Here is a 115343-nt window from a genome sequence, read left to right as displayed (position 1 = left end):
GCATACATCAGCGCGACGACATTGCCGGCGAGCGCCTCGCCGAACAGCAATGCCGCGCTCATCGACAGGGCGGCGACGATGTCGAGCCCGACATCGCCCCGGCGCAGGGAACCGGCGATCTGCACCAGCAGGGCGGCGAGGACGGGCAGCGTCGCGAGCGTCCAGGCCCAGCCGGCATCCGCGCCGCGCCACCAGAGGGCACCGCCGACGACCAGACCAGCCAGCGCGATCGCGACCAGCGACAGGTCGAGCCGCTCCCGCCAGAGACTGGAGAGACGCATGCGCTGCGGGCCCGGTTCTAGCCCGGCCTCGACGCCAGCCTTGTCGACCTTCGTCTCCGGCACCGGCGCGCCTCCATCGACTGCTCGGCCAGCATTGTCGCAGGCGCCAAGGTCGTCCGGCCAGCCACCCTGCGCAACCCCGATGCCCGCCCTGCGGCGCTTGACCCCGGCGGCGGCAAGGTGAACTGGTGCCTGATCGGGCCGGCCGGTTTCCGGCCAGGGAGCGGGACAATGGCCGGCGGATCGCCAAAGTCGATCCCGCCGCCAGGGAGCAAAAATCAAGATGCAGGCTGTGCCATTGAGCGTCGTGCTCGACTTCGACGGGGTCATCGTCGATTCCGTCGAGATCAAGTCGCAGGCCTTCCAGGACGCCTATCCCGAGGCGACGCCGGAGCAGCGCAGCGAGATCGACCGCTATCACCACGCCCATGGCGGCGTCAGCCGGCGCGAAAAGTTCCGCCATTTCGAAGTCGCGCTGTTCGGGCGTGGGGCCGACCCTGCGGCGATCGAGGCCCTGGCGGAGCGCTACCGCGCCATCGTCTACGAGAAGGTCGTCGCCTGCCGGCTGATTCCGGGCGCGCTCGACTTCCTGAACGAGGCGGCTGCACGCCTGCCGCTGCATCTGGTCTCCGGGACGCCGCAGGAGGAACTCGAGGCGATCGTCGAGCGTCGCGGCCTGCGCCACTTCTTCCAGCGCGTCATCGGCGCGCCGACCTTGAAGCCGGCCGCCTTCGCTACGCTCGCCGCCGAGCATGGCCATGATCCCAGCCGCATGGTCGCGATCGGCGATTCGACCACCGAATTCCACGCCGCCCGCAGCCTGGGCATGCCCTTCGTCGGCATCGTCGCCGAAGGGATCGCCAACCCGTTCCCGCCCGCGACCCCGGTTCTGCCCGACATGACCGGACTCTCGCGCGTGCTCGGCCTCACCAACGCCCTGGCCGACGCCGCGCGCTGACCGCGTGTGCTGCGCGATGGAGCAGGTTTGGTGCTTCAGTCGGCGGGCTTGCCGGTGAAGACATAGCCGACGCCGCGCACCGACTTGATCAGGGCCGGCGCCTTCGGGTCAGGCTCGACCTTCTTGCGGAGCCTTGCGATCTGCGCGTCGATCGACCGGTCGAAGACCTCGTGCGTGCGCCCGCGCGTACGCTCCATCAGCATGTCGCGGGAGAACACCCGCCCGGGATGGCCCGCCAGCACCGCCAGAATGTCGAACTCGCCGGTGGTCAACATGATCTCGGCCCCGGCGGGGTCGAGCAGTTGTCGCCGCGCCAGATCGAGCTGCCAGCCGTCGAAGCGAATGAGCTCGCCTGTCGCTTTCGGGGCGGGCGGCTCAGCGCGCGGCCGGCGGCGCAGCACCGTTCGCAGCCGGGCCAGCACCTCGCGCAGATGGAACGGCTTGGGGATGTAATCGTCGGCGCCGATCTCGAGCCCGACGATGCGGTCGACGACATCGTCGCGGCCGGTCAGCATGATGATCGGCAGGTCGGAACCGGCGCGAATCTCGCGCGCCAGCATCAGCCCGTCCTCGCCGCCCGGCAGGACGAGATCGAGCAGGACGATGTCGACCCCGCCGCGCTGCAGCGTCTCGCGCATGCCGCGGCCGTCGCCGACCGCGCTGACGCGATAGCCCTCGCCCTCGAAATAGCGGATCAGCATCTGCCGGATGCGGGGGTCGTCGTCGACGACGAGGATGTGCTCGGCACGGCTCTGCGATTCAGCCATGGCTGGATAGGAACTCAAGCGGGCGGGCCAAGGCTGTTACAATCCGTTGCAATTCAGCACGCACGGTAACATGCGCATCGTTCCGGCGTCACGCGGGCGCGTTCAATTGCCACCATCGGATCGGAGACGAAGACGGTGGCCATGATCATTGCAAGCGCGGTTTCCAGCCTGCCGGGGCATGCCCCGATCCTCGCCGGCACCCCGGCTGAGCCCAGCCTGCGCGGCCTGTTCGCAGGCCAGCCGCTCGAGAGCCTCGAGCCCGGCGCGACGCTGTTCTGGGAAGGTGACCGGTCGCGGCATGTCTTCGAGGTGCTGAAGGGCGTGCTGCGGCTCTACCGCATCCTGCCGGACGGGCGCCGGATCATCGTCGGTTTCGCCCAGGAGGGCGACATCATCGGCCTCGCTCCGGACGAGCAATGCCCGGCGACGGCCGAGGCGGTGAGCGAGGTCAGCCTGCGCCGGATCGAGCGCTGCCGCTTCCGCGCCCTGACCGAGGCATCGCCCGCCCTGACCCGCGAATTCATCGCCGCGCTTTGCGAGGAGGTCGCTGTCGCCCAGGAGCATGCGATGCTGCTCGCCCGCCGCGGCGCCGAGGAGCGGGTCTGCGGCTTCCTGCTGCGGCAGATGCAGCGCTTCGCCGAAGGCGGCAAGTCCGCGGCCTCGATCCCGCTGCCGATGAGCCGCACCGACATCGCCGACCATCTCGGCCTGACCATCGAGACGGTGTCGCGCACCTTCACAAACCTCACGCAGCGCGGCGTGATCGCACCCGAAGGACGGCATGCCCTGGCGATTCGCCGGCCGGCGACGCTCGCCCGGCTTGCCGGCGCCGAAGACGACACCGATACTTCGCCCCGCGGCACGGGCGCGGCACGGCTGGCCGCCTGGCCCCACTGATCCCTCGCGAGGCCGGATGACCAGCGCAACCCAACCGAAAGCCACGAGCTGGGGCAGCATCGACGAGCTCGTCCGGATTCTCGACGGCGCCAACATCGTCGTCCACGATCTCGAAGGCCGGATCGCGCGCTGGACCACCGGCTGCGAACAGCTCTACGGCTGGAGTGCCGCGGAAGCCGTGGGGCGCAATGTCCAGGAACTGCTCGGCACCGTCTGCGAAGGCTCGCCGGAGGCGATGGCTGCCCGGCTGCGCGATCAGGGCACTTGGCATGGCGAGTTGCGGCAGAGGCATCGCAGCGGCCGCCCGGTCTTCGTCGCCAGCCGCTGCGTCGCTCTGCTGCCGGATGGCGCCGCCGATCCGGTGATCGTCGCCAAGAACATCGACATCAGCGACCTGAAATACGCCCAGGACGATCTCGCCGCCCGCGAATCGCATCTGCGCTCGATCCTCGAAACCGTGCCCGAGGCGATGGTCGTGATCGACGATGCCGGAGAGATGATCTCCTTCAGCAAGGCGGCGGAGAAGCTGTTCGGCTACAGCGCCGACGAGGTCTGCGGCCGCAATGTCCGCCTGCTCATGCCCAATCCCGATCGCGACCGGCATGACGGCTATATCGCGCGTTATGTCGCGACCGGCGAGCGCCGCATCATCGGCTTCGGCCGCGTCGTCACCGGCCAGCGCAAGGACGGCACCACCTTCCCGATGGAACTCGCCATCGGCGAGGCCGCGACCAATGGCAAGCGCATCTTCACCGGCTTCATCCGGGACCTGACGAGCCGCCACAAGATGGAGGAGGAATTGCGCCAGGCCCAGAAGATGGAAGCGGTCGGCCAGCTCACCGGCGGCATCGCCCATGACTTCAACAACCTGCTGACGGTGATCAGCGGCAATCTCGAGATGATCGAGCGCCGCCTCGACGATAAGGATTTGCGCGTGCTGCTGCGCGAGGCGCAGGATGCCGCCGAGGACGGCGCCAAGCTGACCGGCCAGCTGCTCGCCTTCGGCCGGCGCCAGACGCTCACGCCCAAGCTCACCGATATCGGCCAGCTCGTCTCGAATTTTGCCGACCTGCTGCGACGCACCCTCGGCGAAGCCATTGAATTGCGCACCGTCGTCACCGGCGCCGGACACACCGCGCTCGTCGATGGCGCGCAGTTACAGAACGCCTTGCTCAATCTCGCGCTCAACGCGCGCGATGCGATGCCGCGCGGCGGCCGTCTGACGGTCGAGATCTCGCGCCGGCGACTGGATGCCGACTACGCCCAGGAGCATCCGCAGCTACGTATCGGCGATTATGTCCTGCTCAGCGTCGCCGATACCGGGATCGGCATGAGCGCTGAGGTGCAGCAGCGTGCCTTCGAGCCGTTCTTCACCACCAAGGGTGTCGGCGCCGGCACCGGGCTCGGCCTCAGCATGGCCTTCGGCTTCGCCCGCCAGTCAGGCGGCGATCTCCAGCTCCAGAGCGAGCTCGGCAAGGGCACGACACTGCAGCTCTTCCTGCCAGCCGCCGTGCCGGCTCCGGTGCAGCCGGAGCAACTGCCGGAAGAAGCCCGGCCCGCAGCCAGCCAGCCGCAGAGCCGCGAACTGATCCTGGTGGTCGAGGACGACGCCAGGGTGAGGCGGGTGGCGGTCGCCAGACTCGAGACCGAGGGCTATCGCGTCATCGAAGCTGCGACAGGAGCCCAGGCGCTCGCCTTGCTCGGGCAGCATCCCGAGATCGATCTGCTCTTCACCGATATCGTGATGCCCGGCGGCATGCTCGGCGACGAGCTGGCCAAGGAGGCACGTGCGCTTCGCCCGGAGATCAAGGTGCTGTTCACCTCCGGCTATGCCGAACCCGGGCTGCCGGGGCGCGACCTCGCCGAGGGCGGCTGGCTGAAGAAGCCTTATACGGCGCGCGAGCTGGCCACGCGGCTTCGCGAGCTGCTCGACTGAGGCGAGTAACTGGTCCGCCGCTCGTCCAGAGTCGGCGCCTGCGAATCTCCCGCGAGCCCGCAAGAAGTTAGGCTTCTCCGGCAGCGGTTCGGCCCCCGCCGGGCGACGCCTCGTTTCAGCCGTGGCCGTAATCGTCGGCGTCGGCTGCGGGCTCCTCCTTCTCGCCGCTCTCGCCTTCGAGCAGGGCAAGCCAGTCGCTGGCCGGGGGACGCTCGCTCTGAACCAGCTGCCGCAGCAGCACCCTGGCGGCGTGCCTGCCGAAGCGATCATCCGGGATCGCGGCCGCATCGGCCGGAGCGCCTGAGGCCATGGCCGCCGCGAGCCGCGACTTCAGGGCGAGCAGCCGGACATCGCCGTATTCGTCGAGCATCGCCTGGAAGGCGTCATGGGCCTGCTGGTCCCAGGGCTGGCGACGGCCGAGCGCGTCCTTGAGCGGATGGGCCGGCACGAGATGGGCGCAGGGCACGAAACCGTCGGGCACCGGCTCGGTCGCCGCATGGGTGCGCCCCGAGCGCAGCAGCTTCGGCAGGACATGGGTGTGCGGGCCTTCGGGGCTTTTGCCATCGGCCGGCGGGATCGGCTGGTAGACTTCGCAGCGGCCGAAGCGCGCCATGAAGACGCGATGCGGCCCGGCCGTGACGATCGCGCCCATGGCGGGATTGCCGGGCTCGAACAGCGAGCGCCCGGCGGCGGAGCGCAACACGCCGATCAGGCTGGGATCGGCGGTTCGGATGCAGATGTCGGCCTGCAGCGTGCCGAGCCCCATGTCGAACAGGATGCCGTCGCGGTCCTGCGGCCGGAGCGCCTCGCTGTCGGGGCCGAGCTCGGTCAGGGCCGTACGGCGGTTCATGGCGCAGGCATCGGCCGGCAGGCAGAGCGCGATGCGGTGGCTCCAGCTCTGGCCGATCGCGGTCTCGGAGGCAAAGAGCCGGACGGCGGAGAGATCGCCGAAACCGACGCCGCCACGCGCCGTGGTCGCGGCGAGCCGGCCGTGCTCGTCGGTCAGCACGAAAGCCTCGTCCGGGTCGCGCTGGAACTCGGCGATCGCGCCGAAGGTACCGAGATTCCATTGCGAGCTCTGCGTCCGCAACTGCTCACGGATGAAGCCGGTGATGTCGCTCTTCGTCATGAGAATGTCTCGTCTTTGCGGGGGATCGCTCGCCAGGGCAGGGCATAGGGCTGGCCGTCATGTTCGCCGCGCGCGACCTCGATGCCGAAGGCCCGGGCGAGATTGGCGTCGCCGAGGACGGAATCGGGGGAGCCGTCCGCGAGCACGCGGCCCTGATCGAGCAGGACGAGACGGTCGCAGAAGCGCCCGGCGAGGCTGAGATCGTGCAGAACGACGACCACGCCGGCGCCGGCATGCGCGGTGCGCCGCAGCAGCGCCATCGCCTCGAGCTGGTGCAGCGGGTCGAGCCCGGCGAGCGGCTCGTCCGCCAGCAGCATCGGGGCTTCGACCGCGAGCGCCCGCGCCAGCAGGACGCGCATGCGCTCGCCGCCCGAGAGGCTGTCGAGCGTGCGCTCGGCGAAGGCGGTGACATCGGCGGCGTCCATGGCGCGCGCGATCGCGGCCCGGTCGGACGGTCCGAGATCGGCGAAGGGGCGGCGATGCGGCAGCCGGCCGAGCGCGACCACGGCGCCTGCGCGCAGCTGCCAGTGCACCGTGCCGCCCTGGGCGAGGAAGGCGATGCGCTGCGCCAGCGTCTGGCGTCCGAGCGCCTTGGCGGTGAGCCCGTCATAGCGCACCGAGCCGGCCTCGGCCGCAAGCAGGTCGGCGAGCACGCGCAGCAAGGTCGTCTTGCCAGCGCCGTTCGGGCCGATCAGGCCGACCATCTCGCCGGCTCGCAAGGTCAGGTCGATGCCGCGCAGCACCGGCTTGCCGCCAAGGCTGACCGCGATGTTCCTGGCTTCGATCTGCATCACGCCGCCCTCCGCATCCGCTGGATCAGGCTGAACAGGAAGGGCGCGCCGATCAGCGCGGTGACCACGCCGAGCTTGAGCTCGGGCCGGATCGGCATCAGCCGCAGGGCGGTGTCGGCGGCGAGCGTCAGGATCGCGCCGCCGAGGCCCGAGACCAACAGCAGCCGGCCGGGCCGGTGCCCGACGAGCGGCCGCAGCAGATGCGGCACGACGAGCCCGACGAAGCCGATCGCCCCGGTGACGGCGACGGAGGCGCCGACCGCGAGCGCGGCGCCGCCGATCAGCCGGGCGCGCAACCAACCGAGATCGAAGCCGAGGCTGCGGGCGGTATCCTCGCCGAGGGTAAGCCCGTCGAGGGCGGTGGCGCTGGAGAGCAGCAGCGCCCAGCCGAGCAGCATCAGGGGCAGCACCAGCCAGACATGGGCTATGCTGCGGTCGGCAAGCGAGCCCATCAGCCAGAAGACGATCTCCAGCGCCGCATAGGGATTCGGCGCGAGGTTGAGCGCGAGCGAGGTCATGGCGCCGGCAAAGCTGTTGATCGCGACGCCGGCGAGGATCAGCGCCATGGTGCCGGCGCCGCGCCCGTTCAGGGCGTAGAGCAGGAGCGTCGCCAGCATGGCGCCGGCAATGCCCCCGAGCGGCAAGGCGAGCAGGAAGGCGCCGGCGAAGCCGGAATAGAACACCACGACCGCGCCGAAGGCGGCTGCGCTGGAAATGCCGAGCAGGCCGGGCTCGGCCAGCGGGTTGCGCAGCACGCCCTGCATCGCGGCGCCCGCCAGGCCGAGGCTGAAGCCGACGAGCGCCCCGAGCAAAGCGCGCGGCAGGCGCAGCTCGACGAGGACCAGCGCCGGCAAGCTGGGGCGGCCGGCCAGCCAATCGGAGAAGGCCGCGCCGAGGTCGAGTTCTGCATAGCCGATGGCGACCGAGAGCGCGGTCATGGCGACGAGCAGGGCGGTCAGCAGCGCGACCAGCAAGCGGTAGCGGCTGCGACTTTCCGCGGCGATGGCCGTGGTGGCGGGGTTCACGGGCCGCTCCTGCGGTTGCGCGGCGCGGCGGCCGCGTCGATCAGCAATTCGATGGCGTCGATGACCGCCGGCCCGGCGCAGGTCCAGAGCCTGGAGGGCAAGGCGACAAGCCGCAGCCGGTCGCCGAGCCTGCCGATCAGGGGATGGTTCAGGACCTCATGGGCGAGCGAGGGCGGGCCACCCTCGGTGGTGTTGAGGATCAGGATGTCGGCCTCGCCGAGTGCGACGGTCTCCAGCGCGATCTGGCCGTAATTGTCGATGCCGAGCTCGGCGGCGAGATTGACGAAGCCCGCCTTGGTCAGGATCTCGTCGACCAGCGAGCCGCGCCCCACGGTGAAGCCGTTCGGCCGCAGGACCAGCGCCTTGGGCCGCTCCTCGCCGATGCGCCGGGCCAACCCGGCAAGCCTTGCGTCGATCTCGCCGATCAGGGCTTCGCCGCGCGCTGGCTCGCCGAGCAGCGCGGCCATTTCGGCGATCTGGGCCTTGACCCCGGCGAGGTCGCGCGGCACGCCGAACTCCTTCACCGGCGCGCCGACGCGCTTCAGCAACGCGACGGTGTTGCGCGTGGTGAAGCTGCCGGCGATGACGAGATCGGGCCGGAAGGCCAGCAACTCCTCGACGAGGCCGTGATTGGCCGGGATCCGGCGGGCCGCCTGCGCCATGTTGGCGTTGCGCGGGTCCTGCGAGAGCCAGGTCACCGAGGCGATCGCGCCGGGGGCGGCGAGGCGCAGGACGAGCTCGTCTGTGCACATGTTGAGCGAGACGATGCGGGACGGCTTGGCCGTAGGCTCGGCGGCGAAGCCTAGGCCCGGCGCGGCCAGCACGGCGTAGGCCAGCAGGAGGGCGGCGCCGCGAAGCACACGCTGCAGGGCCGCCCCCTGTCTCACAGGCTCACCCGCAGGCCGCCGAAGGCGCTGAGGCCGGGGACGAGGAAGCCGACCGGGTTCTCGTAGCGCTTGTCGAACAGGTTATCGACGCGGCCGAAGACGGTGAGCTTCTCGCTCGCCTTATACTCGGCGGCGATGTTGACGATGGCGGCGCCCGGAGCGCGCATCCGCGAGATCGAGAAGTCGCGGTTTCCGTCGACGCGGTCCCCGACATAGATCAGCGTCGCCGAGAGGTTGAGGTTCTCGATCGGCACCCAGTTGGCGGTCAGGCTCGCCTTGTGCCGCGGCCGGCGCAGCAGCTCCTGGTTGGCGGTCTCGTCCTTGGCGAGGGTGAAGGTGTAGTCGGCCCGGATCTTGAATTGCGGGCTCAGCTCGAGTGCGACGAAGCTCTCGACGCCCTTGGTCTGGGCTCGCCCGATATTGGTGTAGGAGGTCCGGGCGGCGTTGGTCAGGATCAGGTTGTCGATGTCGTTGTGGAACCAGGTCGCGCCGATCTGGAGCTTGTTGTCGAGCAGGGGCTGCTCGAATCCGATGTCGTAGCCGCGGCTTTCCTCCGGCTTGAGGTTGGGATTGCCGTAGAAATTATAGGCCGGCCGGGAATCGCTGAAGCGCTGGCTCAGCGTCGGCGCCTTGAAGCCGGTGCCATAGCTCGCCTTCAGCTTGGTCTCCGTGCCCGGGACGATGAAGGTCGGCGCCAGCCGGTAGGTGGTGTGGCCGCCGAAGGCCTCGTCCTCGTCGCGGCGGATGTTCGCGACGGTGAAGAAGCGCTCGCTCCAGCTCGACTGCAATTCGAGAAAGGCGCCGGTATTGCCGTTCGAGGCGGTGAGCGAGCGCGATTCCAGCCGCTCGTTCTCGTATTGCAGCCCCATCACCAGCATCTGGCCCTCCATCAGCTTGAGGTCGCCGCGCCAGTCGTACTTCGTCCGCTCGCCGAGATTGTCGGTCGGCAGGCCGAGAATGCCGGCGGCGTTCGGAGAGCGGTTGGAGCGATCCTGGTTGGTGTAGGCGATGCCGAAGCGATTGACGAAGCGGCCGTCGAACGGGTCGAAGACCAGTTCGCCGCGGGTGAAGGCCTGCTTGTAGCTCTGGCTCGAGCGGTAGGCGTTCGGCACGCTCGGAAAGCCGGAATCGCCGGTCGAGAGTAGGTAGCCATCGGAATAGCGGCCGACCCAGTTGAGGCTCAGCGTGTCGGTGAGCTTGAAGCCGAGGCGGGCGGAGTAGTTCCAGTTGTCATAGGAATTCGGGTTGATGCGGCGCCCGGGCGGAACGAGGTTCGGCGGCGTCACCGGCGTCGAGTCGGACTTCAGATGGGCGATGTTGAAGGCGTAGTTGAAGCGGTCGTCGCCGCCGCTCAGGCCGAAAGCCTGGTTGAAGGTGCCGTAGGAGCCTGCCTCGGCCGAGGCGGTGAGCTTGGGCGGGCCCTCGCCGCGCTTGGTGGTGATCGAGATCACGCCGCCGAGCGCATCGGCGCCATAGAGACCGCTCTGCGGGCCGCGCAGCACCTCGATGCGCTCGATGTCGTTGGTCAGCATCGAGCCGAAATCGAAGGAGCGGTTCGGCGTCGAGGGGTCGTTGGCATCGATGCCGTCGATCAGCACCTTGACGTGGTTCGAGTTGGTGCCGCGCATGAACACCGAGGTCTGGCCGCCGGGGCCGCCGATCTGGACGATGTTGAGGCCCGGCACGGCGGCGAGCACCTGCGGCAGGGTCCGGCGCTGCTCGCGCTGGATCTGACCGGCGGTGATGACGGTGACGGAGCTCGCGACCTCGCGCGCCGGAGTCGGCGTGCCCGTGGCACTGACCACGACCTCGTCGAGCCGAATGGTTTCAGGATCTGCTTGAGCCCTGACGGCAAGGGGATTCAGCGATGTGCCGGCGAGCAGCAGGCAGGCGAGCGGCAAGGGGCCGCGCAGGGCGGTCTGGGGGAAGGGGAGCACGGAAGAAACCTCGGGCGGTCAACGTTGTGGCACGTCACCGCGAACGCGATCTCCCGCCCGCACCCGAAAAAAGGGCAGCGTGCAAGTGAACCAGCGATCGAAACACCCCGTCCGAACGTGTTCGCGTGTGACCACGACTGACGGCAGGTCTCCTGGCTCGCGGGTCAGCGCCTTCTCACCGCCTTCCCAGGGCCGAGGTCCCAGTGGCGTATGGCGAAAAGGCTCGCCGCTTACAGTTGCGGGGGCAGCCGCAGCATGGGGTGGCGCGCCACCCGCACTGCGTTCCCTTTTGATCCCGTGAGGGAACCGTCGCGTTTACGAGTAGGGCGGGAATGAGGCGCCGTCAACGCCGGCCGCGAGGCGCGGGGATGCCCGAGGCGCCTTGCAGCTCATCAATATATATTATATGTAAATGTATATTGAAATCCAAACGACAGGGCCCGCCATGAAAATCGTCGAGATCTCGGAGAAGCTTTCGGTCGCTGGCCAGCCTGCTCTCGCCGATTTCAAGCCCCTCGCGGCGCAGGGCTTCAAGGCGATCGTCAACGACCGTCCCGATGGCGAGGAGCCGGGCCAGCCGGGCTCGGCCGCGGAGAGGCAGGCTGCGGCCGAGGCCGGGATGGCCTACAGCTTCGTGCCGGTGACCGGGGCGACCATTACCCGCTCCGATGTCGCGGCTTTCCAGGCGGCGCTCGCCGCGGCGCCGGGGCCGGTGCTGGCGCATTGCAAGGGCGGCACGCGGGCGCTGACCCTGCATGTGCTGGGCGAGGTTCTGGATGGGCGGATGAACGCCGAAGAGGTTCCGGGTTTCGGCGCGCGCTTCGGCTTCGACCTTGCCGGTGCAAAAGCCTGGCTCGACCGCGAGAGCGGCCGCAGCCCGCAGGTCAAGGGCTTCTACGAGCCGCGCAGCGGTAGCGTCCAGTACGTCGTCACCGACCCTGCGACCGCGTGCTGCGCCATTATCGACCCCGTGCTCGACTTCGACGAGAAGTCCGGCGCGACCGCGACCGCCAGCGCCGATGCCATCCTCGCCTATGTCGAGAAGCAGGGCCTCACGGTCGAGTGGATTCTCGACACGCACCCACATGCCGACCATTTCTCCGCCGCCGCCTATCTGAAGGCGAAGACCGGCGCGCCGACGGCGATCGGCGCCGAGGTCGTCGCGGTGCAGCGTCTCTGGAAGGATTTCTACAACTGGCCGGATTTCCCGGCCGACGCCTCGCAATGGGACAGGGTTTTTGCCGGGGGCGAGCGCTTCAAGCTGGGATCGCTCGACGTCAGCGTGCTGTTCTCGCCGGGCCACACCCTGGCCTCGGTCAGCTATCTGATCGGCGATGCCGCGTTCATCCATGACACGCTGTTCATGCCGGATTCCGGCACGGCGCGGGCGGATTTTCCCGGCGGCAGCGCGAGGGCGCTCTGGGCCTCGATCGAGGCCATCCTCGCCTTGCCCGACGAGATGCGGCTGTTCACCGGCCATGATTACCGCCCGGGCGGCCGGGCGGCGCGCTGGGAGAGCACGGTCGGCGAGCAGAAGCGGGCGAACCCGCATGTCGCCGGCCAGGACGAAGCGTCCTTCGTCGCGCTGCGCCAGGCGCGCGACAGGACGCTGCCGATGCCGAAGCTGATTCTCCACGCCCTTCAGGTGAACATCAATGGCGGCCGGCTGCCGGAACCGGAGGGCAATGGCCGGCGCTATCTCAAGATCCCGCTCGATGCGCTGCCGGGCGCGGTCTGGGGCTGAGACGCGATGACGATGCAAGCCGAACAGCCGAACACCAGGGCCGAGCTCGCGGCCAGGGCCGAGGAGGTCGCCGAGCTTTTGCGCACCCTCGCCAACCGCAACCGGCTGATGCTGGTCTGCACCCTGGTCGAAGGCGAATACGCGGTCGGCCAGCTCGAGGAGATGCTCGGCATCCGCCAGCCGACGCTGTCGCAGCAGCTGACCGTGCTGCGCGAGGCGGGACTGGTCGAGACGCGCCGCGACGCCAAGCAGGTCTTCTACCGGCTGACCGCCGCAAAGGCAGCGCGGCTGGTCGAGGCCCTGCACGAGATTTTCTGCAATGAGGAGATGCCGGCATGACGGCCTATTGGTCATCGCTCGCAGGCGGCATGCTGATCGGCCTCTCGGCCGTCATGCTCCTGCTCCTGAACGGCCGCGTCGCCGGGATCAGCGGCATTCTCGGGCGGCTTGCGCTCGGCACGCAGGCAGCGACCAATGCCGCCTTCGTCGCCGGGCTCCTGCTCGGGCCGCCGCTCTACCGGCTCGCCGCCGGGCAATGGCCGCCAGTGACGATCACCGCCTCGCTGCCGGTGATCGCGCTGGCCGGGCTCCTGGTCGGCTTCGGGACGAGGATGGGCTCGGGCTGCACGAGCGGCCACGGCATTATCGGCCTCGCCCGATTCTCGCCGCGCTCGGCCGTCGCGGTCGTGGTCTTCCTGTTCGCGGGTATAGCCACCGTCACCCTGATGAGGCTCGTCGCGGCATGAACCGATTCGCACAGGTCGTCACAGCCCTCGCGGCGGGCACCGTCTTCGGGCTTGGCCTCGCCATGTCGGGCATGCTCGACCCTGCCCGGGTGCGCGGCTTCCTCGACATCTTCGGGGCCTGGGATCCGAGCCTCGCTTTCGTGCTCGGCGGCGCGGTCACGGTCGCCCTCGCCGGCATGGCCGTGCTGAAGCGCCTGCGGCGCCCCGCCTTCGACGAGGGCTTCCATCTGCCGGCGACATCGCCCATCGATCGACGGCTTCTGCTGGGTTCGGCGATCTTCGGGATCGGCTGGGGCATGGCCGGCTTCTGCCCCGGGCCGGCACTGGCCTCGCTCTCGCTCGGGCTCGCCCCGGTCGTGCTCTTCGTCATAGCCATGCTCGCCGGCATGACGCTGCATGACCGCGTCTGGCTGCGCGGGCCGGGCTGAGAAGAAGGGCCAGCGCCGATCCCGCAATTTGGCTTCGGCCGGCTACGCACCCGCTGGCACCGCTTTGGCCGGTCGATGGGCGGACTAGCCAGAGAGCTCCCGGCGCCGCCGAAAATCAATCGGCAAAGAAAGTCGCGAGAATGGGGTTGCCAAGCGCGGCCCGACTCGCTAATTCGACATCCGTCAGCCGAACGCGGCTTCTGCCGCTCCGTTCCGTTGCCACGCGCCCGTAGCTCAGCTGGATAGAGCATCAGACTACGAATCTGAGGGTCAGAGGTTCGAATCCTTTCGGGCGCGCCATTTCATCTAAAAATTCAACTACTTGTAGAGCTTTCAACTGAAAGCCTTACCTAGGCATCGCGCTGGGTAGCTGCGCTAGGACATTCCTGCGGCTGCGGATTCATCCGGCGCGATTACCGCGTCCCCGCACCGCCCGCCATGGCTGGGTGAGCAGCCAACGCAGCGATCGATCCCACCACCGGCGCGAGCACCCGGAGGCTGATCGACGTCAACGGTGCAACCAGGGCGTCAAACCGGGATTATCACGCCTCGGTCTGGATTCGGGCGCCGATGGCGGGGCACGTAATCGGCAGCCGGTACGGCGGGTTACTTCTTCTGCGACATTGATGGCGCCGATGCCGGGGCGCTTTACTGGGCTGAGACCGCAGGTGCGGCAACAGCAGCGCGATGCATCGTCATGCCGTTGCCGACGGTCTCGGAGATACGCATGTCCACGAGCCGCCGGAGGGGCGGTGATGGCGCTCCGGCTGCGTCGGCGGGAATCCGCTGCGATGGCGGGAGCCAAATGAGGCACTACGGCTTCGCTGTTGTGCCTGTCTTCGTCGAGAGTGCTTGGAGTGCCCTTGATGACGCATCCAGCTTCTCCCGCGCCGGGGCTCTCGGTCGTGGCGGCCGCCCTGTCCTCCTGCCGCGACGCCCTTGCGACGGTCGGGGTGTTTTCCGGCTGCATCAATCTCCTGATGCTGTCGGGCTCCTTCTATATGCTCCAGCTCTATGACCGGGTCCTGACCTCGCGCAGCGTGCCGACCCTGATCGGCCTCTCCCTGCTGCTGCTCGCCGCCTATGCCCTGCAGGGCGTCCTCGACGCGATCCGGGTCAGGATGCTCTCGCGGATCGGCGCCCGCTTCGACGAGCAGGTCTCGCCATCCGCCTTTGCGGCGGCACAGCGCATGCCTCTGCTCGGCTGCCGGCCGGAGCAGGCGCTGCAGCCGATCCGCGATCTCGACCAGGTCCGTGCCTTCCTCGCCTCGCTGGGGCCGACGGCCCTGTTCGACATGCCGTGGATGCCGCTCTTCTTTGCCGGTTGCTTTCTGCTGCATCCCTGGCTCGGCTGGCTCGCCGTTGCCGGGGGCGCCGTCATCCTCGGGCTGACGGCGCTGGCGGAGCGCAGGAGCAGGCTGACCGCCGCAGCGCAGCAGGCCAGCGGCCTGGGCCGGCAGATGATCGCCGAGGCGAGCCGACGCAATGCCGAGGCCCTCGCCGCGATGGGCATGGGGGCCGCCTTCGAGCGCCGATGGCGGGAGGTCAGCCGGCGCCATATCGGCGATTGGCTCGCGGGAGCGGACGCGATCGGCGGGCTCGGCGCCTTCGCGAAAATCTTCCGCATGATCCTGCAATCGGCCGTGCTCGGCCTCGGCGCCTATCTCGCGATCCGCGGCGAGATCTCGGGCGGAGCGATGATCGCCGCCTCGATCCTGACCGCGCGCGCTTTGGCCCCGATCGAGATCGCGGTCGCGCACTGGAAGGGCTTCGTTGGGGCGCGCGAGGGTCTGAGGCGCCTCAGGCAGATGCTGGATGCTCCCGCTCTCGCCATGCGTGAGCGTACGGCCCTGCCGCAGCCGCGGCGCGAGCTCGCGGCGGAGGGCTTGCTGGTCGCGGCGCCCGGCCAGCAGGCACCGATCCTGCAAAGTACTTCGCTGAAGCTCGCGGCCGGCCAGGGCCTCGGCATCATCGGCCCGAGCGCATCCGGGAAATCGACCCTGGTGCGCGCTTTGGTCGGGGTCTGGCGACCGCTCAAGGGCACGGTTCGGCTGGATGGGGCCGAGCTCGACCAGTGGAACCAAAGCGAGCTCGGGCAGCATATCGGCTATCTGCCGCAGGACATCGAGCTCTTCGACGGCACCGTCGCCGAGAACATCGCCCGCTTCCAGGCCGACGCCTCGGACGAGGCGATCGTCGCGGCGGCGCGCGCCGCCGGTGCGCATGAGCTGATCCTGAAGTTCGAGAATGGCTACGACACCCGCATCGGCGAGGGCGGCTCGATCCTCTCGGGCGGCCAGCGCCAGCGGATCGCCCTGGCGCGGGCGCTGTTCGGCGATCCCTTCCTGGTCGTGCTCGACGAGCCCAATTCGAACCTCGACCATGACGGCGACGAAGCGCTGACCATGGCCGTCAGAGGCATTCGTGCTCGCGGCGGGATCGTGATCGTCGTGACCCATCGTCCGACCGCGATCGCCGGGGTCGACCAGATCGCGCTGATCGCGGAGGGCCGTATCCAGGCCTTCGGCCCGCGGGAGGAAATCCTCCAGCGGGTTCTGAAGCAGGGCGGCCTGGCCAGCGTGCAACGGCAGACGGTGGCGTCATGACGAACCCCACCGGACAGGACAGATCCGACTTCCGGCAGGCGCTCCGGCGTCTATCCGTGATCGGCGGCGCCAGCATCGCCCTCTTCGCCGGGACGGTCGGCGTCTGGGCCGTCGCGACCACGCTCTCCGGCGCGGTCGTCACGACCGGCCAGTTCGTGGTCGACGGCAATGTCAGGAAGGTGCAGCACCCGACCGGAGGTGTCGTCGGCGAGCTCCTGGTCCGCGAGGGTGCGCGTGTCGAGCAGGGCGCCGTCCTGATCCGGCTCGACGACACCGTCACCCGCGCCAACCTCCAGGTCATCACCAAGCAGCTCGACGAGTTCGCGGCGCGTCGTGGCCGGCTCCAGGCCGAACGTGACCGCCGCGAGGCGATCGTCGTCGCGGCGGAACTGGCCGGCCGGCTGCCTGAGCCGGAGATCGCCGAGCTCGTCGCGGCCGAGCAGGCCCTGTTCGAGGCGCGGCGCTCGTCGCGCGAAGGACAGAAGGCACAGCTCATCAAGCGCGTCAGCCAGCTCCAGGATCTGATCGCCGGTCACCGGGCCCAGCAGGAGGCGAGGGATCGCCAGGCGATCCTGATCGAGGAGGAGCTTCTCGGCGTCAGGGGGCTCTACGAGAAGAACCTCGTCTCCTTGAGCCGCAAGGCGGTGCTGGAGCGGGAGGCTGCAAACCTCGAGGGCCAGAAAGGGCAATTGCTGGCCGCGGTCGCCCAGGCCGAAAGCCGGATCGGCGAGACGCAGCTCCAGATCATCCAGATCGAGGATGCGCTGCGCGAGGAGGTGATGAAGGAGCTGCGCGAGATCCAGGCGCGCAGTGCGGAGCTGGTCGAGCGCCGCGTCGCGGCCGAGGATCAGTTGAAGCGCATCGAGATCAGATCGCCAAGCGCCGGTTTCGTGCATCAGCTGGCAGTCCATACCGTGGGTGGCGTCATCACCCCGGCCGAGCCGGTGATGATGATCGTCCCCGTCGAGGAGGGGCTCGAGGTCGAAGCCCGCATCCTGCCGTCGGATATCGACCAATTGGCCCTCGGGCGCGCCGCGCTGGTCAAGGTCCACGCCTTCAACCAGCGCACCACGCCGGAGCTCAGCGGGAAGGTCTCGCGCATCTCGGCCGATACCAGCCGCGACCCGCAGACCGGCGCCGCCTTCTACACGATCCGGGTCGGTGTCGCCCCAGAGGAACTCGCCCGTCTTGCGCCGCATCGTGTCGGTGCCGGCATGCAGGCCGACGTCTTCGTCAGGACCGAGGACCGCACCCCGCTCGAATACATCCTGAAGCCGCTCCGCGACCAGATCGCGAAAGCGTTCAAGGAGAGGTGAGCCGCGGCTGCGCGCAGTGAACCTCCGCGCTCGGCGAAATCTGCCCGCCGAACGCCGCCCTGCCGTGGCGCATCAGACGAACAGGAAGTCGCTCGCCTGCAGTGCGGTGGCGGAGACGCCGGTGAGCGTCACGCTATGGCCGGGCTCGATGGTCACGATCGCGTCGGCGCCTGAAGCGGCGATGTGAGTCTGACGCCAGGACGCGAAGTCGGTGACGTTCAAGGCGAAGGCCTGGAAGTCGAGGATATCCTCGCCGCGGACGAAGTCCCGGATCGTGTCCTGGCCGAAGCCGGGCGCGAAGACGAAGCTGTCCCGGCCGGCGCCGCCCGTCAGGGTGTCGTTTCCGCCTTCGCCCCTGATCCAGTCGGCACCCGCGCCGCCCGAGAGCTCGTTGGCCCGGGCATCGCCGATCAGAAGATCGTTGTTGGCCGATCCGACAACCGTGGTCACCGCGGCACCGATCGCCGTGCCGGCGGCGGCAGCGGGCGGGTCGGCCAGGAAGGCTGCCGTCCAGTAGTCGGCCATTTCGCGATAGCCGGTATCGGTCGGGTGGATACCGTCGAACAGGTCGGACAGGGTGACGCTCGGCATCTCGACGAGGCTGACATTCTGGCCGCGCGCGACCGCATCCGCGACGGCGCTGCGGATCGCAGCGTTCACATTGGCGACCTGCGTGTCGTAGCCTGCGAGCGGGATCAGCGTCGCGACATAGACATGGGTGGTCGGGCTCGCCTGGGCGACTTGGTCCAGCATGCCGGCGATTTCGGCCCGGACCGGAATCTGTGGGTTGCTCTTGTAGAAGATGTCGTTGGTGCCGGCCATCAGCAGGATGGCGCTCGGCGTATAGGTGGAAAGAAGGCCGGGAAGCAGGGCCTGGATGTCGTCGCCGGTTTCGCCGGGATAGCCGGCATGCTGGGGATCGGGCACCTGGCCGTTGCTGTTGGGCCCGACCATGTCGACGAGGCGGCCGGACTCGACCAGGTTCTGGTAGAAGAAGCCGCGATAGCCATGCTCGTCCTGCCCGGGAGGCGCATCGCCATTGGTGATGGAATCGCCGAGCGCCATCACCTTCGTGGCGAGCATCCATTGCCCGGCGCCGAGATCGACCCTGACGCCGCGCGCGGCACCCGAAAGATCGAGCGTGGACCCGCCACCGCTCGCGACATCGAGGACGAAGCTGCGCGCCACCGGCGTCGAGGCATCCTCGTTGCCGTCCTCCACGGAGACGGAGAAGGACGGCGCCGTCGCAGTGCCGTCGTGCCGGAAGGAGACCAGGCCGCCGGTGAGTTGCTGCGGCGTGAAGCTCGTGGCCGCAGCTCCATTGACCAGAAGCGTGCCGCCCACGACGCCTGTGACGGTGAAGGCGACGCCTGTCGCGCTGTCGTCGGAGTCGGAATAGTAGAGATCCGCCTGGGTCAGCACATAGGTGCCGCCGCTCGCAACCGTCGCGCGAAGGTCGCCCGTCAGGCTCGGCGGTGCATTCACCTGACCGGTCGTGATGTTGAATGTGAAGGTCTGCGCGACCGGTGTCGAGCCATCCTCGTTGCCGTCCTCGACCACGATCCTGAAGCTGCCGACGGGCTCGGTGCCGTCATGCCAGAAGGTGATCTGGCCGGCGGCAAGCTCGGCGGCGGTGAAACTCGACACCGCCGTGCCGTTCCGCCGGACATAGCCATTGTCGAGATTGCTGACCGTGAAGGTGACGCCGGTCGGGCCATCATCCGGATCGGTGTAGAAGAAGTCGCTGGTGGTGAACTGGTAGGTGCTGCCATTGGCGATCGTCGCCTGCATATCGCCGGTCAGGGTCGGGGCGACATTGCCCCCGCTTGCTGCGATATCGAGGACGAAACTCCTTGCCACCGGCGCCGAGCCGTCCTCATTTCCATCTTCGACCGAGACCGAGAAGGACGGCGTCGGCGAGGTGCCGTTATGCCGGAACGAAACCTGTCCGGCGGTGAGCTGCTGCGGCGTGAAGCCGGTAGCGGCCGTCCCGTTGACCAGCAGCGTGCCGCCGGTGGCACCTGAAACCGTGAAGGCGACGCCCGTCGCGGCGTCGTCCGCGTCGGAGTAGTAGAGATCGGCCTGGGTCAGCACATAGGTGCCGCCGCTCGCAACCGTCGCGCGAAGGTCGCCCGTCAGGCTCGGCGGTGCATTCACCTGACCGGTCGTGATGTTGAAGGTGAAGGTCTGCGCGACCGGCGTCGAGCCGTCCTCATTGCCGTCCTCGACCGCGATCCCGAAGCTGCCGACCGGCTCGGTGCCGTCATGCCAGAAGGTGATCTGGCCGGCGGCAAGCTCGGCGGCGGTGAAGCTCGACACCGCCGTGCCGTTCCGCCGGACATAGCCATTGTCGAGATTGCTGACCGTGAAGGTGATGCCGGTCGGACCGTCATCCGGGTCGGTATAGAAGAAGTCGCTGGTGGTGAACTGGTAGGTGCTGCCATTGGCGATGGTCGCCTGGAGGTCGCCGGTCAGCGTCGGCGCGATATTGCCTCCGCTTGTCGTGATGTCGAGGACGAAGCTCCTTGCCACCGGCGCCGAGCCGTCCTCGTTGCCATCTTCCACCGAGACCGCGAAGGACGGCGCTGTCGAGGTGCCGTCATGCCGGAAAGCGACCTGACCGGCGGTGAGCTGCTGTGGCGTAAAACCCGTCGCTGCGGCCCCGTTGACCAGCAGCGTGCCGCCCGTGACGCCTGAGACCGTGAAGGCGACGCCGGTCGCGCTGTCATCGGTGTCGGAATAGTAGAGATCGACCTGGGTCAGCACATAGGTTCCGCCGCTGGCGACGCTCGCGCGAAGGTCGCCGGTCAGGCTGGGCGGCGCGTTCACCGGCACCGTCGTCACGCTGAACAGGAAGGCCCGGGCAATTGGCGCCGAGCCATCCTCGTTGCCATCCTCCACCGAGACCGAGAAGGACGGCGCTGTCGAGGTGCCGTCATGCCGGAACGAGACCTGTCCGGCGGTCAGCTGCTGCGGGGTGAAACCGGTCGCTGCGCTGCCATTGACCAGGAGCGTTCCGCCCGTGACGCCTGAGACCGCGAAGGCGACGCCGGTCGCGCTGTCGTCCGCGTCGGAATAGTAGAGATCGGCCTGGGTCAGCACATAGGTGCTGCCGCTGGCGACGCTCGCGGCGAGGTCGCCGGTCAGGCTGGGCGGCGTGTTCACCGGCACTGCCGTCACGCCGAACAGGAAGGTCCGGGCGACCGGCGCCGAGCCATCCTCGTTGCCATCCTCCACCGAAACCGAGAAGGACGGCGATGCCGAGGTGCCGTCATGGCGGAACGAAACCTGGCCGGCGGTGAGCTGCTGCGGCGTGAAGCCGGTAGCGGCAACCCCGTTGACCAAAAGCGTGCCGCCTACGACGCCTGAAACCGCAAAGGCGACGCCCGTCGCGCTGTCATCCGCGTCGGAGAAGTAGAGATCGGCCTGGGTCAGCACATAGGTGCCGCCGCTGGTGACGGTCGCGCCAAGATCGCCCGTCAGACTGGGTGGGGCGTTGACCTGGCCGGTCGTGATGTTGAAGGTGAAGGTCTGCGCGACCGGGGGCGATCCGTCCTCGTTGCCGTCCTCGACGGCGATCCTGAAGCTGCCGACCGGCTCCGTGCCGTCATGCCAGAAAGTGATCTGGCCGGCGGCGAGTTCCTCCGCGGTGAAGCTCGACACCGCCGTGCCGTTGCGGCGGACATAGCCATTGTCGAGATTGCTGACCGTGAAGGTGATCCCGGCGGCATTGTCGTCGGGGTCGGTGTAGAAGAAGTCGCTGGTGGTGAACTGGTAGGTGCTGCCATTGGCGATCGTCGCCTGCAGGTCGCCGGTGAGCGTCGGCGCGACATTGCCCTGGCCGGTCGTGAGCTCGACCGCGGCGATGGCGCTCGCCACCGCGACGCCTCCGTTCGCAGTGCCGTCCCCGTCGTTGAGCGTGAAGGTTACCTGGCGTGGCGCGGTCGGGCTGCCCGTACCCGTCGAGAAGCCGATATGCTGGACAAGAATCTGGACGGCAGCGGGCGTCGCGCTCGTGTTGAGGCTGATCACGAGATCGCTGCCGCCCGTTCCGCCGGATACCGATCCGATGCTGGTGCCGTTGACCCGCACGGTCGTACCGCTGAGCGTCACGGTCGCATCGGTGATGATCCGGAGCTGGTCGCTCGCCGAGCCGTTCGCCGTGAGCGCGACGCGCAAGGAGCCGCCGCCGAAATTCGCCGAGTCGATGTCGGCAACGCTCGCCAGAGCGGCGAACTTCGCCGGCGCGTCGCCGGTCCGATAGGCCAGCGTCGCGCCGGTTCCGGCGGCTGCACCGTTCAGGTCCAGCACAGGCGCATCGTTGACGCGCGCGATCGAGATGCTCGCATCCTGGGTGAGGCTGGTGGCACTGCCATCGCTTGCCTGGATGCGGACGGTCCTGGCGGCGGTGGCGGGCTGGTCGCTGCCGTTCTCGTAGAGGATACCGCGCAGGATGGCCTGATAGGTCGCCGCGGACGCGCTGCCATCGATGCTGAGCACGCCGGTGGAGGCGGTGTACGAGACCAGGAGCCCGGCCGCGGCCGCGGCGCTCGCGGCAGCCGCATCGAGGCTCAGCCGCTCGACCGCGTTGCCGTCCGGACGGGCGAGCAGCGTCGCCCTGAGCGAGACGAGGTTGCTCGTATCGGGGTCGGTCAGCGTTGCATTCAGCGCGACGGCGACGGAACGGTTCTCGAGGAAGCTCGCCGAGGCGCCAGTGCCCGAGGCGGCGCCGTTCAGGTCGAGGAGTGGCCGATCATTGACCGGAACGACGGTGATCGCATCGGTCCGGACCGTGCCGGCGAGATCGAAGCTGATCGTCTGGCTTTCGGTGGGCGTATCGCTGGTGCTGACATAGGTCAGGTTGCGCAGCACGGTCTGAACCCGGCTTGCCGTCGCATTGCTGTTGAACGCGATCACGAAGTCGGTGCCGTTCGTCCCGCCGCTGATGGAGCCGACCGTGACCCCGCCGACGCGCAGGCTCGTGCCCGAGAGGCTGACCCCGCTCGCAAACCCGATCTGAGACTCGGCGAGCAGGCCCGAAAGCCGCAGCGACTGCCCGTTGAAGTTGCCGGTCGCACTGAGGGTGACGCTTGGGGCGAGCAGGATGGCGGCTGCCCCCTCCTGATACGTCCTGCTCTCGTTGAGCCCGGTGCCGGCGCCGTTCAGATCGAAGCTGGTGAGAGTGGCCATGTCGCCTCCCCAAGTACGCAGGGCTAGCCCCGCCGAGCGGATCGATCTCCCTTGCTGCATGGCACGGATCGGCGGGTCGGCGGAGTGGCATTGGGGGTAGTTGCCGGCGCAGCAGAGGTAGGGCGGGCAGCGCGCCTCAGCCCTTCGCGATTTCGGCGAGATGGCCGCACCCCGGCTTCAAGCGAACTGGCGGGGGAACAAGGGGCATTGATCCGAAACGGTGCGATCGGCGCGCGCCGTCAGCAACGCCGATGCGGTGTCGTTGCGCCCAGCAGTCGAGGTCAGTCGCCCTGCGTCGTGACGCGTTCGGCCCAGGCCGAGACGGCTTCAGCCATCGCCTTGAGATGGTCGGCTGCCGAATAGCCGGAGACGCTCTTTCGCGGGATCAGGTCGTGATTGCCGTCCGCGAGCCAGAGAATGTCGATCCGGGGAGAGAGCTTGTAGGTCGAAACCTCCTCCCGGCTGCCGAAATCATCCCGCGTTCCCTGAACGATCAAGGTCGGCGTTTGTAGCTCGGCGAGGTGCCCGGTTCTGGGCTGGTCCGGCTTGCCGGGCGGATGGAAGGGATAGCCAAGGCATAGAAGGCCGCTGATCCGGCGAGCAGTGAGGAGCTCGTCGGCAACCATGCTCGCGACGCGGCCTCCCATCGACTTGCCGCCTATGATGAGAGGCCCCTTCGCTCCGAGAGCATCGACTGCCGCGGCGTATTGCGGGTTCAGCTTTTCGGCACGTGGGGGCGGCACGCGGCCCGTGCCCGTCCGCCTGCCCGCCATATAGTCGAACTCAAACCGCGCAACGCGAAAACCCGCACCGGCCAAACTCCTGGCCGCTGCCGTCATGGCCGGCGAGTCCATTGGCGCCCCGGCGCCATGCGCCAACAGGATGGTGATCCTCGCCTGGTCCGGACCGTCGAAAAGGAACATCGAGCTTCCCCTGCTTTCAGCGTGGGCTATGAACATGCTGGCGCCAAGCCGGCGATCTGCATCTTCCTGTGCCGCGCCAGATGGCATGAATCATCGAGAAAGCGGAGCGATCCTGTTCCTGATCGTTCTGACGAGGCTCAATGCCGCCATCTCCGATGATTTCGGATTGGTGGCGAGGGGCCTGTTCTCGATCGCGATATCCAGGCGACCGAAGGCGCCGGAGACGCTCAACCGGTGGCAGTTGGCGGCAACGACGGGGTCAGCGACGAGTTCGACCCGGGTTCGATCCAACCCGATGCCGGCGAGCGCCGAGATCACCGCGACATTGGCGTTCTGGGGAAAGCGGACCGCGGCCTCGCGGGCCGAGCCGGTGAAGAAGACGGCCGGTGCGCTCAGCCCATCGAGCGCGATCATGTCTTCCGCCAGCGTGCCGCGCCAGGCTGCGGGCGGCTTGACGATGCTGTGCACGACCTCGTCGAGCGGCAGCACCGAGGCTGCCGCGATCGCGTCGATTCCGGCGAGCGCGCCCGGCGGCAGGATGAGCTGGCTGCCACAGGCCTCTGCGGTCTGGAGGAGGCGCTCGAGCAGCGAAGCATCGGTCAGTGCACTGGCTGATGCGATTGCGAAGGCCGGCGCAGAACGCAGTGCGGCCTCACCCCAGATCGCGACCGCCTCCCGGCCGGCGGCCTCAACCACGAGGTCCAGCTCCAACCCAGCGAGCTGTCCGGGGTCGGTGATGAGGGCGGCGCCAGAGGCGGCGTCCTGGACAGCCGCGACCGAGCGGACGCCAATGCCGACGATGGCGATGTCTCCGGCGTTCGGCGCACTCGACAGCAAGGCCGCGACGCGCCGGCTGATCGCACCCCAGCCGATCAGGGCGACGCGGAGAGGCTTGCGCGTACGGCTCGTCACCAGCTCTTCACCGTCCGCAGGGCCAAGTCGAGTAGTGCACCGCCGTTCAGCCCGTCGAGCATGCTGAAATGATGCCCCGGGCAGATCAGCGGCTCGGGCGCATTCCAGGCCGCAGCCAGCCTCGCCGATTGCCGCTTGAACGCCTCGCTCTCACCTTCGCCGACGGCGAAGGCGAGGCGTGTGCGGCTCGGGCGCGGCAGGCCGAGCGGGCTAAGCCGCGCTGCCCGCTCGGCGTCACCCAGACCGAGCAGGCGCCCGATCGGCAGATGGCCGAGCGGCTTCAGATCATAGAGGCCGGAGAGCAGCAGCGCCGAGGCGACCGGCGGCGATGCCGGGTCGCATAGTGCCATCGCCGCGAGGTGGCCGCCGGCGGAGTGGCCGCCGATGTGCAGTTGGGCCGGATCGAGACCGAGGGTATCGGCCTCGCGGACGAGGAAGTTCAGCGCGGCGACGGTCTGGGCGATGCTCGCTTCGAGAGGGGTATCCGGCGCCAGCCCATAATTCGGCTGGGCGACCGCGAAGCCGGCATCGAGCAGCCCCTGCGAGAACTGTGCGTGCTGAATCTTGTCCGAGGCCTGCCAGTAACCGCCATGGATGAAGACGAAGATCGGCGCGCGCTCCACGCCGGCCGGGCGATAGAGATCGAGCGTCTCGAAGCGACCCGGACCATAGACGAGGTCGAGCCCGCCATGGCCGGCGCGAAAGGCGGCGCCGTCGCGGCTCCATCGCCGGAACAGCGCGGTCATGTCGGCCTGGAGGCGCGGGCTGTACTGCCGGCCAAGCTCGGGTAGCGCGTAGCCCTCGATCTCGATATCCGGCAGCGGCTGCGGCATCGTGTGGCGAGCGCGGACGCTCAGGCCGGCGTCGGATCCCGGCCGCAATCGGATCGGCGGGCGAAAGCCGGCGAAGACCTCGCGATAGGCCAGTTCGACCATGTGGCGCGATAGATGGAAGGCAGCGGGGTCCGCGCTCTCCCAGTCCATGGCGGTCAGGTGATGCGGGCCGCAGCCGGCCGCGACCAGCCCGGCGAGGATCTCGCTCAGCGTGTCGCGCAAGGCTTCGACCGGGTCGGCCGCGAGGCTGCGCGCGACGATCTCGTTTTCAGACGCCGACATAGCGATGCACCAGTTCCGCATTGGCCGCGAGGTCGCTGCTGGAGCCCGACCAGACCGTGCGGCCCTTTTCGATGATGTAGTGCCGGTCGGCGAGGCGCTTGAGCACGGCAATGTTCTTGTCGATCAGCAGGATCGACTGCCCCTGCGCCTTCAGCGCCTCGATGCAGCGCCAGATCTCGGCGCGGATCACCGGCGCCAGGCCCTCGGTCGCCTCATCGAGGATGAGGAGCTTGGGGTTAGTCATCAGCGCCCGGCCGACCGCCAGCATCTGCTGCTCGCCGCCCGACAGCGTGCGGGCGGACTGGCCGGCGCGCTCCTGAAGGCGCGGGAACAGGGCGTAAACCCGCTCCAGCGTCCAGGGCGATGAACGCCCGAGCCGGTTGGCGGCGGTGGCGACGAGGTTCTCGCGCACGGTGAGCGTCGGGAAGACCTGCCGCCCCTCCGGCACGAGGCCGATGCCGCAGCGGGCGATCGCTTCCGGCGTATTGCCCCTGAGCTTGCGGCCGTCGAAGCTGATCTCGCCGCCCTTGGGCGACAGCAGCCCCATCAGCGAGCGCACCGTCGTGGTCTTGCCCATGCCGTTGCGGCCGAGCAGGGTGACGACCTCGCCTTCGCCGATGTCGAGGCCGACATCGAACAGCACCTGGCTCGCGCCATAGGCCGATTGCAGGTTGCGCACGCTCAGCATCAGGCGTCTCCCTCGCCGAGATAGGCGGTGCGGACGTCCGGGTTGTCACGGATCTCCTGCGCCGTGCCGGTCGCGATGATGCGGCCATAGACCAGCACCGAGATCCGGTCGGCGAGGGCGAAGACCGCGTCCATGTCATGCTCGACCAGCAGCATGGTGACCCGCCCCTTCAGGCCCGAGAGCATCGTAACCATCTGCTCGCTCTCGGCATGGCCGAGCCCCGCCATCGGCTCGTCGAGCAGCAAGATACGCGGCTCGCAGGCGAGCGCGATCGCGAATTCGAGCTGCTTCTGCTCGCCATGGGAGAGATCGGCGACCCTGACCTCGGCGCGATGGGCGAGGCCGGCGGTGGTCAGGTGCTCGCGTGCGCGCTGGCGCAGGCCCTTGTCGCGGCGAGCATCGGCAAAGAAGCGGAAGCTGTGTCCCTGCCGCGCCTGCACCGCGAGCGCGACATTGTCGAGCATGCTGAAATCGGGCAGCAGCTGATTGATCTGGAAGGTGCGGGCGAGGCCGCGCTGGACACGCTGCGGCGTCGCTAGCGTGTCGATCGCCTCGCCCTCCAGCCTGATCTCGCCGGCATCATGGCTGAGTTCGCCGAAGAGCTGGGTCAGCAGCGTGGTCTTGCCAGCGCCGTTGGGTCCGATCAGGGCGTGGATCTCGCCCTCGGCGACGTCGAGATCGACGCTGTCGGTGGCGATCAGGCCGCCGAAGCGCTTGCGCAGCCCGCGGACGCTGAGAAGCGGCTGGTTCATCGCTCGCCCCTGCCGATGCCGAGGCGGCTGAACAGCCCGCTGAGCCCACCCTGCGTAAACAGGACGACGAGCAGCAGGATCGGGCCGAGGACGAGCTGCCAATGCTCGGTCCATGAGGTCAGCACAGTCTCGAGGATGACGAGGGCAGCCGCGCCGAAGAGCGGGCCGAGCAAGGTGCCGACCCCGCCGAGGATGACCATGATCATCAGCTCGCCCGACTTGGTCCAGTGCAGCATGTCGGGGCTGACGAAGCGCAGATAATTCGCCATCAGCGCCCCGGCGAGGCCGGTGCCCATGCCGGAGATCACGAAGGCGGCGAGCTTGTAGCGATAAGGCGCGATGCCGATCGCCGCCATGCGCCGCTCGTTCTGGCGGATGCCGGCGAGCACCATGCCGAAGCGCGATCCGACGATGCGCCAGAGCGCCAGGAAGACCAACGCAGCGACGGCAAGGCAGATGAAATAGAAGATGATGTCGTCGCGGGTGTTGAGGCCGAAGAGCTCGTTGCGGCGGCGGATCGTCATGCCGTCATCGCCGCCATAGGCTTTCAGCGAGACGAACAGGAAAAACAGCATCTGCGCGAAAGCTAGCGTGATCATGATGAACTGCACGCCGCTGGTGCGTAAGGAAAGCGCCCCGATCAGCAGAGCGAGCAGACCGCCGACGAGGAGCGCGGCCGGCAGCGTGACCAGGAGCTGGCTTGTGCCCGGGATCAGGCCGAGGAAGAGGCTGTCGTCGACGTAATTGCGGTAGAGGATGCCGACGACATAGCCGCCGACGCCGAAGAAGGCGGCGTGGCCGAAGGACACCATCCCTCCGAAACCGAGCGCGAGGTTGAGGCTGGCGGCGGCGATCGCATAGATCAGCACACGGGTCGCCAGCGGCACCAGGGCCGGCTGGCCGAGCGCCTGGACGAGGAAGGGCAGGGCGATAAGCCCGAGCGCCAGCGCGAGCAGCATGAGCGCACGGCCGGTGCTCGGCGCGGCGGGGGCATTATGGATGATGGTGTCATCAGACATTGGCGGGAAAGAGTCCCTTTGGCCGCACCAGCAGCACCACGGCCATCAGCATGTAGATGCCCATCGAGGCGAGGCCGGCCCCGAGCGCATCGGCCTCCGAGCCGGCCATGACCTGGCGCAGCAGGCCGGGCAGGAAGGCCCGCAGCACAGTGTCGACGAGGCCGACGAGCAGCGCGCCGAAGAAGGCGCCGCGGATCGAGCCGACGCCGCCGATCACCACGACGACGAAGGTCATGATCAGGATCTGCTCGCCCATGCCGACCTGCACGGCGAGGATCGGCCCGGCCATCAGCCCGGCGAGGCCGGCGAGCAGGGCGCCCAGCCCGAAGACTGCGGTGTAGAGCAGGCGGATATCGACGCCGAGCGCCCGGACCATCTCGCGATGCGTCGCGCCGGCCCGGACCAGCATGCCGATGCGGGTGCGGTTGATCAGCAGGTAAAGCCCTAGCGCCACCGCTAGCCCGACCGCGATGATGATGAGCCGATAGACCGGATAGATCAGGCCGGGCAGCAACTCGACCGAGCCGTTGAGTGCCGGCGGCACCGAGACGAAGAGCGGCTGGCGCCCGAACAGGATGGTCACGCTCTGGTTGAAGATCAGGATCAGCGCGAAGGTCGCCAGCACCTGGTCGAGATGGTCGCGCGCATAAAGCCGGCGCAGCACGAAGAGCTCCATCGCCATGCCGACCAGGGCAGCGGCCGCAAGCCCGGCGATGATGGCGATGACGACCGAGCCGGTCTGCGCCGCGGCGAAGGCGGAGGCATAGGCGCCGACCATGTAGAGCGAGCCATGGGCGAGGTTGATCACGCCCATGATGCCGAAGATCAGCGTCAGCCCGGCGGCGAGCAGGAACAGCATCACGCCGAACTGCAGACCGTTGAGCAGTTGTTCGAGAACGAGGGTCATTGCAGGTTACGTCCGGCTGGCGACGGGATGGGCAGGCAGCGGCCCATCCCGTCGATGCGGGAGCTTATCCGTGGCTCAGAGCTTGCAGTCCTTGGCGTAGGCGTCGCTGTGATTGCTCAGCACCTTGCCCGAGGTCTTCAGCACCGGCGTGCCATCCGCCCCCTTCTCGACCTTGAGCGCGTACCAGTCCTGGACCGGGTGCTGGTTGGGGCCGAACTTGAAGGCGCCCCGCACCGACTGGAAATCGGCCTTGGCAAGCGCCTTGCGCAGCGCCGGCACATCGGTCTTGCCACCGGTCGCCTTCAGTGCCGAGGCGATGGCGAGGGCGGTGTCGTAGCCCTGGCTGGCATAGTAGGTTGGCACGCGGTTATAGGCCTTGGTGAAAGCCTCGACGAAGGCCTTGTTCGAGGCGTTGTCGAAGTCGGTGTTCCAGTGCGCGGTCACGCTGAGGCCGAGCGCGGCCTCGCCGACGGCCTTGAGCGTGGTTGAATCGAGCGAAGGCTCGGCCAACACCATCGGGGTTTTGCCGAGTAGGCCGGCCTGCTGATACTGACGCAGGAAGGCGATGCCGAGCCCGCCGGGGTGGAACTGGAAGACGACGTCGGGATTGGCCGCGCGGATCTGCGCCATCTCGGGCGCGAAATCGGTCTGGTCGAGGCGTGTGTAGACCTCGCCGACGATCTCGCCCTTGAACAGGCGCTTGAAGCCGGCGAGCGCATCCTTGCCGGCCTGGTAGTTCGGGGCGAGGATGAAGGCCTTCTTGTAGCCGAGATTGGTGGCGTGCTGGCCGGCGCTCTCATGCAGGCTGTCATTCTGCCAGGAGACGACGAAATAGTTCTCGTTGCACTCCTTGCCGGCGAAGTTCGACGGGGCCGCATTGGGGCTGACATAGAGCGCCCCCGCATCGACGATATCGGGCACGGTCGCGCCGGCGACGTTCGAGAAGACGATGCCGGTCATGATCTTGATGCCGTCGGTCTTCAGCATCTTCTCGGCGATCTGCTTGCCCTGGCCGGGCTTCAGCGCATCGTCCTCGACCACGAGCTCGACGGGCACGCCGCCGAGCTTGCCGCCGTTCATGTCGATGGCGAGCTTGAAGGCGTCACGAATATCCTGGCCGAGATAGCCGCCGGGTCCCGACAGCGTGGTCACCATGCCGATCTTGACCGGCTGCTGGGCGAGGGCGGTCGTGGCGGCAAGGGCAGCCGCAACGCCGAAAAGCAATCCGCGCAGTTTCATCTTGAGCTCCCGTTGTTGTCGTTTTGCCTCTGAGATCATTTTTGCGCGGCGTTTCTGCGCCGCCGCGCTCAGGTCGTGTGGCGCCGCAGCCTGGCTGCGGCGCCGGAATTCCTCAAAGCGCGACCCAGCCGGCCGGCGGCTTCCTGCCGGGATGGACGGCGCCGCACTGCTTGCAGGTGCGGGCCTTCTCGTCGGCGAAGAAGGCTTCGTAGAGCGGCGGCAGATCCTTCACGAGATCCCCGACCTTGAGCTCGATGCGATGCACCAGGCCGTTGCACTCGAAGCAGTACCATTCGAAGCCGTCGACCTGGTCGGGGTGGCGCGCCGGCTCGACCACGAGGCCGATCGAGCCCTCCTGCGGGCGCTGCGGCGAGTGGCGCACGTGCGGCGGGAGCAGGAAGACGTCGCCCTCGCGGATCGTCACGTCGTAGTGCTTCCCGTCGTCGACCAGCTTGAGCATCATGTCGCCCTTGAGCTGGTAGAAGAACTCCTCCACCGGGTCGTCATGGAAGTCGGCGCGCTGGTTCGGCCCACCGACCACCATCACCGTCATCTGGCCGTCGTCGAACACCTTCTTGTTGCCGACCGGCGGCTTCAGCAGGTGCTCGTTCTCTGCGACCCACTTCTTGAAATTGAAGGCCTTCAGCCGTCCTTCGGTCGCCATATCCGTCTCTCCCGGTTGTTCCATCCTAGCCGCGTTTCAGCCGGCCTTCGCAAGGGCGCGGCCTGCCGCGAGCTTGAGCCCGCAATTCTCGAAAGCCGCGCGCGTCGCCGCCTTCTCGGCTTCGGTCAGCTCGAGCAGCGGCGCGCGCACGCGCCCGCCGACCTGGCCGAGCAGTTCCTGCCAGTATTTCTGGTGCGCATGCGGCTTCTCGGCGGGCCGGGTCGTGCGCAGTGCCTCGCGCACCGGATTGAGGCTGTCGCGGATGGCCTGCGCCTTATCGACCTCACCGGCGAAGGCAAGATCGGTGTAGTCGCGCATGCGCCGGTCGTTCGCCGTCTGGATCAGGTAGGGCGGCGAGGAGCAGAGATAGACCTGCCAGCCGAGCTCGACGATATTGTCGAGCCACTCCTCCTCCGAGGCGGTGCTGACCAGAATGCGGTCGCCGGCGAGCCTCGTCAGCTCGGCGTACATGGCGCGCGGCACGCTGTATTTGATCGCGACGACGTTCTCGATGTCGGCGAGGCGGTTGCACAGCTGCGGGCTCATCAGATAGCCGGAGTCCGGATGGCTCCAGAGCGCGATGCCGATATCGACCTGTTCGGCGATGGTCCGGTAGTACTCGTAGAGCGTCTCGTCCTGCGCCTTGAAGAAATGCAGGATCGGCGCGTGCACGACGATGTAGTCGGCGCCGACCTTCTGAGCGTGCTTGGCGAGATCGATGACGACGTCCATATTCTGGTCGGAGCAGGACATGATCGTCTGGCCGCGGCCGGCCGTGGCCTCGACAGCCAGCTCGAAGCTGCGCTTGCGCTCCTCGACCGACATCGCGAAAAACTCGCCCTGCTTGCCGGCGATGAATAGGCCGTCGATGCCGAGATCATCAGTCCAGTGCCTGATGTTCTCGCGGAAGCCGTCCTCGTCGATGGCGAGCGAGTTGGTGAAGGGCGTCAGCGCGGCCGCCCAGATGCCCTTCATATTGGCGCGGGTGTAAGCCTTCGCGTCCTTCCTGGCGTATTTCATCTGGCCTGTCTCCCTGTCGCCCGCCGGTCAGATCGCCATGCGGTGCGAGACGTTCTTGATGATCGTGTAGTGCGAGAGCCCCTCTGCGCCGCCCTCGCGGCCATAGCCGCTGTCCTTGACCCCGCCGAACGGCACCTCGGCGACCGAGGCCTCCAGCGTATTGATCGAGACGTTGCCGGCCTCGATCTCGTCGGCGAGCCGGTCGGCCCGGCTGGCCGAATGGGTGAAGGCATAGGCGGCGAGGCCGAAGGGCAGGCCGTTCGCCTTGGCGATCGCGTCGTCCAGCGTCGAGACCGGGTTGATCACCGCGAGCGGTCCGAACGGCTCCTCGCGCATGACCCTGGCATCATCCGGCACGTCGGCCAGCACGGTCACCGGGAAGAAATAGCCGCGATTGCCGATCCGCTCGCCGCCGGCGAGCACGCGTGCGCCCTTGGCGCGAGCGTCCGCGACCAACGCCTCCATCGCCTCGATGCGGCGATGATTGGCGACCGGGCCCATCTGCGTTGCGGCATCGAGGCCATTACCGATCACGACCGACCGCGCCTTCTCGGCGAAGGTCCTGGCGAAGGCCTCATAGATCGGTTCCTGCACGAAGAAGCGCGTCGGCGAGGTGCAGACCTGGCCGGCATTGCGCGACTTGCGGATCGCCGAGGCCGTCGCGGCCGCGACCGGGTCGACATCGTCGCAGACGATCACCGGGGCATGGCCGCCGAGCTCCATCAGCACCGGCTTCATATGGTCGGCGGCGATCCGGGTCAGGTGCTTGCCGACGGCGGTCGAGCCGGTGAAGGCGATCAGCCGGGTCTGCTCCTGCGGGATCAGGTAGGAGGAGATGTCGGCCGGGACGCCGAAGACGAGGTTGAACACGCCGGGCGGCAGGCCGGCATCGTGCAGCGCGCGGGCGATGTGGAGCGCGCCGGCCGGTGTTTCTTCCGCCGCCTTCAGGATGATCGAGCAGCCCGCGGCCAGCGCCCCGGCGATCTTGCGCGCCGGCTGGCTCATCGGAAAGTTCCACGGCGAGAAGGCTGCGACCATGCCGATCGGCTGGTGCATCACGACATATTTGATGCCGGGCTCGCTCGGGATCACCCTGCCATAGGTGCGCTGGCCCTCGGCGGCGTCCCATTCGAAGAACTCGCAGCCCCTGATCACCTCGAGCTGCGCCTGGAGGAAGGGCTTGCCGTGCTCGAGCGTGATCGCATGGGCGATCTCGTCGATGCGGGCCCGCATCAGCGCCGAGGCCTTGAGCATGATCTCGCCACGGGCCCGCGGCGATGTCCGGCTCCAGACCCTGAAGCCCTCTTTCGCCGCAGCCAGCGCATCGTCGAGATCGGCACGGCGAGCGACAGGAACAGAACCGATCACGCTCTCATCGGCCGGGTTGAGCACGGGCAGGCTGCCGGAGGTCTTGCGCCAGGCGCCGCCGATATAGAGCTGGAGGTCGGGATAGGCGGTCATGGAGAGCCTCGAACAGAGCGGCCAAGGGCGCGATGTCGAGGCATGATGGTTGGGGCGATCGCCATATGGAATTCAGCTTATTTGTCTGAATTCATACGACGTGCTTATAAATCGGCATGGCAGTCACCTTGCGGCAGATCCAGGCCTTCCTCGCCGTCGCCGAACTCGGCACCTTCACCAAGGCGGCGGAGCGCCTGCACATGGCGCAACCGGCGCTGTCGCAACTGGTTCGCGATCTGGAGCAGGCCCTCGGCATCCGCCTGTTCGACCGCACGACACGTCGGGTCGAGCTGACGGAAGGCGGACGGGAGTTCCAGGGCGCGTCGGCCAAGATCGTCCACGATCTCGACCTCGCCATCCAGAATGCCAACGATCTCGCCGAACGTCGGCGCGGCCGGATCACCGTGGCAGCCCCGCCGCTGCTGGCGGCGGCGATCCTGCCCGAGGCGATCGCGGAGATGCGCGAGCGCTTTCCCGGCGTGCAGGTCGGGGTGCTCGATGCGCGTACCGAGACGATCATCGAGGCCGTCAGGACGAGCCGCGTCGATTGCGGCCTCGGCACCTTCGCCGCGGTCGAGGACGGCATCGAGCGCATCCCGATGGCGCGCGACAATCTGATGCTGTTCTGCAGCCCCGGCAGCCGCTTCGCAGGCGCGACGGTCGATTGGCGCGAGCTGCAAGGCGAGCCGCTGATCACACTGACCCGAGACAGCGGCATCCGGCTCCTGGTCGAGGTCGCCTATGAGACGGTCGGCATTCCGCTGCTGCCGGCCTATGAGGTGTCGCAGATCACGACGGCGCTGGCGCTCGTCGAGGCCCGTCTCGGCGTCGCCGTGCTCCCGACCTATGCGCGCGCTGCCGCGCCGCATCGCAGGATCCTCGCCCGGCCGCTGTCGAATCCGGCGATCGCCCGAGATATCGTGATGATCCGGCCGAGCGGGCGTTCCGTATCGCCCGCACTGGCTGCATTCGAGGCGATTCTGCGCCGGTATGCCCGCCGGCTCGCACCGACCGATGTCGACTGAGTTCGAAGTCGTCAGGGCAGATGCAATTCACGCCGATGTGAAGCCACCGCGCGAGATATCGGTCTTCTGACCGCTCTTACAGAACCATCGGGTTCGACAAGAGAACGCGCGATGTCTGGCGTGGCCAATTGCCGGCTAGCCCAGATGCGGGCGCCCATTTCCAGGCATCGGCCAAATTCCGACGCGGTCCGCAGGAGCTGACATCCAGGCCAGAATGACCTTGAAGCCTTCCGACAGGCCGTGCCGATGTTCAAAGCACTCATCTTAGAGTGGTATGTCGATACAACAGATATTGCTCTTTCATTCTAATTTATTCCAATGATTTCCATTCATATCAAAGGTGTATCTGCGATATTTCTGCTTATCTCACGCCGCAATTGTCTGTCTGATCATTAAAATCTTCGCCATCATTTGTCGGGCGGAGTGGCCGCGCGGGGGGAGTGCCCATGAGCGATCTCGCAGCGGCCGCGTCTCGAACTACCAGGGGCAAGCCTATCGCATCGCGTTCGACGAGAGGCAGCATCTCGCGGGCCCGATGCGGCGGAAGCACTCTGACCTCGGTGTCCCCGAACATTGCGCCGCCGGGCTTGCGCGGGCGTGTGCCGGCTCCGAGCCTTCGATGAGGCCGCCTTCGCTCGCCTCGGGACGTGGACGTCGTCAGGTCCCCTCCTCGTCCTCCGGCCCCCCGGCCGCGCTCATCCCCTCTGCGTCTCGCTTCCCCAAGCGTCGCACACCAGCGTCGGAGCCAGCACGATGAACGCCGTTACGCCGAACGCCCCTCTCGCCATTCCTCTTGCGGTCGTGACCCAGCGGATCTGGCTGGAGTGCAAGAGGGCGCCGGACAGCTCCGCCTATTTCGTGCCCTTCGTCTACCGCCTCGATGCGAACGTCGATCCGCAAAGGCTGGAACAGGCGCTGCGCGCGACGGTGGACGCCCATCCGGCGCTGCGCTCGGTGGTGACCGAGGTGGACGGCAAGCCGTTCCAGGTCGTCAAGGAGACGCCGGCCCAGGTGCTGGAGTACGCGGACAGCTGGGAATGGGCGATCACCAAGCCGTTCGACATGGAAAACGGCCCGCTGTTCCGCTTCGTGCTCTGCGGCGACATCTTCGTCATCAACGGCAGCCACCTCATTCTGGACGGTGGCTCCATCCTGCTGCTGCTGGAGGAGGTGAGCGCCCGCTATCACGGCCGGGCAGTGCCGGAACCGGGGCCGGGCCCCGAAGCCTGGCGCGCGCACGAGGCCGCCTATCTGGAGAGTTCGGAGCGCGAGGCCGACAGGACTTATTGGGCGGGGACGCTGGCGCAGTCCGATTTCCGCGCCGGCCTGCCGACCAGGCGCGAGAGCTATGCCGGCGAGCAGGACGGCAACCTCTATTTCTCCCTGCGCCTGCCGCAGATGAATGTGAGCCCGTTCATCACCACGCTCGCCCTGATCCAGGCGCTGATCCACCGCTATACCGAGCAGGAGATGGTGGCGGTGCTCTATCCCACCGATCTGCGCGGCAAGGAGTTCGCGCGGTCCATGGGCTCGTTCGTCAACTCGCTGATCGCGACGGCGAGCTTTACGCCCGAACTTTCCTTCGCGCAGCTCGTGGCGCAGGTGCAGGAGCAGCGGCGGGCAACCCGCGCGCATGACCGTCTGTCGTTCCAGGAGGTGATCGCGGGCCTGCGCAAGGCGCGGCCCTCGGACGCCGTCCAGCTACCGAACGTTTCAGTCTCCTGGGCGAAGCCGCTCTGGCCGTTTGAACTCGGGACGCCGCTGCCGCTCGAGACCGTGGATTGCCAGAACGACCTCTTGTTCCTCGCCTTCGCCGAAGGGGACCGGCTCGATCTGCGCCTGCAATACAGCGCGCGCCAGTTCACCCGTCGCTTCGTGGAGGAGATCGCGGCGCATCTCTCGGTCCTGGCCGATCTCGTCGCCGCTGAGCCGCATGTGCCGCTCTCGAAGCAGATGCTGGCAACTCCCGCCGAAGTCGAGCGCATCGAGCGTGATTGGACACCGGCGCCCGCGCCGCGCAGCGATCTGCAATTGCTCCACGATGCCTTCTCCGACTGGGCCGAGCGGCAGCCCGAGGCTCCGGCCCTGCTGACGCGCGAGCGGGTGATCAGCTATGGCGAGATGGAGCGGCTGACCAACCGCATCGCCCACGGCCTGCGCCGCCGCGGCGTCAAGCCGAACACGCTGGTCGGCGTGATGATGGAAAAGGGCTGGGAGCAGGCGGTGGCCTGCATGGCCATCCTGAAGGCGGGCGGCGGCTATCTGCCGATCAATGCCGGCTGGCCGGCCGAGCGCATGGACGCCGTGATCTCCCAGGGGGATGTCGCGGTGGTGCTGTCCCAGAAGCGGGTCGTGGAGCGTCTCGGCCGTCCCGGGCTCGCGGTCGACGACGAGGCCTTGTGGGCGGGCGAGCCGGACACGCGTCCGACCTCGGTCAACGCGCTCGGCGACATCTGCTATGTGCTGTTCACCTCGGGCTCGACCGGCAAGCCGAAGGGCGTGACGCTGACCCATTTCAGCGTGATGAACACCCTGCGCAATGCCAATGAGGAACATCGCGTCGGTCCCGGCGACCGTTCTCTGCAGCTCTCCGATTTCGCCTTCGACCTCTCGGTCTACGACATCTTCGGCATGCTCTCGGCAGGCGCCGGGGTGGTGATCCCCGACGAGAACCGTCATCTCGAGCCGCTCCACTGGGTCGAGATCGCCCGCCAGCATCAGGCCAGCATCTGGACCAGCGTTCCCATGTATGTGGACATGTGGGCGCAATCGGGCGAGCCGATGCCGAGCATGCGCGTGTTCATGATGGGCGGCGACAAGATCCCTGTCGACCTGCCGGAGCGCATTCGCCAGCTCGCTCCAGATGCGGTGCTCTGGAGTGTCGGCGGACCGACCGAGACCTCGATCATCTCCAATTGGTACCGCATCGGCGAGGTGGACCCGATCTGGACGACCATCCCCTACGGCCGGGCCATGCTGAACCAGAAGATGTTGGTGCTCGATTCCGGCCTGAACCAGTGCCCGCCCTTCATGCCGGGCCGGATCTTCATGGGCGGGGTCTGTCTGGCGCGGGGCTATTGGAAGGATCAGGAAAAGACCGACGCCGCCTTCGTCACCTATCCGGCCACCGGGGAGCGCATCTACTACACCGGCGATCTCGGCCGCTGGCTGCCGGACGGTCAGGTCGAGTTCCTCGGCCGCGCCGACTTCCAGGTCAAGATCAACGGTTTCCGCATCGAGCTCGGCGAGATCGAGGGCGCGATCCAGTCGCTGCCCGGCGTGAAGGCCGCGATCGTGGACGGCCAGGAGCAGCCGGACCGCAAGGGCAAGTTCCTGGTGGCCTATGTGGTCTCGGACGCGCCGCTCGACGCTGCCGAGATGCGCGCAGCGCTGCAGGACCGGCTGCCCTATTACATGATCCCGCGCGTGTTCGCGCAGCTCGACCGGATTCCGCTTTCGGCGAATGGCAAGGTCGACCGCAAGGCGCTGCCACGGGTCGAAGTCGCCCGCACGGCCGATGATCTGCCCTATGTGGCGCCGCGGACGCCGATCGAGGCCGCGCTGGTCGACGTCTGGCAGTTCGTGCTGGAGCACGAGCCCATCGGCATTCACGACAATTTCTATGCGCTTGGCGGGGATTCCCTGCTCGCCGTCCTGCTGGGCATCAGGGCGCGGGAGGCGGGGGTGCCGTTCGACCCCGCCACGCTGCAGCGTACGCCCACCATCGCCGAGCTCGCACAGAGCCTGACCCCCGCCCGCAAAGTGGAGACGGGCAGGGCGACCGGCGAGGTGCCGCTCTCTCCCATGCAGCGCTACTACTTCTCCTGGGCGACGGAACGGCCGGAGCAGTTCAACGTCTCGGCCGTCTTCCGCTGCGCGGTCGAGCCGGATCGCCTGAGGACGGCGCTCGCGAAGCTGGTCGCCCATCACGACGCGCTGCGCCTGAGATACGACGGCGCGCGCCAGTTCTACGCGGAAGACGAGGTCGAGGTGCCGCTCGAATGCGCCGACATCCCGCTGGCCGAAGTCGGCGCGCGGGCGGCGCTGATGCAGGGGACCCTCGACATTGCGCGGGGACCGATCATGCGCGCGGGACTGTTCACCACCGAGGACGGACAGCGCCTCGTGCTGATCTGCCATCACCTGGTGGCCGACGGCTTGTCCTGGGGCGCGCTGGTTTCGGATCTCCAGCGCGCCTATCTCGGCGAGGCGCTGCCACCCTCGGGCGGATCCTACAAGGGCTGGGTGGAGGAGCTGATCGCTTTCGCCAGCAGCCCGGAAGCCGAAGCGCAGCTGCCTTTCTGGCTCGGCCAGCAGGGGCCGACTTTCGGCGCCGACAATGAGCGGCCGGGCGCGCGCCAGAGGGACATCGTCACCTATGAGAGCGATATGTTGGACGCCGTGCCGCCCAACGCCTACGAGCGTGTCGCCGCGGCGCTCCTGGAAGCGACCGGTCAGGACCGCCTGATGCTGCATGTGGTGGGCCATGGGCGCGAATCGGTGGTGGGGGAGAGCGATCCCACCCGGATCTGCGGCTGGTTCACCAGCCATACGCCGATCGTGCTCTCGGGCGGGCTGAAGGATGTGGCCGGGCAATTGCGGGCCATGCCGGATCACGGCATCGCCCATGGCGCGCTCAGGGCCTATCATCCGCGCGGCGCGGAGCTGGCCGGGCAGGACCAGGTCAAGATCCTCTACAACTTCTTCGGCGAGACCTGGGACAGCAGCTTCCGGGGCGCGGTCTTCGAGAAGCCGGAAGACGAGCTGCTTTATCTGAAGAACCACGCCCATGCGGATAACCCGGCGGATTTCCGGCTTTATCTGATGGCGATCATCAGCGAGGGCCGGCTGAAGGTCCGCTTCCAGTATTCCGCGATCAACTACGATGCGGAGGCGATCCGGGACCTCGCCGACCGGATGCGGGCCAGCCTGCTGGCGCATGCAAGCGAGCCTGTCGGCGCGTCGGCATGATCGCGCTCTATCTGTTGATCCTGGTCGACTCGATCAGCGCGACGATCATCATCCCGCTGCTCGGTCCGCTCTTGATCGACCAGGCGACGCTGGTGTTCCTGCCGGAGGCCTCGCTGCCGCTGCGCAATTTCGTCAGTGGCCTTCTGGTGGCGACCTATGTCCTCCTGATGCTCTACATGGCCCCGGTGCTCGGCCGGCTATCGGACCAATGGGGGCGCCGGCCCGTGCTGCTGCTCTGCGCGGCAGGGCTGCTGCTGGGCAACATCCTTGCCGGGCTGGCGATCGAGTTCGGCAGCCTGGCTTTGCTGTTACTGGGGCGGATGATCGGCGGGGCGACGGCTGCGGCGCAATCGACCGCCCAGGCTGCGCTGGTCGACCTCGGCGGCAACAAGGCCCGGCTGCTGAGCTACAGCATGCTGTTCTCCTCGCTCGGCTTCGTGCTTGGACCGGTGCTGGCGACGGGCCTCTCCCATGTCTCCTTCGCGGCGCCGCTGCATTTCTGCACCTTTCTGACAGTGATCGCGCTCCTGCTCCTCGCCCGCTACCGGGAGGAGCCTGCCGCCGAGCGGCGGATCGACTGGTCCAGCATCTCGCTATGGGAAGGGGTGCGCTGCTTCCGGGATGCGGCGGGAGACGGACTCGTGCGCGGCATCCTCGGCTGCTTCATCCTGATGCAGGTTGCCTGGGGCGGCTTCTTCGTCTTCGTCTCGGTCTATCTCATGGAAGCCCCGAGCCTCGATCTGACCCTGTCCGAGGTCGGCGTGTTCATGGCGATCATCGGCATCGGCTTCTGCGTCTCCAACGGGCTCGTCCAGCCGATGCTGGCCGAGCGTTTCGAGATGCGCACACTGGCGGTGGCGGGGCTCGGGCTGAATGCGGCCACCATGGTGCTGTGCCTGATGGCGACCTCGGCCTATCAGGCCTATGCCGCCGGGCTGATGGCCGGCATCACCATCAACATCGCCTATCCCTCGATCGTCACCATGCTGTCGGACCGGGCGACGCCCGAGCGGCAGGGCTGGATTCTCGGCATGGTGGGGTCGGCGGCAGCGATGGGCTGGACCATCTCCTCCGTCGTATCCGGCGGGTTGGGCGGGCTGGGGCATGCGCTGCCCATCGTTCTCGCCGCGGCCCTGATGGCCTGTGCCGCGCTGGCGATGACGGTGGCCGGAGCCGGCTGGCGCAATCTTTCGGAGGCGCAGGGAGAGCTCGATTGATGGAGCGGTCCGCTGTTTCGAAACGGCGGTGTCCAGGAAGGCTGCGGTTTCCGGGGTGGCGGCGGGAGAGCGCCGCCACCCTCGAGTGCCGCGCCGTCACACGAGCGTGATCGCGTCGTAGCCGAGCGCGTCGTTGATGTCCTCGATCGAGGTGAAGGTGCCACCGCCGCTGACGCCGTCGATCTGGATCGTGCCGAAGCCGAAATCCAGAACCACGCTCGCGCCGGAATCGTCGACTGTCACCACGGTTGTCTCCGGATCGAGAACATCGACCTGGATCACGTCCTCGTCCTCGACGTCGAGATCGGTGACCTCGTCATCGCCGAACGGATTGTCGGCCCCGTCACCGAAATAGAAGGTGTCGGTGCCCTGGCCACCCGTCAGCAGGTCGTCGCCTTCCTCGCCATAGAGGTCGTCGGCCCCGTTGCCGCCATCGATCTCGTCATCGCCTTCGCCGCCATGCAGTTCGTCGCTGCCGGCATCGCCGCTGATCGTATCGTCATCGGCATCGCCCCACAGGGTGTCGTTGCCGCCGCCGCCGGTCATCTCGTCGTCGCCGTCCCCGCCATAGCCGGTGTCGCCACCGGCGCCGCCGCTGATCGTATCGTCACCGTCGTCGCCGTTCAGCGTATCGGCGCCCGAGCCGCCATCCAGCGTGTCATTGCCGTTGCCGCCACTGATGTCGTCGACGCCGGCCCCACCATTCAGGGTGTCGTCGCCGCCGCTGCCACTCAGGGTGTCGTCTCCGTCGCCGCCGTCCAAGGTATCGGCCCCGGCGCCGCCTTCCATCGTGTCGTCACCGTCGTCGCCATTCATGGTGTCGCTGCCGGTGCCGCCATTCATGGTGTCGTCGCCGTCGCCGCCGCTCATCGTGTCGTTGCCGCCGGCGCCGTTCATGACGTCGTTGCCGGCATCGCCATTCACCGTGTCGTTGCCGGCGCCGCCATCCATCGTGTCGACGCCGTCGCCGCCATTCAGCGTGTCGACGCCTGCGCCGCCATTCACGACGTCGTCGCCGTCGCCCCCGTCAGCGGTGTCGTCGCCGGTGCCCCCGTCGATGACATCGTTGCCGGCATCGCCGTAGAGAGTGTCGTCGCCGGCGTTGCCGTTGACGACGTCGTTGTCGTCGCCGCCGCTGATCGTGTCGTCACCGGCATTGCCGTTCAACGTGTCGATGCCGACGCCGCCCTGAATATCGTCGTCACCGGCTCCGCCATTGACGAGATCGTTGCCGCCATCGGCATCGATCGTGTCATTGCCGGCGAACCCGTTGATGACGTCGTCGCCCGCGGTGGAAGGAGGAGGGATGATATCGTCGCCGGGTGTACCATTGATGACTGCCATAACAGTTCTCCCTGTTGCGAAATCAGCCCTCGTTTGGGCGCAGGACTGCGACTGCGCGTAGTCTTGCGCATCAAGATCGATCGCCGGGGATCGAGCATGTCTACGAGGGCACGGGACGCTACGGAGAGGCAGTGGGTGCCGCAATCCCCATTTGGAGACAAAACGCCGCGCAGGCCGGCTCTATTCTGGCTGCGTGCCTCGAAGTCTTTGGTTTCAACTTCGAACCCGCAAGCATTACACGCGCGCCGCCTGCGGCAGCCATGCGCATGGTTCATCGCGCCGGACGCGACCGGCCTCGCCAAGCTGCCCAGCCGGGAGCAGCCGGAATAGCGAACCCCTGGCCGCGTCCCATCCAGAGGCCATTTCTGTCACCAAATGGGGATTATGCTCGCGGACGGCCTTCCCTAGCCTCGCCTGACGGCGTCAAGGCCGTCTCCGGCCGGCAGCGAAGCGGGCCAATCGGCACGCTCGATGTTCGCGGCAATCCACAGTGGCGTGGGCTGGAAATCTGGGGAGGCGAAGTCATGGCGATGGCGTTGCTGACGGCGATACGGTCGCCGGGATCGGCCTTCTTGCAAAGCCAGGGCTCGTCGCCCGGCCTCCGAGGCGGATGGCTCTGGTCGAAATCGCGATGCGGGATCTCCTGAAGGCCAAATGGCGCCTTGCTCTCTGCCACCGGAGCGAGATCCAGGCCGAATGTCGGCCGCTCCCTGGCGGCATCAAGCTCCGGTACTGCTCCATCAACGCTTCTTCCCATCCGAGGACACATGTCCGACGTGTCTGCGAGCCGCACCGCTTCCGCGTTTCGCGCCAGAAGCACCGCCGAGACCGCCGTATTGAGAGGTCGCGCTCTGATCCTGGCGATACCGGGACGGCAGGCCCTGCTATGGGTTGTCGTCTTCAGCATCGCGATCAATGTGCTCCTGCTCATCCTGCCGTTCTATTCGATCCAGGTCTTTGACCGGGTGATCACGAGCGGCAGCGTGGAGACTCTCATCGGACTGACGGTCCTCGCCGTCGTGACTCTCGGCTTCAGCGCCTGCTTCGACGTTCTGCGAAGCCGCCTGCTCGGCCGCTTCGCCGTGCGCTTCGAGCAATTGCTCGCTCCCCTCGTGCTCAAGGCCTCGATCATCGATCCGGCGAGGCGGAGCGAGGCGGGAAGCCATGACATGGTCCGGGTACGCGAGCTCAGGAACATGCTGTCGAGCGGCACCGCCACCACCTTGATCGACGCGCCTTTCCTGCCGGCCTTCGTCGTCGTGCTCTACCTCATTCATCCCTGGTATGGGACGATTGCGCTGGTCGGCGCCCTGCTGCTGCTGCTGCTGGCGCTGGCGAGCGGCCACGTTGCACGCGCCGAGCTGGCGCAGGCGTCCGGGACTGCTCAGCGCACCCAGCGCACCCTCGACGGCATCGTTCGACATGCCAATCTCGTGCGCGCAATGGGCTGGACGCAAGGCGCGATCCGAGAGTTCTTCCGGCTCAACGACGAGGCGCTGGTGCCGGTGGTCAAGGCGAACGAGCGGGTCGCTCTGATAGCGGCGGTCGCGCGCACGGTCAGGATCGTTCTCCAGGTCGCGGCGATCGGGGCCGGAGCCTGGCTCGTACTGCAGAACGAGGTTTTGAGCGGCAGCCTGATGGCCAGCTCCATCCTCACCGCCCGCACGCTGGCGCCGATGGAACATCTCGTCGCCGGCCTGCGCACGCTGACCTCGGCGCGCGATTCCTGGGGTCACATCCGCGCCGCCGCCGCGGCGGCCTTGATGAGCCAGCGACGAACGCTCCTGCCCCCACCGCAAGGCGCGCTCGATGTCAGCGCCGTCACCTTTCGCATCCCGAATGCGCGACGTGCGGCCCTCGCAGGCATCAGCTTCCGCTGCGTTCCCGCGAGCGTCGTGGTCGTCATCGGCCCGACGGGTGCCGGCAAGTCGACGCTCCTGCGCATGATCGCAGCTCTCGAAAAGCCGACCTCGGGCACGATCCGGCTGGACGGAGCCTCGCTCGACCATTGGGATGCCGATCAGCTCGGCCGCTATGTCGGCTACCTGCCACAGGACGTCGAGCTGATCGGCGGCACCGTCGCCGAAGCGATCGCCGGCTTCGATGAAACCGCGACGGACGAGGATGTCGTCGCTGCCGCCAGGCAGGCGAACGCTCACCAGATGATCCTGGCGCTGCCGAACGGCTATGAGACCGAGATCGGCCGTGACGGCAACAAGCTCTCGGGCGGGCAGCGCCAGCGCATCGGATTGGCTCGCTCCTTGTTCGGCAGGCGCAAGCTGATCCTGCTCGACGAGCCCAACTCCAATCTCGACCCGGATGGCGAGGAGGCGCTGTGCCGGGCGATCAGGGAGGCGAAGGCGCGCGGCATGACCCTTGTCATCGTCACGCATCGCCCGAGGCTGTTCACGGTTGCCGACCAGATCCTGTTCCTGCGCGACGGCGTCCAGGTGGCCTTCGGCCCGCCCGACGAAGTCCTCCCGCAGGCGATGGCCGGGGCCACGCCAATGCGGCCTTCACGTCCTGTCGCCATGGAGAAAGCCAGGCCCGACATCATCGAGGGGAGGGGCTGATGGCGTCCGGCGTCGATCTCGGGCCTAGGGCGCGATGGCTGCCGAGCGTCGTGCAGGACGACCTACCCGTCATGGTGCCGCGAACCGTGAATGGGCAGGTGGAGGCAGTGCCGGAGCGTCCTCGGACCGAGACCGGGCCACTCGTCCTGTGGGGCGCCGCGCTGATTGTCCTGCTCTTCGGCATCTTCGGCATCTGGGCCGGCACGGTGCCGCTCGCCAGCGCGGTGATCGCGCCCGGCGTGGTGAAGGTGCTGTCCCAGCGGCGCTCCGTGCAGCATCTCGAGGGCGGAATCGTCAAAGCACTCTTCGTTCGGGAAGGCGAGCAGGTCGAGCGCGACCAGCTCCTTGCCCGGCTGGACACGACCCAGATCGAAGCCAATCTCGGCGTGCTCGAAACCAAGCTCTTTGCCGATCTCGCCATGGAGGCCCGGCTGGAAGCGGAGCAGGCCGGAGCTGCAGCGGTTTCGTTTCCCCAGGAGCTGAAAGCGGACCCGATCCCCCCCGATGCGCAGGTCTCGGTGGCAACCCAACTGGCAGAGTTCGCGGCAAGGCGGGACTCGCTGCAAGGCGAGCGTCACCTCATCGACCAGCAGATCCTGCAGCTGGAGGATGGTATCCGCGGACTCCAGAGCAGCTCCAGCGGGCTTGAACGCCAGCTCGCCTTCCTCCGCGAGGAGATCAAGGATTCGGACTTCCTCCTCGCCAGGGGGCTGGCCCGAAAACCCAAGGTCCTGGCGCTCAAGCGAGCCGAGGCCGACGCTGAAGCCCAGATCACGACGAATGCTTCGTCGGTGGCCCAGTCTCGGGGCAAGATCGCCGAACTGGAGAACAAGCGCCGGCAACTCGTCCTGACCTGGCTCGAAGACATCGCCAAGCAGCGTCACGCCGCGCGCGAGCGGATCGCCGACACGAGGCATCGCATCACGGCGGCTCGCGACATACTCCATCGGAGTGAGGTCCGGGCCCCCGAAAGAGGTATTGTGGTCGGCCTCAACATGCGGAGCTTGAACGCTATACTCCCGCCGCGCGAAACGCTGCTCGACATCGTTCCGACGCAAGATCGCCTGATCGTAGAGGGTGAGGTCAAGCCCACCGACCGCAACGAGGTGCGCGTCGGGCAGCCGGCTCGCGTGCAGATTCTTGCCTTCAGCACCAGGCGCTCTCCGATGTTCAGCGGTGCCGTCACCATGGTCACAGCCGATGCGCTCATCGAACCGAGGTCAGGAAAGGCGCTGTACAAGGCCGAGGTCGATCTTCAGCAAACGCCGGAACTCTCCGCCTATGTCTCTGCTCTTCAACCGGGAATGCCGGTCGAGATCTTCATCCAGACCGGTCAGCGAACTTTCGCGGACTATCTGCTGCAGCCGTTGATGCTCCGTGTCCGGCGCGCATTCAAGGAGAACTGAACGTCACGGCCGGGGGTAAACGAGCGAGGGAGGGCCCGATGCTGCGGGACGATTCCAGCACGCCGGCACGACCAGGCAGAACTGCGATGCTTCTGGCTCTCGATGCCTTCGGGCGAGCCATGCTCGGTCTGCTCGAATGCAAGCGATGTTTCGCGCTGTCGCTCGCCCGATCGAGCGGATTCGCCGGACAGGCCGTCCGTGTCGGGTTCGACAGCAAGGTTCAACCATCTGCAGACGTCATCACGCGCCTGACGCAGCGGCCGGATTGGCATGGCCAGAGTCTGTTCGCGGTCGATCCCGCCGACAGGCTCGTCAGGGAACTGCTCGGCCGGGAGCAGGAAGAGCCTGTGCATGCCCTGGCGGGTCGCCTGCCGGGCGGCGATGGCAGCGATCTGATCTTCCTGGCAGGCTGGCGATCGCGTCCCCTGTCGGCCGACGAGATCGTCTGCGTTTCGCGGGCTGCCAGCGTCATATGGGCGACGACGCTCGGCTTCACGCTGCACCGCCCAGACGATCTGAGCCTCGATGCACTGCTCGAGGAACTGGCCTTTCCAGCCTTTACGGTCGACCACCGATTGAGGGTTCTGGAAACGAACGATGCGGGCCGGCAACTGCTTCTGGCGCAGGCTCCGGTTCGCCTCGATCATGGGGCCCTCGTCGGCCCGAACGCGCTCGTCAATACGCTGCTGCACCAGGCTCCGCGCGATGCGGCTCCCCTTCGCTGCGGGCGCGTCTGGACGAACACGATCATTCCCCTGTCCACGGACCATCGCGCCTTCGCGTTCGCCTGGATCGGCGCTGCGCCGACCAGGCAGCATCTGGATCGCTTGCTCGTCATCATTCCCCAGATCGACCCGGCTGCGGGAGCCAAGCGGATCGCAACCGCCTTCGGCCTGCCCTGGGCCGAAGAAAGGATCGTCCAGCGGATCCTGCGGGCGGAGCCGCCATGGAGAATCGGCCAGGCCCTGGAACTGACGGAAGCGACGGTCAGGACCTATATCAAGCGGATCATGCTGAAGCTCGGCATCAATCGCCAGATCGAGTTCTTTCTGCTCTATATTCTGACATCGTCGCCTTTCGTCGATGGCTATCGCGACCAGATCGTCCCGGGCGAAATCGGCGCCGGTCGATTACCGGCAAAGCTGGATCGCTTCCGGCACGAAGGAGCCTGAAAGCATGGTCTGGACGCGCCGCCTTCCTGCCGCCGGGCTCGTCCTTTTCGTCTGCACGGCAGGAGCTGGCGCCGAAGAGCCTCCGCTCTTCGGCATGCCGGTCGCATGCGAGCTCGGGCGCAATTGCTTCATCCAGAACTATGTCGATGCCGACCCGTCCGGTTCGGCCAGGGACTACACCTGCGGCACGCTCTCCTATGACGGCCATAACGGGACGGATATCCGCTTGCCGACGATGGCGGCGCAGCAGGCCGGCGTCGATGTGCTGGCGGCGGCTCCCGGCCGGGTTCTGCGGCGGCGGGACGGCGTGGCCGATGTATCCGTCCGCGAGGCCGGTCGGGATGCGGTCAAGGGGTCGGAATGCGGCAATGCCCTGGTGATCGGGCATGCCGATGGCTGGGAAACGCAATACTGCCACATGGCCCGCGGCAGCCTGCGCGTCGCCGTCGGAGACCAGGTCAAGGCAGGCCAGCCGATCGGGCGGATCGGGCTGTCGGGCCTGACCGAGTATCCGCATCTGCATTTCATCGTCCGCCACCGCGGCGAGATCGTCGATCCCTTCGCTTATGGGGCGTCCACGGACTCGTGCGGGGCGGGGCGGATGCTCTGGCAGCCCGCTCTGCGATCTTCGCTCGCCTACGAGCCGCGACGGGTCCTGAACGCCGGCTTTGCGACCGCTCCCCTGACGATGACGGCGGTGGAGGCCGCGGATGGCCGGGGAAAGCAGCCGGATGCCGATGCGCCCGCGCTCGTCGCCTATGTCCGCGGGATCGGACTCAAGAAGGGCGACGTGCAATCGCTGGTCCTGCAGGGCCCCGCGGCCGGGCGTGTCGCTCGGAACGATGCCCGGCCGCTTGAGCGAAACCAGGCGCAGACCCTGATCTTCTCAGGCCTGAAGAAGCCGGAGGCCGGCTGGGAACGAGGTCCTTATCGCGCCAGTTATACGGTGCTGCACGAGGGGAAGGTGGTCCTGAAGCAGGATTTCGATATCCAGCTCCAATAGGGCGGTCCCTGGGCCATGGCCGGTGCGACCTGTGATGGACCTTGGCTTGTTCTATCGACGAGGCCGTCGCAATCACAGTGACATCAGGGCGACCAGGACCGGGCCCCAGGCGGTCAGCAGGATGTTCCCGATCGCGTAGGGCACGGTGTAGCCGAGTGCCGGGATGCTGCTTTGAGCCTCGTCCTGGACCGCGCGCAAGGCCGCGGTGATGGTGCCGGCGCCTGCGCAGGCTCCGAGCACGATCAACGGGTCCATCCTCAGGACATAGCGTCCGAACAGGATGCCGACCGTGTGCGGCAAGAGGGCCGAGACCAGGCCGACGGCAGCGAGGCTGATCCCTGTCGCTTTCAGCCCGGCGACGAAGCTCGGGCCTGCACCGAGGCCGACAATGCCGATGAACACGCAGAGCCCGACCGTGTCGAAGATCCAGATCGCGGCCTCGGGAATGCGGCCGAAGAAGGGGTAGGCCGAGCGCAGCCAGCCGAAGACGAGCCCCATGAACAGCGCGCCGCCGCTGGCGGTCAGCGTCAGCGGGATGCCGAGGACGACGACCGAGAGCAGGCCGAAGAGGCCGCCGAGAAAAATGCCCAGTCCAACGAAGACCATGTCGGTCGCCGCCGTCCTTCTGTCGGGATAGCCGATCACAGCGGCGGCGCGTTCGACCTCTGCCATCGGCCCCATCAGGGACAGGACGTCGCCGCGGTTGAGACGGGTCGTCGGGATCACCGGCATGGCGATGCCCGAGCGCGTCAGCTTGGCGAGGAAGACGCCGCGTGCGAGCTGGTCCTCCGCCAAATCCGCCAGCGACCTGCCGTCGAGCTGACGGCTCGTCACGATCACGTCGAGTGCTTCCAGGGGAATGTCCAGCAGCTCCGGGTCGGAGACTTCGGGGCCGATGACATCGCCGCGGGCGGCGTGCACTTCGAAGCGCGCCATCACGGCAATGATGTCGCCGGCCCGGATCCGGTGCGGCGAGGCCAGGTCGAACAGCGTGTCGCCGCTGCGGCCCCGCAAGACGAAGACGCGGGATTGCTTCGGCATCGCCTCCAGCTCGGCGATGGTCTTGTCCAGGAGCGCCGGATTCTCGACGCGATAGGCCCGGACATCGAACAGGCGGGCGGCGGAGGTGATGCCCTCGGTTTCAGCTCCCGTCGTGGCCTTCTCGGAGCGCGTCGCTGCAGCTGCTTCGCGCAGGTCGATACCCATCAGCCTGGGGCCGACCTTCGGCAGGAACCAGACGAGGGCTGCGGTGCCGATCAGATAGGTGACGGCATAGGCGACGGGGATGTTGTTGACGAGCGCCGTGCGCTCCGCCTGCGGCAGATCGAGCCGCTGGATCGCCTCGCCGGCCGTGCCGATCACCGTCGATTCCGAGAAGGCCCCGGCCAGCAGTCCCGCGGCGGTGCCGATGTCGTAATTCAACAGCTTCGCGAAGGTCAGCGCCGTGAGCAGGCAGGTCACGCACAGGACCACGGTCAACGCCACCTGCGGCAAGGCATCCTTCTTCAGGGCTCGGAAGAATTGCGGCCCGACCTTGTAGCCGGTGGTGAACAGGAAGAGGTCGAAGAAGACCGCCTTGACGACGGCCGGCACCTTGATGTCGAGCTGGCCGACCAGGACGCCGGCCAGGAGGCAGCCGACGACGACGCCGAGGCTGAAGCTGCCGAACTTCAGCCGACCGATCAGGAAGCCGAGCGCGATCGTTAGGAAGACGGCAAGCTCGGGATTGTTGCGTAGTGCCGCGACGACGAAGTCCATGGCCGAACTCGCTGTTGATCAGCCAAATCCACTCGGGTCTCCCGCTCGCCGAAAGGCGCGCGGGAGGGGTTGATCGTCGTCGCGCCTTTGCAGCGGCGCCGCTGGTGCCTTCAGGTCTTCTGCTTGAGCGCGAGGTTGTAGGCGTCGAAAGCCTGCCGATAGCCGCGGGCGACGGCGCGTGTCGCCCTGCCGATCTGCCCGTAGACCTCGTCGTCGAGATTGGCGAAGGAGACGCGGACCGACCAGTCCGGCGCATGGAAGCCGCCGCCATTGAGCAGCACGATGCCGTGATCCTCGGCCAGCCGGAAGACGATGTCGAGCGGGTGGATGTTCTTCTTCATATAGGCCACCACCTCCGGCCCGACATATTTGTTGGCCCAGAACTCGAAATCGACCAGGCCGTAATAGCGGTCATGGAGCGGGTTGTCGGGCACTTCGATGCCCAACCCCTCGACCATGCGCTGGGCGCGCGAGTGGACGATCTCCATGCAGGTCTTCTGGTAGAGCTTGGCCTCGTCCATCATCTCCGACAGCGAGAACAGCGACATCATCACCTGCTGCGGAAGCGACAGGCCGGCGGTGTGATTGAGCGCGATGTCGCGGCTGTCGGCGACGATGCGGTCGATCAGCCTCATCTCGCGCGGCTTCAGGGTCAGCGGGCCATAGCGCTTGTCGAGCGCCGCCAAGGTATTCGCGGGGTGCTTCGCGATCGCCTTGTCGAAGATGTTGTCGCGATGGATCGCGATCACGCCGAGCCGCCAGCCGGTGCAGCCGAAATATTTCGAGTAAGAATAGACGCCGATCGTGTTGTGCGGCAGGGCGCCGAGCAGGCCGCGGAAGCCCTTGACGAAGGTGCCGTAGACATCGTCGGTCAGCAGCATCAGGTCGGGACGCTTGGTCTGGACCAGCTTGACGATCTTGGCGATGGTCTCCTCGCTGAGCGCGACCGCGTAGGGGTTGCCGGGGTTGACCACGAAGAAGGCCTTGACCTTCGGGTCCTCGAGCTTCTTCAGCTCCTCGTCGGTAAACTGGAAGCGGTTCTCCTGCGGCGCCGCGACCGAGACGACGTTGAGCCCGTAGTCTTCGAGATGCGGCATTTCGAGATAGGGCGTGAAGATCGGCGTCGCGAGCGCGATGGTGTCGCCGGGGTTCAGCAACCGGTTGGCCTTCAGCGACTTGAAGATGTAGCACATCGCCGCCGTGCCGCCCTCGACGGCATAGAGGTCGAACTGGCCGCTGGGACGCGGCTCGCCGCACATCGCCCACATCAGGTATTCGTGCACGATGCGCTCGTTGTGGACGAGCATGCGGTCCGGAACCGGGTAGTTGTCGCCGATGATCGAGTCGACGAGCTCGTGCACGAAGGCATCGGGCTTGAAGTCGAACTTCTTCACGGCGAAGGCGACCATATCCCTGAGAAAGCCGGCGCCTGGCGAATCCTTGTGCGTCGCCAGCCAATCGTCGAGCCGCGCGGCGATGCCGTCGGCCTTGGGCATCCCGCCGATCCCCGCCGGCTTGTTCATCACGCGCCGGCTTTCGGTGATCGCGAACTGGCCGAGGAGAAAGAAGCCTTCCCGAGGCGTCATCGCGACCCAGTTCGGATTGCCGCGCCCGGCATTGAGCATGGCGATCGAGGAGTTCTGCGCGGTCAGCTTGGCGAGACGGATCAGCTCGTCCTTGATCTCGAACGGGCTGAGCTTCTCGAAGGTCCGCAGCGTGACAGGATCCATGGCATGCTCCCGGTAAGAGGCTGAGATCGAAGGTCTTTCCTTGCCCGCGCTAGGTCAGAAGCATGATGATCACCATGCCCCAGATGGTGAGGAGCGTGTTCCCGACCGCGTAGGTGACGGTGTAGCCGAGGGCGGGAACCTGGCTTTTGGCGGTCTCGCAGATCATGCCGAGCGCAGCGGTCGTGGTGCGGGCCCCCGCGCAGGCGCCGAGCAGGATCGCGGGGTCGAAGCGGAAGATGAATTTGCCGGCGAACATGGCGAGGATCAGCGGGATCGTCGTCGCGAGCGCGCCCCAGAGGAAGAGGCCGACGCCTTGCGTCTGCAGGCCCTTGACGAAGCCGGGACCGGCCGAGATGCCGACGACCGCGATGAACATGTTCAGGCCGACCGAATTCATGAACCAGACGGTCGAGCTTGGGATGCGGCCGAAGGTCGGATGAACCGAGCGCAGCCAGCCGAAGACCAGGCCGGAGATCAATGCGCCGCCGGCCGTCGACAAGGTCAGCGGCACGCCGCCGACCTTGAAGACGAGCGCGCCGATCAGCGCGCCGAGCACGATGGCGCCGCAGATGAAGGCGACGTCGGCGACATCGCTCGGCCGGTCGGGATGGCCGATGACCTTGGCGACGGCGGCGATGTCCTGGGTGCGACCGACAATGGTCAGGATGTCGCCGCGATGGATCACGGTGTTGGCGTGGATCGGGATGCTTACCGCCGTGGCCCCGCGCACGATCTTGCGCAGGAAGACGCCGCGGGCCGAAGGCAGCTGCGAGAGCTCGGCCAGCGTCTTGCCGTTGGCTTCCTTGCTGGTGACGTAGACGTCGACGCCTTCCGCCTTGACGTCGAGCAGCTCGGGATCCTCGACCTCGTCGGCATTGTGGCCGATCAGGTTGACGAGCACTTCGCGCGGCCCGGCGATCGCCAGGATGTCACCCTCTTTCAGGACGGTGTCGGCGGTCGCGTCCGAGATCACGCCGTCGCGACGGATGCGCTCGACGAAGACGCGCGCATCCGGAACCAGCGCCTCGGCCTCGGCCGCGCGCATGCCGGCGACCCTGGCGCCGGCCTTGACCCGGAAGGCGCGCAGTTCGAAGCGGCGCCAGACCGAGCCCGGCCCGCCGATCTCCTTGTCGCCGCCGAGCCGGTCCTCATAGTCCTTGCAGGCCTTGACGAGATCGATGTTGAGCAGCTTCGGGCCGAGCAGGGCCAGAACGACCGCCGAGCCGACGGTGCCGAAGATGTAGGTCACCGCATAGGCGACCGGCATCGCGTCGAGATACTCCTTGGTCTGCTCAGGTGAGAGGCCGAGACGGTTGATCGCGTCGGTCGCCAAGCCCATCGAGGCCGAGATGGTCTGCGAACCCGCATAGAGGCCTGCGGCGTAGCCCGGATGGTATCCGGCGACCTTCGCGATGATCACGGGGATGGCGAGGCAGAACACGGTGACGACGACCGCGAAGATCGCCTGCGGGGCCCCGTCCTTGGCGATGCCGCGTACGAATTGCGGCCCGACACCGTAGCCGACCGCGAACAGGAACATCAGGAAGAAGGTCGATTTGACGTTGGGCGAGATCGTGATGCCGAGCTGGCCGATGACGACCGCCGCGATCAGCGTGGAGGTCACCGCGCCGAGGCTGAAGCCCTTATAGGCGAAGCCGCCGACATAGTAGCCAATGGCCAGCGACAGGAAGAGTGCGATCTCAGGGTAGCTTCGCAGGGTACTGGCGAACCAGTCGAACATGAGACTCTCCTGATCTGGCGAGGCGGCCTCGCGTTAAGCAGGCAAAGGCGGTCGCTAGGTCGCCCGCGTCTTCTTTCGGGCCGTGTCCTGGGCGCCGCTCTTCTTGCTCCCCACGCGGTCGACCTTGAGCAGCTTCAGGCCTCTGGCCTTCTCGTAGCCATGGATCTCCTTCACATCGAGCTTGCGCATGAAGGTGATCGTCTCATGGGTCACGACCTGGCCAGGGACCAGGATCGGGAAGCCGGGCGGGTAGGGGATCACGAAATTGGCCGAGACCATGTCCGGCCCGTCCTTCAGCCGGCGGTCACATTCGGCACCGTCGATCGGGACGTATTCGCATTGCTCTTCGGAATAGGCGGCGAAGAAGGCCGAGCGGATATCGCCCTCGGGCGTGGTGTCGCCGGCATCCTGCCGGAAGGTCTCGTGGAAATGGCTGAAGTTCGGCAGGTCCGGCACGTCCTTCATCAGGCTCTGGACCTTCGCGTTGAAGGTCTTGCGCTCCGACTCTCCGCCCTGCTTGAGGCGCGTCTCGATGCTTTCGCTGATCTTCAGGAGGACGCTGATCAGCAGGGCGACGTCGCTGCGGGTGTTGTTGATGTTGGATTGCAGCAGAACCGAGTTGCGGGAGGTCTTGTTGACCTGGATGTTGTATTGCGAGGCGAGCAGCCCCTTGAAGCTGGTGCCGTCGAAGCCGGCCGTGCCGCAGACCAGGGTCATGCGGGTCGGATCGAGGCAGAACTCGTCCTCGCGCATGCTGCGCAACTGGTCGTCCCAGCGGGTTCCCGGCGCCAGGAAGTCGACGAAGCCGCTGCGGCGGTATTCGGAGGGCACCATGCCGTCGGCGCCGACGATGCTGAAGTACTTCGCGATCACCGGATGCGAATTGACCTCGCGGCGAATGTCGAGCGCGACCTCGATCGCGTTCATCACCAGCCCGTAGCCTTCGAGCTCCATCTGCCGCCTTGCGACATCCAGGCTGGCGATCAACTGCTGGTTGGGGCTGGTCGAGGCGTGGGTGAAGACGGCCTCGTGGAACTGGGCCTCGACCCTGTGGAACTCGACGTCGCGCACCAGCACCATCGAGCCCTGCCGGATCGCCGACATCGACTTGTGGGTCGAATTGGTCTGGTAGACCCGCAGGCGGATCGCGCGTGGGTCGGGGACGAGGCGGGTATCCAGCAACTTGCCGATCGAGGGCGCGGTGCCGAGTTCGGCGACCTGGCGCTCGTGCTGGGCGAGCGCCTCCGGCGTCTTGGCCCAGGCCTCGATGTCGGCGGCGGCCCCCATGCCGGTGCGCGGCCGCAGGAAGGGCGACCAGCGGGCGAAGCCGAACCAGGCTTCGTCCCAGAGGAAGATCAGGTCCGGCTTGATCGCCAGGCATTCCTCCATCACCCGGCGCGTATTGTAGATGTGGCCGTCGAAGGTGCAGTTGGTCAGGTCGACCATCTTGACCCGGTCGAGCCGGCCTTCCGCCTTCAGGTCGAGCAGGGCCTTCTTGATCGTACGCAGCGGCACCGCCCCGTACATCGAGAATTCCGCCATCGGGAAGGCCTCGACATAGAAGGGCTGCGCACCGCTCAGCACCAGGCCGTAATGGTGCGATTTGTGGCAGTTGCGGTCGAGGATCACGATGTCGCCCGGTGCGATCAGCGCCTGCAGCACCATCTTGTTCGAGGTGCTGGTGCCGTTGGTCACGAAGAAGACGTGGTCGGCGCCGAAGGCACGCGCCGCCATCTCCTGCGCCCGCTTGATGTTGCCGGTCGGCTCGAGCAGGCTGTCGAGCCCGCCGGTCGTGGCGCTGCTCTCCGCCAGGAAGAGGTTGATGCCGTAGAACTGGCCCATGTCGCGGATCCAGGCCGAGCGGAACACCGACTTGCCGCGCGCGATCGGCAGCGCATGAAAGGTGGCGATCGGCCTTTGCGCATAGAGCTTGAGATTGTCGAAGAAGGGCGTGTCGAAGCGCGCCTTGATGCCTTCCAGCACCGAGAGATGCAGCTCGAGCGGCTCCTCGATCTGGTACATCACCCGGCGGATCATGGCGGCGCGCGGGTCGCCGGCGAGCTTTTCGACACGTCGGTCTGAAAGCAGATAGATGTCGAGCTCGGGCCGGATCGACTTCAGTCCGGCGGCGAGGCGCAGGGCGAGGTCCGCCTCGTCGACCTGATCGAGGAGCGGCTGCTGTGCCGCGAGCACGCTGCGCAACACGGGCGCGTCGTGGCGGGAGCGGAGCGTGAAGCCCTCATAGATGGCGACGGCGGCGATGTCGGGATTGACCACGGCCGCGCAGATCGCGTCCTCCAGGCTGCCGACCAACACCGCCTCGTAGACGAAAGCGTCCTCGGGCCGGCGCAACCGGCGGAACTCGGCTGCGATATGGGGCCAGCGCCCGGCCGGAGCCGGCGTCACGGTCAGCATCTCGAAATAGGGGCGGCTCGTGCCGTCCGCCGCCGAGGCGGGAACGATATCGACCGGCTCAGCCAGCGACAGATCGGCCGCCTGCCACTCCTTGGCATCGTGCTTGTAGTTGCCGGTTATGATGGCGATCGAGATGCGTTTGGCGAGCGAGAGGAAGCCGTTCGCATCGTCGTTCTGCAGGAGGCCGCGCAAGGCGGCGAGAAGGTCCGCGCCGGGGAAGGCGTGGAACTCCTCGGAGACGCCGAGCTCGTTGAGCGCTGCTTCGACGGCGCGCCTGTTCTTCGTCCCGGACGACCAGGACCGCGCCGCGGCATGAAGGTCCCGCCAACGGTCGGTTCGGCCGGAAGGCGCCGAGAAGAAATGATCGATAGAGAGCGATTCCTGAACGGTGGGAGCCATATCGGATCCTTCCCTGTCGCGAGGCTCGACCGGTCATGCGCGCCAGCGCTGCATGCGGAGTTGCCGCCGCGTCACGAGAGCTCTCGTGCAGGTCAGATCATCACAACCGGGGTCTCCGGCGTATTGTCCTTAGGGACAGGTTCCGGTTCTTGCCGCAGCCAATTCGCCAGTAGCGACGCGACAACGTCGACCCGCGGCGACCTAAACCGCGGTGGCGCGACGGGCTCTGCCACGTCGCAGGCGCGCGGGACGATCTTTGGCAGGCACCTCGGAATTCCGGCGGTGATTGGCGGGAGCGCGGCGGCCGTCGTGCTTCCCTGCGCCGCGAGCACGGTCCGGGCATGTGGCGAGGTTTCGCTCGCACGGCGCGGCCTGTCGTGCCCTCGGCCTGCAGATCGCAAAGGCCGAGGGCTTATCGGTGAAGCGCTTGAAGCTTCAGGCCACGGCCTCGGCCTGCGGCTGCAGTTCCTCGACGGAGGGGATCCGGCCTTCGAACCAGTAGGCGGCGGCGGCACGCGACATCGCCGCGCCGTCATGGCCGATGCCCGGCACGGTGATCAGCGACCAGTTGCAGGGCAGGCCGAGCCTGGCCGCCTCCGCCCTGGCGAAGTCGAGCATGAAATGGGCGCGGGCATAGCGCATCGGCCCCTGGGCCAGCGCCTCGGTCTGGGCCGGCAGGTTGGGATCGCTGGTGACGATGTCCTGGTCGCCGGCGAAGATCACCATCGGCCAGGCGAGCCAGCGTGCCAGCTCCGCCTCACCGAGACCGAGCCCAGCGAGCCCTTCCGGGAAGCGCCGCTCCAGCGTCGGCAGGGTGTACCAGCCGGAATTGGCGGCGAAGGCGACCGAGAAGGGCGTTTCGCTCTGCGTCGCCAGCAGGCGGTGGACGAACTGGCCGCCGGCGGAGTGGCCGAACAGCCGGACCTTGTCGCGGGTGGTGACGCCGGCCTTGCGCAAGGCGGTCAACACACGGGCGGGCACGGCATAGAGCCAATCGGCTTCAGCGGCGATCGCGCCGTCCTCGCCGACGACGAGGCCATTGTTGTAGCCCTCGGCCTGCGGGAAATGCGCGTTGCCGAAGGTCGGGGCGACGATCAGCAGGTTGTGCTTCTCGGCGGCGTCGATCCAGAAATCGCGGTAGTCGTCGCCATTGCGCAGCATGCCGTGCTGGACGAAGACGACCTCGTCGTCGGCCCGGTGCCTTGCCGGGCGATAGAAGTTGACCTCCAGCGGGCGCTGCGGATGGCGGGCGTCGACGAAGGGCAGGGAGCTGCGGCCCTGCGGCGGATCGAGCGTGAGCGTGGTCATGCGGCCTTCGGTGTTGTGTGCAGGTGGCAGGCGGCGCTGCGGCCGGGGGCGATCTCGGTGAGGTCCGGGCGGACCTCACGGCAGACCGCCATGGCGTGCTCGCAGCGCGGGTGGAACGGGCAGCCGGAGGGCGGCGAAAGCGGCGAGGGCAGTTCGCCCTTGAGCGGCTGGAAGCTGCTCTTGCGCCGCTCTGCGGAGGGAATCGCCTTGATCAGGGCCGCGCTGTAGGGGTGCGCCGGCTCGGCGAAGATCGCGCTGGCGCTGCCGATCTCGACGATGCGGCCGAGATACATGATCGCGACGCGGTCGCTGATATGGCGGACGAGGCCGAGATCGTGGCTGACGAAGAGATAGGTCAGGCCGTGCCGCTCGCGCACATCCATGAACAGGTTGATCACCTGCGCCTGGATCGAGACGTCGAGGGCCGAGACCGGCTCATCGCAGACCAGGAATTCGGGCTTCACCGCGAGCGCCCGGGCGATGCCGATGCGCTGGCGCTGGCCGCCGGAGAACTGGTGCGGATAGCGCTCGCGATAGGCGAGATCGAGCCCGACCTCGCTGAGCGCCCGGTCGACCGCGCCGTCGAGCTCCGCCTTCGGCACGAGCTTGTGGACCGACAGCGCCTCGCCGACGATGCGGTTCACCCGCATGCGCGGGTCGAGAGAGGCGTAGGGGTCCTGGAAGATCATCTGGACCTTGAGCAGATAATCGAGCCGGTCCTTGCCCTTCAACGCCGCGGCCGAGCGGCCCTTGTAGAAGACCTCGCCTTCGGTCGGGGGCAGGATGCCGGTGGCGATGCGCGCCAGCGTCGACTTTCCGCAGCCGGATTCGCCGACGAGGCCGAGCACCTCGCCCTTCCTGACGCTGAGGTCGACACCGTCGACCGCCTTCAGGGTTGAGGGCGGCGCATGCCGGCCGATCGCGGTCAGGATGCGCTCGGCGATGTTGGCCTTGCCGCGGAAATACTTGCGGACGCCGCGCAGCTCGAACAGGGTCTCGCTCATGCCGCTACCCGATCAGGAACTGGGTTGTGGCAGCGCAGCGTGCGGCCGTCATGGGCCTGTGGCTGCGGATCGCTTTCGGCGCAGACGGGCAGGGCCCGCTCGCAGCGCGGCCGGAACGGACAGCCGGAGGGGCGCGAGTCGATGCGCGGCGCCATGCCGTCGATCTGGTGCAGACGCTCGCCGGGCTCGACCATCGCGGCCGAGGAGTTGAGCAGGCCGAGCGTGTAGGGGTGGCGCGGCCGGTCGAGCACGGTCTCGACATCGCCGATCTCGACGATGCGCCCGGCATACATCACTGCCACGCGGTCGGCGAGCTCGGCGACCACGGCGAGATCGTGGGTGATCCAGATCACGGCGGCGCCGCTCTCGCGCGAGAGCTTCTGCACCTCATAGAGGATCTGCGCCTGGATGGTGACGTCGAGCGCGGTGGTCGGCTCGTCGGCGATGATCAGGTCGGGGTCGTTCAGGAGCGCGGTCGCGATCGCGACGCGCTGGCGCATGCCGCCGGAGAATTCGTGCGGATACTGCTTGAGGCGGGCCTCGGGCGAGGAGATGCCGACCCGCGCCAATGCCTTGGCCGCCTTGGCGAGCGCCTCCTCGCGGCTGCAGGCGCGGTGTTCGAGGATGGCTTCGCTCATCTGCTCGCCGATGCTGAGCACCGGGTTCAGGGTCATCAGCGGGTCCTGGAAGATCATCGCGATCCGGTCGCCGCGGAGCTGGCGCAGGCGTTCCTGCGAGGCGGCGCGCAGATCGGTGCCCTCGAACAGCACCTCGCCGGCGACGACCTCGCCCGGCGGGTCGATCAGCTGCACCAGCGAGAAGCCGGTCACCGACTTCCCCGAGCCAGATTCGCCGACGAGGCCGAGCACCTCGCCCTTGGCGACGCTGAAATCGACGCCGTCGACCGCCGGCCAGGCGCCGTCCTGCGCATGGAACACGGTCTTGAGACCGCGCACGGAAAGGAGGGGAGCGTCGGTCATGCGCGCACGTTGAAGCTGCGGCGCAGGCGATCGCCGACGAGATTGAGTGACATGATCAAAAGAACCAGCGCGATGCCGGGGAAGACGGCGATCCAGTATTCGCCGGAGAGCAGGAACTCGAAGCCGTTGGCGATGAGCAGGCCGAGCGAGGGCTGCGTCACCGGCACGCCGACGCCGAGGAAGGAGAGTGTCGCCTCCAGCGTGATCGCCGAGGCGATGCTGATCGAGGCGACGACGAGCACCGAGCCGACCGAGTTCGGCAGGAGATGGGCGAGCATGATGTGACGGGTCGGCAGGCCGAAATTCACAGCTGCCTCGATATACTCCTTGCGCCGCTCGACCATGGCCGCGGCCCGCATCAATCGCGCGTACTGCGCCCATTGCACCAAGACGATGGCGAGGATGACCTTGTCGACGCCACGGCCGATCGAGGCCAGCAGCACGAGCGCGACCAGGATCGAGGGGAAGCCGAGCATGAAGTCGACGATGCGCATGATGAGGGCGTCGATCGTGCCGCCGAACTGCGCCGCTGCGAGCCCTGCCATGATGCCGATGGCGAGCGCGCCGGCGGTCGAGGCGAGGCCGACGAGCAGGCTGGTGCGCAGGCCGTAGAGGATGGCGCTCAGCATGTCGCGGCCCTGCGCGTCGCTGCCGAGCCAGAAGGTGAAGCCGCTCATGCCCTGCTCGCCGGGCGCGAGGCGGTTGTCCATCACGCTGAGCGAGCCGAGATCGTGCGGATTCTGCGGCGCGATCACCGGCGCGAGCAGTGCGAGCACGACCATGATGCCGAGCAGGATCGCGGCACCGCGCGTGGTCGGGCGGTTGCGCAGCCGGCGCAGCACCTTTTCGCGCAGGGGCGTATCGGCCTTGGCGGGCCCGGCGAGGCGGGAAGCGTCCATGCTCATGCCTGTTCTCCGGCGAGCTTCACCCGCGGGTCGAGCGCGGCATAGAGCACGTCGACGAGGAAATTGACGGTGACGAAGAGCAGCGTCGCGAGCAGGACGTAGGCGACGACCACCGGGCGATCGAGCTGGTAGACCGAGTCGATCAGGAGCTTGCCCATGCCGGGCCAGGCGAAGACCGTCTCGGTGATGGTCGAGAAGGCGACGAGGCTGCCGAACTCGACGCCGACCACGGTGACGACCGGGATCAGGATGTTGCGCAGCACATGGCGGTTGACGATGCGCCGCGGCCGCACGCCCTTGGCGCGGGCGTATTTCACATAGTCCTGGGTCATCGTCTCAGTGGTGCCGGCGGCGACGAGTCGGATGATCAGCGCGAGATTGGGAATGGCGAGGTTGAGCGCCGGCAGGGCGATGTGCTGCAGCCCGTCGAGCGTCAGAAGGCTGGTCTGGACGCCGAGGACCGAGACGGTCTCGCCGCGGCCGGCCGTCGGCAGCCAGCCGAGCAGCACGGCGAAGAGCAGGATCAGCATCATGCCCTTCCAGAAGCTCGGCAGCGAGAAGCCGAGCACGGTGCCGGCCATGACGATGCGGGCGCGGCGGCTGTCCGGGTTGAGCCCCGCCATCAGCCCGAGCGGGATGCCGGCGGCGAGCGCCAGCGTCATCGCCAGCAGCACGAGCTCGAAGGTCGCCGGCAGCCGCGCCAGGATGAGCTGCACCGCCGGCACGCCATGCACGAAGGAGCGGCCGAGATCGCCCTTCAGCGCATTGCCCATGAAGGTCAGGTATTGCTGCCAGACCGGCAGGTCGAGGCCGAGCCGCTGGATCAGCGCTTGCCGGTCCGCCGCGCTGGCCTGCGGCGAGACCAGGAGCTCGATCGGATCGCCGATGCCGTAGACGGCGAAGAAGACCACGACCGAGACCGCGAGCAGCACGAGCACGCTCTGGATCAGCCGTTGCAGGACATAGGCGGTCATCGGTGACGCTCGACCGGTTGAATGGTCATTCCGGGCTCAGCGCTGGGCGCCGGCCCGGAACGACGATGTTGCTTGCTGTCGCGAGGGGCGTCGCCGGCTTACTTCGCCGGCTTCACCGACATCGCTAGGGTGAACTGGTCGGCGCGGCCGGTGATCTTGAGGTCGGCCTTGCCGGCCCAGATGCCGCTTTCGAAGTGCAGCGGGATGAAGGCGCCGTCGGCGAGGACGATGGTCATCGCCTGCTGCAGCAGCTCCTCGCGCTTCTTGTCGTCGAGCGTCGAGATCGCGGCGCGGATCACCTTGTCGTATTCGTCGTTCTTGTAGCCGCCATAGTTCGAGCCGCCGATCGTCTTGTCCTCGTTCGGGGTCGGTGGCCACTGGCGGAGGAAGGACGAGGCCTCGCCGGTGTTCGAGCCCCAGCCGCCGAGCGCGACGCTGAATTCCTTCTTGGCGCGGCGCGGGAAGTAGATCGCGCGGGTCATCGCGTCGACCTCGGCCTTGATGCCGATCTGGGTCAGGTACTGGGCGACGGCCTGGGTGATCTGGCTGTCGTTGATGTAGCGGTCATTGGTCGCCGAGAGCGTCAGCTGGAAACCGTTGGGGTAGCCGGCTTCGGCGAGCAGCTTCTTGGCCGCGGTCGGGTCGTAAGGAATCTTCGCCGGGTTCGCCAGCGTGCCGAACATGCCGGTCGGCAGGAACTGGTAGGCCGGCTCGGCGGCGCCGTCCATGATGCGCTTGGCGATGGCGTCGCGGTCGATGGCGAGCGACATCGCCTTGCGCACGCGGGCATCCTTCAGCGGGTTCTTGCCGTCGGGCGCCTTGACGAAGGGGCTGTCGTCGCGGTCGACGTCGAGCTGGAAGTAGATGATGCGGGTCGAGGGGGTGATGACATGGGCGAAGCGCTTGTCGCCCTTGATCCGGTTGAGGTCGCGCGCGGCCGGGCTCTCGATCACGTCATAGTCGCCGGCGAGCAGGCCGGCGAGGCGCGGGCCGGCATTAGTCACAGGCAGGAAGCGCACGCTCGCCCAGGGCTCGGCCTCGCCCCAGTAGTTGGGGTTGCGCTCGAGCTCGATCGCCGAGCCGCGGACATAGGACTTCAGCTTGTACGGGCCGGTGCCGATCGCCATCGAGCCGTCGTTGAAGTTGTTGACGGTCGGCCAGGGGCCGGTGACGCCGCAGTTCTTCTCGACGTCGTAGGTGATGTCGCCGTGCTGGGCGATCGAGGCGGAGAGGATCGGCAGGCCCGAGAGCAGGGTCGGCAGCAGCGGCTCCGGCGTCTTGGTCTCGATCACCAGCGTGTTGGCGTCGGGGGTCTCGACCTTGGCGAAATTGCCGGTGATGTCGGCGAAGGAGCCGGAGACCTTGGTCTCGTTCTTCAGGGTGCGGCAGAAGGTGAAAACGACGTCCTGCGCGCCGAAGGGCTGGCCGTTCGAGAACTTGACGCCCTGGCGCAGCTTGAAGGTCCAGCGGTTCTTGCCGTCATTCTCCCAGGAAGTGGCGAGGCCGGGCTGCAGGGCCTGCTTCTCGTCCTGGCGGACGAGATGGTCGAAGATGTGCAAAGCCAGCGCATTGTTGGGGGTCAGGTCGTGATAATGCGGGTCGACTGCGGTCGGCTCGGAAGCCAGCGCGACGCGCAGGGTCTGCGCCATGGCGGGCGCGCTCAGCATGCTTGCGCCGAGCAGGATGGTCATCAGTGCGCGCTGCCGCATCGGTCCTTCTCCATTCCCGTAGGTGATCGTTTTTTGACAGTTTTATTTTCACGCGGTAGCAAACATGAAAATGATCCGACGTCAATCAGCGGAAAAGCCATGTCACGCGCCCTGAAGCCGACGACGGACCTCGCCAACCGCATCGCCCGGATCTACCCCTCGCTCAGCGAAGGCCACCGCAAGGCTGCGGATTTCGTGCTGCAGAGCCCGCTCGATTCCGCGACGGTGACGATCGAGGGACTGGCCGAGAAGAGCGGCACCTCGACCGCGACAGTCACTCGTTTCGTCCGGGCTCTCGGCTATCGCAATTATGGGGATTTCCGCGCCGCGTTGTCGACGGCGCTCAAGGTCGCGCTCGCACCGGTCGAGGGCCTCGCCGACGCGCGTGCGGCGGCAGGCTCGGTTTTCGCCACCATGGCGACGACGCTGAAGGGCGAGGCCGCCAACCTCGACGAGGCGATTGCGACACTGGAAGAGGAGACGGTCAACCGCGCCATCGGCCTGCTGCTCAAGGCGCGCCGCATCTTCATCGTCGGCTCCGGCGCGAGCCACCATGTCGGCGCCTTCCTGGAGGATGGGCTGGCGCTCTATCTCGATGCCGACGTGGTCTTCGCCTCCTCGCGCGGCGGGCCGGAGCGCGCCGTGCGCCACATGCTCTCGGCCGGGCCGGAGGATGTCGTCATCGCGATCTCGCTGCCGCGCTATTCGCGCGCGACGCTGGAGCTCGCGAGATTCGCCAAGAAGCGCGACGCCGTGCTCATCGCGCTGACCGACGGGCCGTCATCGCCGCTGGTTCCGCTGGCGGACATGACGCTGTTCGCGCCCGCCCGCAACAGCTTCCTGCCGAACTCGCCGACCGCGGCCTTCGCCGTGGCCGACGCGCTGATCACGACGCTAGCGCGCGAGCGGCCGGATGCGGTCGAGGCGCTGAAGGGCTTGAGCGAAAGCCTCCTCTGGACGTTCCATTACTAGCCATCCGGCCGGCAGGCGGGCGATCGTAGTCGGCGTTGGCGCACCTTGTTTCGACGAGATGCCTGTCAGAGGCGGTCGCCGAGCAGGGCGAAATTTGCCAGGCTGATCAAATGGGCATGGATCGGCACGAGATAGCCCTTGCGCCGCAGGTCGAGCCACGCCTCATCCGGAAGCGCGTTGAGGCGCTCTTCGCTGACCGCCGCAAAGCCGGTGTAGCTGGACGTCGTGCCGTCGGCAGCGCGGATCTCGACGTTGATCGTGTGGAACAGGTCGAGCGCCTTCAATGCGGCAGTGAACGCGGCGGTCGCCTTGGCCGCGTCGGAATACTCCGCCACGAAGCCGATGATCCGCCGCAGCGCCTCGGCCGGCTCGCCGTCCTCGCCAAACAAGGGCTCGCCGGTTTCGTTCTGCAGCCCGGCAAAGCCGCCGTCGATGCAGACGACCTGCTGGTCGCTGGAGACATCGCCGCCGATGAAGGGATAGCGCCGCAGATAGGCCGGGGCGTGATTGCCGCGCCAGCGCCCTTCGCTGTCGACGAAGCGGCTTTCTCCGGGACGCATGCCGACCATGAAGAGCGGTGAGACGGTGCCGGCTTCCTCCAGGAAGAGGATCGGCATGTCGCGGCAGCCGGGCACGAACTCGGCCATCAGTGCCGGCAAAACATGCGCCTGGGCCGCAAAGGCATAGGGCTTTTCGGTCGGGGCAAGCCGGGCTCCACGATGCGTCGTGCGGTCGAGGACGGCGATGCTCGAATAGAATAGGGGCAGAGGGGCCATGGTCTTGTCCTGAAGGCGGGATGGCGATGTCGAAAGGTTCAGATGGTCTTGCGCAGAGTTAGGCGGAAATAGAGCTCCGCGTCACGCTGCGTGGCCGAGACGCGCTCCAGCGGCCGACCTACGCCGCCTTCGAGCGTCGCCCAGTCGAGCGGCCGCCAGATCAGGCCGGCGCCGATCGAGGTCGCCCGGCTGCTGAAGGTGGGATTGGCATAGGTCCTGCCATGATCGAGGAACACGAAGGCCTCGAGCTGCTTCAGCGCGTCGGGCAGGACATAGTGGAGCTCGGCCTGGCCGTAGAAGCCGGAATTGCCGAAGGCCGCGCCGACCGGGTAGCCGCGAACCGTCGTCGGCCCGCCGATCTGGAAGATCTGGTCGCCCGGAAGCTGGCTCTCGTTGGTGTACTGCCAGGCGCCGACCAGCGAAGCGTAGACATCGTCCGTGATGCGCCAGATCGAGGCGGTGTTGCCGGTCCAGATCGTGTAGTTTCGCCTGACATCGGCGAGCTTGTCGCGATGGGCGACCTGGGACCAGTTCACAGTCGAGGAATGGTTGAGGCCGGCGAGATTGAGGCTCAGCGCCGCTCCGGCGCTCGCGCGGGTGTAGCTGGTGTCGACCGTCGCGATGTCGAGCTGCTTGCTGCGACCGGAGCCGAAGCCGGCTGCGCCGGTGGCCTGCAGGAGGATGACGTCCGTCGCGAACAGCGGCTGGGACAGGGTGAGCGCCCCGTTCTCCGAAACGCCTTCCGGCCGCAGCTCGCGGATCGCGCCATTGACGATGTGATAGGCCGAGCGGGTGAAGCTGACGCCGAGCCGCGTGCCCCAGGGCGAGACCGGCAGTGTGTAGCTGCCGGTGCCGACGATGCTGCCGCGTGCCCGCGAGCCGTAGAAGATGAGCCGATCGTCGATCCCGAGCAGGTTGCTATGGCGCAGGAACAGCGTGCCCTGATAGCGCCCGGTCGACTGCACGCCCTGATTGTCGAACGAGATCTGGGCGAGGTTTCGCGGCGCCTCGGTGAGGATGAGGTCGAGATCGGTGAGCCCGAAGCTGGCGCCGGCGTTGAGCTGGGCCCGGATCTGGGCCTCGTTGAGGCGGTTGAAGATCGAGACGGTGCGGTTGAGATCCGGCGTGTCGACGATCTCTCCCTCGACGACGGGGACCTGCGAACGCACATACCAGGGCCAGGTCTGGACGGCGCCGGAGACCGAGACCTTGCCGATCTTTCCCTCGACGAGGCCGATCCTGAGAACGCCGCCGGTGAGCTTCTGCGGCGGCAGCACGGCGCTCGCCGTGACCTGTCCCTTCTCCGCGTAGAGATCGTTGACCGCCTGCAGGATCTTGCCGATCTCGGCGAGATCAACGCGCCGGCCGACATAGCGCGCGCGGATCGCGTCAAGCTCGGCCGGGGTGAGGAAGCGCGAGGCGTCGAAGTCGATGCGGGTCAGCACGACGCTCGCGCCGCCCGCCGGAAATTCCAGCCGCGGCCCCACGGGCGGAGCGACCACCGCAGGGCCGCTCTGGCGCTGCGGCGCGGTCTGGCGCTCGATCTCCAGGCGCTGGCGATCAGCCTCGCTCTCGATCGTGCGCGAGACGATCTGGGCGGAAGCCGACCCGGCGGTGCAACCGGTGAGAAGTGCCAATGCGAGACGCCAGGTCCCGCGCCGTGCTGTCCTCAAGGCCGGTCCTCTGTCTCGTCCAGATTGACGGGCGGCCTGCCCGGATCGGCCGGGAAGACGAAGCCGCGAGGACGCCCGAACGGGCCGTTGCTCCACTCTCCCGCGCCGCCGCCGTTCCAGAAGCCGCGCCAGTTTCCCTTCAGGCCGGCGGGAAGATCATCGGGCACATCCGCGGACGAGGTCAGCCAGGCGCCCAGCCGAGCCATTTCGCGGGTCAGCGAGCCGCCAACCGAAGGTGGGATCTGCGCGACGTCGGAGTCGAAACGGAGGATGTAGGCATTCGTCGTCAGCTTGTTGTGGTCGAGGTCGAGGTAGAAGGGACGGCTCCTCGAAAAGAGCTGCACGTCATAGCCGAAGTCCGGCGTCAGGGTGCGGTTGTCGGCGAGGACCTTCATGTGCGGTGTCGTCAGCGCCAGCGTGCCGGGGATGAACGCCTCCTCGATGCGCAGCCGATCCGCGGTCGTGGTCAGGCGCGCGTCGATCGCGTCGAAGCGGCTGGACCTGAAACTCCCGGCCTCGACCGCCAGATCGACGCGCTCGGCGCTGCGGCCGCGGAAGCCGCTGATATCGAGCGCGAGCGGTACGCCACTGCCGGCGCCTTGAACGATATCGGCGACGATGCGCGTGCCCATCACGACGATGCTCTCGCCGGCACTGAAGCGGCCGAGCCGGAGCTGGTCCGGAGCAGCGCCGGCAAGGCGCTGCGCCGCACCGTGATCGAGGCTGATCGAGCCTTGGCCGCTGCGCCCGGCCAGCAGCGTCAGGGCATCCCGGGCAGTGATCGTGCCGACCTCGATGTCGGTGGCCGCCGTGAGCATTGCAGAGGCGCTCGCGCGCGCCGTCGAGACGGCCAGATCGCCGCCCGTCGAAGTCAGGCGGATGTCCCCGCCGGCCAGGAGCGTGCCGATCGTGATGCGGTTGAGTGCCTGTACGTCCGCTGTCCCCGTGCTCGTCAGCCGACCGACGGAGAGGCCGGCGCCCGCGCGGAGTAGCACCGAACCGGTCGCGTCCAGCGTCGCGATCGCCAGCGAGCCGGTCGAGGCCGTCGCCGTCGTATCCAGCGCAGAGAGGCGCTCGACGGAAACCGAGCCGAAGCCGGCAAGCGTGGCAGTGCCGCCGCTGCGCAGATCGCCGGCCGCGATCCCGGCACTGCGGGAGATCGCGACGATGCCGCCCCGTCCCGCCGCGACGCTGCCGAGAGCCAGGGCGTCTGCCGCATCGATCGAAACCGCTTGCCCGGCTTTCACGCCGGTGGCGGAAATCGTGCCCGCCGAGGAGCGGATTAAGAGGTCCGTGCCCGCATCGGCAGAGCCGAGAAGGACGGGCCCCGAAGCCAGCAACGCGAGCGTCGTGCCCGATTGCAGCCTGCCTGCGTCGATGGCCGCCGCCGCGATCGACAATCCGCCGTCGCCGCTGTGGAGATGTGCCAGGCGCACATGACCACCGGCTTCGACCGTGGCTTGGCCGCCGGCCGTGAGCGCTCCGGCCTCGATCGAGCCGGCGGCGGCGAGGGTTAGGTTCGCGGCGGCGGAAAGGGCCGTCGCTCTCACACTTGCTCCGGTGGAGGTTATCGCGAGATCGCCCGCCGTCGTCGTGGCATCGCCGAGAGAGACCATGCCCGAGGCCGAAACGGACGAGCTCGCACCTGCCTGAAGGCTGGCAATGTCGAGTGTGCCCGTCGTCGCGATGTTCGCCGCCCCGCCCGCGATCAGGCTGGTGGTGATCGCGATCGGCCCAGCCGCGTTCAGCGACGCTGCAGCCGCGGCGGCGATAGAGTTGGCCGTGATGCCCGCTCCGTGCGACTGGGCCGAGAAGGGGCCTGCCAAGGTCGCCGCGCGGCTGAAGCTGATCGTTCCGGTTGCGTCGAGCGTGGTCGCACCGCCCGCCGACAAAGCCGCCAGCGTCAGTGCACCGTTCCGCGCCGTGATGCTCATCGCCCTGCCAGCCAGCAGCGGCCCTGTCGCCGTGATCGAAGTCGCGGCGGTCAGGGTGAGGTCCCCGGCGATATCCAGTCCCGCGAGGGCGAGGTTGCTGCCGGTCGAGGAGACCGCAAGATCGCCCGCGGTCGTCGCGGCGTTGCCGAGCGTGACCGAGCCCGAGGCCGTAAGCGTCGAACTCGCGCCTGCTCGCAGGCTGACGAGGTCGAGAAAGCCGGCCGAGGTGGCGACGTTTGCCGCCCCACCCGCAGTCAGGCCGGTCGTGACCGTGATCGGGCCTGCCGCGTCCAGCGTCGCCGAGCTCGCTGCAGCGACCGTGCCGGCGGTGATGCCCGCTCCGCGCGACACGGCCGAGAAGGAGCCGGCTGTCGTGGTCGCGCTGGTCAGGCTGATCAGACCGTTGGCTTCCAGCGACGTCACCCCGCCTGCGGACAGGCTCACCAGGGTCAGCGTGCCGTTCTGCGCCGTGATTTGCATCGCTTCGCCAGCGAGCAGTGCGCCGGTTGCCGTAATCGAAGTCGCGGCGGTCAGCGTCAGCTTACCGGCGCTGTCCAGGTCAGCCAGTGCCAGATCGGCGCCGGTCGAGGTGACCGTGAGATCGCCGGCGGCGGTGGTTGCTTCGCCGAGCGCGACCGTGCCGGAGGCCGACAGCGTGGCGCTCGTGCCCGCAGTCAGACTGGCGATGGTGATCGTTCCGGCGGTCGTCGTGACGTTCGCCGCCTCGCCGGCCGTGAGGGCGGTGGTGATCGCGATCGGACCGCCCGCGATCAGCGAGGCCGTTGTCGCCGCAGCGATCGTGCCGGCAGTGATGCCGGCTCCGTGCGATCGCGCCGAGAAGAAGCCGGCCGTCGATGTCGCGCTGGCGAGGCCAATCGCTCCCGTCGCGTCGAGCGTCGCCGCACCACCTGCCTCGAGCCTCGCCAGGATCAGCGCGCCGTTCTGCGACGTGATCGCCATCGTGCCGCCAGCCAACAGTGAGCCGGTCGCTGAGATCGAGGTCGCAGCGGTCAGAGTGAGATCGCCAGCGACGTCGAGCCCGGCGAGCGACAAGCTGGCACCGGTCGAGGTGACATCGAGGTTGCCCGCGGTGGTGGTCGCATCGCCGAGCGTGATCGCACCGGCGGCCGAGAGTACCGAACTCGCGCCCGCCGTCAGGCTGGCGATGGTGATCGTTTCGGCGGTCGTCGTGACGTTCGCCGCTTCGCCGGCCGTGAGGGCGGTGGTGATCGCGATCGGGCCGGCGGCGGTCAACGTCGCACCGGTAGCGGCCGCGATGGCGCCTGCGGTGATGCCGGCACCGCTCGAAGCCGCCGAGAAGGAGCCTATGGTGGTCGTGGCGCTGGCCAGGCTGATCAGATCGGTCGCTTCGAGCGAGGTCGCGCCGCCGGCCGACAGGCTCGCCAGGGTCAGCGTGCCGTTCTGCGCGGTGGCGTTGACCGTGTCGCCAGCGTGGAGTGCGCCCGTCACTGCGATCGACGCCGCGGCGGTCAGCGTCAGCTTGCCGGCGCTGTCCAGCCCGGCCAGCGACAGCCCTCCAGCCGTCGAGGTGATCGTGAGATCGCCCGCCGTGGTGATCGCGTCGCCGAGCGTGATGGTACCGGCGGCCGAGAGTACCGAACTGGCGCCCGCCGTCAGGCTGGCGATGCCGAGCGCGCCGGCGGTCGTCGTGACGTTCGCGGCCTCACCGGCCGTGAGGGCGGTGGTGATCGTGATCGGGCCGGCTGCAGTCAGCGTCGCACCGGTTGCGGCGGTGATACTGTCGGCGGTGATGCCGGCACCGCTCGAAACCGCCGAGAAGGAGCCGATGGTGGTCGTCGCGCTGGTCAGGCTGATAAGACCGGTCGCCGTGAGCGAGGTCGCGCCGCCGGCCGACAGGCTCGCCAGGGTCAGCGTGCCGTTCTGCGCGGTGGCGTTGACCGTGTCGCCAGCGTGGAGTGCGCCCGTCACTGCGATCGACGCCGCGGCGGTCAGCGTCAGCTTGCCGGCGCTGTCCAGCCCGGCCAGCGACAGCCCTCCAGCCGTCGAGGTGATCGTGAGATCGCCCGCCGTGGTGATCGCGTCGCCGAGCGTGATGGTACCGGCGGCCGAGAGTACCGAACTGGCGCCCGCCGTCAGGCTGGCGATGCCGAGCGCGCCGGCGGTCGTCGTGACGTTCGCGGCCTCACCGGCCGTGAGGGCGGTGGTGATCGTGATCGGGCCGGCTGCAGTCAGCGTCGCACCGGTTGCGGCGGTGATACTGTCGGCGGTGATGCCGGCACCGCTCGAAACCGCCGAGAAGGAGCCGATGGTGGTCGTCGCGCTGGTCAGGCTGATAAGACCGGTCGCCGTGAGCGAGGTCGCGCCGCCGGCCGACAGGCTCGCCAGGGTCAGCGTGCCGTTCTGCGCCGTGATTTCCGTCGCACCGCCGGCCAGCAGCGCCCCCGTCGCCGTGATCGAAGTCGCTGCGCTGAGCGTCAGCCTGCCGGCGCTGCCGAGCCCGGCCAGCGACAGCCCTCCGGCCGTCGAGGTGACTGTGAGATCGCCCGCCGTCGTCGTGGCGTCGCCGAGCGTGACCGTGCCGGAGGCCGAGAGGGCCGAGCTCGCACCTGCGGTCAGGCCGGTGATGTCGAGCGTGCCGGCGGTCGCGGTGATGTGGGCGCCGCTACCGGTCGTCACCGTATCGACCGTCAGATCGCCGCTTGCGCTGAGATCCGCCGCGCCGGAGCTGGCGACGAGGCTCGCGACACGTGTCGTCCCCGATGCGGCGAGGACGACATCGCCCGTGATGCTGCTTGCCGAGAGGAGCGGCGAGGCGAATGTCAGTGCCGCGGCTGCGCTGCCGATCCCGGTGCCCGCCCGAAGATCGATCATGCCCCCGGCTCCGGTGGCGCCGAGCAGCGTGCCGGAATCGCCATTGCCGAGAATGGCGCCGGCCGCGGCGATCAGGATCGACGCGCTGCCGGCGGGGGGAGCCCAGGAGCTCGTCAGCCGCCCGAGCTCGATATCGCTCGCTGAGGCGAGGCTGACACGGCCAGCTCCGGCGAGGTCGGCGCCGCTCGCCATGGCGATCCTGTTCCCGTTGACCGAGACGGCGCCGTTGCTGGAGCGCAGATTGCGCAGGATGCGGATTTCGTCATCCGCCGTCACGTCGACGCCGTTGGTGGCGCTGAATTCGCCGATCCGCAACGGCGTGGCTGGTTGCCCGCCGACCGCGGGGGCGGAGAGCCAGGCGGAGCCGCCGATCTGTCCCGAGACCTCGCCGGTTGCGCCGACCTGCAGGCCCAGCCGGGCGCTCGCGGAACCGGCATTGCCGGTTGCGTTGAGCAGGATCGAGCGGGCCGAGATCGCGACACCCGGCAGGTAGCCCTGGATGCCGCCTTCGATCGCCGTCAGCGAGGCCGTGCCGGACGCGAAGACGCGGCCGATCTGCGCGTCTCCTCCCTTTGCGACAAGGTGGACGTCGCCGGCCGCCGCCGAGGCCGAAACCAGCCGGCCGCCGATCTGGTAGGTCAGGGGCGTCGCGGCGGAGCCGATGCTGCCGCCGCCGGCGACCAGCACGAGGTCGCCCCCGGTCTGGATCTGGACCGGGCTGCGCGGCGTCGTTCCGTCCGCCTGCGTCCCGACCGCGATCGACTGCGGAGCCTGCAGGCTGACCGTGCCCGTCGCCGTGATCCGGCCGATGGTCAGCGTCCCGCCGGCCGCCTGCGGCGTTCCGGTCGCCTGGACGTAGACGTCGCCCTGGGCCGAGCCCGAGAAGGTGCCGCTCGCGTTGATGAAGAGCGGGGCGGTCTGCTTGACGTCGACGCGGCTGAGCGTGACCCCGACGGGGACATTATTGAGGTCCGTGACCTCGACAAGGCTGCCATCCTGCCTCTGGCCGATGATCTTGACGCTGCCCGCCGTGGTCGCGACCGCAAGCGCAGCGAGCTGGGCGTTCGAGATCGTGCCGTTGCGGATATCCGACAGCGCGACCTGAACGTCCGGAGCGAGCGAGCCGATGCTGCCGGCGGTGTTCAGCGTGATGTCGCGGCCGATGACCAGCGCGGTGCCGTTGCCGACGACGCCGGAGGCCGGTTCGAGTGCCGATTTGTTGATCGCCGAGACGAGCTGGCGCTCGGTCCAGACCGCGTCGCCGGCGATCCGGCTTTCGAGGTTCGGCGCGGCGTCGGAGGCGGCCACGCTGAAGCTGAAATTGTTTTCCGCCGTGGCCGGATTGAAGCGCGCCTGGCTCGCCCAGCCGCTGCCATAGGCCTTCTCGAAGACGCCTGCATAGGCGGTGTAGCGGCCTTCCGCATAGTCGATGACCTGCTGCTCGGTCGCGGTGCCGCCCACGGCCGCGTCGGCGAAGGCCTGGTAGAGCGCAATCGCGTCCTCGTTCAGCGTGAAGACGAGCCGGCTGACACCGTTGACGGTGCGCTGCTTCATCTCGCCATTGCGCATCAGCGCGGTGTAGAGGCCGTAGCTCTGCGTCACCTGCTTCTCGAAGGCCGCGACGCTGGCTTGAGCCGCCGCCCCCGCGCCGTCGGCCGCCGTGAGCTTCAGGGCGCGCGAGACCTGCGACAGCTGCTCGGCGCTCAGCGCCTGCGCCGCCGTCTGGCCCGAAGCCGAGACGAGCCGGCCGGCATTGACGTCGATGCGGACATTGCCGGCGGCACTCGCGATCTGACCGACGCGCAGGTCGCCGACGGTCTGCGCGATGCCGATATCGCCACGGGCGCTGACGTTCACGATGCCGTCGACATGGCTGCCGTTCGGAAGCTGCGTCGCGACCGCGCGCATCTGCATGAGGTTCGAGGTCGAGCCGATGCTCCCTTCCTCGCTCACCAGCGTGATGTTGCGGCCGATGACATGCGGCGCGCCGGTGGCGGCGGCCTCGAGGCTGCCGGTGGCCTGCACTCTGACATCGCCATAGGCGCCGGAGTTCTGGTCGGCACGCAGCGCGACCACCCGAGCGCTGCCGGTGATGTCGAGATTGATGCCGCCGCTGCCGGCCGTCGCGTTGAGCTGCGCGCCCGCGGTCAGCGTCGCCTTGATCGCCGTCGTTTGCGTACCGATCGAGTCGCGCGCGCTGAGGTTCAGGTCGTTGCTAAGGATCGTGGCGTTGTTCGTCTGGGTGAAGCTGCCGCCGGAGGCGATGATCGTCGTCGTGCCGCTCGGATTGACGATGGTGCCGTTCTGCAGGACGGAGCTGTTCGAGGTGATGGTGACGCGCCCGGCCGCGTTGCCGGCGAAGCTGATGGCGAACGGGTTGTCGGCCTTTACCGAGGTCGTGACCTGGACGAAGGCCCTGGTCGCGTAATTGTAGTCCCATTTTGCCTGTGTTTCGCCCGCCTTAGCGACGAAGTCGTAGTCGCAGTGGTTGATCGCCTGGCCGTTGCAGCCGCCATAGCTCGCCTGGTTGTGGATGAAGTTGAGATGGCCGCCCGTGATCTCCTGCGTCATCCCAACATGGGTGAGACCGGTCTTGCCGGTCACCACCCGGCCCGACACCAGCTCCGCGCTCGGCGCCTGCGCATCGCGGGACCACCAGAATCTCGGATCCTCGCCGGGATCGGTGCTCGGCGACTGGGCGTCGACATAGACCCAGGGATTGCTCGAGGTGCCGGAATCGAAGCGCCAATAGACGCCCGGTATGTTCGCCTGATTGCGGTTGTCCTCGGTCAGGCCGACCTTCTGGAGCAGGGCCTGCTGCGTCCACTCGTAACGGGTACCGGCAACGGTCTCGTGGCGCGTCAGATCGCCGGAGATGAACTCGACAGGCACCGAGGCGCCGGCGCCGCTCAGGATCGGCTGCGCGCCATTATGCGTAATGTATTTCGCGATGCCCGAGCCGGGCGTGTAGGCATAGACCGTCGTGTTCGGCCCGGAGGTGATGAGCCGGTCGACGATGGTGATCTTGCTGACGCTCGCGGCGACTCCGACGCCGGTGCCCGTATTGACGCGGTTGACGACGAGGTCGAGCCCGGAGGTGTTGTTCAGGCTGACATCGCCGAAGCCGCCATTGATCTTGATGGAGCCGAGCGTGTTGGTGCTGATGATCTGGCCGTCGAGCAGCACCGAGCCGCCGCCCGAGGAGGCATTGACGTCCCAAAGGACCAGCCGATCGTTGACAAGATCGTAGTATACCGGCGCCGCGCCCGCATTCGCCCAAGTGCCGCCCAGGGCCTCCTTGAGGCCGACTTCGACATAGCCGCGATCGAGGTAATACTGGCGCTGGTTCCGCAGGCTGGCCGCCATGCCGGCATCGACCGTTCCCGACCAGTTGGTGATCCGCCCCGCCTCGATCGAGGCATTGATGTTGATCGTCGTCGCCTTGATCGCGACCTGGGCGCCGAAGATCTTGGGGGCGCTTCCCGCCACGCCCGGATTGCTCTCGCGATAGGTCGGGATCGTCGGCAGCGCGTAGAAATTGATGCCCCGGCCCATATTGTAGTCGCCGGTGCAGTTGGCACCGGAATCGGCGATGTAGCCGGCACAGTTTCCGAAGAACTGCAGCGACCAGTTGCGGGTCGCACCCTCGTCCTGCCTGCCATAGAGGAAGTAGTTGATGTTGTTGCCGTAGCCAGCGGCGGTGGCCAGCGCGTTGGCTGCGGCGATGACGGCCTGGTTGACGTCGAGCGGACCCGATCCAGGCGTGCCGCCGGGATAGTAGATCGCGTGATTGTACTCCCCCTGCGGCGAACCGCCGGCATTGTACATGCCGTTCGGCCCGTTCGAGGAGACCGCGACCACACCGTTCGGCACGGTGATGTTGAACTGCAGCGAGTCGATGCGCTGGCCGGAGAAGCCGAACGAGCCCAGCGTATTGTTGATCGAGACCAGGCCGCTGAGATTGGTGATGTCGCCGCCGATCAGCAGCGCCGGTCCCTTGTCGCCCGGGTCGAGCGGACGGCTATAGGCATTGTCGATGATGATGGAGGGCGTCGCGTCGGGGTTCGAGCTGCGCGCCAATGTCCCGGTGGAGCCGATGATCTGCCCCCCGCTCGACTGCGGGATATAGGCGCCGCCGTCGAGCACGAGATAGGCGTTGCTGCGGTTGATCACCGTGATCGACGGGCCGCCCCTGGCGACGAGCGAGCCGTTGCCCTGAACCGTGCCGGCACTGACGAAGACGTTGCCGCCCGCCGCATAGAGCTGGCTGAGCCTGATCGCCTTGACCGGGCCCGCATTGACGCCGGAGATCAGCGTGGCGGCGACTGCGGCTTCATAGCGTGCATTGATATAGGCGACGGGATCGAAGGTCGAAGTGAGGCTGGCGGTCACGGGCGCGCCGCTGACGAAGCTGATCGTCGGAGACTCGTTCGGACCGCACTGGACCGAGGCGTTGGCGCCGCAGCCGATCTCGATGCGCTGCGTGTTGTAGATGCCGGCCGTCGCCGTGCCGTTCATCACAAGTGTGGAGCTCGACGACCGGCCCGGGCTGCTCGAACCGGTCGTGACCGGGATGAAATAGAGCTGGTAGCCGTGGCCGGTGCCGTCGGCCTCGGCGTCGAGTACGCCTTCATAGGCGCCGAGCGTGACATTCTGGGCGCTGGAGATCCTGGTGCCGCTGCCGACCTCGACGCGGGCATGGTGCTGCAAATCGGTCGAGGCGTCGGCGTCGGGAACGGCGATGAGACCGCGGACATAGCCGAGCGCATTCGCCGTGCCCGAGAGCGTGGTCCTGCGTGCGTCCGCACCGTCTCGGCCAGCGGTGACGTTGACGTCGTAGAGGCCGATCAGCTCGGAATCCGTGCCGATCAGCACCTTGTTGTCGGTGCGGATGGCGACGTCGGCATCGGCGAGCCCGACGCCCGCCAGGCCGTAGGTGCTGACATAGGCGTTCGCCGTGACGTCGGCGAGCGTATAGGTGCCGAGGTTGATGGCGCCGAAGGAGGTGAGGACGACGTTATTGCCGAGCTTCACGGTGTTCGTGAGCGGATTTTGGGCGGAGCCGGCGCGATAGCGCGCCGACACCCCCGCGCCCTGCAGCAGGCCGCCGGTGGTCAGGGTGGCGGTGTCGTCGCCGAAAAGCTCGCTCCAGGCCTGGGCCAGGATCGAGCCGGGGGCAGCGGTCGGGCTCGTGCCGCCGATCAGGACGACGCCGTCCTTGAGCTCCACCTTGGAGGTGCCGTCGATCCCGGTCCGTGAGGTGGCGCCGGCGCCGTTGATGCCGCCGCCGGCGGCTGCGCGCACGGAATCGCCCAGCTCGAGCTGGGTGAAGGCGTTTCGGCTTGTCAGCGAGATCGCCTGCAGGCAGCTCGTCAGGTAGCAGCCATTCGTGCCTGGGCCAGCGGCAGTGATCCGCGCGCCGGCACCGAGTTCGGTGAGTACATCGACATTGGCATTGTTCTTGGCGCGCGCTGCGCTGGCGCCGAGTGCGGCAGCCTGAAGGCTGTCGACCAGCGCCGCATAGCGTGTCGCATGGCTGGCGCCAATCGTCGCGAGGCCGGTCACGATCACCGCGTTGGCGCCGAGCGAGGCGGTCACATCCGAGGTATTGGAGGTCGAGCCTTCGGCGCCGGAGCCGGCATAGAGGCCGCCGCTGCCGGCCTCGGCCCGCGCGATCTGCGTGTCTTCTCCGGTCGCGGTGAGGGTGAAGCGGCCGGTGCCACTCCCGGCCATGCTGGAGGAGGCGCCGAACGAGGCCGTCGTCGTCGTCACCGCGTCGGCCTGGGCATTGATCCTGCCGATCGCCGCCGTTCCGGCGACGGTGATGCCGGTCGCCTTGGCCGCCTGGAGCGTGGTGTTGGTCGCGCTGATGGTGACCGAGCCGGACGACAGGCCGATATAGTCGCCGATCGAGGCGGTCACGGATGTGGTGTTGAGCGCCTTCGCATCGGTGCCGACGGCGCTGACATAGTAGGCGCCCGAGCCGGCGACCGCGGAGGCCGCAGCCGAGTAGCCACCACGCCCGAAGCCGGAGGTCGCGTCCGACAGCCTGACGGCGTCGCCGGCGGCTGTGCCGAACACCGAGCCGGTCGCCGTGACCGAGAGCAGGCCGGCGGTTAACTGGTTGGCGATCAGGCTGGCATTGCGCTCGATCTCGGACCTGACCGTCGCGCCGACCGTTGCCTCCGCGACGGCGGCGCCGACGGCGAGACCGCCCGCCACCGCGACACCGAAGGCTGCGGCCTTCGCATCGGGTGAGGCGGTCGCCGACACGGTGATCGTGCCGGTGCCGACATTCGCCCGCGCTCCGGCGCCGATCACGGCGGTGACCTTGGTGGTGTCGCTCGCCTTGGCCTCGGCGCCCGAACCGGCAGCGAGCAGGCCGCCGGCGCCGGCGACGGCTGCGGCATGGGCCGCTCCCGTGCTCAGTGCGTCGATCGTCAGGCCGGTCCCGGTCAGGTTCGAACCACCGGCATACCGCGCCTCCACATCGCTCTTGGCCTCGCTCGACGCGAGCGAGATGCCGAGCGCGAGGCCGCCGGCAACCGTGGCGCCGAAGGCGTCCGAGCGGCCGGTCTGGCTGTTGCTCGCATTGACGCTGGTCGCCCCGGTTACCGCCAGCGTTCCGCCGAGCGTCGCCTTGACCTCGTTTTTGAGCGTCCCCTTCGCGACGGCGGCGCCGGCCGCCGCGGCAAGCCCGCCCGCTCCGGCACGCGCCTCGATCCGGGCGGCCGAGCCGGTCCCGTCGGTCGAGCTGGCCGTCACGGCGATGGAGCCGGTGGTCACGCTGATCTGGTCGAGACGCGCCGAGACCTTGTCGCCGACATCGGTATAGGCGGTCGCCGCACCGACGCCCGCTGCGCCGCCGGCGCCGACGCCGCTGGCGATGTTGCTGGTCGTGGTCTTCGACAGGGCCGAGACGGCGACGGCGCCGCTGGTGATGCTGCCGCCGCTCACGCTGGCGCTGGTCGCCGAGCCGGTGCTTTCGAGCAGTGCGGCAGCGCTCTGCGCGGTCGGCGCAGCGATGCGGCTGCGACTGGCCGTGAAGAAACCATATTGCTGGGCCGCGTAATTGCGCACCTCGGCATCGGTCGCCGTGCGGCCGAGGTCGGCATTTGCTTCGGCCCGATAGGCGTCGATGCCGGCCGTGGACAGCGTCAGGACGCCGCTGCTGACGGTGCCGTTGGCGAGCAGGCGGGCATAGGCGTCGTTGGCGGCGCTGCGGATCTGATCATCGCTCGCATCCGGCGTCGTCGCGGTGACGCGTGTCCGATAGGCGCTGACGCCGGCATCGCTGAGCAGATAGCCGACCGCTCCGCTCTGCAGCGCTGCATAGCGGGAAGCCGCCCAGCCGCGCACCTGGTCTGCGTCCGGGTCTGGGATGCCGAGCGCGCTCGCCGCGGCGCTGCGTAGCGCGACGACCCCGGCATTGCTCAAGGTCAGCGTGCCGCTGGAAACCGTGCCATTGGCCAGCAGCTCATTGTAGTCGGTCTGAGCGGCGTCGCGCAGGGCGCTCTCGCTCATGGCTGCACCAGCGGCGCCTCGATAGCTGCGATAGCTGGCGAGCCCGGCAGCGCTCAGGACAAGATCGTTGTTGCCGGCGGTGAGCTGGCCGATGCGGGAGAGCGTGCCGCCCCCGCCCGAAGTGAGCTCGCCTTGCGCCGCGGACGGCGTCCCGGTGCCGACCGAGATCAGTGCGACCGAAGCGCCGATACCGACGGAGCCGCCGATGCCATAGGTAATCGTTTCGGCGCTGACCGTGCGTTCGGAGGTGGCGGAGGCCGAGACCGTGCCCGGTGCGACCAGGGTCGAGCCCTGGATGTCGGCCTGGACGCTGCTGTCGAGGCTCGCGATGTTGGCGGCTGCGCCGGCGCCGAAGCTGCCATTCGCTCCCGCGGCGGTTTTCGGCGTGATGTTCGTCGTCTCGAAAGCGGTGACGCTGATACCGGCCGCACTGGTGACGCTGCCGACGGTCTGCATCGCATCCGGCCGGGTCGTGACCCGCGCGCCATAGAGCCCCGCCCGCGTCTCGTTGTCGACATCGACGAAGCTGACCATGCCGGCGACTCCGGCAAAGCCACCTGCGGCACCACCGGTCGCGAGCGTGGTGAAGGTATTTCGGCTCGTGGCCGCGACAGCGAGGCCGCCATTGAGGTTGAGCACGGTCTGGCCGGAGCCGCCGCCGATCGTCGCCAGCGTCGCGTTCTTGCTGGTGCCGACGATGAAAGCGCTGCCCGCAGCGACGCCGCCGGCAGCGACTGCAACCGTCTGGGCGTGGAAGCCGTTGCGGCTGTCGGCGGTAACGCCGACCCGCCCGGCCGTGACCAGACCCTGGTCGAGCGCGGCGCTCGTCGAGGCCGCGAAGGTGTTGACGACGCCCAACGCAGCGGCGCCGCCGAAGCCGAGAGCGAAACCGGTCACATTGCTCGCCGCCGATTGAGAGGCGTTCGCAGCGACATCGAGCGCGCTGACGCCGCCGCCGCCATAGCCGGGCGTCGTCGTGCCGGTGGTCGAGTTCGTCAGCGCAGCCCTGGTGCTGCGCTTCATGATGTTGCTGGTGTTGGCTCCCGCGGCGGCGACGCCGCCGACCGCGCCGACGTTGATGAAGGTCGCGGCATAGGAATGGCTCGCCGCCTCGACGGCGATCGCGGTGCTGCCCGTTCCGGTCAGCCGGGTATCGACCTGGCTCGCATCGATCGTCGCGCTGGTGCTGCCGCCGAGCACATTGCGGATCGGCACGATCGCGACCGCGCCGGTGATCGGGAAAGCGGCGACGCCGCCGGTGACCGCGTTCGCCAGCACGGATTGCTGTGACGTCGCGACGACCCCGAGACCATGGATGCTGCGCGCGGTCATTGCGAGCGAGGGCTGTGCCGCGCTCGGGCTGTTGGCGGTAATGAGGTCGAAAGCGGTGAGAAGCTGGCCAGCCGTATAGCTCAGGGAACCGGTGCCGCCGGCCCGCGCATCGACGGTGCTGCCTTCGATCCTGGCGATCGTGTCGCCACCGACCGTGTTGTCGACGACGGAGACGCCGCCGGCTAGCCCGGGGGACGCTGCTGTCACGCCGAGCGCGCCGGCCGAGACGGTGATCCGGTCGGTATTGGCCGCGAACACGCCGAGATTGTTGCCGGCGATGATATCGGCGCCCGTGATCGTCGCGCCGATATCGGTGGCGACGTTGTTGTTGGCGACCGAACCGGCAAGCCCGACATTGCGCGCCATGGCGAGGCCTATAGCGACCGTGTCGATCGTTGCGGTCGACCCGGCGGCGAGCACGACATCGCCCGAGGCGCGAATCTGCGTTCCGCTGATTCCCGCGGCGACATCGTTGGCGATGCTGCTGTCGACGATCGAGAGGCCGACGGCGGCGGTACCCGTGCTGCCGGCGAGCGTGCCGGCCCTGCCCTCGATCTCCGATGCCGCCTGAGCCTGCACGGCGACGTCGCGGCTCGTGATGCTGCCGCCGCTGATGCGCGCTCTGATGACGTTGTCGATCGTCTGGTGCGCGACGGAGGCGACGCCGGCGAACTGGCCGGTCGCGATGCCAAGGCCGACCGCGATGCCGGTCAGCGTCGCCCCGTCCCGGGCTACGACGCTGACGTCGCCGTCGGCCGTGACCGTGGCGAAGTCAATCGCCGCGATATGCGACTGGGCGATCGTGTTGCTGAGCACCGAGACGCCGACATTGTTGTCCCCGCCCTGCAGGGCGCCGACGATGGCCAGGACGGCCGCTCCTTCGGCAATGGCCGTGCCTTCGTTGGCTGCCGCGCCGGAGAAGTCGACCTCGGACCGGTTGGCTGCGGAGACGGCCTGGCGGCCACGGATGATATCGTCATAGACGCCGATCCGGCTGCCATCGGCGAGCACCACGACGTCGCCCGAGACCGAGATCGTCGCGAGCGTCCCGCTGAGGCCCGAGATCGCCGCGTTCGTCGTCGGCGTGACCCGGTTGATGACGAAGGAGCCGGCGAGGCCGTTGCCGCCGAGGCCGGCCGTGATGGCCGAGGAGATGATGCGGCTGGCATTGGTCGCCCTGACCTGGAGCCGGTCGGCGCCGGTGAGCGTGGAGCGCGTCACCTTGGCGCTGACCGCGTCCTCGCCATCGGGATCGCGGATCTCGGCATAGGTCAGCGCGATGCCGACGCCGTTCTTGGCGCCGGCATAGGCAGCGCCGCCGCCGATGCCGATATCGGTCGTCTGATAGGCGTCGACCGTGACGAGATTCGATACCCAGGGGTTCGTCGGTGCGACCAGCGCGGAATCGGCGATCGAGGCCGAGACGCGGTTCGTCACCAGCCCAAGCGCCACCGACATGGCCGCGGCGGCGTTCCCGCCCGCCGAGCCGGCCAGGCCGAGCCCGACGACCGTGGCGCGCCCGCCGGCCAGCGCCTGCACGCTGGTATTGCCGATATCCGTGAGGGATGAGTGGCTGATCCGGGCGTCGGTGCTGTTGTCGAGCTTGGCGAAGGCGATCGCGCCGGCCAGGGCCGCGCTCGTGCCCTGTCCGCTGCCTGTGAGATTGATCGCGGCGGAGCCCGAGCCCAGTTCGAGGATGGTCGAGTTCACTGCAGCGACGGCCGTGGAAACCGAGCTCGTCTTGGCCTCGATCCTGGCGCGGTCGATCCAGGCCGAGGTGCCGAGCTGGGTCGAGGCGACAGCGGCGCTGCCGGCCAGGGCGAAGGACGGCTTTCCCCCGCCCTGCGACGCGCTGGCGGCCGAGACGACCGTGAAGAACGGGTCGTCGGTGACGAAGTCCATCGTGCCGTCGACGATCGCCGCCGCGACCGAGGCCGCCGACAGCCACCCGGTGGTCGCCGCCTGGACGCTCAGCGAATCCGTCACGATACGGCCGGGCGTGGTCCCGGCGCCGCGCAGGCGATCATCGGACAAGTCGCCGGAATTGTCGCCGATATAGCCGCGCGTCACCGTGGTGGCGTTGATCCGGCCGACGGATACGCCGGCGCTGCTGCCACCGGTGCTGGCCCCGACGATCCCGCCGCTGACCGACAGCACCGAGACGGACTGCTCCGCCTTGACGGTCACGACATCGGCGGTGATGAAGGCGCGGTTGCTGATCGAGGCCAGGGTCTGGTTGTTCAGATTCGCCAGACCCACCATGCCGCTCAGCGCGGCGCCCTGCGCCCTGCCCGAGGAGGTGACGATCACGTACATCTCGTCCGTCGTCGTGGCCTTCACGTCCAGCCCGGACGTGGTGATGGTCACGCCATCGGCGATGGCGGCGACCGTCCTGCTGGCACGACCGATGTTGAGGAGGGCACCGCCTGCCGCGGAGCCCGCGCCGCCATTGAGGCCGCCGGTCAGGCCGAAATTGCCGCCGCCATCGATGCTGTGCACCTTGGTCTCGGCGACGACGCTGACGGCGTTGCCCCAGTTCTGGACATGGCCGTCGGCCAGCGTCTTCGTCCAGGGCGTGGCCGACGCCGTCGTGTTGAGGGTCGCCCCGCTGGCGACATAGGCAGAGGTCTCGTTGTCGACGCGGAAATAGCTGACCGAGCCGGCGAGGCCGAGCTGCTGGGATTGCGAGCTGGCGTTGGCGTAGCTCGTCATGATGTTGTTGACGACGCCGAGATTGCCGTTGAGGTGCGAGACGACCTCGAGGGGGCCCGCCCAGTTGGTCCAGGTGTTCGAGATCGGCATCTCGTTGGTCGCGCCGACGCCGACCCGGAAGGCGTTGACCGTCACGCCGGAGCCGATGAAGGCCGTGGAGTCGTGCGCGTAATTGCCGACGCCGATGCCGAATGAGAGCGAGACCTGCGCCTCGGGCTGCGCGCTCGTCGGATCCTTCGAGTTCGAGTTGATCGAGCTGTCGGCGATCAGGCGCACCCCGAAATCGGACTGGCGGCTCGCCACCACGACGTTGCCGTCGGAATGGAGCGTTATCGGCGCCGTCGAGCCCGGATCGGCAGCGATCGCGGCCCTGGCGCCGAGGCTGCTGTCGGCGATGGCGATGGCGCTGCCGGCCTTGACGGGAACGCTCGACGAGCCGCTCGAGAGCTTGCCGAAGAGCTGGCTGAGCAGGGTCGAGACGGTCGTTCCGCTCGGGCCGGCGTTGAAGATCAGGTTGTCGCCGACGGTGGTCGAGGCGCTGGTGGCGTTCTTGGTGGTGTCGGAGACGGCCGAGACGGTGATGCTCTTCACCTTGCTCGCGCTCGTGCCGAGCGAGGCGCCGAGCAGGGCTTCGGCTTGCGCCTTGTAGTCGGAATAGGCGATCGAAGCGCCGGCGACGCCGCCCGAGGCGGCGATGGAGTTGGCCGAGGTCGAGAAGGAATTGGTGTTGAGCGCGGTGACGCTGACGTTGGTGAGGGCGCCGGTGGTGATCGTCGCGCCCGAATGGATCTTGGCCGAGGTGGTGACGTCGACATTACCATAGGCGACCGTCGCCGCCGCGAGCGCGGTGCCGACGGTGACGGAGATGGCGGAGACCCCGAGCTTGACGTCGTTCTCGGCCGTGACCGCCAGATTGCGCCCGACGTTGATCGTGGCGCCCGAAGCAATGTCGGCCGTCACGGTGCCGGAAATCTCGCCGATCGAGACCGCCCCGCCGAAGACGTTGCTGCCCGTGATCGTGATCGCAGGCAGCGAGGCTTCCTGCCGACCCTTGGCGGTGATGCCGACGTCGCGCGTCGCTTCGATCGTCGCGCCGTCGGCAATCTGGACCCGGCTGGTGATGCTGCTGCCGACATAGCCGCCGTTCAGGCCGAGCGCGGCGCCGGCGACGGTCTGAGCCGCCAGCGCGACCAGCGGACCCGCCGAGGGATCGATATAGGACGCGACCGCCGTGGCATCCGCCTTCAGCAGAACGTCGCGGCCGGTGATCGTGCCGTAGATATCGATGGTCGAGCTCGCGCTGGCGCGGCCGCCGATCAGCGTTTGCGAAGTCGTCGCGTCGAGCGTCACGTCGCCAGCGAGAAAACTGCTGCCGGCGCTGACCCCGGCCAGCAGCTTGCCGCGGACCTCGATGTTCGGCGCGGTGAGCGTGATGTTGCCGGAACTGCCCAGGCTGGGATTCGCCGCCGAGAGCACGCCGCCATTGGCGCTACGGTTAAAATTGCGGGTGTCGATGATCCCGTCGCCGAGGATGGTGATGCTGTTCGTGGCTTCCAGCGACACATGGGTGCCGTTGGTGATCATGTTGGCGCTGCCACCGGTTCCGATCACGATATCGGTCGGATCGATATAGAGCAGGCCAGCCTTGCCGCTGCGTGCCGACAGATCGACATCGATAGCGCCGAGCGTGACGGTGTTCTTCGCGCTGAGCTCGAGGAAGCCGCCATCGCCGGTGATGCCGGCAGTGCCGCGGAAGATCGCTCCTGACTGCACGTCGAGGTTGGTGTCGGCGAAGATCACGGCCGAGCCGCCCTTGGCCGCGACCGAATGCGCGCCGCTCACATCGATCACGGCGCCGCGCGCGATCGAGATCGGCCCCGCCGAGCGGATCGAGACCGTGCCGCCATCCGCCGTGTTGACGCTCGGCTGGCCAGATGCCGAAGCTCCGGAGTTGGCGCCGGGTGCGCTGCCCGTGGCGTCGATGCGCGCAGTCGCGGCGATGGAGGTGCCCTTGCCGGAGCGGATGGCGACGGAGCCGGCCGGACGGCGCGCCGTGGCCTTGGCGTTCAGCGTTCCGGAAATCGAGGCCGTTCCGGCCGCGACGATCTCGATGCCGCCGCCCCGGCGCGCGACCATGGCGCCGCCCTGCTGGAGACCTGCGGTGTTGACGCTCTGCGAGAAGGCTGCCCGGTGCTGGCGGCGACGCTCGCCGATATCGACCGCGGCGGTGTTGGCGTTGATCTGACCGGCTACGCTGACGGTGTGGCCGTTCAGGCTGACGCCGCGGCGCGCATTGATCCGGCCGTCGATGGTGATCGTCCCATCGGGCGAGATCGGCACGTCGTTCGCCCGCAAGCGCGCCGCCATCGTCTCGTTGACGGTGCCGTTCGGTCCGATCACCTGGTCGAGGAACGCCCGCGTCGGCGTGTTGACGGTCAACTGGCCGGTATTGATGACGCCGCTCGGGCCGACGGTGAAGCCGGCGGAATCCGAGAAGTAGACATGGCCGCCGATCTGGCCGTTGCGATACGAATTCAGGATGCCGTTGATGACGACGGGTCCGTCGCGGACGATGTTGACCAGCGCGCCGGTGTTCTGCGGCAGGTGCATGTTGACGGTCGTGCCAGCGCCCTGCTCGAAGCGGGAGAACGAATTGTAGCCGGCTCCACCCGAGACCGTCTGCGTGGTGATCGTCGTGGTGGTGCCATTGACCGAGACATTGGTCTGGGTGCGCCCGTCCGGCGTGATGATGTTCTGAGCGAAGGCCGGTACATTCCAGAGCGCCAGCGCCATCGCCTGGCCGACCAGGCAACGGTCCCGCCAAGCCGCCAGGACCGAGCGCGGCCGCGGCGCGAATGCGTCGCGCTGCCGGGGGCCGACTGCGCGCGGCGCGATGGCCGTGGGCGGACGGAGCGAGCGACGCTTCGACATGTCAGAGGCGCTCCTTCGCGAGCGCGTCGAGCGCCTGATCGAGGCCACGGCTGGAAAGCGGCAGGGCAAGCTCGCGGCCGGCCGCGTCCTTGAACAGGATCCGGCCCTGCTCGCTCGCCTTGCGCCATTGCTTCAGGGCGTCGTCGCCCGGCGCGGCATCGGCGTAGCAGGCGGTCGGAAGGCAGCGCCGCCAGGGCAGGTCGACCGGCTTGGCGTCCTTCTCGCCCATGACGATCTGCACGCTGCCGGGGAAGGAGACGCTGACCGGCATCACCGCCGTGATCCGCACGGGCTCGTCATTCGCGAGCCGCCCGAGCGCGATCTGTGCGATCGGAGCCTGCTGGCCTTGCGCCTGCAGGATCTGCGCGACTTCGCAGACCCGCATCGGTTTGGCCGCGTCGGCGATGCGCTGGCATCGCAGCGTCCAGTCGCCGAAGCTCGCCGTGGTGCTGCTCGGCTCCGGCGATACCGCCGGTGCGGCTGGTTGGGCGACAGGCTGCGCCGTCGCCACTGCGGGTGCGGGCGGCCGGACGGGCTTGGGAGGAAGAGGCTGAGCGTAGGCCGAGCCGGTTGAGATGGTCATGGCCAGGCCGAGCCTCGCCCAGCCGGACATCAATCGCTTCGCCTTCACGTCACACCTCGACACAGCCCCCCACCATTCCGGCAGCGCGCCGGAACGGCTGTGCATCAAGGAAATTCGCGTCTCTCGGCGCAGCCCGCGGCCATCAATGGCGGCAGATTGGAAATCAGGCAGACCTGCGCCGAGGCGATCCCGCCTCCCGATGAACGGTCAAAAATTCTCAGATTGCTCTCTCATGTGCAATACGCGTTTCAAAAATGGTCACATGCACCGATCACTCGGATGCGCCGACATCAACCCAGGGTAGTGATCTCGGTCGACGTCGACCGGTGGGCTCGCTCGCCGGCCGAAGGGGATCTGCGCCCATCCGCAAGCTTACGCGACGGGCTGCTGCGAGCGGCCCCGTGCCCCCACGCTGGCGATCAGTACGGCGCTGAGACCAAGTGCAACCGCGATCAACCCGAACATCGCCCAAAGCCCGATCTGGTGGATGAGCGCGAAGAACACCAGCGGCACGAAGACCGAAACGAGCCGCCCGATGCCCCATGCCAGTGAGGTCCGCGAGGAGCGCAGGGCCGTCGGGATGATCTCGGCCGCATAGACGCCGAGCACGCTCGCATAGATGGCGGTACACAGCGCGAACGCGATGCCGATCCCGATCAGGGTGACGAACTCGGTCGCGGCCGCGAAGCCCAGCCCCAGCAGGATCATTGCGACGGCGCTGGCGATCAGGCTAGCCCTGCGGCCGATCCGGTCGATCACGAGGGCCATGAGCAGGTTGCCGATCACCGGCCCGAACATGATCAGCCCGGCCGCGACCACGGAATCGCTGATGCTGAACTGCTTCTGGACCATGACCGCGCCGCTCATCAGCGGGAAGCCGATCGTCGCCCAGGGGGCGAGCGCATAAAGCGTGCAGAGCAGCAGCAGACGCTTTCCGACGGTCAGCGTTTCCCGCGTGTCGGCCGCCGAGGCGAAGGTACTCGGCTGAACCGATACCACTGCGGCGTCGTGCTTCCGCCCACCGAAGCGGCGCAGAGCGGCCTCGGCCTCGCCGAGGCGACCGGCCGCGGCCAGCCAACGCGGCGATTCAGGCAAAAGGCTCAGCAGCGCAGCGGCGACGACGGCGAGGATGGCTCCGGAGCCCAGCGCCCAGCGCCAGCCCTCCAGGCCGAGAAAGCTCGGCGTGGTCGCGCGCATCAGGAAGATGATGGCGGGGGCACCGAGAAAGGCGAGGCCCGCACAAAGGCAGACCATGGTCCCGCGCAAGCGCGGCGGCATGACGTCGGCGAGATAGGCCGCGATCAGCGGTGGGCAGGCGCCGATGCCCAGCCCTGACAGGAAGCGGAAGCCGATCAGGGCGGTCGCATCATCGCTGGCGGCAGCGCCGATCGAGCCGATCGCGACGACGAGGAGTGCCGCCTGGAGAGCGCAGCGGCGGCCCGTCCGGTCGCCGAGCAGGCCGAAGCCCGGCGCACCAACGGCTCCGCCTGCGAAGATCGCGGCGAGGAACAGCGAAAGCTCGGTTCGCGTCATGCTGCGCGGCGGCGCCTGGAAGACCGCGCCGAGCGCATTGCCGAGCGCGACCTCGGCGATATCAGCAAACAGTGCCAGGGTGGTGACCGCGAAGATCGCCAGCCTGAGCCGGCAGAACGGCAGCGCATCGAGACGCGCCCCGATCGAGGGCTGCGCCTGGCTGTCAGGCGACGGCTCTGCCTCCTCTGACTTCCTCAGCATGGCGGGCTATCGGGATGGTCGTGAACCATCTCCGGAGTTCCGATGGCAGCCGTCGGCGAGGCAGGCTCTGGCGTTCTCGCCGCTGCGTCGAAGGCTGCGCCGATGATCGCGAGCTTCGCCGCCTGGATCTGCGCGTACTCGGCGCGAAAACGCCTCGAGAGCCAGATCGGCGAGCGCCCTGGCGTGCCGCTCCAGCCAAGGCCTCCGAGGGCCGCCGCCGCCGCCACCGTCCTGCCCGTGTGCGTGCGGGACAGATTAAGTCGGCGGGCGAGCGCGGAAACCGAGGTGACGTCGGTCAGCGCCTGTTCCTGAGCCGGCGCTGCGTCCCAATCCAGCCCGACGATGAGACGGTCCATCAGACTGCCGCCATCATCCACCGAGGCGAATACCGCGTAGATCGGCGCCGGGGCTCGAATAAGCTCGCAGCCGAGCAGGCCGTCGGCAACGCCGGATTCCATCTCCGCCAGCAGCATCAGGTCCGCCTTTCGCAGGCGTTCCACCCTGTCCCCGCCATCGAGCGCATCGAGCGCCGCCAGATGCAGCGCGTACCACTCGGTCAAGGCCCATAATGTCGATGGCGCGGGCTCGACCAGGCCGGAGCCGCGACCTGAGGCTCCGATTGGCCGGATCAGCCCGTAATGCAGCGCTTCGGCGAAGAAGGCCGTGGCGGTGTTGCGGCTCGCCAGCCGATGGCCTAGCGCTTCCTCGAGGAATTCGGCCCGAGACAAGCCCGGCCTGCCGGAGCGGAGGCCGTGAAAATAACGCGACAGCGCCGCATGCGACATCAGCCAGCGCTGCTGCGTCGCAAATTGCGACGCGAGGCGCGGCGCGGCGGCCTGCACATCCACGAAGCCGGAGGCCAGGCGATGGATGGCGCGATCAAACTGCGGATCGGCCAGCAGCCGATCGATCCTCCACTCCAAAGACTGCATTGGCCCCCCGCAGGATGACGCCGCACTTGTCCGCCACCCTCAGGCATTCTGCACAATATCGTGAAAATTGAGAAGAGGGCGCGATTGGTGCCAGGCAAATCTCCAGGGTCTCAGCGCTCGCCTTCGATCGTGCCGTGCAGCAAGGCCCGGACCATTCCTCGGTAGCGAAGGTGCAGCCTGTCCGGAGCGATCGGCGGCAGACTCTGATTGGTGCCGCGCGCGCCGTCGGCGAGCAGCTGCGCCAGATCCTCGGGGCTGATGCCGTTCTTGAGACGCAGAAGACCCTGCTGCTCCAGCTCCACGACGAACGCCGCCAATTCCGCCTGGAAGGCAACGGCCGAGCCGACCATGATGTCTCGGCAGCGCCGAAAGGCCTGGTCGTTGATCTCGATCGCGTGCGGCGACTGGCTCAGCCGCCGCCGCGTGTCGCCGTAGCGGATGTCGAGAATGGTCGCGAGAATCTCGACCGCGTCGTCTCCTGCCGCGAGGGCTGCGCGCCCTGCCGCCATGCCGGCCTCGACGGCATTCGCATTGGCCTGCTCGATCAGGAAGCGGAACGCTTCCTCCTTGCTGCTGAAGTAGTTGTAGAGCGTCCGCCGCGTGACATCGACGATCCCGGCGATGGTGATCATCGTCAGCTGCGCGTACCCGTGGTCCAGGAAAGCCCGTTCCAGCCGTGATACGAGCTCTGTGCGTGTGACCATCTATGACGCCCGGTTGATCGCCAAATCATCGCCCCGACGCTGGGACGCGATGCGATGACTCAGCGCGTCGCCTTCTTGCCCCGATTTGCCCGGGAACCGCAATCTGCGTCTGCGGGAACCCCTCCGTCGGTGAGCCATACCCGACCTGCTTTTCGGGGCTTTCCGACGCCGCGCCAGCGCCCGACGCCTGCCTTCGCATTTAGCACATGCGCGGCCGCCGTTTGCTCACGAAGGCGTGGAGTCAAACACTGCGCTCAGGCGGCCAGGAGGCTGCGGGCCTTCAAGCCAGGATAAGGCGCGCTATGGCCGGGGCTCGGACCGGGCGTTTGCAAGCTCGCCGGAGCGCTCTGCCGCCCGATGGTCGCGGCCGGCATGCAGCCGCTTCAGCTGCCGAGATGCCGCAGCGGCCGCCCCGCGAGCACTGCTGTCTCGATGTCCTCGAGCCGGGCACCGCGCGTCTCCGGCGCGAAGGCGAGGCAGAAGCCGAGCGAGATCAGGCAGACCGCAAGGAACAGCCCGATCGCTCCGGAAAGGCCGATCGCCGCCACCAGCGAGAGGAAGGTGAAGGCGATCAGGGCGTTGAACAGCCAGCTCGTCGCCGAGGCCACGGCGATGCCGGATTCGCGGATCGCGGTCGGGAACAGCTCGGACATCAGCACATAGGGCAGCGGGCCGAGGCTCATGGCGAAGGCCGCGATGAAGAGGGCGAGCCCCGCGAGTCCGACCCAGGGCCAGGCGAGCTGGGAGGCGAGGATCACGGCGGCGAGCCCGACCGCCATCGCGGCGGAGCCGATGATCAGCAGCGGCCTGCGACCCAGGCGATCGACCAGGGCGATAGCGGCGATCGTGGCGAGAACATTGACCAGTCCGAGGCCGAAGGTCGCAGCGAGCGCCGCGGTCCCGGCCGAGAAGCCGAGTTCCTGAAAGATGCGGGGGGCATAGTAGAGGATGCCGTCGATGCCGCTCAGATTCTGCAGCACGAAAAGCGTGCTGCAGAATACGAGGACTGCCGCCGTGCTGCCGCGAGTCAGCGCGGTGCCGCTTTGGTTGTCTGCGTGCGCGGGAGCCGCCGGAATCTCCTGCCATTCATCGGCGAGCCCGAGCGTGAGCGTCGCCTTCTCGACCGCGGCGTGTTCACCCCGTGCGGCGAGCCAGCGCGGGCTCTCGGGCAGGAACAGGATCGCCAGCAGGCCGAGGCCAAGGGGGAGCGCGCCGGCGCCGAGCAGGATTTGCCAGGGCACGCTCGCGGCGAAGGCGAGGGTCGTGCCATAGGCGCCGAGAATGCCGAGCGTGATCGCGAGCTGGAACATCGAGACCACGGCGCCGCGGCGCTGCGCCGGCGTCGTCTCGGCCGCGTACATCGGCACCACCATCGAGATCAGGCCGATGCAGAGCCCGGCAAGGCTGCGCCCGACCAGCAGGCCGCCGAAGCCGATCCCAGCCAGGATCAGCGTATAGCCGAGTCCGCCGAGTACAACCGCCAGCATGATCGTTCGTCTTCTGCCCCAGCGGGCCGAGATCGGCCCTGCTATGGCGGCACCGACGAAGCAACCGAGGACCAGAATTCCGACGACAAATTGTTCGCCGATCTCCGAAAGTTCAAATTCTGGCTTTATAATATCCAGTACGCCAGAGACAGATGTTATTCCAAATCCGAATGCTATTCCGCTCGCTAAAATTAGAGTCAAAATCAACTGAATTGGGCTAATAGACCTGAAAATCCAGTTATTTCCAATCATTTCAGATCTTTTCCAAAACTAAAGGCCGGATTTGCTGCTCTGTTTCATGCTACAAGCGCTTCGTTGGCCAGATCAACATCTTCAATCTCGTTGATCACGCCGCCAAGACGACGCATTGCTGACAGGGGGAAGCGCATGACTGATCTGGCCGAGCAGGGATCGCGGGTTGGTCAGGAGCGGGCCAATCGGCTCGCGATCGATGGCGGCGTGCCGGTCAGGAGCGAGCCTCTGCCCTGGGAGCTGCCGGGGGTGCACTGGATCGGCGAAGAGGAGCGCGAGCTGGTCGACCGCGTCGTGCGGGCGCGCAGCCCGTTCCGCTTCTACGGGCCCGACCCGCAGCACATGGTCGAGACGCTGGAGCGGGAATGGTGCGAGGCCTTCGGGCATCGCAACGCGCTCGGCGTGTCGTCGGGCACGGCGGCGCTGACGATTGCCTTGTCGGCGCTCGGGGTCGGTCCCGGCGACGAGGTCTTCGTGCCGGGCTATCTCTGGGTGAGCTGCCTTTCGGCGGTAGTGCGCGTCGGCGCCATTCCTCGCCTGGTCGATATCGACGAGACCTTCTGCATCGATCCCGAGGATCTCAAGCGCAAGATCGGGCCGCATAGCCGTGCCGTGCTGTGCGTCCATATGAGCGGCGCGCCGGGCCGCATCGCCGAAATCGCCGAGATCTGCCGCGCCCACGGCCTCGGCCTGGTCGAGGATTGCGCGCAGGCGGCGGGCGCCTCGGTCGGCGGGCGTGCGGTCGGACGCTTCGGCGATATCGGCATCTTCAGCTTCCAGCTGAACAAGAACATGACCTCGGGCGATGGCGGCATGCTCGTCGCCGAGGACGACGCGCTATTCCGGCGCATCGTGGCGCTGCACGACCTCGGTTATCCCCGCAACGAGAAGGGCCGGCTCGACTCGTCCGACGAGGCCTGCCAACTCTGGGGCATGGGGGCACGCATGTCGGAACTCGCCGGCGCGATGGCCCTGGCGCAGATGCGCAAGCTGCCGCGGATCACCGGCGCGATGCGGGCCTCGAAATGGCGTATCCGCGAGCAACTCTCCGACCTGCCCGGCCTCAGCTTCCGCCATATCCCGGACCCGGCCGGCGATACCGGGCCGTTCCTGTTGATGCTGCTGCCCGATGCCGGCCTGGCGCGGCGCTTCGTCGAGGCCCTGCGCGCCGAGGGCATCGCCGGGCCGCCCGGCAGTCTCGCCTGCATCACCATGCAGGAATGGGGCATGCACTGGTACTTCAACGTTCCCAGCCTGGTTCAGCGCCGGTCGAACAGCCGCGACGGCTTCCCCTGGACCCATCCGGCCAACGCCTTCGCGAAGGATTATCATTACGGCGTCGGCGCGCTGCCGCGCTGCGACGAATTCCAGGCGCGCGGCGCCTTGCTCGCCATCGGCTCGACCCTGACCGAAGCCGACGAGAGCGACATCGTCACCGCCTTCCGCAAGGTGGCGAACGGCCTCCTGCGCTGATCCCCGCGAACCCACGCCAACCAGAGCGCAGACGATGATCTATTTCGTAGCTGCCATCGCCGGTATTGCCGGCTTCCTGTTCGGCTTCGACGAGGGCGTCATTGCCGGCGCGCTGCATCTGTTGCGCGGGGAATTCACCATCAGCCCGTTCGACGAGGGGCTGATGACCGCCGCCGTGCCGCTCGGGGCGCTGGGCGGGGCGCTGCTGGCGGGCCGCACCACCGAAACCTATGGCCGCCGCGCCCTGCTGCTGGTCGCCGGCGTGCTCTTCGCCGCCGGCGCGCTGCTTTCGGCTGCGGCGGGGGCGGTCTGGGTCCTGACGGCCTCCCGCCTCCTGCTCGGTCTCGCCGTCGGCATCGCCGCGATGGTGGCGCCGCTCTACATCTCCGAGAGCGCGCCCGCGGAGAAGCGCGGCATGCTGGTCTCGATCTATCAGCTCGCGATCACGCTCGGCATTCTCGGCGCCTATATCGTCGACTTCGTCTTCGCCGAGTCCTGGCGGCTGATGTTCGTGATGGGCGTCCTGCCCGCGCTGGCCTTGCTTATCGGCATGTACCGCATGGGCGATACGCCGCGATGGCTCGCCCTGCAGGGTCGCACCGATGAGGCGCGTCTCGCGATCGCGCGGATTCGCGAGCTCGCGCCGCATGATCCGGCGGTCGACGCGGAGCTCGCAAGCATCCGCCAGGCGGCCCAGCAGCGGACCCGGCCCGGCACCTGGGCGGATCTGCTCAGCCCGACCGTCCGGCCGGCGCTGGTGGTCGGCATGGGACTGTTCTTCCTGCAGCAGCTCAGCGGCATCAACGCCGTGATCTATTACGCGCCGACGGTGTTCAAGGAGGCGGGTTTCAACTCGACCTCGACCCAGATCCTGGCGACGGTCGGGATCGGCATCGTCAATGTCGGAATGACCTTCGTCGGCATGTACCTGATCGACCGGATCGGTCGGCGGCGCCTGCTCTTCATCGGTTTTGCCGGCACGGCCCTCAGCCTGGGCATGATCGCGCTCGGCGCGGCCACCGGCTCGGAATCGTTGGATATCCTCGCCACCGTCGGGCTGGTCCTCTACATCGCCGCCTTCGCCGCCAGCATCGGCCCGCTGCCCTGGGTGATGATGTCCGAAATCTTCCCGCTCAAGGTGCGCAGCCTCGGCATGAGCGTGACCTCGCTCGCCAATTGGGGCTTCAACTTCCTCGTCGTGTTCTCCTTCCCGATTCTGGTCAGCAGCATCGGGCTCGGCGGGGTCTTCGCGGTCTACGCGCTGGTTTGCGCGGCCGGGCTGATCTTCACCTATCTGCTGGTGCCTGAAACCAGCGGCGTCTCGCTCGAGGAGATCGAGCGGCATCTGGAATCGGGGCGGCCTTTCCGGGCGCTCGATGCGGCTCCGGTCCGGGTCGCAACGGCATGAACCAGATGTCGCCGAGCCTCGTGCAGCAAACGCCGGGCGGCGCCGATGCCGCCGGCACGGCCATCCCCGGAGATGGCGAACGGCTGGTCGCAGCGCTGATCGCGCTCAGCCCGTATCGTGCGGTGCTGATGCCGATGCTGGCCGACATCACGCGGATCGGGCGTGCCAACCGGCAGATCGGCGCAGCACTCGCGGCGGTCGAGCTGCGTGCCGACTTCGCCCATACGGGGCGGTTGCGCCGCGCCGATCTCGGGCCCGAGCGGACCGCGCTGCTCGGCTTCCTCGAATATATCCGCTTCGCTTCACCGGATTTCCTGCGCTCGGTTGGCGAGTGGCCCGCGGGAGGCATGCGTGACCGCGGCTGAATTCTGCGATGTCGTCGTCGTCGGCACCGGCGCCGGCGGCGGCATTCTCGCCCACAAGCTCGCCAAATCCGGCTTGCGCACCATCTCGCTCGAACACGGCGCGATGCTGCCGGAGGACTATTTCCGGACGACGATACCGCCCGGCGTGACCCGGGATTTCGGCATCGATCCCAGTACGACCTGGCCCAGCGACCCGCATGACAGTCTCTTCGTCCATCCGCTCTTCGCCGATGGCCGCACCGGCTCGACCGCCCGGCCGAAGGGAGGCTTCCGGCACTTCCAGGTGCTCGCCGTCAACGGGCTGCAGAATCTCTGGAATGGCGTCAGCGTCCGCTTCTCGGAGGAGGATTTCAGGTCCTGGCCGTTCTCCTATGCCGATCTCGCGCCGCATTACGGCGCGGTCGAGCGCCTGATCGCGGTCTGCGGCACCAAGGAGGGGCTGCCGAACCTGCCGGATGGCGATTATCTGCCGCCGAAGCCGCTGCGCCCGGCGGACCGGCTGATCGTCGATGCCGTCAACGCGCTGAAGGACGGACACTCGCACGCGATCCCGAACCGCAAGGCGATCAACACCAAGGCGGGAACCCCGTCATCCTGCATCTCGACGGGGATGTGCACCTCGGGCTGCCCGGTCGGCGCGGTCTACAAGTTCTCGACGCGGCTGCTGCCGCAGATCGCCGACCTGCCGAATTACGAGCTGCGGACGCAGGCGAAGGTCGTCCGGCTGCTCCGCGACGGCGACAGCCGGCGGATCGCGGGGGTCGAGTACATCGACCTTGCCACCGGCGAGCGGCGGCATTTGCGGGCCGGTACCGTCGTGCTGGCCGCCGGAGCGGTCGAGACTCCGCGCATCCTGTTCAACTCGGCCGACGAGGCCGATCCCTCCGGCCTCGGCAACCGGCACGAGCGGGTCGGGGCGGGCCTGCAGGACAATCCCAAGGTCGTGCTCTCGACCTCGCTGCTGAAGCTCTGGGGCAAACGGCGCGACTACGATCTCGGCTATGGCGACCTGCTGATCCTGCTGTCGCAGGGCAAGCTTGCCGATGGCGCGCCTTTCCCCTTCATCGGCCACGCCATCCACAGCGCGCCCGACGTGCCGCACTACCTGACCGGCATGCGGCACTTTCCGCCCTTCCTGAAGGAGCGGCTCGCGCGCACCATGTTCCACAGCTACGTCACGCTCGGCCTGTTCTGCCAAGGCGAGGCGACGCCCGGAAACCGGGTGCGGCCGGGCCGGAGCGTCGATGCTTACGGCGTCCCTCAGGTCGAGGTCGATTTCACGATCCCCGCCGCGAGCCATCAGATGATGGATGCGATGACCGTCTGGGGCCGGCGCGTGCTGCGGCGGGCCTCCGCCACGATGATCTATGCCAGCCGCGACAATAGCGGCACGGGCATCCACTATGCCGGCACCACCGCCATCTCCGAGGATCCGCGCCTCGGCGTCGTCGATGCCGACCTGAAGTGCCATGACTTCGACAACCTCTATGTCTGCGATGGCGGAGTCATCCCCGAACTGCCCGACAAGCACCTGACCCTGACGATCATGGCGTTGGCCGACCGGCTGGGCGGCCATCTCGTCGAGACCGCCCGGCAGCAGGCGGTCGCGGCCTGACGGGCAGGGGGCGACAGGACGGGGATATGCGATGAGCGCGACGATGAGAGCACTGCTCGCCGTGGCGATGGGCCTCATGCTCGTTCCGCCGCGGTCGCAGGCGCTGCATGCGGAGAGCCCGGCGGCTTCCGCCACCGTGACACCGACCGCGCTGGTTGGCGAGGTGCTGTTCGCGCCGCGGCCCGTGCTCGGCTCGGATGGTCTCCAGCACCTGGTCTACGAGCTGCAGCTGTCGAATGTGACGGGCGAGCGGGTCCAGCTGAAGCGGCTCAGTATCTTCGGTGACGCGGACAAAGAGCCGCTTGCCGTCCTCGATGGTGCCGAGATCGCAAGGCGCTTTTCGCCAGGAGGCCGGCGCGGCAACGAGTCGGCGGAGCTCGGCGGCTACCAGTACGGCATCGGATTTCTGCATGTCGCGCTGCCTGCCGGGCGCGCGGTTCCGCAGCGCCTGAGGCACGAGGTCGAGGCCCGGTTCGACCAGTTCAAGGCCGATGCCGTGATCAGGCTCGGCCCGGTTGCCGTGACGACCTCGGAGCCTCCGGTCCTCGGCCCGCCTTTGCGCGGCGATGGATACATTGCCGGCGATGGTTGCTGCGACTCGGTCCGGCATGTTCGCGCCCTGCTGCCGCTCAATGGCGGCTTTCGCCTCGCGCAGCGCCTCGCCATCGACTGGGAGAAGCTCGGGGCCGATGGACGGCTGGTGAAAGGCGATCGCAAGCAGGTCGCCAATTACCACATCTATGGCGAGCCGATATTGGCGGTGCGCGACGGCACCATCGTCGACATGCGGAACGACCTTCCCGACCAGGTTCCCGGAGCGCTGCCCGACGGGCTGCCGATCAGCGACGCCGACGGGAATTTCGCCGTGCTCGATATCGGCAGCGGCGCCTTCGTGCTCTACGCCCACATGAAACCGGGCAGCGTCCGGGTCAAAGCCGGCGACAAGGTCAAGCGCGGCGATGTGATCGGCCAGGTCGGCAATACCGGCAACAGCTCCGAGCCGCATCTGCATCTGCACGTCATGGACGGGCCGTCTCCGCTGCTCGCCGATGGCCTGCCCTATGTCTTCGAGGCCTTCACGGTGAAGGCGATCGATCGGGCCGGCACGGCCGATTTCGACCGGGCCGCTGAAATGGGCACGCCGGTGACCCTGACACCGGTCGTGCCGCCGCTGGCGATGCGTCGCGCGCTGCCGCTCGATCTCAGCGTCATCGAATGGGGACAGTAGGGCCGGCCGTCCGGAAGGGCGATGCTGTCACGCCCGGCTGAGCTGGCCGAGCATGCGTTCGAGCGGCAGGACATCCTTGTGTTCGGTTTCGCAAAGGTAGGACGACGAAGTCGCGCCGAGGAAGTCGAGGATACTGGTGCCGAGTTCTGCCCTTGCGGCGTCGCCGCGATAGCCGAGCGCGGCCAGTTCATTCTCGACCAGCGCGCCCTCGGCGCCGATGTAGCCCGTGCGCGTGAAAAGGTCGTCGGCCCGGCCTTCCGGTGCGCGGAGCAGCAGGATGCGGCTGGCGGCGGCCCTCGCGTCGGGGTCGTGCACGGCGGCGCCGCAGAGAATGCCGCCGATGAGATTGGCCGGCGGCGTCGGCACGTTCAGGACCAGGAAGAACAGCCGATGGGTGTAGGAGCAGGTCAGCGCGCTTTGCGCGGTGCGGCCATCGCTCAGCAGCTGCCCGTTCATCAGGACCTGGCGGTTGAACAGGTTCTCGCTGTAGTCGATCTGTAGTTGCTGCAGGGCATCGGCGTGGATCGTTACGGCCCCGACGATCAGCCGGCCCGACTCGGTGCGAGACCAGGCCGGCGAGATCGCGAGGTAGCTGCCCTCCAGCCAGTTCCCGCCTGGCTGCCGGCCATTCGCCCTGGTGGGCGGCGACGGGGCGGCGGCGGGGGCGCGGCCAGGCGGCAGGCCGGCCTCCGCCCTCAGGAGCGCAAGCGCGGTCTCGGGCACGGTGAAGCGGGCGCAGACCGCGTCCTGAAACTCCTGGAACGAGGACGACGCGATGAAGGGCGCGGTCAGCGCGCCATCAAGCACCCGCACCCAATCCTCATAGACGCTGGATGCGCGCGGCATGGCCTTGCCGCCGAGCCATTTATAGGCGTTCTGCGGCACGAATAGTGTCGTCTTGTTGATGGCGGCGAAACGCGCGCAGAGTTCCTTGTGGGTAGAGCAGCCGAGCGCTAGGGAGGTCAGTCTCAGCTTCAGCGATAGATGCCGCGAGGCTTCGGTCGGCTGTTGGCGATCGATCTCTGCCAGCAGCGACGCGTCGCCATCCAGTCTGAACTGCTTCACCGCGTTCCCCAGCCGCTTGCCGTAAAATTGGAAGACGGCCCGAAACTGATCTCCAAGCCGAAAAATAGCAACGCCTGTGTTTCGGCCTCCTGAATGCATATATTGTGACGGGCGGTGATCGCGCTTTGTCGGAAAGACTGCCGCCTGCCGCAGAGGAGTCCGCCGCCCCGGGCGCAGGGAGGCGATCTCTGCTTGCGTCAGGCAAGGCTCGCCGGGCACGTGCCGCGCACCAGGCATGCTGCGCCGGCCGGCGCGCTCAGGCTCGGCCGGACGCGCCTCTCATCATGTCGGGCATCGCCGTCCTACGACTTGAACGTCTTCGCCAGGGCGTCGGCATTCTTGGCGAGGAGGCCGAGATCCGAGCCGACGGCGACGAAGCGGTAGCCCCATTCGATGTAGCGGCGGGCATCGGCCTCGGAGGCGGTGAGGATGCCCGCCGGCTTGCCGATGGCGGTCAGGCGGGCAGCGGCGCCCTTGATCGCTTCCTGCACCTCGGGATGGCCGGGATTGCCGATATGGCCGAGCGAGGCGGAGAGATCGGCCGGGCCGATGAAGACGCCGTCGACGCCATCGACCGAAGCGATCGCCTCGAGCTGGCTCAGGGCTTCGCCGGTCTCGACCTGGACGAGGACGCAGATCTCGGCATCGGCGCGCTTGAGATAATCGGGCACGCGGCCATAGCGGCTGCCGCGGCCGCTTACGGTGATGCCTCGAATGCCGGCCGGCGGATAGCGGCAGGCGGCGACGGCCTTGGCGGCCTCCTCGGCATTCTGGACGAACGGCACCAGCACCGCCTGCGCGCCGATGTCGAGCAGGCGCTTCAGCAACACCGGATCGTTCCAGGCCGGGCGCACGATCGGCGTCGCGGTGCCGGCCTGCAAGGCCTGGAGCTGGGCGAGCACGGCCGGCGGCTCGTTCGGCGAATGCTCGGTGTCGACCAGGATCCAGTCGAAGCCGCTATAGCCGATGATCTCGGCGACGATCGGGCTGCACAGGCTGCTCCACAGCCCGATCTGGAGCTCGCCGCGGGCGAGCGCGGCCTTGAAGGCGTTACGGGGCAGGTCCATGGCGCTCCCTCCGAGCATGTTTTCGATGTTGCGCGAATTCTCTTCGTTCAGCCGAGATCGGCTGGACGGAAAGCGCGCTAGACGAACTGCACGGAGACGCTACCGAGCGGCCCGAAATCGGCGTGCAATGTATCGCCCTTAGCGGCCCAGACCGGTCGTGTGAAGGAGCCAGACAGCATCAGGTCGCCCGGCTGCAGGGTGATGTCGAAGGGCGCGAGCTTGTTGGCGAGCCAGGCGATCGCCATGGCGGGGTGGCCGAGCACGCCGGCGGCGAGGCCGGTCTCCTCGATCTCGGAGTTGCGATAGAAGATCGCGCCGACCCAGCGCAGGTCTACGTCTTCAGGCCGGACCGGCCGGCCGCCGAGCACGATGCCGGCGGCAGCGCCATTGTCGGCGACCGTGTCGAAGATCTTGCGCGGCTCGGTGACTCGCGCATCGATGATCTCGATCGAGGGCACGACATATTCGGTCGCTCGGAGCACGTCGATCAGCCCGATGCCCGGGCCCTTCAGCGGCTCCTTCAGGATGAAGGTCAGTTCCGGCTCGACGCGCGGCACGCAGAAATCCTCGAATTTCACCTTGGCGCCGCCGTTCAGCAGCAGATCGTCGAAGAGATAGCCGTAATCGGGCTCGTCGATCTTCGAGGAGGCCTGCATCGCCTTGGAGGTCAGCCCGATCTTGTGGCCGATGATGCGGGCGCCGGCCTTGACCCGCTCCTGCGCCACCGCCGAGGAGATCGCGTAGGAGTCCTCGATCTTGATCTCCGGGAACATCTGCGAGGGCCGCTCGCCCTGCTTCTTGGTGCGGTGGCTCTCGAGCAGGGAGCGCACCACCTGCGCGCGCTGGGCTTCGGTCAGCATGGCTTTTCTTCCTTGGAACTTGGTTGCGGCTCGCGCCGCCACAGCGGCAGACTGTTCGAGGCATCCTCCAGCCCTCATCCTGAGGAGCAACCGAAGGCTGCGTCTCGAAGGATGCTCCAGCTGGTTCCGGAGCCTCCGGGAGCATCCTTCGAGACGGCCGCTGACGCGGCCTCCTCAGGATGAGGGCTTAAGGGGAAAACCGACCTTCAGAGCTTGATGCAGACGTTGCGCAGTTCGGTGTAGAATTCCATCGAGTGCAAGCCGCCCTCGCGGCCGATGCCGGACTGCTTCGAGCCGCCGAAGGGCGTGCGCAGGTCGCGCAGGAACCAGGAGTTCACCCAGGTGATGCCGACCTCGACCTGCGCCGCGACGCGGTGCGCCCGCGTCAGGTTCTCCGTCCAGATCGAGGTGGCGAGCCCGTAGGGGCTGTCGTTCGCCAGGGCGATGACCGCATCCTCCTCGTCGAAGGGCACGATGTTGCAGCAGGGTCCGAAGATCTCCTCGCGCATCACGGCGGAATTCTCGGAGAGACCGGTCCAGATCGTCGGCTCGACGAAGGAGCCGGCGGAATACGGCGCCAGCAGTTCGGGGATGCCGCCGCCGGTGATGATCTCGGCGCCCTCCGCTTTCGCCTTGGCGTAGTAGGACAGCACCTTGTCGCGATGGACCTGGCTGATCAGCGGACCGAGCGTGGTCGCCGCGTCGAACGGGTTGCCGGGCTTCAGCTTCTGCGCCGCCTGTTTCAGGCGTTGTGTGAACTGATCGAAGATCGGCCGCTCGACATAGACGCGCTCGGTGCCGAGGCAGACCTGTCCGCAATTGGCGAACACGGCGCGGGTCACGCCCTCGATCGCCTTGTCCATGTCGCAATCGGCGAAGACCAGCGAGGCGTTCTTGCCGCCGAGCTCGAGCGAAACCGGGCGGACGCCCTTGGCGGCGGCGCGCATGATCGCCTCGCCGGTGCGGGTCTCGCCCGTGAAGGTGATGCCGTCGACCAGGGGGTGGCTGGTCAGGTATTCGCCCGCGCTGTCTTCGCCGAAGCCATGCACGACATTGTAGACGCCGGGCGGTACGCCGGCCTCGTTCATGATCTCGCCGAGCATGGTCGCCGTGGTCGGCGTCTCCTCGGAGGGCTTGACCACGACGGTGTTGCCGCAGGCGAGTGCCGGCGCGACCTTCCAGGTCATCAGCAGCAGCGGGAGATTCCACGGGCAGACCACGGCGATGACGCCGCGCGGCCCGCGGATCGCGTAGTTCAGTGCGCCGGCGCCATCCGGCGTCGCCATGCGGAAGGTCTCGGTCGAGAGCGTCAGCACCTGATCGGCGAAGACGTTGAAGTTCGCTGCGCCGCGCGGGATGTCGATATGCGAGGCGAGGCTCTTGGGCTTGCCGGTGTCGAGCACCTCGGCGGCGAGGAAATCGTCGAAGCGGGCCATGATCCCGTCGGCGACCTTGCGCAGTATGGCCGAGCGCTGCTGTTCGCTCATCTTGCCCCACGGTCCCTTGAGAGCCCGCTTGGCGGCCTTCACCGCATCGTCGATCGCAGCCGAGTCGGCCTCGGGCACGAGATTGATCAGCTCGCCGGTCGCCGGGTGGCGGTTCTCGAAGCTGCTGCGGCCGGCCGGCACGAAGCGGCCGTCGATGAAATGCGACAGGCGGGCGGTCTCCGCGCCTGCGGCAGCACCCTGGTAGCGCGGAACGGCGCTGTTCATCGTCTCACTCCCGGTTGTTGTCGTTGTCGTCATGGGCGCATCATCGCGCCGCCGTTCACGTCGAGGATGGCGCCCGAGACGAAGCTCGCCGCCGGTGAACAGAGAAAGGCGATCGGCCAGGCGATCTCCTCGGGCCGGGCGGCCCGGCCGAGCGGGTGGCGGGCCAGCGCCGCCGAGAGATCGTGGACGCCGACCATGGCCGTGTCGGTGATCCCCGGCGCGACGCCGTTGACCAGCACGCCCTGGCCGCCGAAGCGGCTGGCGAGCCAGCGCACCAGCGTGTGCAGACCCCCCTTCGATGCCGCGTAATGCGGGCCGACGCCGGGGAAGGAGCCACCGGTCGCGGCGACGATCGAGCCGACGAGGACGACCCGCCCGCCGCCGCGCGCCGCCATGGCGGGCACGAGTTCGCGGGCGAGGCGCATCGGCGCCATCAGGTTGAGCGACAGCGTCGTCTCGGCCACCTCTTCCCAGCCATCCGCATCCCAGTCGAGCGGGCGGTAGATGCCGGCACCGAGGACGGCGGCATCGATCGGGCCTGCCAACTCCGACAGGCGCCGCGGCGCGTCCTCTTCGAGCAGGTCGACGACGATCTCACGGGCGGCCTCGGCTTGCGCGCCGAGGCCGGCGATCGTTGCAGCGCAGGAGATGCGGTCAGTGAGGACGAGCCTTGCGCCGAGGCCCGCCAGGACCTTCGCCGTCACCGCGCCAATGCCGCCGGCTGCGCCGGTGACCAGAATGGTCTGGCCGGTCAGATCGAAACCGCTCACGCCTTGCCTCCGGAAATCCGGTCATCGTCCTCGGCCAGCGTGGCCATCGCCTTGCGGACCTCTTCGGCGGTGCGGGCAAGATGCAGCTCGGTCATCCGGCAGGCGCGCAGCGCGTTGCGCTGCATGGTCGCGTCGTAGATGGCGCGGTGCTCGTCATGGACGTTGCGCCAGCCGCGCGAGACGTTGAGCGAGACGCGACGATAGCGCTCGGATTGCTGGTAGAGCAGGTCGCGCAGCTTGATCAGCATCGGCGACCCCGCTGCGGAGACGAGCGCGGCGTGAAAGGCGCGGTTGCGCGCCTCCCAGGTTTCGAGCTGCTCCGGCGGCAGGGCGTCGCTGGTGTGCGGCAGATGTTCCTCGACCGCGGCCAGTGCTTCGAACGCCGCCGTGACCTCGCGCTCCCAGTTTGCATCGCCGTTTCGGATCGCGGCGTTGAGCGCCTCGGTCTCGATCAGCGCACGGACGCGCGAGACATCGTCGAGCTCGTCGAGCGAAAGCGGCGCCACCCAGAAGCCGCGCTGCCCCTCGGAGACGACGAGCAGGTCGCCCATCAGCCGGGCCAGCGCTTCGCGCAGCGGCGACATGCCGACGGCGTAGTCCTGCGCCAGGGCTTCCAGCTTCAGCTTGCTGCTGGCCGCGAGGCGGCCATTGACGATGTCGCCGCGCAATTGGCGGTAGGTCCGGTCGGCCAGGGTCTTGTCGGAAGGGGACATGCCGAAGCGCAGAGCTCCTATGGTCGGTCGCCACTCTCTAGCAGTAAATTTCGAAATTACAATCCTGAGAAGGAAGCGTGGTTTTCTGAGTCGAGTGCGAGAGTCGGAGGCAAACAACGAATTTATTGGAGTTATAGGCGTTTCGGCGCGGATTCGCGGATTGCCGCAGCCGCCCGCGCGGAAAAAATATCGAAATAAGATTGACAGCCCAATATCGATCTGGTCGGATGGCGGCAATCGGGTGGCGTCAAGACCGCCCCGTTGGAGGACGTCCCATGATCGAGCGCTTTCCGCTTTCCCGCCGCAGCTTCCTCGCCGCTGCCGGCGCGACCACTTTGAGCGGCACGATCGCGGCGCCGGCTTTGGCGCAGACCGCCAATAAGCCGCTGAAGATCGGCATGGTGACCTCGCTGTCCGGGCCGTTCACGGCGCTCGGCGAGAGCATGCGGGCGGGGATGCAGATGTTCCTGGCCGAGAATGGCGGCAAGTTCGCAGGCCGCGCAGTTGAATTGATCGTCGAGGATGACCAGGCCAAGCCCGACGAAGGCGTGCGCAAGTTCCGCAAGCTCCTTGGGCAGGACAATGTCGACATCGTCTCAGGCGTGATCTCGTCGGCGGTGGCGCTCGCCGTCCGCGATGTGGTGACCGAGGCCAAGGCGCTGACCTTCATCTCCGCCGGCTCGGCCAATGATCTTGCCCGCAAGGCGGCGAGCCCCTTCGTCTTCCGGCCGACCAAGACCAACTGGATGCTCGGCCACACCGCCGGCCAGTGGGCCTTCGAGAAGCTCGGCAAGTCCGGCTGCCTGACCATCGCCGCCGACTACGCCGCCGGCCGCGAATCCGTCGGCGATTTCGTCGCCAGCTATCAGCAGCAGGGCGGCAAGGTCGGCAAGCAGCTCTGGGCGCCGCTCGGCACCACCGATTTCGGGCCGCTGCTGACCACGATCGCGGCCGAGAAGCCGGAGTTCATCTTCTCTTTCTTCGCCGGCTCGGATGCGGTCCGCTTCCTGCGCCAGATGCGCGACTACCGCCTGCACGGCAAGGTCAAGCTGATCGGCAGCGGCGCGCTGTTCGACCAGGAGGACGTGGTCTCGGCCGTGAAAGAAGCGGCGCTCGGCGGGCTCAATACCTGCAACCAGTCGCCGACCGCGCCGAGTTCGGCCGCCTTCACCGAGGCCTATCAGGCCGCCCGCAACGCCATGCCGGGCGAGATGGGCACGGCCGGCTATGTCACCGGCCAGGTGATCAAGGCCGCGGTCGAGCGCGTGCAGGGCGACCTCTCCAACAAGGAGAAGGTCAAGGAGGCGCTGCTCGCCAAGGAGGTCGAGACGGTGTTCGGACCGATGCCGTTCGACCCGCGCAACAACCAGGCGATCCTCGATATCTATGTCAACGAGGTCAAGGAAGGTGCCGGTGGCGTCCCGGTCAACCAGGTGATCCACACCTACAAGGGTGTGCGCGACCCCGGCCCGGTGGCCTGACGGGAAGGAGCGGTTCCGTGGGCTTCTACGCCGTCCAGAGTCTGAACGCGCTGTCGTTCTCGATGCTCTTGCTGCTGACCGGGCTCGGCCTGTCGGTGGTGCTCAACCTGATGAACTTCGTCAACCTGACCCACGGCTCCTTCTTCCTGCTGGGCGCCTATGTCGGCGTCTACTGGCTGGCTTCCGGCGCGCCCTGGTGGCTCGCCTTCCCGGTCGCCTTCGCGGCGGCCGGCCTTGCCGGCTTCCTGCTGGAGCGCTTCCCGTTCCGGCAGTTCTATGCCCGCACCCATCTGATGCAGGTGCTCTTGACCTATGGACTCTCGGTGATCTTCGCCGATCTGATGCGCTGGGGTTTTGGCGCGCAGATCCTCTCGCCGGAGATCCCGGAGGCGCTGCGCGGCGTCGTCTTCATCATGGACATGCCGTTCCCGATCTACAGGCTCTTCATCATCGGCTTCGGCGCGGCGCTCGCCTTCGCGCTCTGGTTCGTGATCGATCGCACCATCTGGGGCGCGGTGGTCAGGGCCTGCGTCACCGATCGCGGCTTCGTCGAGACGCTCGGCCTCGACACGCGCCGGATCTTCACGGCGGTGCTGGTGATCTCGGCCGGTCTCGGCGGCATTTCCGGCGCGCTCGGGGCCGGTATCCTCTCCGCCTATCCCGGCCTCGACGAGGAGGTGCTGATCCTGGCGCTGATCGTCGTCGTCGCCGGCGGCCTCGGCACCTTCCGGGGCACGGTGCTGAGCGCGCTGCTGCTCGGCTTCGCCATGACCTTCTCCAAGGTCTGGGTGCCGGAATTCTCGAACGTCGTCGCCCTCGCCATCATGGCCGCGCTGCTGGTCGCGCTGCCCGAGGGCCTGGTCGCCAAGAAGGTGAGGCAGGTATGAGCTCGATCGCCGACGGGACCGGCCGCGTGGAGACGCGCCCCGCCAGTGAGCGGCGCAGCCTGCCGCTCGCCGCACGGTCCGCGCTCCTTGTTCTCGCCGCTGCCGTTCCTCTGCTGTTCGCCGGCGACTATCAGCTGCGTTTCCTCGCCGAGATCCTGATCATCGGCACGGCGGTGCTCAGCCTCGATCTTCTGGTCGGCTTCGGCGGGCTGGTGTCGCTCGGCCATGCCGTCTTCTTCGGCGGGGCGGCCTATGTCGCGGCGGTCGCCTCGCAGGCGCTGGGTGCCGACATCGTCGTGATGCTCGCAGTCGGCATCGCCACCGGCATGGCCTCCGCCCTCCTGATGGGCGTCGTGGTGATGCGCACCATCGCGCTGTTCTTCCTGATCCTCAGCCTGATCGTCGGGCAGATCGTCTGGGAGGTGGTGTTCCACTGGCGCGAGGTCACCGGCGGTGCCGACGGGCTGCGCGGTTTCCCGGTGCTGACCCTGCACACCGGCTTCGCCACGATCCCGCTCAACACCGGCGTCGCGCTCTACCTCGCCTCGGTCGTGCTGGCGCTTGCCGCCTGGCTCGCCGCCCGCTCCTTCGTCAACGCGCCGATCGGGCGGGCCCTGCTCGGCACGCGTGAGCGGCAGCTCCGCATGAGCGCGCTCGGCTATTCGATCCCGCGCATTCGTCTGATGGCGCTCGTCGCGTCGGGCGGCATCGCTGGTGCGGCCGGCGCGCTCTATCCCTTCGTCAACCAGTATGTCGGCCCCAACGCCGTGCATTGGACGATGTCGGCGATGATGATCATCATGCTGGTGATCGGCGGCGTCGGCTCGCTCTATGGCGCCTTCATCGGCTCGGCGATCTATCTCGGCATCCAGACCTATGTCTCGTCCTACACCGATCGCTGGCAGCTGGTCGTCGGCCTCGTCTTCGTCCTGACCGTGATGATCATGCCGAAGGGCGTCGTCGCCGGGCTGAAGGCCGCTTTCGGACGGCGGCCAAGCGAGGAGGGCCGGTCATGAGCGCGAACGCGGTTCCTGCCCTCTCGATCGAGGGCGTCGCAAAATCCTTCGGCGGCTTGAAAGTTCTGAGCGACGTCTCGGTGACGCTCGGCCAGGGCGAATGCCTCGGCCTGATCGGCCCGAACGGCGCCGGCAAGACGACGCTGTTCAACATCGTCACCGGCTTCCTCATCCCTGATCAGGGGCGGGTCGCCTTCGCCGGCGAGGATATCACCAGGGCCAGGCCCGACGCGCGGGTCCGCGCCGGGCTGGTGCGCACCTTCCAGAAAAGCATGGCCTTTCCGGAGCTCAGCGTCCGCGAGAACCTCGCTCTGGCCGCGCGCTCTCGGACCGGACAAGGCTATGGCTGGTTCGGCAGCGGCAAGGCAGTCGCAGCGGCGGATGAGGCGGCGGACGCCCTGCTGACCCGTGCCCAGTTGCGGGAGCGGGCCGAATTGCCGGTCGCCGGCCTGTCCTATGGCGAGCAGCGCATCGTCGACGTTCTGGTCTCGCTGGCGATGCGCCCGCGCGTGCTCCTGCTCGACGAGCCGACGGCGGGCCTTTCCCGCGCCGAAGGCGAACATCTCGTCGAGGTGGTGCGCGCACTCGGCGACGGCGTTTCCACCATATTGATCGCGCATGATCTCGATATCGTCTTCGGGGTCTGCGACCGTGTCGCCGTGCTCGATCTCGGCCGGTTGATCGCCTGCGATACGCCGGACGCGATCAAGGCGCATGAGGGCGCGCAGGCCGCCTATCTCGGCGCGACGCTCGGGGAGGCCGCATGATGACCGCACAGGCTCAAAGCGCGGCCGGCCCCGCCATCGATCTCGAAGTCTCCGGCCTCGATGCCGGCTATGACGGGGTGCGCGTCCTGCACGGCGTCGATTTCTCGCTGGCCAAGGGCGAGGCGGTGGCGCTGCTCGGGCGCAATGGCGCCGGCAAGAGCACGCTCTGCTCGGCCCTGTTCGGGCTGGAGCCACAGGTTTCCGGCCGGATCGCGATCAAGGGCCAGGAGGTCGCCGGCTGGCCGGGGCACCGCATCGCCCGGCTCGGCGTAGCCCTGGTGCCGCAGGGCCGCGGCGTCTATGCCAACCTCACCGTCGACGAGAACCTGACCATGGCGGCGCTCTGGTCGCGCAAGCAGCCGAACCGGCGCTGGGTCAAGGAACGCATCTACGCGGATTTTCCGCGCCTCGCCGAGCGCCGTTCCTTCTCCAGCGGCGCGCTCAGCGGCGGCGAGCGGCAATTGCTCGCGATCGCGCGGGCTCTCCTGACCCAGGCCGACCTGATCGTGCTCGACGAGCCGAGCGAGGGCCTCTCGCCTCGCGCCATCGAAGAGGTCATCATCGGCACGGTCGGGCGGTTGCGCGGCGAGGGCTATACCTTGCTGATCGCCGAGCAGAACCTCGCCATGGCGCTGAAGCTGGCCGAACGGGCGCTGGTCCTCGACCATGGCCGCGTCGTCTTCGACGGGCCGTCGGCGACGCTGTTGGCCGACAAAGACCTTCAAAGAGAGCATCTCGGGCTATGAGCGACGCGATCACCATCGAGCAATTGCGCTATGTCCGGCTCGGCACCGCCGATCTGAAGGGCGCCGCCGATTTCGCCTCGCGCATCCTCGGCCTGCAGCTCGTCGACCGCACCGAAACGGCTGCCTATTTCCGCTCTGATTATCGCGACCACACGCTGGTCTATGTCGAGGGGCTCGACGCCGGCCAGGCGATCGGCTTCGAGGTGCGCGATCCCGATGCGCTGGCTCATGCCGAGCATGTGCTGCAGGGGGCAGGCTTTGCCGCCACACGCGGTGACGCCGAGGCCTGCGCCGCCCGAAAAGTCCGGCAGCTCGTCTCGTTCCGCATGTCCGCCGGCTACGACATCGAGCTGGTGGTCCGGCCGCTGCAATCGGGCTGGCGCTATCACGGCCCGCGCGATGCCGGCATCACCGGGCTGGAAGCGATCGCGCTGCGCGGCGCGCCCGACGCCTCCGACCAGCAGGTCTGGACGAAACTGCTCGGCGGCAAGGTCAGCGACTGGGTTGGCGAGGCCGCCTATATCCGCTTCGACGAGGCGCATCATCGCATCGCCGTGCATCCCTCGCAGGAGAAGGGCATCCTCGCCGTCGAGTTCGGCGTCGAGGATGTCGATCTCGTCATGCAGAATGCCTATCACCTGCGTGGCGCCCAGGCCCGCATCGTCGACGGCCCGGGGCGGCGCGCCGCCTCGCAGCAGCTCTTCCTGAGCTTTGCCGGCCCCGATGGCGTCAACTTCTCCTATGTCGCCGAGGGCGAGCGGCTCGCCGCGCCGCGTCGTGCAAGGCAGTTCCCGCGCAAGCGCGACTCCTTCTGCGCCTGGGGCAGCGACACGCAGATTCCCGAATATCAGTGAAGCGTCTTCGCCGGCTTTGAGCCGGCAGGAAGGAGCGATCCATGATCAAGCTTGCCGATGTTTCCTATGTCCGGCTCGGGACCCGCGATCTCGAGGGCGCGACCCATTTCGCCACCGAGTATCTCGGCCTCGACGTCGCCGAGCGCGCCAAGGGCTCCGTCTATTTCAAGTCGGATGAGCGCGAGCACACGCTCTGCTATTTCGAGGGCGATCCGGGCGACCAGGTGGTGTGCTTCGAGGTCGAGGAGCAGTTCCATCTTGACGAGGCCGCGGCACAGCTCGAAGCGCTCGGTCATCCGGTCCGCCGTGGCACCGCCTCCGAGGCGGCGCTGCGCAAGGTCCATGATTTCATCGCCTTCCGCGATCCGACCGGCAATCCGATCGAGCTCGCCTGGCGGCCGGGCTATAGCGGGCGGCGCTATCACGGCGCGCGCGATGCCGGCATCACCGGCTTCAGCCATGTCGGCCTCTGCTCCAGCGACCTCGCCCGCGACGAAGCCTTCTGGACCAAGGTCACCAACGCGCAGGTCTCGGACCGGATCGGTGATGCGCCGCTGCTGCGTATCGATGAGGTCCACCACACCATCGCGCTGTTCCCTTCGGCGAAGCCCGGCATCCAGCACATCAACCACCAGGTCGAGACCGGCGACGACATCATGCGCTCGCACCAGTTCCTGAAGGACCGGCAGGTGCGCATGGTCTTCGGCCCGGGCCGGCATCCGACCTCCTCGGCAAAATTCCTCTATTTCGAGGGGCCGGACGGCATGGTCTTCGAGTATTCGAGCGGCGTGCGCGAGATCGCCGACGAGCTGCTCTGGCGCGAGCGGCAGTATGTGTTCGAGCCGAAGGGCTTCTGCAAATGGGGCGCCAAGCCCAACATCGCCGAATTCAACAAGTGAGCGCGTCCAAGTGAGCGCACCAATGCCGCGGCCCAGCGCCGCCCAGCAGGATCTGGTCCGGCAGGCCGGGCGCGCGCTGTCGCGTCATGGCCTCGTCCATGCTTATGGTCATTGTAGCTTACGCCTCGACGCAGGCCATTTCCTGGTCTCGCCGGCAAAGCCGCTCGGGCTGGTCGACGATCAGGATGCCTGCAGCGTCGTCCCGCTCGACGGCCCATTGCCGGAAGGCGTGCTCGGCGAGGTCCGCATCCATCGTGAGATCTATCGGCGGCGGCCCGAGGTCGGCGGCGTCGTGCGCTCGATGCCGCAGCGGGTGATGACGCTGGGTACCGCGCGGATCACGCCGCGGGCGCGGCACGGTTTCGGCGCCTATTTCGCGCCGTTCCCGCCGCTCTGGGACGATCCGCAGCTGCTGCGCAGCGACGAACAGGCCACCGCCCTCGCCGAGCAGCTGGGCCCGGCCCGCGCCACCGTGATGCGCGGCAATGGTGCCGTCACTGCAGGGACGAGCCTCGAAGAGGCCGTTGTCCTGACCTGGTACCTGGAGGATGCGGCGCGGGTCGAGTTCGAGGCGCGCGCGGCCGGCATCGCCGAGAGCGGCGTCATCCTCAGCGAGGTGGAAGCCGCGCAGCGGGCGACCTGGGCGGGCGCCATCCGCGAGCGGATGTGGGCCTTCCTGACATCGGAAAGCGGGAAGCCGTAGCAGAGGCGACCGAGAGGCCGTGCTGAGCCGTGGTCACGGCCGCCGCAGGAACTCGACGAAGAAGCGGACCATACCGTCGGGCTCGACCTCGTGCGGCGAGGCCGGGAAGACAAGGGGATGGATGCCCGGCGAAAGCAGCCGCTCCTCTCCGCCGACCAGGTCGCGGAAGCGCAGTGCGCCCTCGAGCACGTGCAGGCGCGCCCATACGCCCGCCTTGGTCTCGTGGGCGCGAAGCAGCCCGGCCGGGACCGTCGCCTCGGTAAAGAGCGGCGTGCGCTTGTAGGCGATGAGATCGTCCGGCCAAATCCGATCAGTCATCGCTGACTTCCCAGTCATAGAGATGGACCAGCTTGGGATCGTCGGCATGGTCGATGAGGATCCTCCGGACACGGTCCTGCCAGAGCGCGGCGAAACGGGCTTGCTCGGCCGGGTCGGCCTGCCCCGCGACTGCCTTCGGCATCAGCCCTGCCATTTCCGGATCGTGCGGTACGTGGCTGGTGTCGATGTCGAGCACCACGCCCGCTCCGCTGTCGCGCCGACGCAGCGCCAGCACGCCCTCGATCGGCGCCTCGAAGCTCAGGAGGCCGCGGCGGGCGAAGCGGTGCGCCGGGCCGATCCCCTGGAAGCCGGTCTCGGCGGCGGCGCCGGTGAGCAAGGTGGCGATCGAGGCGAGAACGCCGGTGGTGCCATGCTCGCGCCCGTCGCGCATGAAGACGTCGATGCCGCCCCGCTCCGGCAATTCTTCGTCGTAGAGATAGTCGAGCCCGTGCGAGATCATGAGATAGGCGCCGGCGACGGCGGGGCAGGAATGGCCGGCGAGCCGGACCGCATCCTCATAGCTGTATTCGAGAACGCCATCCGTCGCGGAGCCGAGGAAGGCCGCGAGCGGATCCCGGAGCCTGAGCCGCGGCGCTTCTGGAAAGAACGACGGAAACGTCATGGCGATGCCTCTGATCTCGGTCTTGCCGTTTGAGGAATTGGCGGAGCTACCGGCCAAAGCCTGGTTCCGGTGCGGAACAAAGTCGTTGTCGTTGCGCAAGTTCGCGCCCCGAACCCTTAGGCGGCGGGCAGCGCCAGGCCGAGGCGGCCGGGATCGTCTAGTAGGTCGATGAGGCGGTGCCGGTCGAGCTCTGCCAGGAACTCGTCCATGGCGCCGGTCAGGATGCCGCGCCAATGATCGAGCCGCAGGGCGGAGTGCCCTTCGGCCTCCCCAAAGCACTCGACGACGGAGAAGGCCGGCTCGGTGGCGCGGATCAGCTCGCCGAGCGTGATCCGGTCCGGTCCGCGGCCGAGCGCGAGGCCGCCGGCGCGCCCGCGCACGCCTTTGAGGAAGCCCTGCCTGACCAGGAGATTGGCGACCTTCATCAGATGCGCCCGCGAGATGTCGTAGGCCTTCGCGGCCTCCTCGATCGTAACCAGCCGATCAGGGTGGGCGGCGGCGAAGACGAGCAGTCGGAGTGCGTATTCGCTGAATTGGGTCAGGCGCATCGTTCGTCCAGGCCGCTCCATGCGAGAAGGTATTGTTTAAAGTGTTTGTAATAATCACCGGCAATAGAAGCAATGATCTTCAAATTGTGATTTGAGAAATTCTAATATATACTTTGTGAGTCGAGTTTGATCGTGCTCAAATTCGATTTCCGTAAAGTCGTCCTATAAATTCATTCGGAATTACTGTTTACAAACCCGCCGGCTCCATTCTAGAAAAGAGCCATCTGAAATTCATGTTTACCCCGTCCCGCAACGGAGCGCCAGCCCGCGCCGCCGGCCGATGCTGCGCGCCCGTTCGAGACATGCCGACGAGAGCCGACATGACCGAGAAGACCTCAGGCCCCGCCGCAGCCGCCGGCAAGCGCACGCCCTTCGTGCACCGGATCATGCTCGGCGCGCTGCTGGCATCGGTGTCCGCCCAGGCCTGCCTCGCCCAGTCCGCCTCGCCGGGCTCGACGATCAGCCTCGACACCATTGTCGTCGAGGGGGCGGCCGACGGCGTGCCGAGCTTCGTGCGCGAGCGCTTCTTCGCCACCGCCGGCGGCGCGACGCTGCTGACGGCCGAGGACATCCCGCAAAGCGGTAATCCGACCCTGGCGCAGGCGCTGCAGAACGCGCCGGGCGTCGTCGTCCAGCAGTTCTTCGGCGGCAACGACCAGCCGCGCGTCCAGATCCGCGGCTCCGGCCTGCAGCAGAACCCGGTCGAGCGCGGCATCCTCGTCCTGCGCGATGGGCTGCCGCTCAACCGGGCCGACGGTTCCTATATCGTCGGCCTCGCCAATCCCGGCCAGGCGCAGTCGATCGAGGTCTATCGCGGCCAGACCGCGCACCGGCTCGGCGCCACCGTGCTCGGCGGCGCGCTCAACTTCGTCTCGCCGACCGGCAGCAACGCGCCGGGCTCGAAGGTGCAGATCTCCGGTGGCAGCTTCGGCCAGTTCAACGCCTCCGGGCAGACCGGCTTCCGCCAGGACGGTGTCGACGGGCTGCTCCAGGCCGATATCAGCCGCTCGGACGGCTATCGCACCTACAACGACTCGCAGCGCATCAGCGCCAGTGCCAATGTCGGCATCGCGCTGAGCGAGACCATTAAGACGCGGTTCTTCGTCGGCTATACCGATCTCAGCTTCGACGTCGCGGGCCCGCTGACCAAGCAGGGTCTGCGCCTCGACCCGAAGCAGGTCCATGGCGGGCCGCGTGTGGTCGGCGGCGTCGCGGTCGATCCCGGGCCGAACGTGCTGCGCGACAAACCCCGCCGCGAGGCCAAGCAGTTCTTCATCGGCAACCGCACCACGGCGGAGTACGGGCCGCATCTCGTCGATCTCGGCCTCGGCTACACCTATACCGACGACATGTTCCGCTTCCCGATCTCATCGGGCGTGCGCGTCACCAAGGGCGGCGACCTCACGGCGGTCGCCCGCTACGCCTACAAGCCGGTCGAGACCACGGCGCTGCCGTTGTTCGAGACGACGGCCCAATATGTGGTCGGCTCGGCGAAGCGCGAGAACTATCTCAACCAGGGCGGCGTCAGCGGGCCGCTGTTCGGCGAGAGCGACCTCGATGCCAGCACGCTCTCACTCTATGCCGGAGCCAATATCCCGGTCTGGCAGAACGTGACCATCTCGCCGGCGCTCTCCTATGCCCATGCGACGCGCGACAACGCGGACACCTACCGCGCAGCGCGCCGGCCGACCAATGCCTACAGCCCGGCCTCGCCCTATACGCTCCTGCCGAATGGCTCGGTGCCGACGCAGAGCACGACCTATTCGCGCAGCTATGACGGCTGGAGCCCGAGCCTCAGCGCCAGCTGGCGGCCCGACGCCAACCAGATCGTCTATGCGGCGGTCTCGCGCAGCTTCGAGCCGCCGACCCATGACGATCTGCTGGCCACGATAAACGGCACGCCCAACAGCAGCCCCGGCCGCCCGAACCCGGCGGCGCCGATGGCAGCGGCCGCCGCTTTCTCGACGCCCAATCTCAAGGCCCAGACGGCGACGACGCTGGAGGGCGGCTGGCGCGGCCGGCACGGCACGTTCTCGTGGGACGGCGTCGTCTACTATTCCTGGGTCGACAAGGAGCTGCTCAGCCTGCGCGACGCCACCGGTGCCTCGCTCGGCGCGGTCAACGCCGACAAGACCCGGCATTTCGGCATCGAGCTCGGCCTCGGCGCGCAGCTCCTCGAGCGGCTGACCGGGCGCCTCGCCTACACCTATCAGGACTTCCGCTTCGTCGACGATCCCGTGCGCGGCGACAACCGCGTCGCCGGCGCTCCCCGCCACGTCATCCACGCCACGCTGCAATACCAGGCGACCGAGGCCTGGATGCTGCAGGCGGCGCTGCGCTGGAATCCGGAGAAGACCCCGGTCGACAACATGAACACGCTCTATGCCGACCCCTATGCGCTCTTCGACCTGCGCACCGAGTACAAGCTCACCGAGCGGCTGACGATGTTCGGCGAGGTCACCAACCTCTTCGACAAGACCTATGCCGCCTCGACGCTGATCGTCGACCAGGCCCGGCCCGACCAGGCCGCCTTCCTGCCGGGAACCGGCCGCGCCTTCTATGCCGGCCTGAAGGCGACCTTCTGACAGCCTGACCGAACCAGATCGCGCGGTTGCAAGTTGCGGCCGCGCCAAGGAGGGCACCATGCTCGACCGCCGCCATTTCCTCGCCGCCGCCACGGCCAGCCTCGCCATGCCGCATGTCGCGCGCGCAGCGGAGCCGCTGGTGCTCTGGGGGCCGCCGGCGACGCCCGGCCTGCTGCTGGTCGCCGCCGGGCGGGAGGCGGCGCTGAAGGCGCTGCCGATGCCGGTCGAGGTCAGGATCTGGCGCACGCCCGACGAGATGCGCGCCGGCCT

The 115343-nt window shown here is 67.8% G+C and carries 79 protein-coding genes, 1 tRNA gene and 1 riboswitch (2 of these 81 cut by a window edge); of the genes, 33 read left to right on the top strand and 47 right to left on the bottom strand.

Features of this window, described 5'->3' with window-relative positions; translation table 11 throughout:
• Positions 1-281, bottom strand: the 5' portion of a protein-coding gene (locus AC1REK_RS25520) for a heavy metal translocating P-type ATPase (protein ID WP_492270085.1). 1552 nt of this gene lie to the left of the window's left edge; only the first 281 of its 1833 coding nucleotides appear in the window; the start codon lies at positions 279-281; its stop codon lies beyond the left edge, outside the window.
• 283 nt (positions 282-564) lie between these two features.
• On the opposite strand from AC1REK_RS25520, the gene AC1REK_RS25515 reads away from it, so the two are divergent.
• Positions 565-1239, top strand: coding sequence for an HAD family hydrolase (locus AC1REK_RS25515; protein ID WP_492269942.1), 675 nt, complete (start codon positions 565-567; stop codon positions 1237-1239).
• Positions 1240-1274: 35 nt separating this feature from the next.
• Here the strand turns inward: AC1REK_RS25515 and AC1REK_RS25510 are convergent, their stop codons facing one another.
• The gene (locus tag AC1REK_RS25510; RefSeq protein ID WP_492269941.1) at positions 1275-2006 is read right to left on the bottom strand and encodes a response regulator; all 732 of its coding nucleotides are present in this window, start codon (positions 2004-2006) and stop codon (positions 1275-1277) included.
• Positions 2007-2147: 141 nt separating this feature from the next.
• On the opposite strand from AC1REK_RS25510, the gene AC1REK_RS25505 reads away from it, so the two are divergent.
• Together AC1REK_RS25505 and AC1REK_RS25500 are read left to right on the top strand one after the other, a co-directional pair.
• Positions 2148-2903 (top strand): Crp/Fnr family transcriptional regulator, encoded by a 756-nt coding sequence (locus AC1REK_RS25505; RefSeq protein WP_492269940.1) that lies wholly within the window; start codon positions 2148-2150, stop codon positions 2901-2903.
• 16 nt (positions 2904-2919) lie between these two features.
• Entirely contained in the window at positions 2920-4839 is a 1920-nt protein-coding gene (locus tag AC1REK_RS25500) for a PAS domain S-box protein (RefSeq protein WP_492269939.1), read from the top strand.
• Between the two features lie 115 nt (positions 4840-4954).
• Here AC1REK_RS25500 and AC1REK_RS25495 read toward each other — a convergent pair whose 3' ends face one another.
• The 5 genes from AC1REK_RS25495 to AC1REK_RS25475 are packed head-to-tail and all read right to left on the bottom strand — an operon-like array spanning position 4955 to position 10608.
• Positions 4955-5968: a DUF6925 family protein gene (locus tag AC1REK_RS25495; RefSeq protein ID WP_492269938.1), complete on the bottom strand. Its 1014-nt coding sequence runs from the start codon at positions 5966-5968 to the stop codon at positions 4955-4957.
• Entirely contained in the window at positions 5965-6759 is a 795-nt protein-coding gene (locus tag AC1REK_RS25490) for an ABC transporter ATP-binding protein (protein ID WP_492270084.1), read from the bottom strand. Before AC1REK_RS25490 ends, AC1REK_RS25495 begins: the two co-directional genes overlap by 4 nt.
• Complete coding sequence (locus AC1REK_RS25485) at positions 6759-7784, bottom strand: FecCD family ABC transporter permease (RefSeq protein ID WP_492269937.1); 1026 nt, start codon at positions 7782-7784, stop codon at positions 6759-6761. Before AC1REK_RS25485 ends, AC1REK_RS25490 begins: the two co-directional genes overlap by 1 nt.
• Entirely contained in the window at positions 7781-8671 is an 891-nt protein-coding gene (locus AC1REK_RS25480) for an ABC transporter substrate-binding protein (RefSeq protein WP_492269936.1), read from the bottom strand. Before AC1REK_RS25480 ends, AC1REK_RS25485 begins: the two co-directional genes overlap by 4 nt.
• Entirely contained in the window at positions 8668-10608 is a 1941-nt protein-coding gene (locus tag AC1REK_RS25475; protein WP_492269935.1) for a TonB-dependent receptor plug domain-containing protein, read from the bottom strand. Before AC1REK_RS25475 ends, AC1REK_RS25480 begins: the two co-directional genes overlap by 4 nt.
• Before the next feature lie 125 nt (positions 10609-10733).
• A riboswitch (cobalamin riboswitch) is annotated at positions 10734-10934 on the bottom strand.
• Positions 10935-11053: 119 nt separating this feature from the next.
• Here AC1REK_RS25475 and blh point away from each other — a divergent pair.
• The 7 genes from blh (at position 11054) to AC1REK_RS25440 (ending at position 17448) form a co-directional block, all read left to right on the top strand.
• Positions 11054-12352, top strand: coding sequence for a bifunctional sulfur transferase/dioxygenase Blh (gene blh / locus AC1REK_RS25470; RefSeq protein ID WP_492269934.1), 1299 nt, complete (start codon positions 11054-11056; stop codon positions 12350-12352).
• 6 nt (positions 12353-12358) lie between these two features.
• A complete protein-coding gene (gene bigR / locus AC1REK_RS25465) occupies positions 12359-12691 on the top strand; it encodes a sulfite-sensing transcriptional repressor BigR (protein ID WP_327521683.1) in 333 nt (110 codons plus the stop codon).
• The gene (locus tag AC1REK_RS25460; protein ID WP_492269933.1) at positions 12688-13098 is read left to right on the top strand and encodes a YeeE/YedE family protein; all 411 of its coding nucleotides are present in this window, start codon (positions 12688-12690) and stop codon (positions 13096-13098) included. The genes bigR and AC1REK_RS25460 overlap by 4 nt, the downstream gene beginning before the upstream one ends.
• Positions 13095-13526, top strand: coding sequence for a DUF6691 family protein (locus AC1REK_RS25455; RefSeq protein ID WP_492269932.1), 432 nt, complete (start codon positions 13095-13097; stop codon positions 13524-13526). Before AC1REK_RS25460 ends, AC1REK_RS25455 begins: the two co-directional genes overlap by 4 nt.
• Before the next feature lie 223 nt (positions 13527-13749).
• Positions 13750-13826: transfer RNA gene (locus tag AC1REK_RS25450), tRNA-Arg, on the top strand.
• A 566-nt stretch (positions 13827-14392) separates the two neighbouring features.
• Positions 14393-16132, top strand: a complete 1740-nt coding sequence (locus AC1REK_RS25445) for a type I secretion system permease/ATPase (protein WP_492269931.1) — start codon at positions 14393-14395, stop codon at positions 16130-16132.
• On the top strand, positions 16129-17448 hold the full coding sequence (locus tag AC1REK_RS25440; protein WP_492269930.1) for an HlyD family type I secretion periplasmic adaptor subunit: 1320 nt from the start codon (positions 16129-16131) through the stop codon (positions 17446-17448). Before AC1REK_RS25445 ends, AC1REK_RS25440 begins: the two co-directional genes overlap by 4 nt.
• A 72-nt stretch (positions 17449-17520) precedes the next feature.
• On the opposite strand, the gene AC1REK_RS25435 is transcribed toward AC1REK_RS25440, so the two are convergent.
• The 12 genes from AC1REK_RS25435 to AC1REK_RS25380 form a co-directional block, all read right to left on the bottom strand.
• Positions 17521-22638: a cadherin-like domain-containing protein gene (locus AC1REK_RS25435; protein WP_492269929.1), complete on the bottom strand. Its 5118-nt coding sequence runs from the start codon at positions 22636-22638 to the stop codon at positions 17521-17523.
• A 281-nt stretch (positions 22639-22919) separates the two neighbouring features.
• On the bottom strand, positions 22920-23597 hold the full coding sequence (locus AC1REK_RS25430) for an alpha/beta hydrolase family protein (protein ID WP_492270083.1): 678 nt from the start codon (positions 23595-23597) through the stop codon (positions 22920-22922).
• A 54-nt stretch (positions 23598-23651) separates the two neighbouring features.
• A complete protein-coding gene (locus AC1REK_RS25425; protein WP_492269928.1) occupies positions 23652-24473 on the bottom strand; it encodes an aspartate dehydrogenase in 822 nt (273 codons plus the stop codon).
• Complete coding sequence (locus AC1REK_RS25420; protein ID WP_492269927.1) at positions 24470-25588, bottom strand: alpha/beta hydrolase; 1119 nt, start codon at positions 25586-25588, stop codon at positions 24470-24472. Before AC1REK_RS25420 ends, AC1REK_RS25425 begins: the two co-directional genes overlap by 4 nt.
• A complete protein-coding gene (locus tag AC1REK_RS25415; RefSeq protein ID WP_327523443.1) occupies positions 25575-26276 on the bottom strand; it encodes an ABC transporter ATP-binding protein in 702 nt (233 codons plus the stop codon). The genes AC1REK_RS25420 and AC1REK_RS25415 overlap by 14 nt, the downstream gene beginning before the upstream one ends.
• Positions 26276-27028 carry an ABC transporter ATP-binding protein gene (locus AC1REK_RS25410; protein ID WP_492269926.1) on the bottom strand — a complete coding sequence of 251 codons (753 nt, stop codon included), beginning with the start codon at positions 27026-27028 and terminating at the stop codon, positions 26276-26278. Before AC1REK_RS25410 ends, AC1REK_RS25415 begins: the two co-directional genes overlap by 1 nt.
• A complete protein-coding gene (locus AC1REK_RS25405) occupies positions 27025-27987 on the bottom strand; it encodes a branched-chain amino acid ABC transporter permease (protein WP_492270082.1) in 963 nt (320 codons plus the stop codon). Before AC1REK_RS25405 ends, AC1REK_RS25410 begins: the two co-directional genes overlap by 4 nt.
• 52 nt (positions 27988-28039) lie before the next feature.
• On the bottom strand, positions 28040-28954 hold the full coding sequence (locus AC1REK_RS25400) for a branched-chain amino acid ABC transporter permease (RefSeq protein ID WP_492269925.1): 915 nt from the start codon (positions 28952-28954) through the stop codon (positions 28040-28042).
• 75 nt (positions 28955-29029) lie between these two features.
• Positions 29030-30193 carry an ABC transporter substrate-binding protein gene (locus AC1REK_RS25395; protein ID WP_492269924.1) on the bottom strand — a complete coding sequence of 388 codons (1164 nt, stop codon included), beginning with the start codon at positions 30191-30193 and terminating at the stop codon, positions 29030-29032.
• Positions 30194-30305: 112 nt separating this feature from the next.
• The gene (locus tag AC1REK_RS25390) at positions 30306-30857 is read right to left on the bottom strand and encodes a 3-hydroxyanthranilate 3,4-dioxygenase (RefSeq protein WP_492269923.1); all 552 of its coding nucleotides are present in this window, start codon (positions 30855-30857) and stop codon (positions 30306-30308) included.
• A gap of 36 nt (positions 30858-30893) precedes the next feature.
• On the bottom strand, positions 30894-31877 hold the full coding sequence (locus AC1REK_RS25385) for a dihydrodipicolinate synthase family protein (RefSeq protein ID WP_492269922.1): 984 nt from the start codon (positions 31875-31877) through the stop codon (positions 30894-30896).
• Positions 31878-31904: 27 nt separating this feature from the next.
• Positions 31905-33338 carry an NAD-dependent succinate-semialdehyde dehydrogenase gene (locus AC1REK_RS25380; RefSeq protein ID WP_492269921.1) on the bottom strand — a complete coding sequence of 478 codons (1434 nt, stop codon included), beginning with the start codon at positions 33336-33338 and terminating at the stop codon, positions 31905-31907.
• Between the two features lie 116 nt (positions 33339-33454).
• On the opposite strand from AC1REK_RS25380, the gene AC1REK_RS25375 reads away from it, so the two are divergent.
• The 3 genes from AC1REK_RS25375 to AC1REK_RS25365 all read left to right on the top strand — a co-directional run bounded on the left by AC1REK_RS25375 (position 33455) and on the right by AC1REK_RS25365 (position 40551).
• The gene (locus AC1REK_RS25375; RefSeq protein WP_316020160.1) at positions 33455-34363 is read left to right on the top strand and encodes a LysR family transcriptional regulator; all 909 of its coding nucleotides are present in this window, start codon (positions 33455-33457) and stop codon (positions 34361-34363) included.
• Between the two features lie 753 nt (positions 34364-35116).
• Positions 35117-39334 carry an amino acid adenylation domain-containing protein gene (locus tag AC1REK_RS25370; protein ID WP_492269920.1) on the top strand — a complete coding sequence of 1406 codons (4218 nt, stop codon included), beginning with the start codon at positions 35117-35119 and terminating at the stop codon, positions 39332-39334.
• The gene (locus AC1REK_RS25365; protein WP_492269919.1) at positions 39331-40551 is read left to right on the top strand and encodes an MFS transporter; all 1221 of its coding nucleotides are present in this window, start codon (positions 39331-39333) and stop codon (positions 40549-40551) included. Before AC1REK_RS25370 ends, AC1REK_RS25365 begins: the two co-directional genes overlap by 4 nt.
• A gap of 96 nt (positions 40552-40647) precedes the next feature.
• On the opposite strand, the gene AC1REK_RS25360 is transcribed toward AC1REK_RS25365, so the two are convergent.
• Positions 40648-41895 carry a calcium-binding protein gene (locus AC1REK_RS25360; RefSeq protein ID WP_492269918.1) on the bottom strand — a complete coding sequence of 416 codons (1248 nt, stop codon included), beginning with the start codon at positions 41893-41895 and terminating at the stop codon, positions 40648-40650.
• A 767-nt stretch (positions 41896-42662) separates the two neighbouring features.
• Between AC1REK_RS25360 and AC1REK_RS25355 the strand changes: the two genes are divergently transcribed.
• From AC1REK_RS25355 to AC1REK_RS25340, 4 genes are read left to right on the top strand one after another with little or no spacing between them, the layout of a single operon-like run.
• Positions 42663-44468: a type I secretion system permease/ATPase gene (locus tag AC1REK_RS25355; protein WP_492269917.1), complete on the top strand. Its 1806-nt coding sequence runs from the start codon at positions 42663-42665 to the stop codon at positions 44466-44468.
• Positions 44468-45874 (top strand): HlyD family type I secretion periplasmic adaptor subunit, encoded by a 1407-nt coding sequence (locus AC1REK_RS25350; protein WP_492269916.1) that lies wholly within the window; start codon positions 44468-44470, stop codon positions 45872-45874. Before AC1REK_RS25355 ends, AC1REK_RS25350 begins: the two co-directional genes overlap by 1 nt.
• A gap of 38 nt (positions 45875-45912) precedes the next feature.
• The gene (locus AC1REK_RS25345) at positions 45913-47046 is read left to right on the top strand and encodes a helix-turn-helix transcriptional regulator (RefSeq protein ID WP_492269915.1); all 1134 of its coding nucleotides are present in this window, start codon (positions 45913-45915) and stop codon (positions 47044-47046) included.
• Between the two features lie 4 nt (positions 47047-47050).
• A complete protein-coding gene (locus tag AC1REK_RS25340) occupies positions 47051-48049 on the top strand; it encodes a M23 family metallopeptidase (protein WP_492269914.1) in 999 nt (332 codons plus the stop codon).
• A 72-nt stretch (positions 48050-48121) separates the two neighbouring features.
• On the opposite strand, the gene aspT (AC1REK_RS25335) is transcribed toward AC1REK_RS25340, so the two are convergent.
• From aspT (AC1REK_RS25335) to AC1REK_RS25290, 10 genes are all read right to left on the bottom strand, one after another.
• Positions 48122-49807, bottom strand: a complete 1686-nt coding sequence (gene aspT, locus AC1REK_RS25335) for an aspartate-alanine antiporter (protein WP_492269913.1) — start codon at positions 49805-49807, stop codon at positions 48122-48124.
• A 110-nt stretch (positions 49808-49917) separates the two neighbouring features.
• Positions 49918-51537, bottom strand: a complete 1620-nt coding sequence (locus AC1REK_RS25330; RefSeq protein ID WP_492269912.1) for a bifunctional aspartate transaminase/aspartate 4-decarboxylase — start codon at positions 51535-51537, stop codon at positions 49918-49920.
• 49 nt (positions 51538-51586) lie between these two features.
• Positions 51587-53278 (bottom strand): aspartate-alanine antiporter, encoded by a 1692-nt coding sequence (aspT, locus tag AC1REK_RS25325; protein ID WP_492269911.1) that lies wholly within the window; start codon positions 53276-53278, stop codon positions 51587-51589.
• A 54-nt stretch (positions 53279-53332) separates the two neighbouring features.
• Positions 53333-56092: a decarboxylase gene (locus AC1REK_RS25320; protein WP_492269910.1), complete on the bottom strand. Its 2760-nt coding sequence runs from the start codon at positions 56090-56092 to the stop codon at positions 53333-53335.
• A 435-nt stretch (positions 56093-56527) separates the two neighbouring features.
• On the bottom strand, positions 56528-57400 hold the full coding sequence (locus AC1REK_RS25315) for an alpha/beta hydrolase family protein (RefSeq protein ID WP_492269909.1): 873 nt from the start codon (positions 57398-57400) through the stop codon (positions 56528-56530).
• Entirely contained in the window at positions 57397-58404 is a 1008-nt protein-coding gene (locus tag AC1REK_RS25310; RefSeq protein ID WP_492269908.1) for an ABC transporter ATP-binding protein, read from the bottom strand. Before AC1REK_RS25310 ends, AC1REK_RS25315 begins: the two co-directional genes overlap by 4 nt.
• Positions 58401-59384, bottom strand: a complete 984-nt coding sequence (locus AC1REK_RS25305) for an ABC transporter ATP-binding protein (protein WP_492269907.1) — start codon at positions 59382-59384, stop codon at positions 58401-58403. The genes AC1REK_RS25310 and AC1REK_RS25305 overlap by 4 nt, the downstream gene beginning before the upstream one ends.
• On the bottom strand, positions 59381-60289 hold the full coding sequence (locus AC1REK_RS25300; RefSeq protein WP_492269906.1) for an ABC transporter permease: 909 nt from the start codon (positions 60287-60289) through the stop codon (positions 59381-59383). Before AC1REK_RS25300 ends, AC1REK_RS25305 begins: the two co-directional genes overlap by 4 nt.
• A complete protein-coding gene (locus AC1REK_RS25295) occupies positions 60286-61263 on the bottom strand; it encodes an ABC transporter permease (protein WP_492269905.1) in 978 nt (325 codons plus the stop codon). The genes AC1REK_RS25300 and AC1REK_RS25295 overlap by 4 nt, the downstream gene beginning before the upstream one ends.
• A gap of 98 nt (positions 61264-61361) precedes the next feature.
• Complete coding sequence (locus tag AC1REK_RS25290) at positions 61362-62972, bottom strand: ABC transporter substrate-binding protein (RefSeq protein ID WP_492269904.1); 1611 nt, start codon at positions 62970-62972, stop codon at positions 61362-61364.
• Positions 62973-63071: 99 nt separating this feature from the next.
• On the opposite strand from AC1REK_RS25290, the gene AC1REK_RS25285 reads away from it, so the two are divergent.
• A complete protein-coding gene (locus AC1REK_RS25285; protein ID WP_316021306.1) occupies positions 63072-63944 on the top strand; it encodes a MurR/RpiR family transcriptional regulator in 873 nt (290 codons plus the stop codon).
• A gap of 65 nt (positions 63945-64009) precedes the next feature.
• Here the strand turns inward: AC1REK_RS25285 and AC1REK_RS25280 are convergent, their stop codons facing one another.
• The 8 genes from AC1REK_RS25280 to AC1REK_RS25245 all read right to left on the bottom strand — a co-directional run bounded on the left by AC1REK_RS25280 (position 64010) and on the right by AC1REK_RS25245 (position 91371).
• Positions 64010-64720: a SapC family protein gene (locus AC1REK_RS25280; protein WP_492269903.1), complete on the bottom strand. Its 711-nt coding sequence runs from the start codon at positions 64718-64720 to the stop codon at positions 64010-64012.
• 38 nt (positions 64721-64758) lie between these two features.
• Positions 64759-66357 (bottom strand): ShlB/FhaC/HecB family hemolysin secretion/activation protein, encoded by a 1599-nt coding sequence (locus AC1REK_RS25275; protein ID WP_492269902.1) that lies wholly within the window; start codon positions 66355-66357, stop codon positions 64759-64761.
• A gap of 32 nt (positions 66358-66389) precedes the next feature.
• A complete protein-coding gene (locus tag AC1REK_RS25270) occupies positions 66390-85679 on the bottom strand; it encodes a leukotoxin LktA family filamentous adhesin (RefSeq protein WP_492269901.1) in 19290 nt (6429 codons plus the stop codon).
• Between the two features lies 1 nt (position 85680).
• Positions 85681-86262 carry an invasion associated locus B family protein gene (locus tag AC1REK_RS25265; RefSeq protein ID WP_492269900.1) on the bottom strand — a complete coding sequence of 194 codons (582 nt, stop codon included), beginning with the start codon at positions 86260-86262 and terminating at the stop codon, positions 85681-85683.
• Between the two features lie 372 nt (positions 86263-86634).
• A complete protein-coding gene (locus AC1REK_RS25260) occupies positions 86635-87996 on the bottom strand; it encodes an MFS transporter (protein WP_492269899.1) in 1362 nt (453 codons plus the stop codon).
• On the bottom strand, positions 87990-88928 hold the full coding sequence (locus AC1REK_RS25255) for a hypothetical protein (RefSeq protein WP_492269898.1): 939 nt from the start codon (positions 88926-88928) through the stop codon (positions 87990-87992). Before AC1REK_RS25255 ends, AC1REK_RS25260 begins: the two co-directional genes overlap by 7 nt.
• Positions 88929-89038: 110 nt before the next feature.
• Positions 89039-89632, bottom strand: coding sequence for a TetR/AcrR family transcriptional regulator (locus tag AC1REK_RS25250; protein ID WP_492269897.1), 594 nt, complete (start codon positions 89630-89632; stop codon positions 89039-89041).
• Between the two features lie 383 nt (positions 89633-90015).
• The gene (locus tag AC1REK_RS25245) at positions 90016-91371 is read right to left on the bottom strand and encodes a sugar porter family MFS transporter (RefSeq protein ID WP_492269896.1); all 1356 of its coding nucleotides are present in this window, start codon (positions 91369-91371) and stop codon (positions 90016-90018) included.
• Between the two features lie 135 nt (positions 91372-91506).
• Between AC1REK_RS25245 and AC1REK_RS25240 the strand changes: the two genes are divergently transcribed.
• The 5 genes from AC1REK_RS25240 to AC1REK_RS25220 are packed head-to-tail and all read left to right on the top strand — an operon-like array spanning position 91507 to position 97460.
• Positions 91507-92844, top strand: coding sequence for a DegT/DnrJ/EryC1/StrS family aminotransferase (locus tag AC1REK_RS25240; RefSeq protein WP_492269895.1), 1338 nt, complete (start codon positions 91507-91509; stop codon positions 92842-92844).
• Between the two features lie 34 nt (positions 92845-92878).
• Positions 92879-94252 (top strand): sugar porter family MFS transporter, encoded by a 1374-nt coding sequence (locus AC1REK_RS25235; RefSeq protein ID WP_492269894.1) that lies wholly within the window; start codon positions 92879-92881, stop codon positions 94250-94252.
• A complete protein-coding gene (locus AC1REK_RS25230) occupies positions 94249-94617 on the top strand; it encodes a hypothetical protein (RefSeq protein WP_492269893.1) in 369 nt (122 codons plus the stop codon). The genes AC1REK_RS25235 and AC1REK_RS25230 overlap by 4 nt, the downstream gene beginning before the upstream one ends.
• On the top strand, positions 94604-96232 hold the full coding sequence (locus AC1REK_RS25225) for a GMC oxidoreductase (RefSeq protein WP_492269892.1): 1629 nt from the start codon (positions 94604-94606) through the stop codon (positions 96230-96232). The genes AC1REK_RS25230 and AC1REK_RS25225 overlap by 14 nt, the downstream gene beginning before the upstream one ends.
• 31 nt (positions 96233-96263) lie before the next feature.
• A complete protein-coding gene (locus tag AC1REK_RS25220) occupies positions 96264-97460 on the top strand; it encodes a M23 family metallopeptidase (protein WP_492269891.1) in 1197 nt (398 codons plus the stop codon).
• A 27-nt stretch (positions 97461-97487) separates the two neighbouring features.
• Here the strand turns inward: AC1REK_RS25220 and AC1REK_RS25215 are convergent, their stop codons facing one another.
• From AC1REK_RS25215 to AC1REK_RS25190, 6 genes are all read right to left on the bottom strand, one after another.
• Positions 97488-98744 (bottom strand): hypothetical protein, encoded by a 1257-nt coding sequence (locus AC1REK_RS25215; RefSeq protein WP_492269890.1) that lies wholly within the window; start codon positions 98742-98744, stop codon positions 97488-97490.
• A gap of 83 nt (positions 98745-98827) precedes the next feature.
• Positions 98828-99592, bottom strand: a complete 765-nt coding sequence (locus AC1REK_RS25210; RefSeq protein WP_316020653.1) for an HpcH/HpaI aldolase family protein — start codon at positions 99590-99592, stop codon at positions 98828-98830.
• A gap of 77 nt (positions 99593-99669) precedes the next feature.
• Positions 99670-100452: a 2-oxo-hept-4-ene-1,7-dioate hydratase gene (gene hpaH, locus AC1REK_RS25205; RefSeq protein ID WP_492269889.1), complete on the bottom strand. Its 783-nt coding sequence runs from the start codon at positions 100450-100452 to the stop codon at positions 99670-99672.
• A 206-nt stretch (positions 100453-100658) separates the two neighbouring features.
• On the bottom strand, positions 100659-102164 hold the full coding sequence (locus tag AC1REK_RS25200) for a 2-hydroxymuconic semialdehyde dehydrogenase (protein WP_492269888.1): 1506 nt from the start codon (positions 102162-102164) through the stop codon (positions 100659-100661).
• Between the two features lie 29 nt (positions 102165-102193).
• Positions 102194-102934: an SDR family NAD(P)-dependent oxidoreductase gene (locus tag AC1REK_RS25195; RefSeq protein ID WP_492269887.1), complete on the bottom strand. Its 741-nt coding sequence runs from the start codon at positions 102932-102934 to the stop codon at positions 102194-102196.
• A complete protein-coding gene (locus tag AC1REK_RS25190; protein WP_316020657.1) occupies positions 102931-103647 on the bottom strand; it encodes a GntR family transcriptional regulator in 717 nt (238 codons plus the stop codon). Before AC1REK_RS25190 ends, AC1REK_RS25195 begins: the two co-directional genes overlap by 4 nt.
• Positions 103648-103922: 275 nt before the next feature.
• On the opposite strand from AC1REK_RS25190, the gene AC1REK_RS25185 reads away from it, so the two are divergent.
• From AC1REK_RS25185 to AC1REK_RS25150, 8 genes are read left to right on the top strand one after another with little or no spacing between them, the layout of a single operon-like run.
• Positions 103923-105128, top strand: a complete 1206-nt coding sequence (locus AC1REK_RS25185) for an ABC transporter substrate-binding protein (RefSeq protein ID WP_492269886.1) — start codon at positions 103923-103925, stop codon at positions 105126-105128.
• Positions 105129-105145: 17 nt separating this feature from the next.
• Positions 105146-106015 (top strand): branched-chain amino acid ABC transporter permease, encoded by an 870-nt coding sequence (locus tag AC1REK_RS25180; RefSeq protein ID WP_327521846.1) that lies wholly within the window; start codon positions 105146-105148, stop codon positions 106013-106015.
• Complete coding sequence (locus AC1REK_RS25175; protein WP_492269885.1) at positions 106012-107031, top strand: branched-chain amino acid ABC transporter permease; 1020 nt, start codon at positions 106012-106014, stop codon at positions 107029-107031. The genes AC1REK_RS25180 and AC1REK_RS25175 overlap by 4 nt, the downstream gene beginning before the upstream one ends.
• The gene (locus tag AC1REK_RS25170) at positions 107028-107798 is read left to right on the top strand and encodes an ABC transporter ATP-binding protein (protein ID WP_492269884.1); all 771 of its coding nucleotides are present in this window, start codon (positions 107028-107030) and stop codon (positions 107796-107798) included. Before AC1REK_RS25175 ends, AC1REK_RS25170 begins: the two co-directional genes overlap by 4 nt.
• Complete coding sequence (locus AC1REK_RS25165; protein ID WP_492269883.1) at positions 107795-108544, top strand: ABC transporter ATP-binding protein; 750 nt, start codon at positions 107795-107797, stop codon at positions 108542-108544. Before AC1REK_RS25170 ends, AC1REK_RS25165 begins: the two co-directional genes overlap by 4 nt.
• Positions 108541-109398, top strand: coding sequence for a VOC family protein (locus AC1REK_RS25160; protein ID WP_492269882.1), 858 nt, complete (start codon positions 108541-108543; stop codon positions 109396-109398). The genes AC1REK_RS25165 and AC1REK_RS25160 overlap by 4 nt, the downstream gene beginning before the upstream one ends.
• A 41-nt stretch (positions 109399-109439) precedes the next feature.
• Positions 109440-110297, top strand: a complete 858-nt coding sequence (locus AC1REK_RS25155; RefSeq protein ID WP_327521840.1) for a VOC family protein — start codon at positions 109440-109442, stop codon at positions 110295-110297.
• 22 nt (positions 110298-110319) lie between these two features.
• Positions 110320-111000 carry a class II aldolase/adducin family protein gene (locus tag AC1REK_RS25150; protein WP_492269881.1) on the top strand — a complete coding sequence of 227 codons (681 nt, stop codon included), beginning with the start codon at positions 110320-110322 and terminating at the stop codon, positions 110998-111000.
• Between the two features lie 33 nt (positions 111001-111033).
• Here the strand turns inward: AC1REK_RS25150 and AC1REK_RS25145 are convergent, their stop codons facing one another.
• The 3 genes from AC1REK_RS25145 to AC1REK_RS25135 form a co-directional block, all read right to left on the bottom strand.
• Positions 111034-111318 carry a TehB family protein gene (locus tag AC1REK_RS25145; RefSeq protein WP_492269880.1) on the bottom strand — a complete coding sequence of 95 codons (285 nt, stop codon included), beginning with the start codon at positions 111316-111318 and terminating at the stop codon, positions 111034-111036.
• Complete coding sequence (locus tag AC1REK_RS25140) at positions 111311-111940, bottom strand: hypothetical protein (protein WP_492269879.1); 630 nt, start codon at positions 111938-111940, stop codon at positions 111311-111313. The genes AC1REK_RS25145 and AC1REK_RS25140 overlap by 8 nt, the downstream gene beginning before the upstream one ends.
• A gap of 116 nt (positions 111941-112056) precedes the next feature.
• Complete coding sequence (locus tag AC1REK_RS25135) at positions 112057-112488, bottom strand: Rrf2 family transcriptional regulator (protein WP_492269878.1); 432 nt, start codon at positions 112486-112488, stop codon at positions 112057-112059.
• Positions 112489-112808: 320 nt separating this feature from the next.
• Here AC1REK_RS25135 and AC1REK_RS25130 point away from each other — a divergent pair, with 320 nt between their 5' ends.
• Together AC1REK_RS25130 and AC1REK_RS25125 are read left to right on the top strand one after the other, a co-directional pair.
• Positions 112809-115073, top strand: coding sequence for a TonB-dependent receptor family protein (locus AC1REK_RS25130; RefSeq protein ID WP_492269877.1), 2265 nt, complete (start codon positions 112809-112811; stop codon positions 115071-115073).
• 58 nt (positions 115074-115131) lie between these two features.
• A protein-coding gene (locus tag AC1REK_RS25125) for an ABC transporter substrate-binding protein (RefSeq protein ID WP_492269876.1) crosses the window boundary here: on the top strand, positions 115132-115343 show its beginning. 754 nt of this gene lie beyond the right edge of the window; the window shows 212 of its 966 coding nt (coding positions 1-212); the start codon lies at positions 115132-115134; its stop codon lies off the right edge, out of view.

Source organism: Allobosea sp. GW823-FHT02B03 (assembly GCF_058797755.1).
Note: the sequence above shows the minus strand (reverse complement) of the source record. Positions and strands in the feature narration are given on the sequence as shown.

Excerpts from the sequence above, each read along its gene's own strand:
- AC1REK_RS25515 (WP_492269942.1), top strand. The coding sequence starts at position 565 with ATGCAGGCTGTGCCATTGAGCGTCGTGCTCGACTTCGACGGGGTCATC.
- AC1REK_RS25510 (WP_492269941.1), bottom strand. The coding sequence starts at position 2,006 with ATGGCTGAATCGCAGAGCCGTGCCGAGCACATCCTCGTCGTCGACGAC.
- AC1REK_RS25505 (WP_492269940.1), top strand. The coding sequence starts at position 2,148 with ATGATCATTGCAAGCGCGGTTTCCAGCCTGCCGGGGCATGCCCCGATC.
- AC1REK_RS25500 (WP_492269939.1), top strand. The coding sequence starts at position 2,920 with ATGACCAGCGCAACCCAACCGAAAGCCACGAGCTGGGGCAGCATCGAC.
- AC1REK_RS25495 (WP_492269938.1), bottom strand. The coding sequence starts at position 5,968 with ATGACGAAGAGCGACATCACCGGCTTCATCCGTGAGCAGTTGCGGACG.
- AC1REK_RS25490 (WP_492270084.1), bottom strand. The coding sequence starts at position 6,759 with ATGCAGATCGAAGCCAGGAACATCGCGGTCAGCCTTGGCGGCAAGCCG.
- blh (WP_492269934.1), top strand. The coding sequence starts at position 11,054 with ATGAAAATCGTCGAGATCTCGGAGAAGCTTTCGGTCGCTGGCCAGCCT.
- bigR (WP_327521683.1), top strand. The coding sequence starts at position 12,359 with ATGACGATGCAAGCCGAACAGCCGAACACCAGGGCCGAGCTCGCGGCC.
- AC1REK_RS25460 (WP_492269933.1), top strand. The coding sequence starts at position 12,688 with ATGACGGCCTATTGGTCATCGCTCGCAGGCGGCATGCTGATCGGCCTC.
- AC1REK_RS25455 (WP_492269932.1), top strand. The coding sequence starts at position 13,095 with ATGAACCGATTCGCACAGGTCGTCACAGCCCTCGCGGCGGGCACCGTC.
- AC1REK_RS25445 (WP_492269931.1), top strand. The coding sequence starts at position 14,393 with ATGACGCATCCAGCTTCTCCCGCGCCGGGGCTCTCGGTCGTGGCGGCC.
- AC1REK_RS25440 (WP_492269930.1), top strand. The coding sequence starts at position 16,129 with ATGACGAACCCCACCGGACAGGACAGATCCGACTTCCGGCAGGCGCTC.
- AC1REK_RS25435 (WP_492269929.1), bottom strand. The coding sequence starts at position 22,638 with ATGGCCACTCTCACCAGCTTCGATCTGAACGGCGCCGGCACCGGGCTC.
- AC1REK_RS25430 (WP_492270083.1), bottom strand. The coding sequence starts at position 23,597 with ATGTTCATAGCCCACGCTGAAAGCAGGGGAAGCTCGATGTTCCTTTTC.
- AC1REK_RS25420 (WP_492269927.1), bottom strand. The coding sequence starts at position 25,588 with ATGTCGGCGTCTGAAAACGAGATCGTCGCGCGCAGCCTCGCGGCCGAC.
- AC1REK_RS25415 (WP_327523443.1), bottom strand. The coding sequence starts at position 26,276 with ATGCTGAGCGTGCGCAACCTGCAATCGGCCTATGGCGCGAGCCAGGTG.
- AC1REK_RS25410 (WP_492269926.1), bottom strand. The coding sequence starts at position 27,028 with ATGAACCAGCCGCTTCTCAGCGTCCGCGGGCTGCGCAAGCGCTTCGGC.
- AC1REK_RS25405 (WP_492270082.1), bottom strand. The coding sequence starts at position 27,987 with ATGCTGCTCGCGCTGGCGCTCGGGCTTATCGCCCTGCCCTTCCTCGTC.
- AC1REK_RS25400 (WP_492269925.1), bottom strand. The coding sequence starts at position 28,954 with ATGACCCTCGTTCTCGAACAACTGCTCAACGGTCTGCAGTTCGGCGTG.
- AC1REK_RS25395 (WP_492269924.1), bottom strand. The coding sequence starts at position 30,193 with ATGAAACTGCGCGGATTGCTTTTCGGCGTTGCGGCTGCCCTTGCCGCC.
- AC1REK_RS25390 (WP_492269923.1), bottom strand. The coding sequence starts at position 30,857 with ATGGCGACCGAAGGACGGCTGAAGGCCTTCAATTTCAAGAAGTGGGTC.
- AC1REK_RS25385 (WP_492269922.1), bottom strand. The coding sequence starts at position 31,877 with ATGAAATACGCCAGGAAGGACGCGAAGGCTTACACCCGCGCCAATATG.
- AC1REK_RS25380 (WP_492269921.1), bottom strand. The coding sequence starts at position 33,338 with ATGACCGCCTATCCCGACCTCCAGCTCTATATCGGCGGCGCCTGGCGC.
- AC1REK_RS25375 (WP_316020160.1), top strand. The coding sequence starts at position 33,455 with ATGGCAGTCACCTTGCGGCAGATCCAGGCCTTCCTCGCCGTCGCCGAA.
- AC1REK_RS25370 (WP_492269920.1), top strand. The coding sequence starts at position 35,117 with ATGAACGCCGTTACGCCGAACGCCCCTCTCGCCATTCCTCTTGCGGTC.
- AC1REK_RS25365 (WP_492269919.1), top strand. The coding sequence starts at position 39,331 with ATGATCGCGCTCTATCTGTTGATCCTGGTCGACTCGATCAGCGCGACG.
- AC1REK_RS25360 (WP_492269918.1), bottom strand. The coding sequence starts at position 41,895 with ATGGCAGTCATCAATGGTACACCCGGCGACGATATCATCCCTCCTCCT.
- AC1REK_RS25355 (WP_492269917.1), top strand. The coding sequence starts at position 42,663 with ATGTCCGACGTGTCTGCGAGCCGCACCGCTTCCGCGTTTCGCGCCAGA.
- AC1REK_RS25350 (WP_492269916.1), top strand. The coding sequence starts at position 44,468 with ATGGCGTCCGGCGTCGATCTCGGGCCTAGGGCGCGATGGCTGCCGAGC.
- AC1REK_RS25345 (WP_492269915.1), top strand. The coding sequence starts at position 45,913 with ATGCTGCGGGACGATTCCAGCACGCCGGCACGACCAGGCAGAACTGCG.
- AC1REK_RS25340 (WP_492269914.1), top strand. The coding sequence starts at position 47,051 with ATGGTCTGGACGCGCCGCCTTCCTGCCGCCGGGCTCGTCCTTTTCGTC.
- aspT (WP_492269913.1), bottom strand. The coding sequence starts at position 49,807 with ATGGACTTCGTCGTCGCGGCACTACGCAACAATCCCGAGCTTGCCGTC.
- AC1REK_RS25330 (WP_492269912.1), bottom strand. The coding sequence starts at position 51,537 with ATGGATCCTGTCACGCTGCGGACCTTCGAGAAGCTCAGCCCGTTCGAG.
- aspT (WP_492269911.1), bottom strand. The coding sequence starts at position 53,278 with ATGTTCGACTGGTTCGCCAGTACCCTGCGAAGCTACCCTGAGATCGCA.
- AC1REK_RS25320 (WP_492269910.1), bottom strand. The coding sequence starts at position 56,092 with ATGGCTCCCACCGTTCAGGAATCGCTCTCTATCGATCATTTCTTCTCG.
- AC1REK_RS25315 (WP_492269909.1), bottom strand. The coding sequence starts at position 57,400 with ATGACCACGCTCACGCTCGATCCGCCGCAGGGCCGCAGCTCCCTGCCC.
- AC1REK_RS25310 (WP_492269908.1), bottom strand. The coding sequence starts at position 58,404 with ATGAGCGAGACCCTGTTCGAGCTGCGCGGCGTCCGCAAGTATTTCCGC.
- AC1REK_RS25305 (WP_492269907.1), bottom strand. The coding sequence starts at position 59,384 with ATGACCGACGCTCCCCTCCTTTCCGTGCGCGGTCTCAAGACCGTGTTC.
- AC1REK_RS25300 (WP_492269906.1), bottom strand. The coding sequence starts at position 60,289 with ATGAGCATGGACGCTTCCCGCCTCGCCGGGCCCGCCAAGGCCGATACG.
- AC1REK_RS25295 (WP_492269905.1), bottom strand. The coding sequence starts at position 61,263 with ATGACCGCCTATGTCCTGCAACGGCTGATCCAGAGCGTGCTCGTGCTG.
- AC1REK_RS25290 (WP_492269904.1), bottom strand. The coding sequence starts at position 62,972 with ATGCGGCAGCGCGCACTGATGACCATCCTGCTCGGCGCAAGCATGCTG.
- AC1REK_RS25285 (WP_316021306.1), top strand. The coding sequence starts at position 63,072 with ATGTCACGCGCCCTGAAGCCGACGACGGACCTCGCCAACCGCATCGCC.
- AC1REK_RS25280 (WP_492269903.1), bottom strand. The coding sequence starts at position 64,720 with ATGGCCCCTCTGCCCCTATTCTATTCGAGCATCGCCGTCCTCGACCGC.
- AC1REK_RS25270 (WP_492269901.1), bottom strand. The coding sequence starts at position 85,679 with ATGTCGAAGCGTCGCTCGCTCCGTCCGCCCACGGCCATCGCGCCGCGC.
- AC1REK_RS25265 (WP_492269900.1), bottom strand. The coding sequence starts at position 86,262 with ATGACCATCTCAACCGGCTCGGCCTACGCTCAGCCTCTTCCTCCCAAG.
- AC1REK_RS25260 (WP_492269899.1), bottom strand. The coding sequence starts at position 87,996 with ATGCTGAGGAAGTCAGAGGAGGCAGAGCCGTCGCCTGACAGCCAGGCG.
- AC1REK_RS25255 (WP_492269898.1), bottom strand. The coding sequence starts at position 88,928 with ATGCAGTCTTTGGAGTGGAGGATCGATCGGCTGCTGGCCGATCCGCAG.
- AC1REK_RS25250 (WP_492269897.1), bottom strand. The coding sequence starts at position 89,632 with ATGGTCACACGCACAGAGCTCGTATCACGGCTGGAACGGGCTTTCCTG.
- AC1REK_RS25245 (WP_492269896.1), bottom strand. The coding sequence starts at position 91,371 with ATGATTGGAAATAACTGGATTTTCAGGTCTATTAGCCCAATTCAGTTG.
- AC1REK_RS25240 (WP_492269895.1), top strand. The coding sequence starts at position 91,507 with ATGACTGATCTGGCCGAGCAGGGATCGCGGGTTGGTCAGGAGCGGGCC.
- AC1REK_RS25235 (WP_492269894.1), top strand. The coding sequence starts at position 92,879 with ATGATCTATTTCGTAGCTGCCATCGCCGGTATTGCCGGCTTCCTGTTC.
- AC1REK_RS25230 (WP_492269893.1), top strand. The coding sequence starts at position 94,249 with ATGAACCAGATGTCGCCGAGCCTCGTGCAGCAAACGCCGGGCGGCGCC.
- AC1REK_RS25220 (WP_492269891.1), top strand. The coding sequence starts at position 96,264 with ATGAGCGCGACGATGAGAGCACTGCTCGCCGTGGCGATGGGCCTCATG.
- AC1REK_RS25210 (WP_316020653.1), bottom strand. The coding sequence starts at position 99,592 with ATGGACCTGCCCCGTAACGCCTTCAAGGCCGCGCTCGCCCGCGGCGAG.
- hpaH (WP_492269889.1), bottom strand. The coding sequence starts at position 100,452 with ATGCTGACCGAAGCCCAGCGCGCGCAGGTGGTGCGCTCCCTGCTCGAG.
- AC1REK_RS25200 (WP_492269888.1), bottom strand. The coding sequence starts at position 102,164 with ATGAACAGCGCCGTTCCGCGCTACCAGGGTGCTGCCGCAGGCGCGGAG.
- AC1REK_RS25190 (WP_316020657.1), bottom strand. The coding sequence starts at position 103,647 with ATGTCCCCTTCCGACAAGACCCTGGCCGACCGGACCTACCGCCAATTG.
- AC1REK_RS25185 (WP_492269886.1), top strand. The coding sequence starts at position 103,923 with ATGATCGAGCGCTTTCCGCTTTCCCGCCGCAGCTTCCTCGCCGCTGCC.
- AC1REK_RS25175 (WP_492269885.1), top strand. The coding sequence starts at position 106,012 with ATGAGCTCGATCGCCGACGGGACCGGCCGCGTGGAGACGCGCCCCGCC.
- AC1REK_RS25170 (WP_492269884.1), top strand. The coding sequence starts at position 107,028 with ATGAGCGCGAACGCGGTTCCTGCCCTCTCGATCGAGGGCGTCGCAAAA.
- AC1REK_RS25165 (WP_492269883.1), top strand. The coding sequence starts at position 107,795 with ATGATGACCGCACAGGCTCAAAGCGCGGCCGGCCCCGCCATCGATCTC.
- AC1REK_RS25160 (WP_492269882.1), top strand. The coding sequence starts at position 108,541 with ATGAGCGACGCGATCACCATCGAGCAATTGCGCTATGTCCGGCTCGGC.
- AC1REK_RS25155 (WP_327521840.1), top strand. The coding sequence starts at position 109,440 with ATGATCAAGCTTGCCGATGTTTCCTATGTCCGGCTCGGGACCCGCGAT.
- AC1REK_RS25150 (WP_492269881.1), top strand. The coding sequence starts at position 110,320 with ATGCCGCGGCCCAGCGCCGCCCAGCAGGATCTGGTCCGGCAGGCCGGG.
- AC1REK_RS25145 (WP_492269880.1), bottom strand. The coding sequence starts at position 111,318 with ATGACTGATCGGATTTGGCCGGACGATCTCATCGCCTACAAGCGCACG.
- AC1REK_RS25140 (WP_492269879.1), bottom strand. The coding sequence starts at position 111,940 with ATGACGTTTCCGTCGTTCTTTCCAGAAGCGCCGCGGCTCAGGCTCCGG.
- AC1REK_RS25135 (WP_492269878.1), bottom strand. The coding sequence starts at position 112,488 with ATGCGCCTGACCCAATTCAGCGAATACGCACTCCGACTGCTCGTCTTC.
- AC1REK_RS25130 (WP_492269877.1), top strand. The coding sequence starts at position 112,809 with ATGACCGAGAAGACCTCAGGCCCCGCCGCAGCCGCCGGCAAGCGCACG.